This is a genomic window from Pseudomonas sp. SAS7, assembly GCF_052112345.1.
In the GTDB taxonomy this organism is placed as follows: domain Bacteria; phylum Pseudomonadota; class Gammaproteobacteria; order Pseudomonadales; family Pseudomonadaceae; genus Aquipseudomonas; species Aquipseudomonas putida_Q.
Genome location: NZ_JBEGGO010000002.1, coordinates 1 through 111,601 on the forward strand (window position 1 = coordinate 1; position 111,601 = coordinate 111,601).

General features: G+C 62.7%; 109 protein-coding genes and 1 pseudogene (1 of these 110 cut by a window edge). 57 read left to right on the forward strand and 53 right to left on the reverse strand.

Annotation, left to right across the window (positions count from 1 at the left end):
* Positions 1-178: 178 nt before the first annotated feature.
* Together ABI582_RS03515 and ABI582_RS03520 are read right to left on the reverse strand one after the other, a co-directional pair.
* Positions 179-1,399: a CaiB/BaiF CoA transferase family protein gene (locus ABI582_RS03515; RefSeq protein ID WP_442118434.1), complete on the reverse strand. Its 1,221-nt coding sequence runs from the start codon at positions 1,397-1,399 to the stop codon at positions 179-181.
* Positions 1,400-1,413: 14 nt separating this feature from the next.
* On the reverse strand, positions 1,414-2,595 hold the full coding sequence (locus ABI582_RS03520; protein ID WP_442118435.1) for an acyl-CoA dehydrogenase: 1,182 nt from the start codon (positions 2,593-2,595) through the stop codon (positions 1,414-1,416).
* A 161-nt stretch (positions 2,596-2,756) separates the two neighbouring features.
* On the opposite strand from ABI582_RS03520, the gene ABI582_RS03525 reads away from it, so the two are divergent.
* The 10 genes from ABI582_RS03525 to ABI582_RS03570 all read left to right on the forward strand — a co-directional run bounded on the left by ABI582_RS03525 (position 2,757) and on the right by ABI582_RS03570 (position 12,591).
* On the forward strand, positions 2,757-3,656 hold the full coding sequence (locus ABI582_RS03525) for a LysR family transcriptional regulator (protein WP_026034664.1): 900 nt from the start codon (positions 2,757-2,759) through the stop codon (positions 3,654-3,656).
* Between the two features lie 436 nt (positions 3,657-4,092).
* A complete protein-coding gene (locus tag ABI582_RS03530) occupies positions 4,093-5,214 on the forward strand; it encodes a Re/Si-specific NAD(P)(+) transhydrogenase subunit alpha (RefSeq protein ID WP_442118436.1) in 1,122 nt (373 codons plus the stop codon).
* Between the two features lie 11 nt (positions 5,215-5,225).
* Positions 5,226-5,540, forward strand: a complete 315-nt coding sequence (locus ABI582_RS03535; protein ID WP_016484308.1) for an NAD(P) transhydrogenase subunit alpha — start codon at positions 5,226-5,228, stop codon at positions 5,538-5,540.
* Between the two features lie 2 nt (positions 5,541-5,542).
* Positions 5,543-6,979: an NAD(P)(+) transhydrogenase (Re/Si-specific) subunit beta gene (locus tag ABI582_RS03540; protein ID WP_016497448.1), complete on the forward strand. Its 1,437-nt coding sequence runs from the start codon at positions 5,543-5,545 to the stop codon at positions 6,977-6,979.
* A gap of 186 nt (positions 6,980-7,165) precedes the next feature.
* Positions 7,166-8,659, forward strand: coding sequence for an acetyl-CoA hydrolase/transferase family protein (locus ABI582_RS03545; protein WP_063424583.1), 1,494 nt, complete (start codon positions 7,166-7,168; stop codon positions 8,657-8,659).
* 402 nt (positions 8,660-9,061) lie between these two features.
* Positions 9,062-9,277 (forward strand): DUF1127 domain-containing protein, encoded by a 216-nt coding sequence (locus ABI582_RS03550; protein WP_338745726.1) that lies wholly within the window; start codon positions 9,062-9,064, stop codon positions 9,275-9,277.
* Positions 9,278-9,581: 304 nt separating this feature from the next.
* Positions 9,582-9,899, forward strand: a complete 318-nt coding sequence (locus tag ABI582_RS03555; RefSeq protein WP_043198703.1) for a DUF2388 domain-containing protein — start codon at positions 9,582-9,584, stop codon at positions 9,897-9,899.
* Positions 9,900-9,987: 88 nt separating this feature from the next.
* Positions 9,988-10,281, forward strand: a complete 294-nt coding sequence (locus ABI582_RS03560) for a DUF2388 domain-containing protein (protein ID WP_016497444.1) — start codon at positions 9,988-9,990, stop codon at positions 10,279-10,281.
* 37 nt (positions 10,282-10,318) lie between these two features.
* A complete protein-coding gene (locus tag ABI582_RS03565) occupies positions 10,319-10,639 on the forward strand; it encodes a DUF2388 domain-containing protein (RefSeq protein WP_019473446.1) in 321 nt (106 codons plus the stop codon).
* Positions 10,636-12,591 carry a DUF7844 domain-containing protein gene (locus tag ABI582_RS03570; RefSeq protein WP_442118437.1) on the forward strand — a complete coding sequence of 652 codons (1,956 nt, stop codon included), beginning with the start codon at positions 10,636-10,638 and terminating at the stop codon, positions 12,589-12,591. The genes ABI582_RS03565 and ABI582_RS03570 overlap by 4 nt, the downstream gene beginning before the upstream one ends.
* 107 nt (positions 12,592-12,698) lie before the next feature.
* On the opposite strand, the gene ABI582_RS03575 is transcribed toward ABI582_RS03570, so the two are convergent.
* On the reverse strand, positions 12,699-13,100 hold the full coding sequence (locus tag ABI582_RS03575) for a GFA family protein (RefSeq protein WP_338745724.1): 402 nt from the start codon (positions 13,098-13,100) through the stop codon (positions 12,699-12,701).
* A gap of 267 nt (positions 13,101-13,367) precedes the next feature.
* Between ABI582_RS03575 and ABI582_RS03580 the strand changes: the two genes are divergently transcribed.
* The 9 genes from ABI582_RS03580 (at position 13,368) to ABI582_RS03620 (ending at position 23,668) form a co-directional block, all read left to right on the forward strand.
* Positions 13,368-14,675, forward strand: a complete 1,308-nt coding sequence (locus tag ABI582_RS03580) for a CitMHS family transporter (protein ID WP_016497440.1) — start codon at positions 13,368-13,370, stop codon at positions 14,673-14,675.
* A 69-nt stretch (positions 14,676-14,744) separates the two neighbouring features.
* Complete coding sequence (locus ABI582_RS03585; RefSeq protein WP_016497439.1) at positions 14,745-15,515, forward strand: TerC family protein; 771 nt, start codon at positions 14,745-14,747, stop codon at positions 15,513-15,515.
* Positions 15,516-15,714: 199 nt separating this feature from the next.
* On the forward strand, positions 15,715-17,373 hold the full coding sequence (locus ABI582_RS03590) for a Na/Pi cotransporter family protein (RefSeq protein WP_442118438.1): 1,659 nt from the start codon (positions 15,715-15,717) through the stop codon (positions 17,371-17,373).
* Between the two features lie 30 nt (positions 17,374-17,403).
* Complete coding sequence (locus ABI582_RS03595) at positions 17,404-18,810, forward strand: M16 family metallopeptidase (protein WP_442118439.1); 1,407 nt, start codon at positions 17,404-17,406, stop codon at positions 18,808-18,810.
* A gap of 121 nt (positions 18,811-18,931) precedes the next feature.
* Complete coding sequence (locus ABI582_RS03600) at positions 18,932-19,957, forward strand: DUF5924 family protein (protein ID WP_174371195.1); 1,026 nt, start codon at positions 18,932-18,934, stop codon at positions 19,955-19,957.
* 215 nt (positions 19,958-20,172) lie between these two features.
* A complete protein-coding gene (locus ABI582_RS03605) occupies positions 20,173-21,306 on the forward strand; it encodes an ABC transporter permease (RefSeq protein ID WP_442118440.1) in 1,134 nt (377 codons plus the stop codon).
* Complete coding sequence (locus ABI582_RS03610) at positions 21,303-22,094, forward strand: ABC transporter ATP-binding protein (RefSeq protein ID WP_019473455.1); 792 nt, start codon at positions 21,303-21,305, stop codon at positions 22,092-22,094. The genes ABI582_RS03605 and ABI582_RS03610 overlap by 4 nt, the downstream gene beginning before the upstream one ends.
* A gap of 3 nt (positions 22,095-22,097) precedes the next feature.
* On the forward strand, positions 22,098-23,036 hold the full coding sequence (locus ABI582_RS03615; RefSeq protein ID WP_016497434.1) for an MlaD family protein: 939 nt from the start codon (positions 22,098-22,100) through the stop codon (positions 23,034-23,036).
* Positions 23,033-23,668, forward strand: a complete 636-nt coding sequence (locus ABI582_RS03620; RefSeq protein ID WP_338745719.1) for an ABC-type transport auxiliary lipoprotein family protein — start codon at positions 23,033-23,035, stop codon at positions 23,666-23,668. The genes ABI582_RS03615 and ABI582_RS03620 overlap by 4 nt, the downstream gene beginning before the upstream one ends.
* On the opposite strand, the gene ABI582_RS03625 is transcribed toward ABI582_RS03620, so the two are convergent.
* From ABI582_RS03625 to ABI582_RS03650, 6 genes are all read right to left on the reverse strand, one after another.
* Positions 23,650-24,879 (reverse strand): nucleoside recognition domain-containing protein, encoded by a 1,230-nt coding sequence (locus ABI582_RS03625; protein WP_338745718.1) that lies wholly within the window; start codon positions 24,877-24,879, stop codon positions 23,650-23,652. The two genes, ABI582_RS03620 and ABI582_RS03625, sit on opposite strands and share 19 nt — an antisense overlap.
* Positions 24,880-25,116: 237 nt before the next feature.
* Entirely contained in the window at positions 25,117-26,445 is a 1,329-nt protein-coding gene (gltP, locus tag ABI582_RS03630; RefSeq protein ID WP_016497431.1) for a glutamate/aspartate:proton symporter GltP, read from the reverse strand.
* 745 nt (positions 26,446-27,190) lie between these two features.
* The gene (locus ABI582_RS03635) at positions 27,191-27,661 is read right to left on the reverse strand and encodes an inhibitor of vertebrate lysozyme family protein (protein WP_338745717.1); all 471 of its coding nucleotides are present in this window, start codon (positions 27,659-27,661) and stop codon (positions 27,191-27,193) included.
* 2 nt (positions 27,662-27,663) lie between these two features.
* Positions 27,664-27,825 carry a DUF1328 domain-containing protein gene (locus tag ABI582_RS03640; protein WP_003252966.1) on the reverse strand — a complete coding sequence of 54 codons (162 nt, stop codon included), beginning with the start codon at positions 27,823-27,825 and terminating at the stop codon, positions 27,664-27,666.
* 43 nt (positions 27,826-27,868) lie between these two features.
* Complete coding sequence (locus tag ABI582_RS03645; RefSeq protein WP_019472447.1) at positions 27,869-28,159, reverse strand: hypothetical protein; 291 nt, start codon at positions 28,157-28,159, stop codon at positions 27,869-27,871.
* 174 nt (positions 28,160-28,333) lie between these two features.
* On the reverse strand, positions 28,334-29,155 hold the full coding sequence (locus tag ABI582_RS03650) for a BON domain-containing protein (RefSeq protein ID WP_338745716.1): 822 nt from the start codon (positions 29,153-29,155) through the stop codon (positions 28,334-28,336).
* 210 nt (positions 29,156-29,365) lie between these two features.
* Between ABI582_RS03650 and algB the strand changes: the two genes are divergently transcribed.
* Together algB and ABI582_RS03660 are read left to right on the forward strand one after the other, a co-directional pair.
* On the forward strand, positions 29,366-30,712 hold the full coding sequence (gene algB, locus ABI582_RS03655; RefSeq protein WP_019472445.1) for a sigma-54-dependent response regulator transcription factor AlgB: 1,347 nt from the start codon (positions 29,366-29,368) through the stop codon (positions 30,710-30,712).
* Positions 30,709-32,490, forward strand: a complete 1,782-nt coding sequence (locus tag ABI582_RS03660; protein ID WP_442118441.1) for a KinB sensor domain-containing domain — start codon at positions 30,709-30,711, stop codon at positions 32,488-32,490. The genes algB and ABI582_RS03660 overlap by 4 nt, the downstream gene beginning before the upstream one ends.
* A 39-nt stretch (positions 32,491-32,529) precedes the next feature.
* Here ABI582_RS03660 and ABI582_RS03665 read toward each other — a convergent pair whose 3' ends face one another.
* From ABI582_RS03665 to ABI582_RS03695, 7 genes and pseudogenes are all read right to left on the reverse strand, one after another.
* Complete coding sequence (locus ABI582_RS03665; protein WP_442118442.1) at positions 32,530-34,134, reverse strand: EAL domain-containing protein; 1,605 nt, start codon at positions 34,132-34,134, stop codon at positions 32,530-32,532.
* 134 nt (positions 34,135-34,268) lie between these two features.
* A complete protein-coding gene (locus ABI582_RS03670; protein ID WP_442118443.1) occupies positions 34,269-35,057 on the reverse strand; it encodes an N-acetylmuramoyl-L-alanine amidase in 789 nt (262 codons plus the stop codon).
* Between the two features lie 78 nt (positions 35,058-35,135).
* Positions 35,136-37,055, reverse strand: a complete 1,920-nt coding sequence (locus ABI582_RS03675) for a diguanylate cyclase (RefSeq protein ID WP_442118444.1) — start codon at positions 37,053-37,055, stop codon at positions 35,136-35,138.
* Positions 37,056-37,082: 27 nt separating this feature from the next.
* Positions 37,083-37,915, reverse strand: a pseudogene (locus ABI582_RS03680) (endonuclease/exonuclease/phosphatase family protein).
* A gap of 34 nt (positions 37,916-37,949) precedes the next feature.
* A complete protein-coding gene (dsbA, locus tag ABI582_RS03685; protein ID WP_019472439.1) occupies positions 37,950-38,582 on the reverse strand; it encodes a thiol:disulfide interchange protein DsbA in 633 nt (210 codons plus the stop codon).
* Positions 38,583-38,802: 220 nt separating this feature from the next.
* A complete protein-coding gene (locus tag ABI582_RS03690; protein WP_258654475.1) occupies positions 38,803-39,420 on the reverse strand; it encodes a c-type cytochrome in 618 nt (205 codons plus the stop codon).
* Positions 39,421-39,451: 31 nt separating this feature from the next.
* On the reverse strand, positions 39,452-39,754 hold the full coding sequence (locus ABI582_RS03695; protein WP_016484276.1) for a c-type cytochrome: 303 nt from the start codon (positions 39,752-39,754) through the stop codon (positions 39,452-39,454).
* A 201-nt stretch (positions 39,755-39,955) separates the two neighbouring features.
* Here ABI582_RS03695 and yihA point away from each other — a divergent pair, with 201 nt between their 5' ends.
* Positions 39,956-40,588, forward strand: coding sequence for a ribosome biogenesis GTP-binding protein YihA/YsxC (gene yihA / locus ABI582_RS03700; protein WP_016497419.1), 633 nt, complete (start codon positions 39,956-39,958; stop codon positions 40,586-40,588).
* Positions 40,589-41,015: 427 nt separating this feature from the next.
* Here yihA and polA read toward each other — a convergent pair whose 3' ends face one another.
* On the reverse strand, positions 41,016-43,763 hold the full coding sequence (gene polA / locus ABI582_RS03705) for a DNA polymerase I (RefSeq protein ID WP_442118445.1): 2,748 nt from the start codon (positions 43,761-43,763) through the stop codon (positions 41,016-41,018).
* 75 nt (positions 43,764-43,838) lie between these two features.
* On the opposite strand from polA, the gene ABI582_RS03710 reads away from it, so the two are divergent.
* Both ABI582_RS03710 and ABI582_RS03715 read left to right on the forward strand, forming a co-directional pair.
* Entirely contained in the window at positions 43,839-44,126 is a 288-nt protein-coding gene (locus ABI582_RS03710; protein ID WP_003252997.1) for a DUF2782 domain-containing protein, read from the forward strand.
* Between the two features lie 69 nt (positions 44,127-44,195).
* Positions 44,196-45,146: a homoserine kinase gene (locus ABI582_RS03715; RefSeq protein ID WP_174371204.1), complete on the forward strand. Its 951-nt coding sequence runs from the start codon at positions 44,196-44,198 to the stop codon at positions 45,144-45,146.
* A 406-nt stretch (positions 45,147-45,552) separates the two neighbouring features.
* Here ABI582_RS03715 and ABI582_RS03720 read toward each other — a convergent pair whose 3' ends face one another.
* A complete protein-coding gene (locus tag ABI582_RS03720) occupies positions 45,553-46,509 on the reverse strand; it encodes a zinc ABC transporter substrate-binding protein (RefSeq protein WP_442118446.1) in 957 nt (318 codons plus the stop codon).
* Positions 46,510-46,527: 18 nt separating this feature from the next.
* Between ABI582_RS03720 and zur the strand changes: the two genes are divergently transcribed.
* The 4 genes from zur to ABI582_RS03740 all read left to right on the forward strand — a co-directional run bounded on the left by zur (position 46,528) and on the right by ABI582_RS03740 (position 49,393).
* On the forward strand, positions 46,528-47,013 hold the full coding sequence (zur, locus tag ABI582_RS03725) for a zinc uptake transcriptional repressor Zur (RefSeq protein ID WP_019472432.1): 486 nt from the start codon (positions 46,528-46,530) through the stop codon (positions 47,011-47,013).
* The gene (gene znuC / locus ABI582_RS03730; protein WP_012269923.1) at positions 47,010-47,783 is read left to right on the forward strand and encodes a zinc ABC transporter ATP-binding protein ZnuC; all 774 of its coding nucleotides are present in this window, start codon (positions 47,010-47,012) and stop codon (positions 47,781-47,783) included. Before zur ends, znuC begins: the two co-directional genes overlap by 4 nt.
* Entirely contained in the window at positions 47,776-48,558 is a 783-nt protein-coding gene (znuB, locus tag ABI582_RS03735; protein WP_016497414.1) for a zinc ABC transporter permease subunit ZnuB, read from the forward strand. Before znuC ends, znuB begins: the two co-directional genes overlap by 8 nt.
* Positions 48,559-48,685: 127 nt before the next feature.
* Entirely contained in the window at positions 48,686-49,393 is a 708-nt protein-coding gene (locus tag ABI582_RS03740; RefSeq protein ID WP_442118447.1) for a PA5502 family lipoprotein, read from the forward strand.
* 110 nt (positions 49,394-49,503) lie between these two features.
* Here ABI582_RS03740 and katE read toward each other — a convergent pair whose 3' ends face one another.
* A complete protein-coding gene (gene katE, locus ABI582_RS03745) occupies positions 49,504-51,648 on the reverse strand; it encodes a catalase HPII (RefSeq protein WP_258654466.1) in 2,145 nt (714 codons plus the stop codon).
* 227 nt (positions 51,649-51,875) lie between these two features.
* On the opposite strand from katE, the gene ABI582_RS03750 reads away from it, so the two are divergent.
* The 3 genes from ABI582_RS03750 (at position 51,876) to ABI582_RS03760 (ending at position 54,389) form a co-directional block, all read left to right on the forward strand.
* Positions 51,876-52,883, forward strand: coding sequence for a methionine ABC transporter ATP-binding protein (locus ABI582_RS03750; protein ID WP_016497411.1), 1,008 nt, complete (start codon positions 51,876-51,878; stop codon positions 52,881-52,883).
* Positions 52,883-53,554: a methionine ABC transporter permease gene (locus ABI582_RS03755; protein WP_012269918.1), complete on the forward strand. Its 672-nt coding sequence runs from the start codon at positions 52,883-52,885 to the stop codon at positions 53,552-53,554. Before ABI582_RS03750 ends, ABI582_RS03755 begins: the two co-directional genes overlap by 1 nt.
* Positions 53,555-53,618: 64 nt before the next feature.
* Positions 53,619-54,389 (forward strand): MetQ/NlpA family ABC transporter substrate-binding protein, encoded by a 771-nt coding sequence (locus tag ABI582_RS03760; RefSeq protein ID WP_338745707.1) that lies wholly within the window; start codon positions 53,619-53,621, stop codon positions 54,387-54,389.
* Positions 54,390-54,512: 123 nt separating this feature from the next.
* Here the strand turns inward: ABI582_RS03760 and ABI582_RS03765 are convergent, their stop codons facing one another.
* From ABI582_RS03765 to ABI582_RS03785, 5 genes are read right to left on the reverse strand one after another with little or no spacing between them, the layout of a single operon-like run.
* Positions 54,513-55,145: an SCO family protein gene (locus ABI582_RS03765; RefSeq protein ID WP_442118448.1), complete on the reverse strand. Its 633-nt coding sequence runs from the start codon at positions 55,143-55,145 to the stop codon at positions 54,513-54,515.
* Complete coding sequence (gene cyoE, locus ABI582_RS03770; protein ID WP_442118449.1) at positions 55,142-56,035, reverse strand: heme o synthase; 894 nt, start codon at positions 56,033-56,035, stop codon at positions 55,142-55,144. Before cyoE ends, ABI582_RS03765 begins: the two co-directional genes overlap by 4 nt.
* Positions 56,020-57,099, reverse strand: a complete 1,080-nt coding sequence (locus ABI582_RS03775; protein WP_016497407.1) for a COX15/CtaA family protein — start codon at positions 57,097-57,099, stop codon at positions 56,020-56,022. The genes cyoE and ABI582_RS03775 overlap by 16 nt, the downstream gene beginning before the upstream one ends.
* Before the next feature lie 9 nt (positions 57,100-57,108).
* On the reverse strand, positions 57,109-57,690 hold the full coding sequence (locus tag ABI582_RS03780) for a hypothetical protein (RefSeq protein WP_442118450.1): 582 nt from the start codon (positions 57,688-57,690) through the stop codon (positions 57,109-57,111).
* On the reverse strand, positions 57,659-58,396 hold the full coding sequence (locus ABI582_RS03785; RefSeq protein WP_442118451.1) for an SURF1 family protein: 738 nt from the start codon (positions 58,394-58,396) through the stop codon (positions 57,659-57,661). Before ABI582_RS03785 ends, ABI582_RS03780 begins: the two co-directional genes overlap by 32 nt.
* 51 nt (positions 58,397-58,447) lie before the next feature.
* Here ABI582_RS03785 and ABI582_RS03790 point away from each other — a divergent pair, with 51 nt between their 5' ends.
* Positions 58,448-58,651, forward strand: a complete 204-nt coding sequence (locus ABI582_RS03790; RefSeq protein ID WP_019470365.1) for a twin transmembrane helix small protein — start codon at positions 58,448-58,450, stop codon at positions 58,649-58,651.
* Between the two features lie 168 nt (positions 58,652-58,819).
* Here ABI582_RS03790 and ABI582_RS03795 read toward each other — a convergent pair whose 3' ends face one another.
* Genes ABI582_RS03795 through coxB form a run of 4 tightly spaced genes read right to left on the reverse strand, consistent with a single transcriptional unit; the run spans position 58,820 to position 63,061 of the window.
* Entirely contained in the window at positions 58,820-59,707 is an 888-nt protein-coding gene (locus ABI582_RS03795) for a cytochrome c oxidase subunit 3 (protein WP_442118452.1), read from the reverse strand.
* A 16-nt stretch (positions 59,708-59,723) separates the two neighbouring features.
* Complete coding sequence (locus ABI582_RS03800; RefSeq protein WP_016484257.1) at positions 59,724-60,290, reverse strand: cytochrome c oxidase assembly protein; 567 nt, start codon at positions 60,288-60,290, stop codon at positions 59,724-59,726.
* A 10-nt stretch (positions 60,291-60,300) separates the two neighbouring features.
* Entirely contained in the window at positions 60,301-61,890 is a 1,590-nt protein-coding gene (gene ctaD / locus ABI582_RS03805; protein ID WP_442118453.1) for a cytochrome c oxidase subunit I, read from the reverse strand.
* Positions 61,891-61,933: 43 nt separating this feature from the next.
* Positions 61,934-63,061, reverse strand: coding sequence for a cytochrome c oxidase subunit II (coxB, locus tag ABI582_RS03810; RefSeq protein WP_019470362.1), 1,128 nt, complete (start codon positions 63,059-63,061; stop codon positions 61,934-61,936).
* 369 nt (positions 63,062-63,430) lie between these two features.
* Here coxB and ABI582_RS03815 point away from each other — a divergent pair, with 369 nt between their 5' ends.
* Entirely contained in the window at positions 63,431-64,072 is a 642-nt protein-coding gene (locus ABI582_RS03815; protein ID WP_003253042.1) for a hypothetical protein, read from the forward strand.
* A 147-nt stretch (positions 64,073-64,219) separates the two neighbouring features.
* Here the strand turns inward: ABI582_RS03815 and ABI582_RS03820 are convergent, their stop codons facing one another.
* From ABI582_RS03820 to prlC, 5 genes are all read right to left on the reverse strand, one after another.
* On the reverse strand, positions 64,220-65,752 hold the full coding sequence (locus tag ABI582_RS03820) for a SulP family inorganic anion transporter (RefSeq protein ID WP_151326025.1): 1,533 nt from the start codon (positions 65,750-65,752) through the stop codon (positions 64,220-64,222).
* Between the two features lie 191 nt (positions 65,753-65,943).
* Positions 65,944-66,663, reverse strand: coding sequence for a carbonic anhydrase (locus tag ABI582_RS03825; protein ID WP_016497399.1), 720 nt, complete (start codon positions 66,661-66,663; stop codon positions 65,944-65,946).
* Between the two features lie 426 nt (positions 66,664-67,089).
* Positions 67,090-68,148: a PA0069 family radical SAM protein gene (locus tag ABI582_RS03830; RefSeq protein WP_442118454.1), complete on the reverse strand. Its 1,059-nt coding sequence runs from the start codon at positions 68,146-68,148 to the stop codon at positions 67,090-67,092.
* Positions 68,149-68,228: 80 nt separating this feature from the next.
* A complete protein-coding gene (locus ABI582_RS03835) occupies positions 68,229-68,510 on the reverse strand; it encodes a YheV family putative zinc ribbon protein (protein ID WP_016497397.1) in 282 nt (93 codons plus the stop codon).
* Positions 68,507-70,558, reverse strand: a complete 2,052-nt coding sequence (prlC, locus tag ABI582_RS03840; RefSeq protein ID WP_442118455.1) for an oligopeptidase A — start codon at positions 70,556-70,558, stop codon at positions 68,507-68,509. The genes ABI582_RS03835 and prlC overlap by 4 nt, the downstream gene beginning before the upstream one ends.
* 102 nt (positions 70,559-70,660) lie before the next feature.
* Between prlC and ABI582_RS03845 the strand changes: the two genes are divergently transcribed.
* Entirely contained in the window at positions 70,661-71,209 is a 549-nt protein-coding gene (locus ABI582_RS03845) for a gamma carbonic anhydrase family protein (protein WP_016497395.1), read from the forward strand.
* Positions 71,210-71,329: 120 nt separating this feature from the next.
* The gene (locus ABI582_RS03850; RefSeq protein WP_442118456.1) at positions 71,330-71,980 is read left to right on the forward strand and encodes an HAD family hydrolase; all 651 of its coding nucleotides are present in this window, start codon (positions 71,330-71,332) and stop codon (positions 71,978-71,980) included.
* A 117-nt stretch (positions 71,981-72,097) separates the two neighbouring features.
* Here the strand turns inward: ABI582_RS03850 and ABI582_RS03855 are convergent, their stop codons facing one another.
* Complete coding sequence (locus ABI582_RS03855; protein ID WP_442118457.1) at positions 72,098-73,171, reverse strand: aminopeptidase; 1,074 nt, start codon at positions 73,169-73,171, stop codon at positions 72,098-72,100.
* A gap of 84 nt (positions 73,172-73,255) precedes the next feature.
* Here ABI582_RS03855 and ABI582_RS03860 point away from each other — a divergent pair, with 84 nt between their 5' ends.
* Both ABI582_RS03860 and ABI582_RS03865 read left to right on the forward strand, forming a co-directional pair.
* Complete coding sequence (locus ABI582_RS03860; protein ID WP_016484245.1) at positions 73,256-73,669, forward strand: PA0061/PA0062 family lipoprotein; 414 nt, start codon at positions 73,256-73,258, stop codon at positions 73,667-73,669.
* Between the two features lie 55 nt (positions 73,670-73,724).
* Entirely contained in the window at positions 73,725-74,138 is a 414-nt protein-coding gene (locus ABI582_RS03865; RefSeq protein ID WP_442118458.1) for a PA0061/PA0062 family lipoprotein, read from the forward strand.
* A gap of 109 nt (positions 74,139-74,247) precedes the next feature.
* Here ABI582_RS03865 and ABI582_RS03870 read toward each other — a convergent pair whose 3' ends face one another.
* A complete protein-coding gene (locus ABI582_RS03870) occupies positions 74,248-74,481 on the reverse strand; it encodes a DUF1161 domain-containing protein (protein ID WP_016497391.1) in 234 nt (77 codons plus the stop codon).
* A 73-nt stretch (positions 74,482-74,554) separates the two neighbouring features.
* Entirely contained in the window at positions 74,555-74,980 is a 426-nt protein-coding gene (locus tag ABI582_RS03875; RefSeq protein ID WP_019470354.1) for an OsmC family protein, read from the reverse strand.
* A gap of 154 nt (positions 74,981-75,134) precedes the next feature.
* Between ABI582_RS03875 and ABI582_RS03880 the strand changes: the two genes are divergently transcribed.
* Complete coding sequence (locus ABI582_RS03880) at positions 75,135-76,139, forward strand: LLM class flavin-dependent oxidoreductase (RefSeq protein ID WP_442118459.1); 1,005 nt, start codon at positions 75,135-75,137, stop codon at positions 76,137-76,139.
* Between the two features lie 181 nt (positions 76,140-76,320).
* Here ABI582_RS03880 and ABI582_RS03885 read toward each other — a convergent pair whose 3' ends face one another.
* Both ABI582_RS03885 and ABI582_RS03890 read right to left on the reverse strand, forming a co-directional pair.
* Entirely contained in the window at positions 76,321-76,542 is a 222-nt protein-coding gene (locus ABI582_RS03885) for a DUF1161 domain-containing protein (protein ID WP_258654449.1), read from the reverse strand.
* A gap of 101 nt (positions 76,543-76,643) precedes the next feature.
* On the reverse strand, positions 76,644-76,859 hold the full coding sequence (locus tag ABI582_RS03890) for a dodecin (RefSeq protein WP_016497387.1): 216 nt from the start codon (positions 76,857-76,859) through the stop codon (positions 76,644-76,646).
* A gap of 149 nt (positions 76,860-77,008) precedes the next feature.
* Between ABI582_RS03890 and ABI582_RS03895 the strand changes: the two genes are divergently transcribed.
* The gene (locus ABI582_RS03895) at positions 77,009-77,332 is read left to right on the forward strand and encodes a DUF883 family protein (protein WP_043198601.1); all 324 of its coding nucleotides are present in this window, start codon (positions 77,009-77,011) and stop codon (positions 77,330-77,332) included.
* On the opposite strand, the gene ABI582_RS03900 is transcribed toward ABI582_RS03895, so the two are convergent.
* Complete coding sequence (locus ABI582_RS03900) at positions 77,329-78,225, reverse strand: LysR family transcriptional regulator (protein WP_338745693.1); 897 nt, start codon at positions 78,223-78,225, stop codon at positions 77,329-77,331. The two genes, ABI582_RS03895 and ABI582_RS03900, sit on opposite strands and share 4 nt — an antisense overlap.
* 110 nt (positions 78,226-78,335) lie before the next feature.
* Between ABI582_RS03900 and trpB the strand changes: the two genes are divergently transcribed.
* Positions 78,336-79,553, forward strand: coding sequence for a tryptophan synthase subunit beta (gene trpB, locus ABI582_RS03905; RefSeq protein WP_019470349.1), 1,218 nt, complete (start codon positions 78,336-78,338; stop codon positions 79,551-79,553).
* Positions 79,550-80,359 carry a tryptophan synthase subunit alpha gene (gene trpA / locus ABI582_RS03910; RefSeq protein WP_442118460.1) on the forward strand — a complete coding sequence of 270 codons (810 nt, stop codon included), beginning with the start codon at positions 79,550-79,552 and terminating at the stop codon, positions 80,357-80,359. The genes trpB and trpA overlap by 4 nt, the downstream gene beginning before the upstream one ends.
* 111 nt (positions 80,360-80,470) lie before the next feature.
* Here trpA and ABI582_RS03915 read toward each other — a convergent pair whose 3' ends face one another.
* On the reverse strand, positions 80,471-80,803 hold the full coding sequence (locus ABI582_RS03915; RefSeq protein WP_016497382.1) for a DOPA 4,5-dioxygenase family protein: 333 nt from the start codon (positions 80,801-80,803) through the stop codon (positions 80,471-80,473).
* Between the two features lie 52 nt (positions 80,804-80,855).
* Between ABI582_RS03915 and ABI582_RS03920 the strand changes: the two genes are divergently transcribed.
* Positions 80,856-81,410 carry an NAD(P)-dependent oxidoreductase gene (locus ABI582_RS03920; RefSeq protein ID WP_442118461.1) on the forward strand — a complete coding sequence of 185 codons (555 nt, stop codon included), beginning with the start codon at positions 80,856-80,858 and terminating at the stop codon, positions 81,408-81,410.
* A 129-nt stretch (positions 81,411-81,539) separates the two neighbouring features.
* Here ABI582_RS03920 and ABI582_RS03925 read toward each other — a convergent pair whose 3' ends face one another.
* A complete protein-coding gene (locus ABI582_RS03925; protein ID WP_442118462.1) occupies positions 81,540-82,439 on the reverse strand; it encodes a choline sulfate utilization transcriptional regulator in 900 nt (299 codons plus the stop codon).
* A gap of 108 nt (positions 82,440-82,547) precedes the next feature.
* Here ABI582_RS03925 and betC point away from each other — a divergent pair, with 108 nt between their 5' ends.
* The 3 genes from betC to ABI582_RS03940 all read left to right on the forward strand — a co-directional run bounded on the left by betC (position 82,548) and on the right by ABI582_RS03940 (position 86,696).
* Positions 82,548-84,065, forward strand: coding sequence for a choline-sulfatase (gene betC / locus ABI582_RS03930; protein ID WP_442118463.1), 1,518 nt, complete (start codon positions 82,548-82,550; stop codon positions 84,063-84,065).
* 14 nt (positions 84,066-84,079) lie between these two features.
* On the forward strand, positions 84,080-85,003 hold the full coding sequence (gene choX / locus ABI582_RS03935) for a choline ABC transporter substrate-binding protein (protein ID WP_442118464.1): 924 nt from the start codon (positions 84,080-84,082) through the stop codon (positions 85,001-85,003).
* A gap of 127 nt (positions 85,004-85,130) precedes the next feature.
* On the forward strand, positions 85,131-86,696 hold the full coding sequence (locus tag ABI582_RS03940; RefSeq protein WP_442118465.1) for a SulP family inorganic anion transporter: 1,566 nt from the start codon (positions 85,131-85,133) through the stop codon (positions 86,694-86,696).
* 130 nt (positions 86,697-86,826) lie between these two features.
* Here the strand turns inward: ABI582_RS03940 and aroE are convergent, their stop codons facing one another.
* Both aroE and hemF read right to left on the reverse strand, forming a co-directional pair.
* The gene (aroE, locus tag ABI582_RS03945; protein WP_019473736.1) at positions 86,827-87,651 is read right to left on the reverse strand and encodes a shikimate dehydrogenase; all 825 of its coding nucleotides are present in this window, start codon (positions 87,649-87,651) and stop codon (positions 86,827-86,829) included.
* A gap of 25 nt (positions 87,652-87,676) precedes the next feature.
* The gene (gene hemF, locus ABI582_RS03950) at positions 87,677-88,588 is read right to left on the reverse strand and encodes an oxygen-dependent coproporphyrinogen oxidase (protein WP_019473737.1); all 912 of its coding nucleotides are present in this window, start codon (positions 88,586-88,588) and stop codon (positions 87,677-87,679) included.
* A 134-nt stretch (positions 88,589-88,722) separates the two neighbouring features.
* Between hemF and ABI582_RS03955 the strand changes: the two genes are divergently transcribed.
* Positions 88,723-89,700, forward strand: a complete 978-nt coding sequence (locus ABI582_RS03955) for an NADPH:quinone reductase (RefSeq protein WP_338745685.1) — start codon at positions 88,723-88,725, stop codon at positions 89,698-89,700.
* Positions 89,701-90,020: 320 nt separating this feature from the next.
* Here ABI582_RS03955 and ABI582_RS03960 read toward each other — a convergent pair whose 3' ends face one another.
* The 3 genes from ABI582_RS03960 to dprA form a co-directional block, all read right to left on the reverse strand.
* Positions 90,021-90,329: a hypothetical protein gene (locus ABI582_RS03960; RefSeq protein ID WP_023047733.1), complete on the reverse strand. Its 309-nt coding sequence runs from the start codon at positions 90,327-90,329 to the stop codon at positions 90,021-90,023.
* A 446-nt stretch (positions 90,330-90,775) separates the two neighbouring features.
* Complete coding sequence (locus ABI582_RS03965) at positions 90,776-91,333, reverse strand: L-threonylcarbamoyladenylate synthase (protein ID WP_011953122.1); 558 nt, start codon at positions 91,331-91,333, stop codon at positions 90,776-90,778.
* A gap of 42 nt (positions 91,334-91,375) precedes the next feature.
* Entirely contained in the window at positions 91,376-92,473 is a 1,098-nt protein-coding gene (gene dprA / locus ABI582_RS03970) for a DNA-processing protein DprA (RefSeq protein ID WP_442118466.1), read from the reverse strand.
* Between the two features lie 206 nt (positions 92,474-92,679).
* Here dprA and def point away from each other — a divergent pair, with 206 nt between their 5' ends.
* From def to ABI582_RS03995, 5 genes are read left to right on the forward strand one after another with little or no spacing between them, the layout of a single operon-like run.
* Positions 92,680-93,186, forward strand: a complete 507-nt coding sequence (def, locus tag ABI582_RS03975) for a peptide deformylase (protein WP_016497369.1) — start codon at positions 92,680-92,682, stop codon at positions 93,184-93,186.
* A gap of 60 nt (positions 93,187-93,246) precedes the next feature.
* A complete protein-coding gene (gene fmt / locus ABI582_RS03980) occupies positions 93,247-94,179 on the forward strand; it encodes a methionyl-tRNA formyltransferase (RefSeq protein WP_442118467.1) in 933 nt (310 codons plus the stop codon).
* The gene (rsmB, locus tag ABI582_RS03985) at positions 94,176-95,486 is read left to right on the forward strand and encodes a 16S rRNA (cytosine(967)-C(5))-methyltransferase RsmB (protein WP_132846300.1); all 1,311 of its coding nucleotides are present in this window, start codon (positions 94,176-94,178) and stop codon (positions 95,484-95,486) included. The genes fmt and rsmB overlap by 4 nt, the downstream gene beginning before the upstream one ends.
* 23 nt (positions 95,487-95,509) lie before the next feature.
* The gene (gene trkA, locus ABI582_RS03990) at positions 95,510-96,883 is read left to right on the forward strand and encodes a Trk system potassium transporter TrkA (RefSeq protein ID WP_019473744.1); all 1,374 of its coding nucleotides are present in this window, start codon (positions 95,510-95,512) and stop codon (positions 96,881-96,883) included.
* Positions 96,884-96,894: 11 nt separating this feature from the next.
* Positions 96,895-97,209, forward strand: a complete 315-nt coding sequence (locus ABI582_RS03995; RefSeq protein WP_442118468.1) for a hypothetical protein — start codon at positions 96,895-96,897, stop codon at positions 97,207-97,209.
* 139 nt (positions 97,210-97,348) lie between these two features.
* On the opposite strand, the gene ABI582_RS04000 is transcribed toward ABI582_RS03995, so the two are convergent.
* Both ABI582_RS04000 and ABI582_RS04005 read right to left on the reverse strand, forming a co-directional pair.
* Entirely contained in the window at positions 97,349-98,236 is an 888-nt protein-coding gene (locus ABI582_RS04000; RefSeq protein ID WP_016489937.1) for a lysophospholipid acyltransferase, read from the reverse strand.
* 41 nt (positions 98,237-98,277) lie between these two features.
* Positions 98,278-98,829 carry a DNA-3-methyladenine glycosylase I gene (locus ABI582_RS04005; RefSeq protein ID WP_258654427.1) on the reverse strand — a complete coding sequence of 184 codons (552 nt, stop codon included), beginning with the start codon at positions 98,827-98,829 and terminating at the stop codon, positions 98,278-98,280.
* An 83-nt stretch (positions 98,830-98,912) separates the two neighbouring features.
* Here ABI582_RS04005 and glyQ point away from each other — a divergent pair, with 83 nt between their 5' ends.
* From glyQ to ABI582_RS04025, 4 genes are read left to right on the forward strand one after another with little or no spacing between them, the layout of a single operon-like run.
* A complete protein-coding gene (gene glyQ, locus ABI582_RS04010; RefSeq protein ID WP_012269869.1) occupies positions 98,913-99,860 on the forward strand; it encodes a glycine--tRNA ligase subunit alpha in 948 nt (315 codons plus the stop codon).
* On the forward strand, positions 99,857-101,908 hold the full coding sequence (gene glyS / locus ABI582_RS04015; protein WP_442118469.1) for a glycine--tRNA ligase subunit beta: 2,052 nt from the start codon (positions 99,857-99,859) through the stop codon (positions 101,906-101,908). The genes glyQ and glyS overlap by 4 nt, the downstream gene beginning before the upstream one ends.
* Positions 101,909-101,911: 3 nt before the next feature.
* The gene (gene gmhB, locus ABI582_RS04020) at positions 101,912-102,439 is read left to right on the forward strand and encodes a D-glycero-beta-D-manno-heptose 1,7-bisphosphate 7-phosphatase (protein WP_442118470.1); all 528 of its coding nucleotides are present in this window, start codon (positions 101,912-101,914) and stop codon (positions 102,437-102,439) included.
* A gap of 46 nt (positions 102,440-102,485) precedes the next feature.
* Entirely contained in the window at positions 102,486-103,271 is a 786-nt protein-coding gene (locus ABI582_RS04025; RefSeq protein ID WP_019471029.1) for a lysophospholipid acyltransferase family protein, read from the forward strand.
* Positions 103,272-103,448: 177 nt separating this feature from the next.
* Here ABI582_RS04025 and ABI582_RS04030 read toward each other — a convergent pair whose 3' ends face one another.
* Positions 103,449-105,068 carry an MFS transporter gene (locus tag ABI582_RS04030; RefSeq protein ID WP_442118471.1) on the reverse strand — a complete coding sequence of 540 codons (1,620 nt, stop codon included), beginning with the start codon at positions 105,066-105,068 and terminating at the stop codon, positions 103,449-103,451.
* A gap of 97 nt (positions 105,069-105,165) precedes the next feature.
* Entirely contained in the window at positions 105,166-106,812 is a 1,647-nt protein-coding gene (locus tag ABI582_RS04035) for a GMC family oxidoreductase (RefSeq protein ID WP_229609558.1), read from the reverse strand.
* A gap of 237 nt (positions 106,813-107,049) precedes the next feature.
* On the opposite strand from ABI582_RS04035, the gene ABI582_RS04040 reads away from it, so the two are divergent.
* Positions 107,050-107,937 carry a LysR family transcriptional regulator gene (locus ABI582_RS04040; protein ID WP_258654424.1) on the forward strand — a complete coding sequence of 296 codons (888 nt, stop codon included), beginning with the start codon at positions 107,050-107,052 and terminating at the stop codon, positions 107,935-107,937.
* Here ABI582_RS04040 and ABI582_RS04045 read toward each other — a convergent pair.
* Genes ABI582_RS04045 through ABI582_RS04055 form a run of 3 tightly spaced genes read right to left on the reverse strand, consistent with a single transcriptional unit; the run spans position 107,926 to position 110,933 of the window.
* Positions 107,926-108,744, reverse strand: a complete 819-nt coding sequence (locus ABI582_RS04045) for a sulfite exporter TauE/SafE family protein (RefSeq protein ID WP_442118472.1) — start codon at positions 108,742-108,744, stop codon at positions 107,926-107,928. The two genes, ABI582_RS04040 and ABI582_RS04045, sit on opposite strands and share 12 nt — an antisense overlap.
* Positions 108,741-110,009 carry an NAD(P)/FAD-dependent oxidoreductase gene (locus ABI582_RS04050; RefSeq protein WP_174370288.1) on the reverse strand — a complete coding sequence of 423 codons (1,269 nt, stop codon included), beginning with the start codon at positions 110,007-110,009 and terminating at the stop codon, positions 108,741-108,743. The genes ABI582_RS04045 and ABI582_RS04050 overlap by 4 nt, the downstream gene beginning before the upstream one ends.
* A 39-nt stretch (positions 110,010-110,048) precedes the next feature.
* Positions 110,049-110,933 (reverse strand): MBL fold metallo-hydrolase, encoded by an 885-nt coding sequence (locus tag ABI582_RS04055; protein WP_338745675.1) that lies wholly within the window; start codon positions 110,931-110,933, stop codon positions 110,049-110,051.
* A 221-nt stretch (positions 110,934-111,154) separates the two neighbouring features.
* Between ABI582_RS04055 and ABI582_RS04060 the strand changes: the two genes are divergently transcribed.
* A protein-coding gene (locus ABI582_RS04060; protein WP_442118473.1) for a sigma-54 interaction domain-containing protein crosses the window boundary here: on the forward strand, positions 111,155-111,601 show its 5' portion. It continues 852 nt past the right edge of the window; the window shows 447 of its 1,299 coding nt (coding positions 1-447); it begins with the start codon at positions 111,155-111,157; the stop codon falls past the right edge of the window.

Consider the following 111,601-nt stretch of genomic DNA (forward strand, 5'->3'; position numbering starts at 1 on the left):
TACTACTTAACTCATTGAATCTCAAGGAGTTTGTCGTTCCGATGTCGCTGGAAGTGGGGCGCATTATAAGGGGATTCGAAACCTCGTCAACCTTTAATTTCAAGAAACTTTAATATCGCTGAAAAGCAAAGCAGGGAGGCCTGGCGGCCTCCCTGCTTTTATATAGCACCAGCTGTTTCTAAAGCACGCCGGCCTCGCGCAAGCGCTGCACCTCACCCACCTCCAGCCCCAGCACTTCCCCCAGTACCGCCTCGGTATGCTCACCCAGCAGCGGCGGCGCCCGTCGATACTCCACCGGCGTCTCCGACAACCGTATAGGGCTGGCTACCTGCGGCACGCTACCCGCCAATGGATGCGGAATGTTCACCGCCAACCCACGCGCCATCACCTGTGGGTCCTGGAACATCTGCGCCAGGTCATTGATAGGCCCGCACGGCACCCCAGCAGCCTCCAGCTGGGCAACCCATTCGGCGGTTGTCTTGAAAACCGTGGCCTGGCGAATCAGTGGAATCAGCTCGGCCCTGTTGGCCACCCGCTGCTTGTTAGTAAGGAAGCGTGGATCGTCCGCCCATTGTGGCTGCCCGGCCACTTCTGCAAACTTGCGGAACTGGCTGTCGTTGCCCACGGTAAGAATGAAGTCGCCATCCGCCGTCGGGAAGTCCTGGTAGGGCACTATATTAGGGTGCGCATTGCCCAGGCGCCGAGGCGGGTTGCCCGTAGTCAGGTAATTCATGGCCTGGTTCGCCAGGCAGGCTACCTGTACATCGAGCAACGCCATGTCGACATGCTGGCCTGCCCCGGTCTGCTCCCGATGGGCAAGGGCGGCAAGCATGGCCACCGTGGAGTACAGCCCGGTAAGGATGTCGGTAAGCGCCACACCCACCTTGACCGGCCCGGCGCCTTCCTCACCCTCCGGGCGGCCGGTCAGGCTCATCAGCCCACCCAGCCCCTGGATCATGAAGTCATAACCCGCACGCTTGGCATACGGCCCGGTCTGACCAAAACCGGTAATGGAGCAATAGATAAGCTGCGGGTTGATCGCCTTCAGGCTCTGGTAGTCCAGCCCATAGGCCGCCAAACCACCCACCTTGAAGTTCTCGATGACAATATCGGACTTCGCCGCCAACTCACGCACCAGGCGCTGCCCTTCAGGCCGGGTGAAGTCGATAGTCACCGACCGCTTGTTACGGTTGGCCGACAGGTAGTAAGCCGCCTCGCTGGTGTTTTCACCCTCGGCATCCTTGAGGAAGGGAGGCCCCCACGCGCGGGTATCGTCACCACTGCCCGGGCGCTCCACCTTTATGACGTCAGCGCCCAGGTCAGCGAGAATCTGGCCAGACCATGGGCCGGCCAACACGCGCGAAAGGTCCAGCACCCGCAGATGTGATAGCGCGCCCATGGGCTGGCTCCTTATCAATAGAAGGCCTGGATACCGGTCTGCGCACGCCCCAGGATCAATGCATGCACGTCGTGAGTACCTTCATAGGTGTTGACCACTTCCAGGTTCACCAGGTGACGGGCCACGCCAAACTCATCGGAGATGCCGTTGCCACCCAGCATGTCGCGCGCCATGCGGGCGATATCCAGCGCCTTGCCGCAGGAGTTGCGCTTCATGATCGAGGTAATTTCCACAGCAGCTGTACCTTCATCCTTCATACGCCCCAGGCGCAGGCAGCCTTGCAGTGCCAGGGTGATTTCGGTCTGCATGTCGGCCAGCTTCTTCTGGATCAGCTGGTTGGCAGCCAGAGGGCGGCCGAACTGCTGACGGTCCAGGGTGTACTGACGCGCGGTGTGCCAGCAGGCTTCGGCCGCACCCAGCGCCCCCCACGAGATGCCATAGCGGGCGGAGTTGAGGCAGGTGAACGGACCTTTGAGGCCGCGCACATCCGGGAAGATGTTCTCTTCTGGCACGAACACATTGTCCATGACCACTTCACCGGTGATCGAGGCGCGCAGGCCGACCTTGCCATGGATTGCCGGGGCGCTGAGGCCCTGCCAGCCTTTTTCCAGGACAAAGCCGCGGATATCCCCCGCATCGTCCTTGGCCCAGACCACGAATACGTCAGCGATGGGGCTGTTGGTGATCCACATCTTGCTCCCGGTCAGGCGGTAACCGCCGTCGACCTTCCTGGCGCGGGTGATCATCGAGCCAGGGTCGGAGCCATGGTTAGGCTCGGTCAGGCCGAAACAACCGATCCACTCGCCACTGGCCAGCTTGGGCAGGTACTTCTGCTTTTGTGCCTCGGTACCAAACTCGTTGATCGGCACCATCACCAGTGACGACTGCACGCTCATCATCGAGCGATAACCCGAATCGATACGCTCAACCTCACGGGCGATCAGGCCATAGCACACATAGTTCAGCCCGCTGCCGCCGTATTGCTCGGGGATGGTGGCACCCAGCAGGCCAATTTCCCCCATCTCGCGGAAGATCGCCGGGTCGGTCTGCTCGTGGCGGAAGGCCTCGAGCACACGCGGGGCCAGCTTGTCCTGGGCGAACTGATGAGCGCTGTCACGCACCATGCGCTCTTCTTCAGTGAGCTGCTGATCCAGCAGCAGCGGGTCGATCCAGTGGAAGCTTGCTTTACCGGCCATGAGCGAAATCCTCGAAATAGGGGGCAGTTTCTTGTGCCTTTGAGCCTAGGCCTGATCGGCCGCCGGGACAAACGAGGATTGCGCACCAATTAGTGATAATTTGTCACTTCGCAAATCGGTAAAACACCTTATAAACAGCCTTACGAGTGAGGTTGACGTACATGCGCCGCAAGATTCCCAGCACCGCTGCCCTGGTTTGCTTTGAGGCGGCGGCGCGCCACGAGAGCTTTACCAAGGCTGCGCAGGAACTCGCCCTGACCCAGGGTGCCGTTTGTCGGCAGATTGGCGGCCTTGAAGCCTTCCTCAATGTGGAACTGTTCCGCCGTTCGCGCCGCGGCGTGAAGCTGACCGAGGCCGGGCTTTCCTATAGCCGCCAGGTTGCCGCCCAACTGGACGCCGTAGAGCGCGATACCCTGTCGGTGATGGGCCAGCAGGGCGCCAGCGTGATCGAACTGGCCGTGGTGCCTACCTTTGGTACCCAATGGCTGCTTCCGCGCCTCAAGGACTTCCAGCAACGCCATCCGGAGGTCACGGTCAACCTCACCAACCGCACCCGGCCATTCCTGTTCGCCGACACCCCCTTCGATGCCGCTATCTATTTCGGTGATGCCGACTGGTCCGGCACCCAGTCGCACCGGCTGATGGGGGAGAACCCGGTCCCCGTCTGCAGCCCGGCATTGCTGGCCGGGCAGGGCATGCTCGAAGCACAGCGCATCGCCCAACTGCCACTGCTGCAGCAAAGCACGCGCCCCTACGCCTGGCGGCAGTGGTTCGGCAGCCTGGGGATGAATGTGGAACGCGACATGACAGGCCCGCGTTATGAACTATTCTCGATGCTCGCCCAGGCGGCCATACATGAAATGGGGATCGCACTGATTCCGCCGTTCCTGATCCAGCGTGAGCTGGGGGAGGGTAGGCTGGTGGTCGCTAACAGGCATGCCCTGATCAGCGACAAGGCCTACTATCTGATGATCCCGGAGCGCAAGGTAGAGTCGGCCTCGCTGCGCGCCTTCCGCGACTGGCTGGTTAGCCAGGCCCAGGCCTACACCTCAGCAACCTGACCAAGTGCGACAAATTGACTCTGTAGTTAATTATTTTAAACACCTACAGATATATGTATTTGTCGCATATGCATAAACTGTTATGCCAGAGTAAAAACTCCCTTTAACCCTGCTAATCACGCGGCTTTGCGCGGTATTTTGCGACACTCACCGTGCAATAAGCGAATTAACCGAAATATTTTTGATTTTCTCTCCTAATCTCCCAATAGCTCATGTTTGAAGGGCTGGAGTCTTACCGCTGCGACAAGCGGTCACAGGGTGACTTGTAGTTTTAACTTCGTTTCGCTCCATAACCGGTTGAAGGCCTCAGGGTTCGTCTGCAAAATGCTTCGCCCGCCCGGGATTCGGCGGGTCGGCGCTCCACAGCCGCCCCAGCGCACCATCCGAAGTGCGCTGGCTCTTACAAAGACAAAAGGTCACCGCAGGAGAAATAGTCGTGCACATTGGTGTTCCTCTCGAGACGCAGACCGGTGAGACAAGGGTCGCCGCGACCCCGGAAACCATCAAGAAACTGATTGGCCAGGGCCATCAGGTCACCGTCCAACGGGGGGCAGGGCTCAACGCCAGCATTCCGGACAGTGCCTATGAGGCCGTGGGCGCTTCCCTTGGGAGCGCAGCCGATGCCTACGGCGCCCAATTGGTACTCAAGGTGGTCGCCCCCAACGACCAGGAGCTGGCCCTGATCAACAGTGGCAGCCTGCTGGCGGGCATGCTCAACCCCTTCAACAGTGAACTGATCGGCAAGATGGCCGAACGCGGCATCACCGCTTTCGCCCTGGAAGCTGCACCCCGCACCTCGCGGGCGCAGAGCCTGGACGTGCTGTCGTCTCAGGCCAACATCGCCGGTTACAAGGCCGTGTTGCTGGCTGCCCATCACTACCCACGCTTCATGCCCATGCTGATGACCGCCGCCGGTACCGTGAAGGCCGCGCGAGTGCTAATCCTGGGGGCGGGTGTTGCCGGCCTGCAGGCCATCGCCACCGCCAAGCGCCTGGGTGCGGTGATCGAAGCATCCGACGTGCGCCCGGCAGTGAAAGAGCAAATCGAGTCGCTGGGTGCCAAGTTCATCGACGTGCCTTACGAGACCGATGAGGAACGCGAGTGCGCTGAAGGCGTTGGCGGTTACGCCCGGCCGATGCCAGCCAGCTGGATGCAACGTCAGGCCCAGGCCGTGCACGATCGCGCCAGGCAGGCGGATATCGTCATCACCACCGCACTGATTCCGGGCCGCAAGGCACCGACCCTGCTCAGCGCCGAAACCGTCGCGCAGATGAAGCCCGGCTCGGTGGTCATCGACCTCGCTGCAGCCCAGGGTGGCAACTGCCCGCTCACCGTTGCTGACCAGGTGGTAAAGGAAAACGGCGTGACCATCGTCGGCCCGACCAACCTGCCAGCTCAGCTGGGTGCCGACGCCTCGGCGCTGTATGCGCGCAACCTGCTGGACTTCATGAAGCTGCTGTTCGACAAAGACGGCGCGCTGGTCATCAACCTCGAAGACGACATCGTCGCGGCCTGCCTCATGTGCCGTGATGGTCAAGTCGTCCGCAAGAACGGCTAAGGAGCACGACAATGGAAGACATGCTGATTTCCCATGGCATCTACAACCTCATCATCTTCGTGCTGGCCATCTATGTGGGCTACCACGTGGTGTGGAACGTCACCCCGGCACTGCACACGCCGCTGATGGCCGTGACCAACGCCATCTCTGCCATCGTGATCGTCGGTGCCATGCTGGCCGCCGCCCTCACCGTGACCCCTGCCGGCAAGCTGATGGGCACCCTCGCCGTGGCCCTGGCCGCGGTCAATGTGTTCGGTGGCTTCCTGGTCACCCGCCGCATGCTTGAGATGTTCAAGAAGAAAGCCAAGAACGAGGGGCAGAAGTAAGCATGAGCATGAATCTGGTAACACTTCTGTACCTGGTCGCTTCGGTGTGCTTCATCCAGGCGCTCAAGGGCCTGTCGCACCCGACCACATCGCGGCGAGGCAACCTGTTCGGCATGATCGGCATGGGCATCGCCATGCTGACCACGGTTGGCCTCATTTATAAGCTGGGCGCCGAGCTGGCTACCGCGGGTATTGGCTACGTCATCGTCGGCCTGCTGGTCGGTGGTACTGCCGGTTCGATCATGGCCAAGCGCGTCGAGATGACCAAGATGCCGGAACTGGTCGCCTTCATGCACAGCATGATCGGCCTGGCTGCGGTGTTCATCGCCATCGCCGCCGTGCTGGAGCCGCAGTCGATGGGCATCGTTGCCGCAATCAGCGACCCGATCCCCACCGGTAACCGCCTGGAGCTGTTCCTCGGCGCAGCCATCGGTGCAATCACCTTCTCCGGTTCGGTAATCGCCTTCGGCAAGCTTTCGGGCAAGTACAAGTTCCGCCTGTTCCAGGGTGCCCCGGTACAGTTCCCCGGCCAGCACAAGCTGAACCTGATCCTCGGCCTGACCACCATCGCCCTGGGACTGCTGTTCACCTTCACCGGTCATTACAGCGCCTTCACCCTGATGCTGGCCCTGGCCTTCGTCATGGGCGTGCTGATCATCATCCCGATCGGCGGCGCCGACATGCCGGTGGTGGTGTCGATGCTCAACAGCTATTCGGGCTGGGCGGCAGCCGGTATCGGCTTCTCGCTGAACAACTCGATGCTGATCATTGCCGGCTCGCTGGTGGGTTCGTCCGGTGCCATCCTCTCGTACATCATGTGCAAGGCGATGAACCGGTCGTTCTTCAACGTCATCCTCGGTGGCTTTGGCGGCGACACCGACGCCGGCGCAGCGCAAGGCTCGAAAGAGCAACGCCCGGTGAAGTCCGGTTCGGCCGACGATGCCACCTTTCTGCTCAGCAACGCCGACAGCGTGATCATCGTCCCGGGTTACGGGCTGGCGGTGGCCCGTGCCCAGCACGCGCTGAAGGAACTGACCGAGAAGCTGACCCACAACGGCGTGACCGTGAAGTATGCAATCCACCCGGTGGCGGGCCGCATGCCCGGGCACATGAACGTGCTGCTGGCCGAGGCCGAAGTACCGTACGATCAGGTGTTCGAGATGGACGACATCAACGCCGAGTTCGGCCAGGCCGACGTGGTGCTGGTACTGGGCGCCAACGACGTGGTCAACCCGGCAGCGAAGAACGACCCCAAGTCGCCAATCGCCGGCATGCCGATCCTCGAAGCGTTCAAGGCCAAGACCATCATCGTCAACAAGCGCTCCATGGCCAGCGGCTATGCCGGCCTGGACAACGAACTGTTCTACCTGGACAAGACCATGATGGTGTTCGGTGACGCCAAGAAAGTCATCGAAGACATGGTGAAGGCGGTGGAGTGAAAACCGCCGCTGCAAACCAACTGATATAAAGGAAGCCCCGGTCAGATTCTGCCGGGGCTTTCCTTTTATTGATCCGGATCAACGGCTCTACTTCAAGGCTTCTCATACGACCATGGTCGTGGGACGGCAATGGGCTAAATCTCTAGACTGCGCTGCAGTAGTTTCAGTAGCCCGAGATAACAATCCATGTACCGTGATCGTATCCGCTTGTCCTCCCTGCACAGCAAGGTAATGAGTGCGGCTGATGCCGCTGGTCTGATCGAGGACGGCATGACTGTCGGCATGAGCGGTTTCACCCGCGCCGGCGAAGCCAAGGCCGTACCGCATGCACTGGCCGAACGTGCCAAGCAGTCGCCACTGAAAATCAGCCTGATGACCGGCGCCAGCCTGGGCAATGACCTGGACAAGCAACTGACCGAGGCCGGCGTGCTGGCTCGCCGCATGCCATTCCAGGTCGACAGCACCCTGCGCAAGGCCATCAACGACGGCCAGGTGATGTTCATCGACCAGCACCTGTCGGAAACCGTCGAACAATTGCGTAACCAGCAGCTGAAGCTGCCGGACATCGCTGTGATCGAAGCCGTGGCCATCACCGAACAAGGCCACATCGTGCCAACCACGTCGGTAGGCAACTCGGCCAGCTTCGCGATCTTTGCCAAGCAGGTGATTGTCGAGATCAACCTCTCGCACAACCCCAACCTCGAAGGCCTGCACGACATCTATATCCCGACCTACCGCCCGACCCGCACGCCAATCCCGCTGGTCAAGGTCGACGACCGCATCGGCAGCACTGCCATCCCGATCGACCCGGCCAAGATTGTCGGCATCGTCATCAGCAACCAGCCGGATTCGCCGTCCACCGTATTGCCGCCGGACGACGAAACCCAGGGCATTGCCGATCACCTGATCAACTTCCTCAAGCAAGAAGTTGAAGCTGGCCGCATGACCAACAAGCTCGGCCCGCTGCAAGCCGGTATCGGCAGCATCGCCAACGCGGTGATGTGCGGCCTGATCGAGTCGCCGTTCGAAGACCTGACCATGTACTCCGAAGTACTGCAGGACTCCACCTTCGACCTGATCGACGCCGGCAAGCTGAGCTTCGCGTCGGGCAGCTCGATCACCTTGTCCGGCCGCCGCAATGCCGACGTATTCGGCAACCTGGAGCGGTACAAGGACAAGCTGGTGCTGCGCCCGCAAGAAATCTCCAACCACCCGGAAGTGGTACGTCGCCTGGGCATCATTGGTATCAACACCGCACTGGAGTTCGATATCTACGGCAACGTCAACTCCACCCACGTGTGCGGCACCCGGATGATGAACGGCATCGGCGGCTCGGGTGACTTCGCCCGCAACGCCCACCTGGCCGTATTCGTCACCAAGTCGATTGCCAAGGGCGGCGCGATTTCCAGCGTGGTGCCGATGGTCAGCCATGTCGACCACACCGAGCACGACGTGGACATCCTGGTCACCGAGCAGGGCCTGGCCGACCTGCGTGGCCTGGCGCCGCGCGAGCGGGCACGGGCGATCATCGACAACTGTGTGCACCCAGACTACCGCGCTGCGCTGAACGATTACTTTGATCGCGCCTGCCAGCGTGGCGGCCACACGCCGCACATCCTGCGTGAAGCGCTGAGCTGGCACGAGAACCTGGAAGAAACCGGGCGCATGCTGGCTAGCTGATGCAGACGCGGCCTTGTGCCGCGATGGGCTGCACAGTAGCCCTCTCCAACTCAGCTGTGACATCGCACTACTGGGGCCGCTCTGCGGCCCTATCGCGACACAAGGCCGCTCCTACAAGACTGTGCTGCACAGTTCGGCCATCTAAAGCGTCACAAACTGTTCTACTGTACCGGTTTTCTGCCGATCCCCGCCCCTCGAACCCCTCTTACGCCCCTAAAATGCACCATAGTCGTGCAGACCAGTACAGTTGCGCCATTTTCGAGTGCAACAGTAGGGTTACACAGTTAACTGAGCCATCGTCTTTCAATAGAACTGTATCTACTGTTATGGACAACAGAGGAGGATCATTGGCATCAGTTAAATCACTACCTAATCCCGCCATAAGCGGAAGGATGAAGCATCATGGAACGTACCCTCAGTTCCGGTCTGGTTTTTGAAAGCAACGCCCAGCAACCCAACGCCTCGCTGCCGCTGCGCGCACTGTCCACCCTGCTGCTGTGGCAGCGCCGTATGGCCAGCCGCCGTCAACTGGCTCGCCTGGACGGCCGTCTGCTGGCTGACGCCGGTATCAGCGAGTCGCAGCGTTACGAAGAGCTGAGCAAGCCTTTCTGGCGCTAAGCTCCGGCTTGCCGGCTTCGGCCGGCACCGCGAATTCCCAAACCCGTTGCAGGTGACTGCGACGGGTTTTTTTATTTCCAGGCCGCGCGCTAGAGCCGTTTTCAGGCTGACAGGTACAGTTTATAAATATTGAAAACAAGCCAGTACAGTTATCTGGCGTGCCGTTCATTAACTTCCACAAACAACGGCGCGTGATACGCTTGGCTTAACAGTCTGTTGAAAGCCGCTGTTAAACGTACCGCGACGAGCTGTATGAGCGTCCGATAAGCAGAACCACCCGATCCTAGTCCAGGAGTTCACCATCATGTCCCGTAAATACCTGATTGGCGCCGCCCTGATGCTGAGCCTGGCCGGCACCGCACACGCCACCAGCTTCGTTGTCACCACCGACGCCGTCGTTGGCGCAGTGGCCGCATCCACCGATGCCACTTCCGATATCTCCTCGTCCTTCAAAGACGACAAGATCGTGCAGGCCGCCCGTGACGACGCCGCCAGCTTCGTGGGCAGCCAAGGCGACATCCGCGGTGCCAAGCTGGAAAGCGCTTTCCTGCACATCCGCTCGCAGATGCCGGCCCTGCAGGCCAGCGACGCGCAACTGGCCCAGGCCATCCTGGCGCTCTGAGCCCGGCTGAGCCGTTCAGCTGTGCTGGTCACCCCCAGCACAGCCGCACCTGACTTTGCCGCCCACGTTCCCAGCCGTTGTAGAGCCCATGCGTTATCTGTTGCCGCTGCTGTTCTCCGTTGCCGGCATGGCCAGTGCCCATGCCATGGATACCACCACGCAAAGCCTGGTCATCACCGGCTATGTCACCAGCCAGGTCACCACCGCACCGTTTGATCGCAAGCTGGTTCGCCAGGCGCGCGACGATGCGGCTGCCTTCGTTGCCAGCGACGGCCAGATCCGCGGCGTGCGGCTGGAGGCCGCGCTGGAATCATTACGCCACAATTGTTCACAGCACGCCGTCGGCGACCTGGAACTGGCGCAGGCGATTCTCGTCCAATAACTACATCTGACTCCCTGTATTTTTTCGGAGATGCTCCATGCGTAAACCGCTGATTGCCGCTACCCTCGGCATGCTGCTGCTGGCCGACCTGGCCCATGCACAGACCTTGGTGGCCACCAGCAACATCATCGTGCGTGCCTTTGGCCGCTCGATCGACTTCACCTCAGACACCACCACGTCCATTCGCGACTCCAAAGTGGTACGCGAAGCCCACGATGACGCCGCCAGCTTCGTCGCCAGCAATGGCGACATTCGCGGTGTCCAGCTTGAAGCCGCCTTCAGCACCCTGCGCGAGCGTGTGCCAGAAGCCCGCGGCGCCAGCGATCAGGTACTGGCCGAAGCCATCCTCGCGCTGTGAACCGCATACGTGCCTGGCTGCTCGGCTGCGTCCTGACGCTGCTCGGCACACCCGCATTGGCCGACCTGCAGCTTGAGCTGCAGGCATCCGGCCTTGACCCACAACAAACCCAAGCCACCCAGGCCCTGCTCGACGAGGCCATGGGCAAGCTGCCTCCGCGGTTCAAGCAACAGCTGGACCGCCGCGTACGGGTCAGCTGGAGCGACAACATGCCTGCCGACGCCTACGGCCAGGCATCGCTGGTGTCCACCCTCGAACTCAACCGTCGCCTGCTGCCCGGCCTCACCGATGGCAGCGCCGCCACCGAGCGCACCAACCGCCCGCATGGCACGGTACGTGAAGAACTGCTGGCCACCGTGTTGCACGAGCTCACCCATGTCTACGACCGTGCCCGCCTGTGGCCCGGTGCCGACAATTCGCTGATTGCCCGCTGCAAGCGCCAGCAAGGCACGCTGGGCAAGATTGGCCTGCCCGAAGAATGCCGCGGCCAGGCCGAGCGCCGCTTCACCCTCAGCGACGACCCGCGCCTGCTCGACCTGGCCGGCTGGCAGCAGTACGTGGGCCGACGCGGCGAGCGCGAACAGCACAATGGCCAGTTCGTGCGCAGCCCCGACAGCTATGAGCTGAGCAGCCCCAAGGAGTACATCGCGGTCAACATGGAGTACTTCCTCCTCGACCCGAGCTACGGCTGCCGCCGCCCGGCGCTGAACCAATACCTGCGCGAGCACTTCGGCTGGGCACCGCAACAGGACACTTGCGCCAAGGGCCTGCCGTTCATCAACGCGGGCAGTGACTTCGCCCGCCAGCCGCTGGGTGAAATCGACCCCGAGCGGGTGTATGAAGTGGATTACCTGCTGGCCGAAGCCAACCAGAACCTGGTCAGCCGCTGGGGCCACAGCATGCTGCGTCTGGTGATCTGCAAGCCCGGCCGCCCACGCGGGCCGGACTGCCGCCTGGACCTCGACCAGAGCCTGGTGCTGTCGTACCGCGCCTTCGTCAACGACGTGCAGCTGTCCAGCTGGGACGGCCTGATCGGTGTCTACCCCTCGCGCTTGTTCGTACTGCCGCTGGGCCAGGTGATCGATGAATACACCAAGACCGAACTGCGTAGCCTGGCCTCGGTACCCCTGAAGCTCAGCCGCGATGAAGTCGAGAACCTGGTGCGTCAGGCCGCCGAGATGCACTGGAGCTATGACGGCAACTATTGGTTCCTGTCCAACAACTGTGCGGTGGAGTCACTGAAACTGCTGCGCAGCGGCACCGCCAACCCACGCCTGAACGACCTCGACAGCATCATGCCCAACGGTTTGCTGGCCGTGCTCAAGGGCAGGGGGCTGGCCGACACCAGCGTACTCGACGACCCACGCGAGGCGTTGCGCCTGGGCTACCGCTTCGACTCTTACCGCGACCGCTACCAGGCCATGTTCGAGGTACTGAGGAAACAGCTGCCGATCAAGCAGGCCCTGGTTGAAGACTGGCTGGCCCAGGATGCCGAGCAGCGCCGCCCCTGGTTCGCCAAGGCCGACCTGCGCACCAGCGCTGCGTTGCTGCTGCTTGAACAGGCCAGCTTGCGCCGGCAACTGCTACTGGCACAGGACGAGGTCAAGCAACGTTACCTGAATGCCGCGGCGCTGAAAGATGGCAGCATCAACAAGGCTGACGCCACCCTCAAGCAGATGCTCGCCAACAGCGGTTTCCTCAGCCGCCCGGCAGAGTTGCTCGATGCCAAGGGCTACGGGCTGCCGCAACCCGAAGAGCGCAAGCACCTCGAGCAGGTCAGCAGCGAACGCCAGGCGCAGCTGCTGCGCTTGAGCACCAGCCTGGACAAAGAGGTGAGGGCACTGCTGGAGCCATCGCGCGCCAAGGAAATTGCCGCGGTCGAGGCCAATGTGAAGCAGATCGGTGAGCATTTGCGGGCGCTGCACAAAGCTGCCGGTGGCCTGCAATTGTGATGTTGCCGGTGCCGACCTCTTCGCGGGTGAACCCGCGCCTACAGGGGAATGCGTAGCCTGTGGGAGCGGGTTTATCCGCGAAGAGGCCAGCACAAGCAGTACAAAGCCTACAGGCTCTCCTGCGCCTCCGAAGGCAAATCCTCATCCAGATGCAGCCAGGACAACCGGCTGCCCACCCAGATATGCCGGTTGGCCCGCACCCGCTCCGGGTGATCCAGGGTCGCTACCGTCACATCAACCGTCTCAGGGCTGTGCGTGGTCACCAGCGCCACGTGCGCCCCACACTGCCCGCAGAAGTACCGGCTGCAACTGGCCGGTGCCACATAGCAGTTCGGTTCACCCGCCAGCCACACAAACCCCGAACGGGGCAGGGTGACCCAGGTCACCACCAGCCCGCCGCTTACCCGCCGGCAAATCGTGCAGTGGCAGTGGGCAATATCTGTCAGGTCACCCTCCAACCGGTAACGCAAGGCGCCGCAATGGCAGCCTCCTTCGGTCACATTCGGCATCACCTACCTCTCGTCGCCTTTGCCTCAGCGAAAGCTGGCTGAAAGCTTGCCCTCATAGGATAGCCCCCACTACCGGCACAAGACCGGTCAGCCAGGGCACCCGGTAAACACCGCGCCCGGCCCAATCAACAACAACAATGGTGATTCTGATGTATTCCTGTGCCCGCCTTCCTGCAGTACCCCTCCGCATGCTCCCTGCACGGCGCCTGACGCGCTGATCCGCCCGAATCGACTTTCCTTTCGCCGCGCCACGCCTGGAGTATTGCCATGCTGACCTTCCTCGGCTTTGCCATGGTCATCACCTTCATGTACCTGATCATGACCAAGCGCCTGTCGGCCTTGATCGCGCTGATCCTGGTACCGATCCTGTTCGCCTTGTTCGGCGGTTTCTCCGCCAAGATCGGCCCCATGATGCTCGAAGGCATCAGCAAGCTCGCGCCTACCGGCGTGATGCTGATGTTCGCCATCCTCTACTTTGCCCTGATGATCGACTCCGGCCTGTTCGACCCGGCCGTGCGCAAGATCCTCAAACTGGTGAAGGGCGACCCGTTGAAAGTCTCGGTCGGTACCGCCGTGCTGGCCCTGGTGGTCTCGCTCGACGGTGACGGCGCCACCACCTACATGATCTGCTGCGCCGCCATGCTGCCGATGTACAGCCGCCTGGGCATGAGCCCGCGGATCATGGCCGGCCTGATCATCCTCGCCGGCGGGGTGATGAACATGACCCCTTGGGGTGGCCCGACTGCCCGCGCCGCCAGCGCCCTGCATGTGGACCCTTCGGACATCTTCGTGCCGATGATCCCGGCCATGCTGTTCGGCGTGGTGGCGATCCTGGCCATTGCCTACATGTACGGCAAGCGTGAACGTGCCCGCCTGGGCGAACTGCACCTGCCCACCGACGACATCGACCACAGCGAAATCACCGTTTCGCAATTCCCGGAAGCACGCCGGCCCAAGCTGCTGTACTTCAACGGTGCCCTGACCGCCGCCCTGATGGTCGCGCTGATCGCCGGCGTGCTGCCACTGCCCGTGCTGTTCATGATCGCCTTCAGCATCGCCATGATCGTCAACTACCCGTGCCTGCAGCAGCAGAAGGACCGCATCGCCGCCCACGCCGGCAGCGTGCTGGCCGTGACCGGGCTGATCTTCGCCGCTGGCATCTTCACCGGCATCCTGTCGGGTACCGGCATGGTTGACGCCATGTCCAAGAGCCTGCTGGCGGTCATCCCTGAAGCGCTGGGCCCATACCTGGCGGTAATCACCGCGATCGTGAGCATGCCGTTCACCTTCTTCATGTCCAACGATGCCTTCTACTACGGCGTATTGCCGGTGCTGGCCGAAGCCGCCAGCCACTACGGCATCACCCCGGTGGAAATGGCCCGTGCGTCGATCGTCGGGCAACCGGTACACCTGCTCAGCCCGCTGGTACCCTCCACCTACCTGCTGGTGGCCCTGGCCGGCATCGAGTTCGGCGATCATCAGCGCTTCACGCTCAAGTGGGCAGTGCTGGTGTGCCTGTGCATAATGCTCGCCGCACTGCTGATGGGGATTTTCCCGCTGTTCAGTAGTCTTTAATACATACGTATCACCTACGCGACGCGCCCTGACCGGGGCGCGTTGCCATTACCGCTCGAAGGAAATTACATGGAATGGCTGACCAGCCCGGAAATCTGGGTTGCCTTTTTTACCCTCACCGCGCTTGAGATCGTCCTCGGGATCGACAACATCATCATGATCTCGATCCTGGTCAGCCGCATGCCCAAGCACATGCAGCCGCGCACCCGGATCTTCGGCCTGGCCCTGGCCATGGTCACACGTATCCTGCTGCTGCTGTCGATCACCTGGGTCATGCGCCTTACTGCAGACCTGTTCGTGGTGTTCGGCCAAGGCATCTCCGGGCGTGACCTGATCCTGTTCTTCGGTGGCCTGTTCCTGCTGTGGAAAAGCTCGCAAGAGATCTACCACGGCCTGGAAGGCGAAGACGAAAACCCGGATGAGCCGAAAGGCGCGGGTGGCAAGTTCTTCTACACCATCATCCAGATCGCCATCATCGACATCGTCTTCTCGCTGGACTCGGTCATCACTGCAGTGGGCATGGTTTCCCACGTGCCGGTGATGATCGCGGCCATCGTGGTCGCCGTGCTGGTGATGATGCTGTGCGCCGGTGCCATCAGCAATTTCATCGACAAACACCCGTCGCTGAAGATGCTCGCACTTTCGTTCCTGATCGTCGTCGGTACCGTACTGATCGCCGAATCTTTCGACGTGCACGTGCCGAAGGGCTACGTCTACTTCGCCATGGCCTTCTCGCTGGCGGTAGAAGCCATCAACATCCGCATGCGCACCGCCTCGGCCCGCAAAGAGGGCAAAGAGCAAGACCCAGTGAAACTGCGCAAAGACATTCCGGGTCAATAAAACCCGGAAGTGCAAAACACAAAGGGCCCTTCGCAGGGCCCTTTTTTCATGTCTGATCGGTTTCAAACAAATGACAGCCATGCGAAGCTGGCGACAGCTGCGCAAAACAACTAAAGCTTTGAGTGAGCACTGAAAATTCTTCAAAAGCTCACGTATCTTTTCTTGGCCCGGTGGGCCAGTGCAACAGGGGGCCTTCGCCATGCTGACCCTGCTCAACCTGCTCTCAGCCGTGACGCTTCTGGTCTGGGGCACCCATATCGTGCGTACCGGTATCCTGCGGGTATTCGGCTCGAACCTGCGCCGCCTCATCAGCCAGAACATGGACAAGCGCCCGCTGGCATTCATCGCCGGCATTCTGGTCACTGCCATGGTGCAAAGCAGCAACGCCACGGCCATGCTGGTCACGTCCTTTGTCGGCCAGGGCCTGATGGCCATGACCCCGGCCCTGGCGATCATGCTGGGTGCGGATGTGGGTACCGCGCTGATGGCCAGGGTGCTGACCTTCGACCTGTCTTGGCTGTCGCCGCTGCTGATCTTTCTGGGGGTTATTTTCTTCCTCTCGCGCAAGCAGACACGGGCTGGCCAGCTAGGCCGGGTAGGGATCGGGCTGGGCCTGATCATTCTGGCACTGGAGCTGATTGTGCAGGCAGCTGCGCCGATCACCCATGCCCAGGGTGTGAAAGTGCTGTTTGCCTCACTGACCGGCGACATCATGCTGGACGCCTTGGTCGGCGCTTTGTTCGCCATGGTTTCCTATTCCAGCCTGGCCGCCGTGCTGCTCACCGCGACATTGGCCGGCGCCGAGGTCATCAGCCTGCCGGTGGCCATCGGCCTGGTGGTCGGCGCCAACATCGGCAGTGGCTTGCTGGCCTTCATCAGCACCAGCATGCAGAACACCGCCGGCCGCCGGGTGGCCTTGGGCAGCCTGCTGTACAAGCTGCTCGGCCTGGTGCTGATCATCCCGGTGCTGCACCCGTTGGTGGAGTGGATGGATTCGCTGAGCTTCAGCCCACAAGAGCTGGTCATCGGCTTCCACCTGCTCTACAACACACTGCGCTGCCTGCTCATGCTGCCCACAGTCAAACTCATGGGCCGGCTGTGCAATACCTTGCTGCCCGAGCGTGAAACCGGCAACGGGCAAGGGCGCCCACGGCACCTCGACCCCTCGGCACTCGAAACGCCCAGCCTGGCCTTGGCCAACGCATGCCGCGAAACCCTGCGCCTGGGCGATATCGTCGACAGCCTGCTCGAAGCCATGCTCGGTGCCCTGCGCGGTTCCCAGACCGCCCTGCCACAACAGGTGCGCGCCCTGAGTGAAGATGCCGAAGCGCTCTACAGCGCGATCAAGCTGTACCTGGCGCAGATGTCGCGCGAAGACCTCAGCGAGCAGGACAACCGCCGCTGGGCCGAGATCATCGAACTGGCGATCAACCTCAAGCTGGCCTGCGACCTCACCGAACGCATGCTGCGCAAGGTACAGCAGCAGAAAACCAGCCAGCGCCGGGAGTTTTCCCAGACAGGCCTGGAGGAGCTGACCGGCCTGCAGGAGCAATTACTGGCCAACCTGCGCCTGGGCCTGTCGGTGTTTCTCAGCGCCGACCCGGAAAGCGCCCGCCTGCTGCTGCGGGAAAAACGCCGTTTCCGCGCCCAGGAACGGCGCCTGGCGCACGCCCATGTCAGCCGCTTGCAGCGTAAGGTGGTGCAAAGTATCGAGACCAGTTCGCTACACTTGGAACTGATTGCCGACATGAAACGGTTGAACTCTTTGTTCTGCAGCAGTGCCTATGTGGTACTGGGCGGCTCGGACACCGGCGGCCTGATGCTCGACAGCGTACCGGACGAAGCCCGTCTGCCCTGATTCTGCCTACAAAAGGACCCTCGCTCGCCCATGCGTTGCCTGATGTTCGTTTGCCTGCTGATCTGCAGCCTGCCCTCAATGGCCCTCGACCGCTCGCGAGTCGAGGGCTACCTGCTGCCCAATGGCCTGCAGGTCATCCTGAAAAACGGCTACGAACGTGACCACGTGGCAATCCGCCTGGTGGTCGGGGTCGGCCTGGACGACTTCGATTGCGAGCAGAAAGAACTGCCGCACCTGCTGGAACACCTGCTGTTCAGCGGCATCGATGAAACAGGCGAGGGCGGCCTGGAAGAACGCTTGCAAGCGCTGGGCGGCGAGTGGAACGCCTATACCAGCAGCGCCGACACTACCTTTGTCATCGAAGCCCCGGCACGCAACCAGCGCAAGGTCCTCGACCTGCTACTGGCGGTCATCCGCGATACGCGCATCGACGCCAAAGCCCTGGCCACCGCCAAGCGCATTATCGAACGCGAAGATGGCGGCCATTATGGCCACCTGCAGCGCTGGCTCGACCGCCAGGACATCGGCCACCCCGCCAGCGACCAGTTGGCCACCGAGCTGGGCCTGAAATGCCCGGAGCGCTCCAATATCGACGACATGACCCTGGAGCAGGTGCAAGCCTTGCGTGACCGCTGGTACGCGGCCAACAACATGACCCTGATCATGGTCGGTGGCCTCGACCGCCTGCTACCGGCCTACCTGGAGAGGACCTTTGGCGAGCTGCCCGCCACTGAACCGGAAGAACGCCGCAACCTGGAAAGCATCACCCACCAGGCGGAGCAGCGTCGCGACCTGACACGCGGCTGGGTGGGCGATGGCGTCAAGCTGCACTGGTTGTTCATCGAGCCCGTGCTGGACAACGACCACCAGGCCACCCTCGACCTGCTGTCGCGCTACCTGGACTGGGCGCTGTACGACCAGCTGCGCCTGCGCAACGGGCTCTCCTACGGCCCCTCGGTGCAGCGTGAGAGCTTTGGCGACACCGGCCTGCTCAGCCTCAACGCCGACATTGAGCGCGATGACGTCGACAACGCAGTCAAGGTGATGCAGGCCCTGTTCGACCACCTGCGCAAGGAAGGCCTCGACCCGGACACCTTTGCCCGTATCAAGGACGCCAGCGTGGCCAAGGAAAGCTGGAGCACCCAGGGCAACAGCGCCCTGGCCGACTACTATTGGGGGGCGCTGAACGACTATACCGACGGGCGCTTTGCCAACCCGGTGCGCAAGCTGCGCCAGGTCAGCCTCGAACAGGCCAACAAGGCGCTGAAGGAACTGCTCAAGGAAGATGGCTATGTGCGCATCGAGAAGCCGTTGCTTGGTTATGACGAGCTTTACGGGCTGGTCGCTTTGCTTGTGGGGCTGATCCTGGCGGCAGGGTTGCTGCGCTGGCGGCGGCATGGGCCTGAACGGCCGAGTGGTGCTACACGGGAGCGGTGAATCGGCGGTATCCTTTTGCCAGTACCGGCCCCTTCGCGGGCGTTATCGCCGAACCCTGTGGGGGCGGGCATGCCCGCGAAGGGGCCGTACTGCCACCTCATCCTTTCTGTTGTAGCCCCCAATGCCCCAAATCCCCCATATCGTCCAGCGCATCATCGAACTGCTCAAACGCTACCCCGGCATCATCGCGCTCGGCGGTTTCCTCTCCGGTATCGGCAGCTTCATCCTGGTCGACCGTCAGGCCGGCCTGGCCAGCTGGGTTGCCGTACTCATGCTGGTCAGCTGGGTCTGGCTGATGCTGGAAAACACCCTCACCGGCCTGTTCGCGCGCACCTTCAACCGCGAAATCCCGCAGCCGTTGCTGCGCTACGCAACGCAGATGATCCACCAGGAAACGCTGTTCTTCGTGCTGCCGTTCTTCTTCATCACCACCACCTGGAACAGCGGCCAGCTGGTGTTCACCGGCTTGCTCGGCGCCGCGGGCCTGATTTCGATCATCGACCCGTTGTACTACAAGTGGCTGGCACCGCGGCGCTGGCTGTTCCTGGCGCTGCATACCCTGACGCTGTTCGCCGCCCTGCTGACCGCACTGCCGATCATCCTGCACCTGACCACCGCACAAAGCTTCAAGCTGGCCCTGATCGCGGCCATGGCCCTGTCGTTCCCCAGCCTGGCCAGCAGCTTCCCGATTAACAACTGGCGCCGCGCCGTGGCGCTGGTGCTGGTCACCCTGTCGGTCGGTGCCGGGGGCTGGCTGCTGCGCTCCTGGGTACCGCCAGCAACCCTGTGGATGACCGAGGTGGCGGTGAGTACCGAAGTGCTGAACCGCCAGCCAGGCGAGTCGCTGGACGAAATTGCCGCCAGCCGCATACGCAGCAGCGGCCTGTACGCTTACACCGCAATCAACGCACCACGCGGCCTGAACGAGCGGATCTACCATGTGTGGCAAAAGGACGGTAAAGAGGTCGACCGCATCGCCCTGGACATCCACGGCGGGCGCAAGGAAGGCTACCGGGCCTGGACCCACAAGCAGAACTTCCCGCCAAACCCGGTGGGCAAATGGCAGGTCAGGGTGCTGACCGAAGATGGCCAGGTGATCGGCGTGCTGCGCTTCAAGGTGGTTGACGATGCACCGGCTGGAAGTTGAAATCCATGCCTTACGCATTACCTGTGTAGGAGCAGCCTTGTGCTGCGAAGGGGCCTGTTCCGCAAACCACTATTGTGGGCGCTCACGGCCTCTTCGCACCACAAGGCTGCTCCTACAGGTCGCGGTGCCGAACCAAGAGACAGCACATAATCACCAAACAGCCCATGTCTGCTGCGCTATGATCAGCCCCTAAGCCTTAGCGCCGAGTCAATTGCATGGAGCCTATGACCACCCCCAGTGCCACCCTGGACGCCAGCAGCCAACCGGCGTGCCTGCGCATAACCGGTGACTGGACCCTGGCGCACTACGCCAGCCTCAAGCGCGAGAGCGAGCAGCTGCGCGCGCAATACACGGCCGACACCGTCGCCGACCTCAGCCAGCTGGGCCGCCTGGACACCGCCGGGGCCTCGCTGCTGACCGAGCTGCTCGGCGCCGAGCGCCTGTCACAGTGCACCCAGGACCTGCCCGAAGCCAGCCGCGCGCTGCTCAAGAACGTCTACTGCTCGGTCCAGGACTACTGCATCCCGGTCAAGGAACCCGAGCGCAACGTACTGCTGATGCTGCTGGAGCGCATCGGCCGCGCCGTCGGCACACTGTGGCAAGACTCCCTGCAGTTGCTCGGCTTCATCGGTGTCATCCTCGAGACCCTGCTGCGCCGCGCCCTCACACCGCACCGCTGGCGCCTCACGCCGGTTGTTGCACATATCGAGCAGACCGGGCTGGACGCAGCCCCTATCGTCGCCTTGCTGACCTTCCTGGTAGGCGCAGTGGTGGCCTTCCTCGGTGCCACGGTGCTGGCCGCGTTCGGCGCGACCATTTTCACCGTCGACCTGGTGGCGTTCTCGTTCCTGCGCGAATTCGCCGTGCTGCTCACCGCCATCCTCATGGCCGGCCGCACCGCCAGCGCCTTCACCGCGCAGATCGGCTCGATGAAGGCCAACGAAGAAATCGACGCCATCCGCACCCTGGGCCTGAACCCCATGGAGCTGCTGGTGGTGCCACGGGTACTGGCGTTGCTGATTACGCTACCTTTGCTCACCTTCATCGCGATGATCTGCGGCATCGTCGGCGGCGCAGTGGTCTGCGCCCTGTCGCTGGACATCTCGCCGGCCATGTTCCTGTCGCTGCTGCAAACCGATATAGGCGTGCAGCACTTCCTGGTGGGGTTGGCCAAGGCCCCGTTCTTCGCCTTCCTGATCGCCGCCATCGGCTGCCTCGAAGGCTTTAAGGTCAGCGGCAGCGCCGAATCGGTGGGCGCACACACCACCTCGGCGGTGGTGCAGTCGATTTTCGTGGTCATCGTTCTGGACGCCGTGGCCGCCCTGTTCTTCATGGAGATGGGTTGGTGAATGACCGGGAAAAAGTGATCGAAGCCCGCGGCATCTGCAACCGCTTCGGCCGCCAGGTTGTGCATGAAAACCTGGACCTTGACCTGTACCGTGGCGAAATCCTCGCCGTGGTCGGTGGTTCCGGCAGCGGCAAATCAGTACTGCTGCGCAGCATCATTGGCCTGCGACGGCCCAATGAGGGGCTGATCAAGGTGTTCGACCAGGACCTTGCCGGCCTGGGCGAAGAACAGCGCTCGCTGGTGGAACGGCGCTTCGGCGTGCTGTTCCAGAAGGGCGCGCTGTTCTCTTCGCTGACCGTCACCGAGAACGTGGCCTTGCCGTTGATCGAACACGCCGGGCTGTCCCGCGCCGACGCCGAGCACCTGGCCGGCGTGAAGCTGGCCTTGGCCGGGCTGCCAATCTCGGCCGCCGACAAGTACCCGTCCTCGCTGTCAGGGGGCATGATCAAGCGTGCAGCGCTGGCCCGCGCCCTGGCCCTGGACCCGGACATCCTGTTCCTCGACGAGCCCACCGCCGGCCTGGACCCGATCGGCGCCGCCGCGTTCGACCAGTTGATCCTGACGCTTCGCGATGCACTGGGCCTGTCGGTGTTCCTCATTACTCACGACCTCGACACCCTGTACACCATTACCGACCGCATCGCGGTGCTGTCGCAGAAAAAGGTCCTGGTGGCCGGCCCGCTGGCCGAGGTCGAACAGACCAACGACGCCTGGATTCAAGAATACTTTCACGGCCCACGCGGGCGCGCCGCCGAGCAGGCCGCCACCCGTGCCGGGCAGGAGCGCTGAGCAATGGAAACCCGAGCCCATCACGTTCTTATCGGCCTGGTCACCGTCCTGGTGGTGGCTGGTGCCATGCTGTTCGGCCTTTGGCTGACCAAGTCCAGTGTCGATGACGCCTTCAAGGATTACGAAGTGGTGTTCAACGAAGCCGTTTCCGGCCTGTCGCGCGGCAGCCCGGTGCAGTACAACGGCATCAAGGTGGGCGATGTATCCACCCTGCGACTAGACCCGAAAGACCCGCGCCGGGTACTGGCCCGGGTGCGCCTGAGCGGCGACACCCCGGTAAAAGAAGACACCCAGGCCAAGTTGACCCTGGCCGGCGTGACAGGCAACTCGTTCATCCAGCTCAGCGGCGGCACCCCGCAAAGCCCGGAACTGAAAGGCAAGGATGGCAAGCTGCCGGTGATCATTGCCTCGCCGTCGCCGATCTCGCGACTGCTCAACGACAGCAGTGATCTGGTCACCAACATCAACCTGCTGCTGCACAACGCCAACCAGATGTTCTCCGAGGACAACATCGGCCACCTCAGCAGCACCCTGGCCAACCTCGACAAGACCACGGGTGCCTTCGCCGGCCAGCACGGCAGCATCGCCCAGGCCATCGAGCAACTGGTGCAGGTGGGCAAACAGGCCAGTGCCACGTTGGCCGAAACCCAGGCACTGATGCGCAATGCCAACGGCCTGCTGGCCAGCGATGGCAAGCAGGCAATCGGCAGTGCCGAACAGGCCATGCAGTCCCTGGCCGAAAGCACTGCCACCATCAACAACTTGCTGAAAAACAACAGCGAGGCCATCGGCGATGGCGCCCAGGGCCTGAACCAGCTCACCCCAGCCATTCGCGAGCTGCGCGAAACCCTCAACGCGCTCAAAGGCATTTCCCGGCAACTGGAGGCCGACCCGAGCGGCTACCTGCTCGGCCGCGACAACAACAAGGAGTTCCAGCCATGAAACCGTCGTTGCGCCTGCTGGCCCTGGCGGCCGCGCTGAGCCTGGCCAGTGCCTGCTCGATCCTGCCCAAGACCGAACCGGTCGACCTCTATCGCCTGCCGGTAAACCAGCCCAGCCGCACGGCGGCGCCGCTGGACTGGTCCTTGCGCCTGAACAAGCCGCTGGCCAGTGAAGTGCTGGCGGGGCCGCGCATTGCCGTCATCCCCCAGGGCGATGTGGTCAGCAGTTACAAGGGCGCGCGCTGGAGCGATGCCGCCCCGGTGCTGCTGCGCAACCGCCTGCTCGATGGTTTCCAGCGTGACGGCCAGGTTCAGCGCCTGAGCGCCGACGACAGCAACCTGCAGGCCGACTACGAGCTGGCTGGCGAGCTGCAGGCGTTTCAGAGTGAATACCGCCCGGGCGGGGCAGTGGAGGTGGTGATCCGCTACGACGCGCGTCTGGTCCAGGGCCGCGACCAGCGCATCCTGGCCAGCAAGCGCTTCGAGATCCGCCAGCCGCTGGCCGACAAGCAAGTGTCAGCGGTGGTCGCCGGCTTCGGTCAGGCCAGCGACCAGCTGGTGGGCCAGGTGGTGGGCTGGACCATTGGCCAGGCCAACCAGGCTCAACTGAAGGTTCAGGCGAAGAACCAGTAGCAGATAAAGATCGCCGCAATCACCCCGGACAACTCGGCCAGCAGTGCGCAACCCACCGCATGGCGCACGCGCTGGATGCCCACGGCGCCAAAGTACACAGCCAGTACGTAGAAGGTTGTTTCGGTGCTGCCTTGAATCGTTGCCGCCACCAGAGCCGGGAAACTGTCTACGCCTTGGGTCTGCATGGTCTCGATCAGCATGGCCCGTGCTGCACTGCCAGAGAACGGCTTGACCAGCGCGGTGGGCAGGCCCTCGACGAAGCGGGTATCCAGGCCCATCCAGTTCACCGCATGGCGGATACCGTCCAGGGCCAGCTCCAGGGCGCCAGAGGCGCGCAGCACACCCACCGCCACCAGCATCGCCACCAGGTACGGCAGCAGGTTCTTGGCCACGTCGAAGCCTTCCTTGGCGCCTTCGACAAAGGCTTCATACACCTTCACCCGCCTCATGGCGCCAATCACCAGGAACAGCATGATCACGCCAAACAGCGTGAGGTTGCCCAGGATCGATGACAGGCTAGCCAGCGCGGCGGCCGACAGGGTGCCAAGAAACGCCATGAAACCGCCCAGCAGCAAAGCGCCGGGGATGAAGTAGGCCAGCACCACCGGGTCCCACAGCCGCAGGCGCTGCATCACAGCCACCGACAGCAGGCCGACCAGGGTCGAGACGCTGGTCGCCAGCAGGATAGGCAGAAACACCATGGTCGGGTCGGGCGCGCCCTGCTGGGCCCGGTACATGAAGATGGTGACCGGCAGCAGCGTCAGCGACGAGGCGTTGAGCACCAGGAACAGGATCTGCGCGTTGCTCGCGGTGGTGCTGCTGGGGTTCAGCTCCTGCAGTGCGCGCATGGCCTTCAGGCCAATCGGCGTGGCGGCATTGTCCAGGCCCAGGCCGTTGGCGGCGAAGTTCATGGTAATCAGGCCCAGGGCAGGGTGGCCTGGCGGTACCTCAGGCATCAGGCGGGCAAACAGCGGGCCCAGCACCTTGGCCAACCATTCGACGATACCGGCCTTCTCGGCGATCTTCAGAAAGCCCAGCCACAGGGTCAGGGTGCCGAACAGCAGCACCATCACCTCGACCGACAGCTTGGCCATGGCGAAGATGCTTTCGACCATTGCCGCGAAGATGCCAGCGTTGCCGCCTATCAGCCATTGGGCCAGGGCGGACACCGCCGCCACCAGGAAAAAGCCAAGCCAAAGGCCGTTGAGCATCCGCGTGTTCCCCCTGAAAAATGCCCGAATGATAGCGTATCGCAGCCCCTCACTGGCGATCGCAGCCCTGACACAGGAGCTTGTGGGAGCGGGCATGCCCGCGAATCAGCTAACGCGGTAGATGGCACCGGCGTTGCCGGTGTTCGCGGGCATGCCCGCTCCCACAAAGGCCCCAACGTTTCACAGACAACAAAAAGCCCCGACAGGTCGGGGCTCTTTATCAAACAGCGGTCAGGCTCAGCGCTTGGCGGTTTCGCCAGCGACGACAGCTTCCTTTTTGTCGGCCATCAGCGAGGCGTAGTACTTCTCGCCCTTGGCTGCGTCGTACATGCCTTCCCAACGGGCGATGACCAGTGCAGCCAAGGCGTTGCCCACCACGTTCAGTGCGGTACGGGCCATGTCCATGATGCGGTCGACACCGGCGATGAAGGCCAGTCCTTCCAGCGGGATGCCCACGCTGCCCAGGGTGGCCAGCAGGACCACGAACGATACGCCCGGTACGCCAGCGATGCCTTTGGAGGTGACCATCAGGGTCAGCACCAGCAGCAGCTGCTGGCTCCACGACAGGTCGATACCGTACAGCTGGGCGATGAAGATGGCCGCGATGCTCTGGTACAGGGTCGAACCGTCAAGGTTGAAGGAGTAGCCGGTCGGTACCACGAACGAGCAGATCGACTTCGGCGCGCCGTACTTTTCCATCTTCTCGATCACGCGCGGCAGCACGGTTTCGGAGCTGGAGGTGGAGTAGGCCAGGATCAGCTCATCTTTCATGATGCGCATGATCTTGATCACCGAGAAACCGAACACGCGGGCCACCAGGCCCAGCACCATGAAGGCGAAGAAGGCGATGGCGAAGTACACCAGCAGCACCAGCTTGGCCAGTGGCAGCAGCGAGCTGAAGCCGAAGTTGGCCACGGTCACGGCGATCAGGGCAAACACGCCGATCGGTGCGTAGTTCATGATCATGTGGGTGACCTTGAACATGGTTTCCGATACAGCCTGGAAGGTACGTACCAGCGGGTCGCGCAGCTCTGCCTGCAGGCTCGAAAGGCCCAGGCCGAACATTACCGAGAAGAAGATGATCGGCAGCATTTCGCCACGCATCAGCGCTGCGAAGATGTTCGACGGGATCAGGTTGAGCAGGGTTTCGATGAACGCGTGCTCATGCTGCACCTCAGCCGCAGTGGCCTGGTACTTGGAGATGTCCACGGTACCCAGGGTGCTCATGTCGATGCCGGCACCCGGGTGGAACAGGTTGGCCAGCACCAGGCCCACAACGATGGCGATGGTGGTCACCACTTCGAAGTAGATGATGGTCTTCAGGCCGATGCTGCCCAGTTTCTTCGCATCGCCTACCCCGGCGATACCCACGATCAGCGACGAAATCACGATCGGGACGACGATCATCTTGATCAGGCGAATGAAGATGTCACCAGCAGGCTGAAGGACGTTGCTGATCCACCATGCCTTTTCTGCACTGAAATGATTCAGTAGCGCGCCGATTGCAACACCCAGCACCAGACCGATAACGATCTGCCAGGCGAGGCTCAGTTTTGCCTTCTTCATGTCTTTACCCTTTGTTCTAGTGGTCATGGCACCTGGCGGATGCACACGTAACAAAGCCATTGGCCACGTCACGTAAAGCAGAAGATTCCGTCCGGCGACTTCATGTAAGGACACCGCAGGCGAGCGACAGGGCGCTCTGGCCAGCGAAAAAGGCGGCAACTATTGCGATGGCAAGGGGCGAAAGCTAATGCCGGAAACGCATACCCCATACCGTTTATGCATACTGATTTGCACGAAAAGAGGGCGTTCGCAAGTGCTTGATTTATAACGTTCGGAATCCCGAACAAGACCAAACCGCCAGATTTCGGCAGATTTGACGGTACACAAAGGGCGAAGAAGATGGCTTGTTCGACAATCCGAATGGCGTAAATGCCACTTGTAGAAGCAGCTAGGCGGTCGAAAAAAATTTGATGTACGGTCGAGACAAAATGTGTCTCAGGGGAAAAAACGCGCAAGGAAAGCGACGTTTCCTACAGGGCTCCTCGGAAGTCAGGTCTGCCAAGGTATCCCTGTGACACCGCAGACCTGATACTTCCGATTCCGCCTTTCCTGACCCGGCCCATTGCTGGAGGTACTCCCTGTACCCCTAGGCCACTCCGATCCTGTAGCAATCAGAACAGCCCGACCCCTTGGTCATGTGCTGCCCCTCCTCGGGGCGGCGCATCATAGAAGGCTGAACTATAGAAATGTTCAGCTTCTATTACGTGACAGTCGGTGACCTTTCATCCGTACCCGCAATAAATGCTCAATACCAGTTCGGGTCACGCTTGAGCTGCTCCTGCAGCATCGCCTTCATGCCGTCGTCGGGTTCGCCCAGCCAACGGTACTGCGCATGGCGAGTAGGCGACTTGTCGCTCGGCAAACCTTCAGGTACCTCCACGAGCATCCCGTAGGCATCATCCTTGTCCCAGCTGAAGGCAACGATCAGGCGCTTGTAGGTGCACTTGTCCTGGGCCTCGCACAGGGGGCCGACCAAGTACTTGTCGCCGTCTTCGGTAACGGCGGACATCTGCTCCTGGGCACTGCCGGTCAGATTGACCACCCAATCGGGCAGGCGTTCCTCGCCCTTGATCGTGTCTTGCCAGGTTTCACGGTACTCCGGGTCCGAGCCGAGTAACTGGTCGACCCGGACCTGGCCGTCATTGGCCGCCATCGCCGCAGCACTGCCACCCAGTAACAGGGCGGCAGCCAGGGCTGTAGAAAGCTTCCTGCCCATCTTCAACCTCGTCCACGTCCAAAGAAGAAGGAGGCTACGAACAGCACCAGGAAGACAATGAACAGGATCTTCGCGATACCCGTCGCAGCGCCGGCGATACCACCGAAGCCCAGAACGGCAGCGACAATGGCGATGATGAGGAAAGTGATAGCCCAGCTCAGCATGGTGGTTCTCCTTTCTTTTTGCGGAATCGATCCGGCCGGTAGGTCAGAAGACCCAACGGTCCTGGGGTACGACATTTTCCAGGGTGGCCGGTGAAACAGTGGCCTGGCCAGCTGGCAGCCGGTCAGCGGCCTGGACCAGGGTATTGGCACGAGTTGCCTGAATCTGCGTCAACAGGGCGGTCTGAGCTGCTACTTGCTCAGCCAGGCGCGCCGTCTGCCAGCTGTAATAAAAGAGACCAGCGGCCAAAGTCAGCAGCAGCGCCATGCCAAGTGTCAGCATCTGGCGCAATGGCAGTGCGGCGATCTGCGAGCGGTTGACGGATTGGCGGTTCATGCCGGCTCCTCCTGCTGTAATTTTTGTTCAAACCTGAACAGGTAATTGCAGCCTGCATGCCAGCCTTGTGATTTAAATAAATTCCTTATAAATCAATTGCTTAACTAGACAGCAAACGGACCCCAAGCACGTATCCTGCACGATGGCGCCTGTGGGGTCGTGCGAATTGCACGATCAGCCTTCCACCTTGGTTGCCACCTTGAGCAAGTCGGCGTCCACCCCGCGTACACCGATGATCTGCCGAGCGATCTCCACGGCGATGGTTTTCTGCTCAGCGCTGACCACCTCGCCCGACAGCCGCACCATGCCCGCTTCGCTGGCCACTTTCAGGTTCAGGCCATCGAGGTTGCGGCTGAAGCGGTAGCTGTTCTGGATCTTGTCGACGATCCAGCTGTCACTCGGCTGCGGCCCGGTTGGCGCCCCCACCGGCGTTTCCCGCGCCTTGGCCATGGCGGCGGTATCCAGGCTGACCAGGTTGTTGACCAGGTGCACGCCGTCGGTCGTACGCGCCACCACGCCCGCCAGCTCCTTGGCTTCGGCACTGTCGACCCTGCCGCGCAACGTCACCACACCGTCACTGCTTTGCACTTCTATGGCTGCTTTTTCGGTTGTACGGCTCCACAGCAGCCGGGCACGGATCACCGCCGCCAGGGTGGCGTCCTCCAGGCGCTGGGCGTAGGCACGCAGCTCCAGCGGGCGCTCAACCAGTTGGGCGTTGACCTGCAGCTGGTTTTCCACCTGTTCGATGCCCCGGGTGGCCCGGGCTATATCTTCGGCCAGCTGCCGCTCGACCTCGTTCTCCACCTCACCAGAAAGCCGCGCCTGCTTGCCGTCCACTTCTACCTTGATACGAAATGGGTCGAGCATGCGGTTCAGTGACAGCGCGGTTTGCAGCGCGCCTTCTAGCCGCGCGTCCTGTACAGGGTCGGCGAAAGCCGGGGTAAAGATTGGCAGCAGGGTGGCTGCCAGAACGGCTGTACGCAGGGAAAAGGGCATGGCAGTGCCTCCTTCGTAGGCAAAATCTGAAAATCATCGCAACCAATGTGCCAGCGCATGTCTCTAAGCAAATCATTGGAAAATCGCGGTCTGTAGGCATCGTTTGGCCATTGGCTAGCATGCAAAGGACAGAATCCTTCAGAATGGACCATGCAACTTGCCCGATTTTTCCCACACTAAATAAAGATCTATCCCTAAGGAGCACAGGAAATGGAGTCAGCCCAGGACAAGCAAGGCCGCATTCTGCTGGTGGATGACGAGTCCGCGATCCTGCGCACCTTCCGCTACTGCCTGGAAGACGAGGGCTACAGCGTGGCCACCGCCAACAGCGCCGCCCAGGCCGAAACCTTGCTGCAGCGCCAGGTGTTCGACCTGTGCTTCCTCGATTTGCGCCTGGGCGAGGACAACGGCCTGGACGTACTGGCGCAGATGCGCATCCAGGCCCCGTGGATGCGCGTGGTGATCGTCACCGCGCACTCGGCAATCGATACCGCGGTAGACGCGATCCAGGCCGGGGCTGCCGACTACCTGGTCAAGCCGTGCAGCCCAGACCAGTTGCGCCTGGCCACCGCCAAGCAACTGGAAGTGCGCCAGCTTTCTGCGCGCCTGGAAGCACTGGAAGGTGAGGTACGCAAACCCAAGGACGGCCTCGACTCCCATAGCCCGGCGATGATGGCGGTATTGGAAACCGCCCGCCAGGTCGCCACCACCGACGCCAACATCCTCATCCTGGGTGAGTCCGGCACCGGTAAAGGCGAGCTGGCCCGGGCCATCCATGGCTGGAGCAAGCGTGCACGCAAAGCCTGCGTGACCATCAACTGCCCGTCGCTGAACGCCGAGTTGATGGAAAGCGAACTGTTCGGCCATACCCGCGGCGCCTTCACCGGCGCCAGCGAAAGCACACTGGGGCGAGTCAGCCAGGCGGACGGTGGCACGCTGTTCCTTGACGAGATCGGCGATTTCCCGCTGACCTTGCAGCCCAAATTGCTGCGCTTCATCCAGGACAAGGAATACGAGCGCGTCGGCGACCCGGTTACCCGGCGTGCCGATGTGCGGATTCTGGCCGCCACCAACCTGAACCTCGAAGAGATGGTGCGCGAAAGCCGCTTCCGTGAAGACCTGCTGTATCGCCTGAACGTCATCACACTGCACCTGCCCCCCCTGCGCGAGCGCAGCGAGGACATCCTTACCCTGGCCGACCGTTTCCTTGCCCGCTTCGTCAAGGAATACTCCCGCCCCGCTCGCGGGTTCAGTGACGAGGCGCGCTCGGCCCTGCTCAACTACCGCTGGCCCGGCAACATTCGCGAACTGCGCAACGTGGTGGAACGGGCCAGCATCATCTGCCCGCAGGAGCGTGTGGAAATCAGCCACCTGGGCATGGGCGAACAACCCGCCGGCAATGCCCCGCGCGTGGGCGCCGCACTGAGCCTGGATGAGCTGGAGCGCGCCCATATCGGCGCCGTGCTGGCCGCCAGCGATACCCTGGACCAAGCCGCCAAGACCTTGGGCATCGATGCCTCCACCCTGTACCGCAAACGCAAGCAGTACAACCTATGAAGTGGCCACCCATGAAGCTGCGCACGCGGCTTTTCCTTAGTATCTCGGCGCTCGTGACCGTGGCCTTGCTTGGGCTGCTGCTGGGCCTGGTCAGCGTGTTGCAGATGGCAACCGTGCAACAGCAGCTGGTGCGCGAGACCACCCATGCCCTGGAAGTGGGGCTGAAGTTGCGCCAGAACCTGGGCGAACAGCTGACCCTGATTCTTGATGAAGATACCGCCCCGGAAAGCCTGCGGCTGCTGCAGGAAAACTTCCAGGCCTTGCTCAATCAAGGGCTGGAGCAAGGCGGTGAGCGCAGCGGTTTCAGCAAGGCCAGTAGCAATTACCAGGCCTTCCTCCAGGCATATCGCGACAGCGCCGCACCCGCTCGCAGCATGGGGGTGGATGAGCCGCTGGGGGCCGCGTTCAACCAGGTGCGCAGCGACCTGATCGATTCCCACAGGCAGGCACTGGACCTGATCACCCGTAGCGAGGAACGCACCCGTGACCGCGCCTTGCTGGTCAGTGGTGTCCTCGGCCTGATGGGCCTGGTGGTGCTGGTACTGGGCTTTATAACCGCGCACAACATCGCCCGGCGTTTCGGCCAGCCGATCGAAGCCCTGGCCAAGGCGGCCGACCAGCTGGGCAAAGGCAACTTCGACGTCACCTTGCCGGTCACTCAGGCTTCCGAGCTCAACCAGCTGACCCGCCGCTTCGGGCTGATGGCCGATGCCTTGCGCAAGCACCAGGCCACTAACGTGGACGAGCTGCTCGCCGGCCAGCAGCGGCTGCAGGCCGTGCTCGACAGCATCGACGACGGCTTGCTGATCATCGACCGCCAGGGCCGTCTCGAGCACCTCAACCCGGTGGCGCAGCGCCAGCTGGGCTGGAACGACGGCCGCGTGGGCAGCAGCCTGGCCGAAGCCCTGCAACGCCCCGAGCTTGAGCAACAGCTGCGCCAGGTGCTGCGCGGCGGCAGCCTGGACCGCCCACCTGACGACCTGAACATGGAGGTTGATGAAGAATCACGCCTGCTCACCTACAGCCTGACCCCCGTCAGCCACCCGCAAGGGCCGATCCTTGGCGCAGTGATGGTGCTGCACGACGTAACCGAGCAAAGGGCCTTCGAGCGGGTGCGCAGCGAATTCGTGCTGCGCGCCTCCCACGAACTGCGCACGCCGGTGACGGGCATGCACATGGCCTTCGGCCTGCTGCGCGAGCGGGTCAAGTTCCCGCCCGAGGCCCGTGAGAACGACCTGCTGGAAACCATCGGCGAAGAAATGCAGCGCCTGACCCAGCTGATCAACGACCTGCTCAACTTCTCGCGCTACCAGAGCGGGCTGCAGAAACTCGACCTGGCCCCCTGCGCCCTGGACGAACTGCTGGAGCGGGCGCAACTGCGCTTTGCCGAGCAGGCAGCACACAAGCAGATCGAGTTGATCAAGGAACTGGAACTGCCGCTGCCACGCCTTCAGGCCGATGCCGCCCAGCTGGACCGGGTGCTGGACAACCTGCTGCACAACGCCATCCGCCATACCGCCAATGGCGGGCGTATCCGTCTGCATGCCCGGCGGCATGCGGAGCGGGTCATCATCAGCGTCGAGGACAACGGTGAGGGCATTGCCTATGGGCAGCAAGGGCGCATCTTCGAGCCCTTCGTGCAAGTAGGCCGCAAGAAAGGCGGCGCTGGGCTGGGGCTGGCGTTGTGCAAGGAGATCGTGCAGTTGCATGGCGGGCGCATGGGTGTGTTTTCCCGCCCGGGGGAGGGCACGCAGTTCTACATGGCGTTGCCCGTTTGAGTTTCGCCTGCACCGACCTCATCGCCGGGCCGGAATCACTCAGTGGTCAACCCGTCGCGGCAAGTGCCCGCGGGTGACCAGCTCGGCAAATTGCCGAGCGTTCAGAGGCCGGGCAAATAGCCAGCCTTGGCCATAGTTGACCCCTTCGCTGTTCAGCAGCACCGCTTGGTCCTCGAACTCGATACCTTCGGCTATCACCCGCAGGTGCAGGTCATGGGCCATGCGGATGATATGCGGGGCAACGCCGCTGCTGGCGGCATCGTGGCCCAAGGCATCAATGAACGCCTTGTCGATTTTCAGGCAGTCCACCGGCAAGGTCTGCAGGTAGGCCAGGCTGCAATAACCGGTACCAAAATCATCAATCAGCACCTGATGCCCCACGGCGCGAAGCGCCTGCAGGTTGTCGCGGGCTACCACCACGTCGATCAGCCCACGCTCGGTCACCTCGAAGGCTATCTGGCTGGGCGCCACGCGATGCAAGGCCAACAGGCGCGCCGCCACCCGGCCAATGCGTGGCACCATCACATCGCATGCCGCCAGGTTTATCGATATGTACAGTTTGGGGTGCGAGCGCAGTAGCTGCCCTAGCTGTTCAAGCACACGTTGCAGGACAAAATCGGTGATCTGGCGAATCTGCCCGGTGTTCTCCGCCAGCGGAATGAACAGGTCCGGGCTGGTCAGGGTGCCGTCCGGGCGACGCCAGCGCACCAGGGCCTCGGCACCCACGCAACGCCGGCTGTCGAGCTCGATGATTGGCTGATAAAGCACCTGTAGCTCGCCACGCCGTAAGGCATGCTGCAACTCCGAGCTCATCGACCGTCGTTGCAGGATCAGCTGGAGCACCAGCCAACCGATGCAGCAGGCTGCCAGCACGCTACCGGGGAACAGCAACCAGAGCATGCCGTTCATCCTCAGCGGCAGGCTCGCCCTGGGCGCTATCAGCACAAGCTGGTAATCCGGCGACTTGGTCGGCATTCGGTAGATCAGCCGGTCACTGAGTTCCAGCAGTGACTTGTGGCTGTTCGACCATGCGGAGGGCGGTGGCCATACCTGAGGCGGGCCGAGCACCGGTATGGCCCGGGCGCCGTTATCCAGCACCACCACCAGGCTGCCGCCCGGGGGCAGGTCGACCACATCGGTCAGGTGCCCGCGCGAGGTGGAGACCACGAACTTGCCCCGGCCCAACATCAGTGCAGCCAGGTTCTCGTTCGGTTCGGTGGTGGTGTTCAACCAGTAGCTGTAGGTCGGCCCCTGGATATCGGGTGCCCGCAAAGGTTCGAACGCCCGCTCATCGCCACGGTTGGAGCAGGCGACATTGCCATCCACATAAGCTGCTTCATAAATGAACCGCGAACTCAGGCCGACCTGCTGCAGCGCCGCCTGCATTGCCGGACTACAACCACGCAAGGGCTGCGCCTGCAACAGGTCCACCCCTTCACGCAACTGGCCAAACACTTGCTCGAGGCGGTCGAGAAAACGCTCGCCCTGGGCGTTCATCTGTTCGCTCTCGCTTTGTTTCATCTGTTGCAGTGCTATGCCTATGCTGGCAGAGAGCAACAGGGCGGCGCTGGCCAGCGCTGCCAAGGTGGCCAGCATCCAGGGACGGTAAAAAATTTGGCGCAGCAGGGTGATGATGGCTGACATCAAAGGCATCCAGTTGATAACTAAGGTATAGCAACTGAATTGAGAATCACCTTCACCGTTTGGCGCTTATCCGAAGTTTACGCAGGCCCTTGTAGGAGCGGCCCTTTCGCGACACAAGGCCGCTCCTGCAGGGCTCAGCGCATGCGGTTGAGCACCTGCAGCATCGCTGCCGTCTGCGCATCCGGCATGCCGTCGAAGCGCTGCGGGCGGAAGCGCATCTGGAACGCGGCAATCACATGCCGGGTGGCCACATCCAGCACCCCAGTCTGCTCGATTTGATAACCAAACCGCGCCAGCTCCTGCTGGTACCAGCCAATGCCCGGCGGGTTGACGCTGAAGTAGGCCTGCTGCCGCGCCACAGCGTTGGCATCCGGCCAGATACCCAGCCCGGCATCGGCCAGGCGCTTCCACGGGAACAGCGGCCCCGGGTCCAGCTTGCGCAACGGAGCGATATCGCTGTGGCCAATGATGTGCCGCGGCTCGATGTTGTTGCGTTTGACGATGTCCTTGAGCAGCGCGATCAGCGATTGCACCTGCGCTTCGCTGTAAGGGTGCCAGACCCGGCCATTCGGTGTGTCGGTGAACCCTGGGTTGACGATCTCGATACCAATGGACGAGGAGTTCAGCCAGGTGCGCCCCTGCCACTGGCTGTCACCGGCATGCCAGGCACGGCGGTTTTCATCCACCAGTTGATACACCGTCGCCGGGCCGTCGCCGATCAGGTAATGGCTGCTGACCTCACCATGGGTGAGCAACGCGAGCGAGCGCTCCAGCGAAGCATTGGTGTAATGCAGGACAACGAACTGGATACGGTTGTCCTGGTTGGCCGAGGGGTGGCTGCGGTCGATGCGCAGGCCCGTCGAGCAACCGGCGACAGACAACAGCAAAAAGGAAATCAGCGTTTTTTTCAGCGTGGAAAGCACGTCAGTGGCCTCAGCGAATGAGCGCTACAGTATAACGTGCTCCCCATGGCCGCGCTTACCGTGGGTCAGTGTTTAAGGCTAGCCCTGCTCGACGCGGTTGCGCCCCTGCTCCTTGGCCCGGTACAGCGCCGCATCGGCGCGCTTGAGCACCTGGTCGCCGCGCTCGCCGGAGCGGAACGCACCCAGGCCGATGGAGGTGGTGATCACCACCCGCTCGCCCTTGAAGTGGAACGGGCAGGCTTCCACCGTGGCGCGCATTGTTTCCGCCACTTTGGCAGCGGCGGCCGGCGATGTCTGTGGCAGCAGCAGGACGAATTCCTCGCCGCCGAAACGGGCGATGAAGTCACGGCCCCGCAGGCGCTTGCGCAACTGGTCGGCGACAATCTTCAACACCTTGTCCCCGGCCAGATGCCCATAACTGTCGTTGATGCGCTTGAAATGATCCAGGTCGAGGATCGCCATGGCCAGATGGCCGCCATTCTCCTGCCATTCGATTATTTCGCGCTCGACCCGCTCGCTCCAGGCCGCGCGGTTGGGCAGACCGGTTAGGGGGTCGAGCAGGGCTTTCTGGCGTTGCTCTTCCAGGTGCTCGCGGTAACCGAGCGCTTCGTGCTCCATGTTCGCCACCCGTTCCGACAGCCCTTGCAGGCGCCCCGCCAGCTCTTGCTCGCGGCGGTCCCGCTCGTGCTTGTGCTCGTCCATGGTGACCAGAAGGCCTTCCAGGCGGTTTTCCAGGATGTGCTTGAGGCTATCGACGTCGGCCGCGCCCTGCACACTGCTTTGCAACCCATCGACATGCTCGCGCAACTGGGTATCCAGCTCGCGAGCGGCGGAGCTGTTGTCCGCATGGCCTGCGCTGGCCTCGTGCAGGTGGCTCTGGAAACCTTCGAGGCGCTCATTGAGCTGCTGGAGGTAGGTTTCGAATTCGTGCTGGCCACTGTCGGTGATCGCCAGCATGAGCACGGCGAGGTCATCCAGCACCGGGATCAGTTCATACCAGTTCAGGCCACGGGCGACTCGCTCGCGCATTTCCAGCGCCTGGGCCTTGTGCCGCTCGGGCAGGCTCAGGTCATCAAGCAGGCCGATCAGGGTCTTTTCGATGTGCGCAGCAACCTGGCTGTAGGGCGGCTCTACCGCGTAGGGCAGCGCATAGGGGCCGTCTTCGCCGAAGGTTTCTTCAAGCGTGGGTGCCGGTTGTGCTTGTGCCAGAGGTTCGCTGACGGCCACATCCGGCTCAGGCGCTTCATCCTGCAGTGGCAGCTTGGCAGTGGGTGTCTCATTAGTTTCGATCAGCGCCGGGCCAGTAACCTCCAGCTCCGGTTGAGGCACTTCGACCGTTTTGGCGGCAGGGGCTGAAAGCGGTTGCAGCGCATCCACATCGTCAGGCTGCGGGGCTTCGATACTGCCCTTGGCAGCTGGAGGCGCCTCAGCAACAGGTACCGGCGCAGGCATGGGCTCGTCCTGTGGGTCATCCTCACGGCTGCCGAACAAGCGTTGCAAAAAGCCAGGCCGGGCTTCGTCCCCCGGTTTGCCCAGGGCCGACAGTGCAAGGCCCTGCAAGCCGCTCAGCTCGCCCAGCAGCGGCGGCAGGTCGCGGGACTGGGCAACGCCACCATCGAGTTTCTTCGCCAGCTTTTTCAACGGCCGCGAGATATCGCTGGGCAGCGGCAAGCCTTGCAGTTGGCCGACCAGCGCGGTCAGCGCATCGCTGACCTGGTTCATGCGGGTTTCCCGGCGCTGCTCGGAGTCCAGCACCGCTTTTTCAAGGCGCGGAATCAACCCGGCGAGGCCGGCGTCCATGTTGTCGCTGCGGATAACCTCGCGCATTTCCTTCATGCACGCGTCCACCACCTTGTCACTGCCTTCGGCAGCCAGGGTGCTGCGCACCAGACCGCGACGCAGCAGGTCGAGACGGGCGTCCCAGCGGCGCTCGAGCTTTTCTTGCTGCTCGATGCTTTTAAGGTATTTTTCTTTCCAGCGCTCAGCGTCTTCAGTCATGCCGGGGTCCGCAAACGGTGATGGCAATTAGCTCAAGACCGGCAGCGTATCCACAGTCAATGCATCAGGCAATCGAATCTCGACAGCAACGGGAAGGTGGTCGGAAATTGGCCGCGCCAGCACCTCGACACGCTCAAGCGTGAGGCTTGGGCTGAGCAAGATGTGGTCCAGACAACGCTGGGGGCGCCAGCTTGGGAAAGTCGCCTCGACTTGCGGGGCGATCAGGCCCAGGTCGCGCAGCGGCGAGTGCTCCAGCAGGTCGGTGGCATGGGTGTTCATGTCGCCCATCAGCACCTGGTGACGGTAACCGCCAATCAGCTCGCGGATGTAGCCCAGTTGCAGGGCGCGGGTCTTGGCGCCAAGCGCCAGGTGCATCATCACCACGATCAGCGCATCTTCGCCTTCGCCAAAACGCACCAGGATCGCCCCACGGCCGGCCGGGCCGGGCAGCGGGTGGTCTTCGAGTGCTTGCGGCTTCAGGCGGCTAAGTACGCCATTGCTGTGCTGGGCAAAACGCCCGAGGTTGCGGTTGAGTTGCTGGTACCAGTAGGGGAAGGCCCCCAGGTGAGCCAGGTGCTCGACCTGGTTTACATAGCCTGAGCGCAGGCTGCCACCGTCGGCTTCCTGCAAGGCCACCAGGTCGAAGTCGGCCAGCAATTCACCGATCTTCTGCAAGTTGCCGGCACGCCCGTTGTGTGGCAGCAAGTGCTGCCAACTGCGGGTCAGGTAATGCCGGTAGCGCTCGGTGCTGATGCCGACCTGAATGTTGAAACTGAGCAGCCGCAGGCGACCATCCTCGGGCAGGCCAGAGGCCTGCAGGTGATGCTCGTTGACCTGCGGCTGGTGCAGGCCAATGCCACGCGTGGTTCTGAAGCGGGGCATGGGTTACGCCGCCTACTTGGCGGCGCGCTCCTTGGCGATCAGTTGGTCGGCGACGTCCAGCACGCCCTCCGGCCCGCCAGCGGTACCCAGGTCGAAGCGGTACTTGCCGTTGACGACCATGCTCGGTACGCCGGTGATTTCGTACTTCTTCGCCAGTTCCTTGGCCTGGTTGACCTGGCCCTTGATGGCGAACGAGTTGAAGGTGGCGAGGAACTTGTCCTTGTCCACGCCCTGGGTGGCGAGGAAGTCAGCCATGTCTTTCGGGTCGGTCAGGCGCTTGTGCTGGTTCTGGATGGCATCGAACACTGCCGCGTGTACCTTGTGCTCGACGCCCATGGCTTCGAGGGTCAGGAACATCTGGCCGTGTGCGTCCCATGGGCCGCCGAACATGGCCGGTACACGCTTGAAGTTGACATCCTGTGGCAGTTTTTCAACCCATGGGTTGATGACCGGCTCGAAGTGGTAGCAATGTGGGCAGCCGTACCAGAACAGCTCGACCACTTCGATCTTGCCAGGTACGGAAACCTGAACAGGGTTGCTCAGCTCGAGGTATTGCTTGCCGGCAACAGGCTCCGCAGCCTGGACGGCAGTCATACCGAATACGCTGGCAGCCACCAGCGCGGCGCTGAGAATCAGTTTACGCATGCTTTACTCCTGAGCAGTCATTGGTCGCCACGACACGACCTGCACTGAGACAGGCCGGGAAGGGTTCGAGTTCTGTAGTGTAACGGCTGCGGACTGAAAAAAGGGCGGCCCGGCCGCCCTTTCATCATTGGCTTGCAACATTAACTGAAGGTTAATGCAGCGCTGCCGGGATACTGGGGCCGCTTTGCGGCCCATCGCGACGCAAGGCCGCTCCTACACGTTAATGCAGGCCCTGGATGTAGCTGGCCAACGCCTCGATGTCGTGGTTGCTCAGCTTGCCGGCGATGGTGCGCATGGTCATGGCATCGCCATCGTTGGTGCGGTTGCCTTCGCGGAAGTCCGTGAGCTGCTTGGTCACGTACTGCGAGTGCTGGCCGCTCAGGTGCGGGAAGCCGGCCAAAGCAATGCCTGCGCCGTTGGGGGAGTGGCAACCGGTGCAGGCAGGCATGCCTTTCTCCAGGTCGCCGCCATTGAACAGCGAACGGCCACGTTCGACCAGCTTGGGGTCGGCGGCGCCCACGCTGCCTTTCTGGCTGGAGAAGTAGGCGGCGATATCGGCCAGGTCCTGGTCGCTGAACGGGGCCAGCATGCCGGTCATCTCCAGCACGGTACGCTTGCCCGACTTGATATCGTGCAGTTGTTTTTCGAGGTAACGCTGGCCCTGGCCGGCCAGTTTCGGGAAGTTTGGTGCCAGGCTATTGCCGTCGGGGTTGTGGCAGGCGCCACACACGGCCGTCTTGGCCTGACCGGCGGCGGCATCGCCTTTGACAGTTTGCGCAGCAGTGGCCGCACCTGCGACACCCAGGGTCAACAGCAGACTCACGACTAGTTTGTTCATCAGCTAATCCAACACGGCTAAGGGTGAAATGTTATGTATCGGGACTGCCGCTCATCCAAAGGATGACCAAACGGTAGTCCTCGGCACTGCAGTCCATGCACAATCCACGCGGCGGCATAGCCTTGAAACCCTGGGTCACGTGCTTCACCAGTACATCCATGCCTTGCGCCAGCCTTGGCTCCCATGCTGCCCGGTCACCTTGTCTGGGTGCCTGTGGCAACTGCCCGGTGTGACAGGCCGCACACGTGCGGTTGTACAACACCTCGGGATCCTGTGTAGCCTGTGCGCTGAAAACCGGCAGGAACATACCGACAGCAAGCAGCCATTTCGCCATGCGGAACGACCTTCAGGGTTGGGGGCCGCGCTGCGTTCTGATGCGCGAGCTATTGTTCGACACCCCATGCCCGTTCCCCTTCGCTGGGAGAATGAGCACACAAAAACTGGGGCATTATATACTTCCGCCATCCAAACGGAAACGACACCGCTTGCCAGGCTCGGGCCTTCAGAGTCAGGCAACACCCACATCGGATATCCCATGCAAGTCAAGAACCCCATCCTCGGCCTCTGCCAGAAAGCCACATTCGCCCTCAGCGCTGCCAAGGTCGAACAATGTCCGGAAGACCAGGGTTACGAGGTGGCTTTTGCCGGCCGCTCCAACGCCGGCAAATCCAGCGCCCTCAACACCCTGACCCATGCCAGCCTGGCGCGTACCTCGAAAACCCCGGGGCGCACCCAGCTGTTGAATTTCTTCAGTCTGGACGATGAACGGCGTTTGGTCGACCTGCCGGGCTACGGTTATGCGAAAGTGCCGATCCCGCTCAAGCAGCACTGGCAGAAACACCTGGAAGCCTACCTGGGCAGCCGTGAGTGCCTGCGCGGCGTGATCCTGATGATGGACGTGCGCCACCCGATGACCGACTTCGACAAGATGATGCTCGACTGGGCCAAAGCCAGCCGCATGCCCATGCACATCCTGCTGACCAAGGCCGACAAGCTGACCCACGGCGCGGGCAAGAACACCTTGCTGAAAGTGCAGTCGGAAATCCGCAAGGGCTGGGGTGATGGCGTGACCATCCAGCTGTTCTCGGCGCCCAAGCGCCTGGGCGTGGAAGACGCCTACCGCGTGCTGGCGGGCTGGATGGAGCTGGAAGACAAGCCAGTGGCCTGAAGGCCTGCGCAGATCCCTGTAGGAGCAGCCTTGTGCTGCGAAGAGGCCAGTACAGGCTGTAGAAATCTGTTGTCCATACCGGCCCTTTCGCAGCACAAGGCTGCTCCTACAATGGGGAGCAGCAGCGGCTGCCTGTCAAATTGCGGGCAAAAAAAACCCCGGACTTCGTATGGGGAGGGGGAAGTTCGGGGTCCAAGTCCGGACCGCTAGGGCGGGGTCCAGATATCTGCCAACACTTAACACAACATAGGAGCATCGAAGGGCTTCACCAGCCATTCAGTTACTCTGAGTTCCGCTTCACCGGTTTAGTTCCGAAGCCCTGAAAACTATTTGCGATAGTTTCATGAAACTTCAGCACCAACGGCACTGAGCAGTGCCAGGATCCGCGTCACTACGCCGCAGATCCTACACAGCTTTCCCCGCTCAATCAGTGAGCTTCGTCCCAATTTGCGCCAATTCCTGCCTCCACCAGCAGCGGCACATCCAGTTGTGCGGCCTGGCTCATGTGCTGGCGAATTTCATCTTTCACCTGCTGAACCAGGTCCTCACGCACCTCCAGCACCAGTTCGTCGTGAACCTGCAGGATCACCCGGGCATCCAGCCCGCTCTCGCTCAGCCAGTTATCCACATTGACCATGGCCCGCTTGATGATGTCGGCTGCAGTGCCCTGCATCGGCGCGTTGATCGCCGTACGCTCGGCGCCTTTGCGCAGGGCCGGGTTCTTGGCGTTGATGTCTGGCAGGTACAGCCGGCGGCCGAACAGGGTTTCGACAAAGCCTTGCTCGGCGGCCTGTGCGCGGGTGCGCTCCATGTAGGCCAGCACGCCCGGGTAGCGGGCGAAGTAGCGGTCGATGTAATCCTGCGACTGCTTGCGGTCGACGCCGATCTGCTTGGCCAGGCCAAACGCGCTCATCCCGTAGATCAGGCCGAAGTTGATGGCCTTGGCCTTGCGGCGCTGGTCGGTGGTGACGTCTTCCAGGGCAACACTGAACACTTCCGCCGCCGTTGCCCGGTGCACGTCCAGGTCGTTGCGGAAGGCGTGCAGCAGGCCTTCGTCCTTGGCCAGGTGGGCCATGATGCGCAGCTCGATCTGCGAGTAGTCCGCCGCCAGCAGTTTGTAGCCCGGGCTGGCAATGAACGCCTGGCGGATACGCCGGCCTTCGGCGGTACGGATCGGGATGTTCTGCAGGTTCGGGTCGCTCGACGACAACCGGCCGGTGGCTGCCACTGCCTGCTGATAGGAGGTGTGGATTCGCCCGGTGCGCGGGTTGATCTGGCCCGGCAGCTTGTCGGTGTAGGTGCTCTTGAGCTTGCTCAGGCTGCGGTACTGCATCAGTACCTCAGGCAGTGGGTAGCCGAGCAAGGCCAGTTCATCGAGTACGGCTTCGGCGGTGGATGGCTGGCCCTTGGCGGTCTTGCTCAGCACCGGCATGCCCAGCTTGTCGTAAAGGATCGAACCCAGCTGCTTGGGCGAGCCGAGGTTGAATTCTTCACCGGCCAGCTCGTAGGCACGCAGCTCCAGCTCGGCCATCTTCACGCCCAGCTCACCGCTCTGTACGTGCAGCAGTGCGGCATCGACCAGCGCACCCTGGCGCTCGATCTTGGCCAGCACCGGCACCAGCGGCATTTCGATGTCCATCAGCACCGGCAGCACACTCGGCGTCTGCGCCAGGCGCGCCTGCAGCGCCTGGTGCAAGCGCAATGTGATGTCGGCGTCTTCGGCAGCGTAAGGGCCGGCCTTGTCCAGGTGGATCTGGTTGAAGGTGAGCTGCTTGGCGCCTTTGCCGGCGATGTCCTCGAAGGCAATGGTGGCGTGGTCGAGGTACTTCTGCGCCAGGCTGTCCATGTCGTGACGGGTGGCGGTGGAATTCAGCACGTACGACTCGAGCATGGTGTCGTAGGCCACGCCGCGCATTTCGATGGCGGGCGAACCGTTGGCGAGGATATTGATGTCGTACTTGGCGTTCTGCCCGACCTTGGCCTTGGCCGGGTCTTCCAGCAGCGGTTTCAGTGCCAGCAATACAGCCTCGCGGTCCAACTGGGCCGGCGCACCTTCATAGTCGTGCGCCAACGGCACATAAGCCGCCTCATGGGGCGCGACAGCGAAAGACAGGCCAACCAGCTGCGCCTTCTGGGCATCCAGGCCGGTTGTTTCGGTATCGAAGGCGAACAGCGGCGCCTGGCGCAGCTTTTCCAGCCAGGCGTCGAAACGGGCCTGGTCAAGAATGGTTTCGTACTTCGGCTCGACCTTGGCCGCCGGCTCTGCGACCGGCGCAATGTCGTCACCGGCTTTGGCCGCATCGCGCTGTACATCGGCGATCCAGCTCTTGAACTCCATCTCGGTGTACAGCGCCAACAGCGCATCGCGGTCGGGTTCGCCACACACCAGTGCCTCGACCTCGACATCCAGCGGCACATCGACCTTGATGGTGGCCAGTTCGTAGGACAGGAACGCCGCGTCGCGGTGCTCCTCCAGCTTGGCCGGCAGGGTCTTGGCGCCGCGAATGGCCAGCGCCGGCACCTTGTCCAGGTTGGCGTAAAGGTCGCTGAGGCCACCGCCGATACCGGTCAGCAGGCCCACCGCGGTTTTTTCGCCAACGCCGGGTACACCTGGGATGTTGTCGACCTTGTCACCCATCAGTGCCAGGAAGTCGATGATATGTTCCGGTCCGACGCCAAATTTCTCGTGCACGCCAGCCACATCCAGCACGCTACCGGTCATGGTGTTGACCAGGGTAATGTGCCCGTCCACCAGCTGGGCCATGTCCTTGTCGCCGGTCGAGATGATCACCGGGCGGCCCTGGGCGGCGCTGCTGCGCGCCAGGGTGCCGATCACGTCGTCGGCTTCGACACCCTCGACGCACAGCAGCGGGTAGCCAAGTGCCCTCACGCTGGCATGCAGCGGCTCGACCTGCACTCGCAGGTCGTCAGGCATGCTTGGGCGGTTGGCCTTGTACTCGGCGAACATGGCATCGCGGAAGGTGCCGCCCTTGGCGTCGAACACCACCGCGAAGAGGCTGTCGGGGTACTGTTTGCGCAGGCTCTTGAGCATGTTCAACACACCCTTCACCGCACCGGTCGGCATGCCCTTGGACGTGGTCAGCGGCGGCAGTGCGTGAAAGGCGCGGTACAGGTAGGAGGAACCGTCCACCAGGACGAGGGGGGCTTGGCTCATGAGCAGAATCAACCTTTTCGACGGGTCCGGCGCTAGAATAGCCAGAATCATTGACGACAAAGGGACTAGGTTATCATGCGCACACTCAATCGCCTGTTACTGCTCGGCCTGTTGGCAACCACGCCTGTCGTCACCCTGGCGGCGGACGACGCCCCCTCGGCCGATCCCGAGGTGACCATTCGCACGGAAGGCGACAAAACCATCCAGGAGTACCGCCAGAACGGGTTCCTGTATGCGATCAAGATTACGCCGAAAAACGGCAAGCCTTATTTTCTGGTACGCGCTGATGGCACTGATGCCAATTTCATTCGATCCGACCAGCCGGACATGCTGATTCCGTCCTGGAAGATCTTCGAGTGGTAATCTGACGCGCACCGTTCACATCAACCCGGCACTTCCCGGCGGAAGTGCCCGTATGGGCAATTTTTCATCATGTCAGTCTTCACCCCCGTGACCCGGCCTGAGCTGGAAACCTTTCTGGCACCGTACGAGCTGGGCCGTCTGCTCGACTTCCAGGGCATTGCCGCCGGCACCGAGAACAGCAATTTCTTCGTCAGCCTCGAACAGGGGGAGTTCGTCCTGACGCTGATCGAGCGCGGGCCCAGCGAGGACATGCCGTTCTTCATCGAACTGCTCGACACCCTGCACGACGCCGACATGCCTGTGCCCTATGCCATTCGTGACCGCGACGGCAATGGCTTGCGCGAGTTGTGCGGCAAGCCGGCGCTGCTGCAGCCACGGCTGTCGGGCAAGCACATCAAGGCGCCCAACAATCAGCACTGCGCCCAAGTCGGCGAGCTGCTGGCGCACATTCACCTGGCCACCCGCGAGCACATCATCGAGCGCCGCACCGACCGTGGCCTGGACTGGATGCTGGCCTCGGGTGCCGAGCTGTTGCCGCGCCTGACTGCCGAACAGGCCGCACTGCTGCAGCCGGCGCTGGATGAAATCACCGCGCACAAGGCGCAGATACTGGCCTTGCCACGGGCCAACCTGCATGCCGACCTGTTCCGCGACAACGTGATGTTCGAAGGCACTCATCTCACCGGCGTGATCGACTTCTACAACGCCTGCTCCGGGCCGATGCTGTATGACATCGCCATCACCGTGAACGACTGGTGCCTGGATGAGAAGGGCGCGGTGGATGTACCGCGTGCCCAGGCACTGCTGGCAGCCTATGCGGCGCTGCGGCCGTTCACGGCGGCCGAAGCCGAGCTGTGGCCGGAAATGTTGCGGGTAGGCTGCGTGCGCTTCTGGCTGTCGCGCCTGATTGCGGCCGAGTCGTTTGCCGGGATGGATGTGATGATCCATGACCCGAGCGAGTTCGAAGTGCGCCTGGCTCAGCGCCAGCAAGTGGCCTTGCACCTGCCGTTCGCCCTCTAGACCGCGTCTGCTTCTTCGCGGGTAAACCCGCTCCCACAGGTACAACGACAACCTTGAGGTTTGTGTAGTCCCTGTGGGAGCGGGCATGCCCGCGAAGGGGCCGGCGCAGGCTTACATCTGTTCCCACTCACCCACAGGCACAACGACAACCTCGAAGTCGGTGTTATCCCTGTGGGAGCGGGTTCACCCGCGAAGGGGCCGGTGCAGGCTTACATCTGTTCCCATTCACCCACAGGCACAACGACAACCTCGAAGTTAGTGTTATCCCCTGTGGGAGCGGGTTCACCCGCGAAGGGGCCGGTGCAGGCTTACCTCTGTTCCCATTCACCCACAGGCACAACGACAACCTCGAAGTCGGTGTTATCCCTGTGGGAGCGGGTTCACCCGCGAAGGGGCCGGTGCAGGCTTACAGATGTTCCAGGCACCCCGCCAGCTCACCACCCAGCTTCTCCAGCAAGCGCTCGTAACCCTTGCCATCCACCGGGTCGGTGCCGCCCAGTGCATCCAGCTCGGCCAGGCGCACCGGCAGCCCGGCAGTCAGGGTCTCGGCCAGGCGCGGTCGCAGTGGCGGCTCGCTGAACACACAGGTCTTACCCACTTCCTGCAGGCGCTTGCGCATGGACGCCACATGCTGCGCCCCAGGCTGCACCTCGGACGCCACGCTGAACACCCCGGTGTGCTTCAAGCCATATTCAGCCTCGAAGTAATCGAACGCTTCGTGGAACACGAAGTACGGCTTGTCGGCAATACCGGCCACCCGCGCCTTGATACGTGCATCCAGCGCATCCAGCCGCTCATCGAAGGCCTTCAGGTTGCTCTGGTAGCGAGCCGCATTGGCCGGATCGACCTGCGCCAGGTCAGCCGCCATTTTAGCCGCAATTACCCGCGCATTAACCGACGATAACCACAAGTGCGCATCCAGGCTGCCTGGACGGTGATCGTGGTCATGGTCATCGTGATCCGCCTCCTCATGGGACTGGCTGTCCTCGCCGAAGTGGCGCAGCTTCATGCCTTCAAGCGACTGCACAGCCACCGTGGCCTTGCTGCGGTTCGCCAGTACCCGCGGCAGGAAGTTTTCCATGTCCGGGCCAATCCAGTACAGCAGGTCGGCATCACCCACCCGCCGCACATCGGACGGGCGCAATGCATAGTGGTGCGGCGAGGCGCCTGGCGGCAGCAACACGTCAGGGCTGCCAACGCCATCCTGCACGGCAGCGGCAATCTGCTGCAGGGGCTTGATACTGGTGAGCACACGCACATCGGCCTGGGCAGAAAATGCGATGAAAGCGACAAACAGAGCTAGGAATCGGGACACGGTGGATACTCGAGTCGTCAGAAACAGGTAACATAATAACGTCTCCATCCAGAACCGTCGCTGCCCATGTCCATCACGCCGCTGGCCAACCGTCCTCACGATCATTCCCATTGCGTACACAGCGCACTGGCTGAAGCCGACGCCTTGTGCACCCGCCAGGGCTTGCGCCTGACCGCGCTGCGCCGCCGTGTGCTGGAGCTGGTGTGGCAAAGCCACAAGCCGCTGGGCGCCTACGACATCCTCGCCGTGCTCAGCGAGCAGGACGGCCGCCGCGCCGCCCCGCCCACGGTGTACCGTGCGCTGGACTTCCTGCTGGAAAACGGCCTGGTGCACCGCATCGCCTCGCTCAACGCCTTCATCGGCTGCAGCCACCCCGAACACGTGCACCAGGGCCAGTTCCTGATTTGCCGGGCCTGCCATGTGGCCATCGAGCTGGAGCAGAGCAGCATCAGCGACGCCATCATCAACAGCGCCAAAGGCGTGGGCTTCACGGTCGAGACTCAAACCGTCGAAGTGGTCGGCCTGTGCGGCAGCTGCCGGAGCGCGGCATGAGCGATGCCCTGATCCGCCTGGAGCAGGTCGGCGTTACCTTTGGCGGCGAGGCGGTGCTCGACAGCATCGACCTGTCGGTCGCCCCCGGCCAGATCGTCACCCTGATCGGCCCCAACGGGGCGGGCAAGACCACCCTGGTGCGCGCTGTGCTCGGGCTGCTCAAGCCGCACCGCGGCAAGGTATGGCGCAAGCCGAAGCTGCGCATTGGCTACATGCCGCAAAAGATTCAGGTCGATGCCACGCTGCCGCTGTCGGTGCTGCGCTTCCTGCGCCTGGTGCCCGGCGTAGACCGCGCAGCAGCCTTGTCGGCGCTACAGGAAGTGGGCGCCGAACAGGTCATCGACAGCCCGATCCAGACCATTTCCGGCGGCGAGATGCAACGCGTGCTGCTGGCCCGCGCCCTGCTGCGCGAACCCCAGTTGCTGGTGCTCGACGAGCCGGTGCAGGGCGTGGACGTGGTCGGCCAGACCGAGCTGTACAACCTCATCACCCGCCTGCGCGACCGCCATGGCTGCGGCGTGCTGATGGTTTCCCACGACCTGCACCTGGTAATGAGCGCCACCGACCAGGTGGTGTGCCTGAACCGTCACGTGTGCTGCTCGGGCCACCCCGAGCAAGTCAGCGGCGACCCGGCGTTCGTCGAACTGTTTGGCCAGACCGCGCCGAGCCTGGCCATCTACCATCACCACCACGACCACAGCCACGACCTGCACGGCTCGGTGGTCGCCCCTGGCACCCATGTTCACGGAGAGCACTGCAAGCATGGCTGATTTTCTTCTCTACGCCTTGCTTGCCGGCTTGTCCCTGGCGCTGGTTGCCGGCCCGCTGGGTTCGTTCGTGGTATGGCGGCGCATGGCGTATTTTGGCGACACCCTATCCCACGCCGCTTTGCTCGGTGTGGCCATGGGCTTTGCCCTGGACGTCAGCCCGGCACTGGCAGTGACCATCGGCTGCCTGCTGCTGGCAATTTTGCTTGTGACCTTGCAGCAACGCCAACCGCTGGCCTCCGATACCCTGCTCGGCATTCTCGCCCCCAGCACCCTGTCGCTGGGCCTGGTGGTACTGAGCTTCATGCACGATGTGCGCATCGACCTGATGGCCTACCTGTTCGGTGACCTGCTGGCCATCAGCACCACCGACCTGGCCTGGATCCTGGGCGGCAGTGCGCTGGTGCTGGTGCTGCTTGCCGCGCTGTGGCGGCCGCTGCTGGCAGTCACCGTGCACGAAGAACTGGCCACGGTCGAGGGCCTGCCCGTTGCCGGCCTGCGCCTGGCACTGATGCTGCTGATTGCGGTGGTGATTGCCGTGGCCATGAAGATCGTCGGTGTGCTGCTGATCACCTCGCTGCTGATCATCCCCGCGGCTGCGGCGCAGCGTCACGCCCGCTCCCCCGAGCAGATGGCCGTGGGCGCCAGCCTGCTGGGCGTCACCGCGGTCTGCTGTGGCCTGGCCATGTCGTGGTTCAAGGATACCCCCGCCGGCCCGTCGATCGTGGTTTGCGCGGCGGTGCTATTCTTGCTGAGCCTGGCCCTGCCAAAACGCTGAACAGCAGGGCGTGTGAAGGCACGCCTTGCAACCTTTTGCCGGGTAAAGGGTCTGTAAGACCTGTTTTCGAGCGTGCGCACCTGGGTGTAGACTTGCTCGCTTTTTGCGCAAATAGAGAGTCGCAGGAATGAAGCCGTTCGCCTCCCGTTATCTGCTTGTTGCCGCGTTTTCCCTGCTCCTGGCTGCCTGTTCCAGCGCGCCGGTCGAACAGGCCACCGCACCTGCCCAAGCCGATGCCTGGCAGCAGTTGCAACAAAACATCGCCAGCAACGAGCTGGCCACCGCCGAAGATCAGCTGGCAGCCTTGCAGGCCCAGTCGCCGGATGACGCACGCCTGGAGCAATACCAGCGTCAGTTGGCCGAAGCCTATCTGCAACGCAGCCAGATCGTCCTGCAAAAGGGTGATGTGAATGCGGCCGCTACCGCCCTGGCCCGTGCCCGGGCACTGATGCCGCAAGCCCCGGCAGTGACCGGTGGCGATCCCCTGTCCCAGGCACGCAAGGCCGAGCTGGAGAAGGCAGAGGCTGCCTTGAAAGCCGCCGAAGCCAAGCCCAAGGCACGCATCATCGACCCGACAGCGCCAAGCACGGTGGTGGCCTTGAAGACCACTGACAGCCGCGCCATGCGCCGCCAGCTCGATGACATTGCCGCCGATGTGGTGAGCTATGACTGCGAAGTAGTGTTCCAGGTGCCACGTACCGACGATGCGCCGTGGCTGAAGACCTTGCTGGAGAAGCGCGTGCGCAAGATCGACAGTGGGTTCCAGCTGAAGCAGAAGCATGAGATTCAACGCTCGCTGCCGGCGCAGGTGGTTCTGGTACCGCATCAGCGCTGAAAACACTGGCGGCGCTGCGCGCCCCTTTCACGACACAAGGCCGCTCCTACCAGGGCATGCAATCTCCGGTAGGAGCGGCCTTGTGCCGCGATGGGGTGCGAAGCAGCTCCTTAGGCCGGTACAGCCTCCGCAGCAGCTTCACGCTCCCACACCCGGTGCCCCTCGACCGCTTTGACGAAAGCGTCCAGCGTCTTCTGGTCATCGCCCAGCAACAACCCCTTGTCCTCCTTCAGGCCCAGCGCGTCCACCAGCACCTTGCCCTCTTTGGCAAAGCCGATCGCCTTCAGGTGCTTGTAGGCTTCGAGCAGGAAGTGCTTGGCCAGACCACTCGCCCCCAGCGCATCCAGTGCGGCCTTGCCGGCCGGTACCAGCACCCCGTCGAACATGATCGAAGGCATGCCCTCCATCGAGGCATCCACTGGCAGTGCTTTGCCGTCGGCAGCCTTGACCGGCGCCGAAGTTGGCCCAAGCAGCAAAATGCGCGCGCTGTGCGCCTCAAGCGCCTTGACCAGCCGGTCGACACTGCCGGCATCCACGCCATCGGCCAGCAGCACGGCTATCTTGCGCCCCTTGATGCCGACAACCCCGGGGTGGTTCATCTGGCTCAATGCCGGGGACTCGGCAAGCTTGCTGCCTTTCACCTGAACGGTGCCCGCCTTGGGTGCCGGCAGCCCCAGGTTGGCGGCTACGGCGGCCGCGAGCTTGAGGTCGATGTTGGCCAGGATTTCGTTCACCTCACGGGCACGAATGGCCTCGCGCTCGACCTTGCCCAGCTCGAAGCTGTAGGCCTTGATGATGTGCTGCTGCTCTGTCGGGCTCATGCTCTGGAAGAACAACCGCGCCTGCGAGAAGTGGTCGCCGAACGACTCGCTGCGCTGGCGAATCTTGTGCGCATCGATGCGTTCCTGGAAGCTCTCGAAGCCGCCGTCCTGGGCAGCGGGTGGCGTTTCCTTCGGCCAGCCGCCGTCGATGGAATTCGGCTCATACGAGGCACGGCCCCTATGCACGGTGTGCTGGTGCAAAGCGTCGCGCTGGTTGTTGTGGTTGGGCGCCACAGGGCGGTTGATCGGGATCTGGTGGAAGTTCGGCCCGCCCAGCCGGCTCAGTTGCGTGTCGGTATAGGAGAACAGCCGGCCCTGCAGCAAGGGGTCATTGGTAAAGTCGATACCCGGCACGATATGGCCAGGGCAGAAGGCAACCTGCTCGACCTCGGCAAAGAAGTTATCCGGGTTGCGGTTCAGCACCATCTTGCCCAGCGGGGTAACGGGTACCAGTTCTTCGGGAATTATCTTGGTCGGGTCCAGCAGGTCGAAGTCGAACTTGTGTTCGTCAGCCTCCGGCACAATCTGCACGCCCAGTTCCCATTCCGGGTAGTCGCCGGTTTCAATGGCTTCCCACAGGTCACGGCGCTGGAAGTCGGTGTCCTTGCCCGCCAGTTTCTGTGCTTCGTCCCACAGCAGCGAATGCACGCCCTGGCTCGGCTTCCAGTGAAACTTGACGAAGCTGGCCACGCCCTCGGCGTTGATCAGGCGGAAGGTGTGCACGCCAAAGCCTTCCATCATTCGCAGGCTGCGCGGGATGGCGCGGTCAGACATGGCCCACATGACCATGTGGGCCGATTCCGGCACCAGCGAGACAAAATCCCAGAAGGTGTCATGCGCCGAGCCGCCGGTAGGTATCTCGTTGTGTGGCTCCGGCTTTACCGCGTGGACAAAATCGGGAAACTTGATGGCATCCTGGATGAAAAACACCGGCATGTTGTTGCCGACCAGGTCGAAATTGCCTTCGTCGGTGTAAAACTTGACGGCAAAGCCCCGCACATCGCGCACCGTGTCGCCAGAACCGCGTGGGCCCTGCACCGTGGAAAAGCGCACGAAAACCGGGGTGATCTTTTCCGGGTCCTGCAGGAAGCCGGCCTTGGTCAGCTCTGCGTGGTTGCCATAGCTCTGGAAGAACCCGTGGGCCCCGGTACCGCGTGCGTGCACGATGCGCTCGGGGATCCGTTCATGGTCGAAGTGGGTGATCTTCTCGCGCATGATGAAGTCTTCAAGCAGCGACGGCCCGCGGTCACCCGCCTTCAGGGTGTTCTGGTTGTCAGCGATGCGCACGCCCTGGTTGGTGCGCAGCGCATGCCCGGTCGCATCGCTGCGGTCGGCCTCCAGGCTTTGCAGCTTGGCATTGGTATTGGCCCGGTCAGGGGTCTGGGTGCCGGCGGCTTCGCTCTGCTTGGGCGCGTCCGTTTTCTTGCTGGGCATGATCGGCTCTCCTCATCAGTCTTAAGGCGTGCCCGTTCAGGGCTTGTCCAAGTAGTGACTGGAGCGCGTTGCCGAGCGTTCAATCTTGATTACCAGTTGTCGCGATATGCCCGAAGGATTGGTGCATTACGAAATAAATGCTAAGAACAGCTATGGGAAAAGGCTAAAATGCGCGACCCCAGCTAACCGCTGACCCAAATTTCAATGCGCCCCACAAGGTTCGCTACGTGATCGAGTTCCAACAGGTACATAAGACCTACCGCGTTGCCGGTAGGGAAATCCCCGCACTGAATCCGACCAGCCTGACCATCGAAGATGGCCAGGTGTTCGGCCTGATCGGCCATTCCGGCGCCGGCAAAAGCACCATGCTGCGCCTGATCAACCGCCTGGAAGAACCCTCCGGCGGCAAGATCATCGTCGACGGCGAAGACGTCACCGCGTTCAACGCCAGCCAACTGCGCGGCTTCCGTCAGCAGGTCGGGATGATTTTCCAGCACTTCAACCTGCTGGCCTCCAAGACCGTCGCCGACAACGTCGCCCTACCACTGACCCTGGCCGGTGAGCTGTCGCGCAGCGAAATCGACAAGCGCGTCACCGAGCTGCTGGCCCGTGTCGGCCTGCAAGACCACGCCAAAAAGTACCCGGCGCAGTTGTCCGGCGGCCAGAAGCAGCGCGTCGGCATCGCCCGCGCCCTGTCCACCAACCCGAAGATCCTGCTGTGCGACGAGGCCACCAGTGCCCTCGACCCGCAAACCACGGCCTCGGTCCTGCAACTGCTTGCCGAAATCAACCGTGAGCTGAAGCTGACCATCGTGCTCATCACCCATGAAATGGACGTGATCCGCCGTGTCTGCGACTGTGTGGCGGTGATGGACGCCGGCCAGATCGTCGAGCAAGGCTCGGTGGCCGATGTGTTCCTGCACCCGCAGCACCCCACCACCAAGCGCTTTGTCCAGGAAGACGAGCAGGTCGACGAAGGCGAGCAGCGCGACGACTTTGCCCACGTACCGGGCCGCATCGTGCGCCTGACCTTCCAGGGCGACGCCACCTACGCGCCGCTGCTGGGCACCGTGGCCCGCGAAACCGGTGTGGACTACAGCATCCTCGCCGGGCGTATCGACCGCATCAAGGATGTCCCCTATGGCCAGCTCACCCTCGCCTTGATCGGCGGTGACATGGAAGCGGCGTTCGCCCGCTTCAAGGCAGCTGACGTACATATGGAGGTACTGCGTTGATGGACGCGCTCAATTTCTTTGCCAACGTCGACTGGGCCGAAATCTGGCTGGCCACCATCGACACCATGATCATGCTGTTCGGCTCGCTGTTCTTCACCGTGCTGCTGGGCCTGCCACTGGGTGTGCTGCTGTTCCTCTGCGGGCCAAAGCAGATGTTCGAGCAGAAGGGTGTGTACGCGTTGCTGTCGCTGGTGGTCAATATCCTGCGCTCGCTGCCGTTCATCATCCTGCTGATCGTGATGATCCCGTTCACCGTACTGATCACCGGCACCTCGCTGGGCGTTGCCGGCGCCATCCCGCCGCTGGTGGTGGGTGCCACGCCGTTCTTCGCGCGCCTGGTGGAAACCGCCCTGCGTGAAGTGGACCGTGGCATCATCGAGGCTACCCAGTCGATGGGCGCCACCACCCGCCAGATCATCACCAGTGCGCTGCTGCCAGAGGCCCGTCCGGGTATCTTCGCGGCCATTACCGTCACCGCCATCACCCTGGTTTCGTACACCGCCATGGCCGGTGTGGTGGGTGCCGGTGGCCTGGGCGACCTGGCTATCCGCTTCGGTTACCAGCGTTTTCAGACCGATGTGATGGTGGTGACCGTGGTACTGCTGCTGGTACTGGTTCAAGTACTGCAGAGCGTGGGCGACAAACTGGTCGTGCATTTTTCCCGTAAGTAACCCCAATGGGGTCGGCCTGGCCGACCCGTTCGGGGGCCGTCGCGGCCCTCACAAGGAGTGATCAATGAAGAAGCTGCTTGCTGTCGCTGCCGCTGTTGCGGCCTTCTCGGCCCACGCCGATACCCTGACTGTTGCCGCCACCCCGGTGCCGCACGCCGAAATCCTCAACTTCGTCAAACCGCAATTGGCCAAAGAAGGCGTGGAGCTGAAGGTCAAGGAATTCACCGACTACATCCAGCCGAACGTACAGGTTGCCGAAAAGCGCCTGGACGCCAACTTCTTCCAGCACCAGCCGTACCTGGATGAGTTCAACAAGGCCAAGAAGACCGACCTGGTAAGCGTGGCCGGCGTACACATCGAGCCGCTGGGCGTGTATTCCACCAAGATCAAGAAGCTCGACGAGTTGTCGTCCGGCGCCACCGTGGTCATCCCCAACGACGCCACCAACGGCGGCCGCGCCCTGCTGCTGCTGGACAAGGCCGGTGTGATCAAGCTCAAGGACAACAAGAACATCCTGTCCACCGTGAAGGATGTTGCCGAGAACCCGAAAAACGTGAAGTTCCGTGAGCTGGAAGCCGCCACCATCCCGCGCGTGCTGACCCAGGTCGATGCTGCCCTGATCAACACCAACTACGCGCTGGAAGCCAAGCTGAACCCGGAAAAAGACGCGCTGGCCATCGAAGGCAGCGACTCGCCTTACGTGAACATCCTGGTTGCCCGCCCGGACAACAAGGATTCGGAAGACATGAAGAAACTCGCGGCTGCGCTGCACTCGCCTGAGGTGAAGCAGTTCATCATCGAGAAGTACAAGGGCGCTGTGGTTCCAGCATTTTAAGCGGAAACCCCTGGGGCCGCTTTGCGGCCCTTTCGCGGCACAAGGCCGCTCCTACATGGGATCGCGTACCCCTGTAGGAGCGGCCTTGTGCCGCGAAAGGCCTGCAAAGCAGGCCCAGCATTCTCAATCCCGCTTCACCAGCCCGGGCAACTGCGCCACCAGCTTCTGGTTGTTGAACGGCGCACGAATGAACCCACGCTGACGCCCATCCGGCCCGACAACCGCCAGGTTGCCACTGTGATCCACGGTATACCCCGGCTTGCTGGTATCCGCCGGAATGAACGGAATGCTCAAGGCATTGGCCAGCTTCTGGGTATCCTCGATCGACCCCGCCACGCCGACAAAGTCCTTGTCGAAATAGCCCAGGTACTGCTTCAGCTGGTTCGGCGTATCCCGGTTCGGGTCCACACTCACCAGCACCACCCGCAGCCGGTCGACGGCTTCCTTGGGCAGCTCGCTCTTCACCTGGCGCAACTGGGCCAGGGTGGTCGGGCAGATGTCCGGGCAGTAGGTGTAGCCAAAGAACAACAGCGACCATTTGCCTTTCAGGTCGTCCAGCTGCACCGGCTGCCCGTCCTGGTTGGTCATGGTCACGTCGGCCACGGTGCGGCTCTGCGGCAGCAGGATGATGCCGGCGTCGATCAGCTCGGCGGGGTTGGGCTGGTCGCGGCCATTGAGCACCTTGTTGACGGTCAGGCCCAGGATCAACGCGACCAGGGCGACGAGGATGAAGACGGTTTTCTGGGTTCGGGTCATAGGTTCAGCAACAGGTAGTGGTCGAGTAGCAACGCGATGAACAGCGCGAACAGGTAGCCGATAGAGTACTTGAAGGTGCCGATCGCCGCGTGCGGCCGGCTGCCACGGTACAACACCCAGGCCCATTGCAGGAAGCGCAGCCCCAAGGCCAGGGCACAAGCCAGGTATAGCGGGCCGCTCATGTGGATGGCATAGGGCAGCAGGCTCACCGCCAGCAGAATCAGGGTGTACAGCAAAATATGCAGCTTGGTGTAGCGCTCGCCATGGGTCACCGGCAGCATCGGGATATCGGCCTTGGCGTACTCTTCCTTGCGGTGGATGGCCAGCGCCCAGAAGTGCGGTGGGGTCCAGGCGAAGATGATCAGCACCAGCAGCAAGGGTTCGGCGCTGACATGGCCGCTTACCGCCACCCAGCCGAGCAACGGCGGGGCGGCGCCGGCCAGGCCGCCGATGACGATGTTCTGTGGCGTGGCACGCTTTAAAAAGCCGGTGTAGAGCACCGCATAACCCAGCAGCGAAGCCAGGGTCAGCCAGGCGGTGAGGGCGTTGGTGAACGCCAGCAGCAGGGCCATGCCCAGCAGCGCCAACGCCAGTGCAAACAGCAAGGCCGGTAGCGGCTCGACCCGGCCTTGGGCCAGCGGCCGCTTGTGGGTGCGGGCCATCAGCGCATCGATGCGCCGGTCCACCACATGGTTCACCACCGCCGCAGCGCCAGCGCACAGGCCGATGCCCAGGTTGCCGAACAGCAGCACGCTCCAGCCGACCCCCGCCCGTGTGGCCAGGAACATGCCGGCCAGCGAAGTGATCAGCATCAGTACCACCACCTTGGGCTTGGTCAGCTCCAGGTAATCGCGCCAGCTGGCCTGTCGTGCGCTCAGAAGCGTCGCCACGAGTCGTTCCTCATGTGATGGGAAATGCCCACGCCGGCCACCGGCCGCAGGCGCCAGCCTTGGCCGACACCCACGCGAACTTTGTCGACCACTCGAATGCGGTAGTTCACCAGCACCATGCTCAACAGCAACAGCGCCCCGCCGGCATTGTGCGCAACCGCTACCGCCAGCGGCAGGTGGAACACCACGTTGCTGATGCCCAGGCCCACTTGCAGGGCCAGCGCCAGCAGCACCAGCCGCGCCAGGCCGGGGAGGCCGCAGCGGTACAGCTTCCAGCTCAGCATCAGCAGCACGCAGGTGACCAGTAGCGCGCCCAGGCGGTGGCTGATGTGGATGGCCGTGCGGGCATCACTGTCCAGTTGCCCGCCCAGGTAATTGGGGCCGACGTGCTGGGTCAGGTGGAAGCCATTGCTGAAGTCCGCCGCTGGCCACCACTGGCCGTGACAGGTCGGCAGGTCGATGCAGGCGACCGCTGCATAGTTGGCACTGACCCAGCCGCCCAGGGCGATCTGGCCGACCACCACCAACAGCGCCAGCGCAGCGATCCGCCGCAGGCTCAGCGGCAGTTTCGGCAAGGGCGCAAAGGCCCGGGATAGACGCAGTGACAACAGGAATAGCAAGCTCAGGGTGGTGAAGCCGCCCAGCAAATGCGCCGTGACCACCTGCGGCCACAGCTTCAGGGTGACCGTCCACATGCCGAAAGCCGCCTGGGCCAGCACCACACCCAGCAACAGCACCGGCAGGCGGTAAGGCTGCCCATCGCGGGCATGCCGACGCAGCGCCTGGAAGGCGAGCAGGGCAATCACCATGGCCAAGGTACCGGCGAAATAGCGATGGACCATTTCCGCCCAGCCCTTGGCCTCTTCCACCGGGTGATCGGGAAAGTGCAGCTCGGCATGGGCAAGCTGAGCCTCGCTCTTGGGCACGCTGATGAAGCCATAGCAACCTGGCCAGTCAGGGCAGCCAAGGCCGGCGTGGGTCAGGCGGGTGTAGGCACCGAGCAGGACGACCAGCAGTGCCAACAGGGTGGCGAACACAGCAATGCGGAATCCAGGTCTGGCCATGGCAGGCTCCTAGCCGATGTTGGACAGCTTGAGCAGGTGGCGCAGGTCATCCAGCACATGCTTGCCGTTGGCCTTGCCGTCGTAACGCAGCACCAGGTTGCCGTGGGGGTCAACGATCCACAGCTGCGGGCCAGGCTCGCCCACCTTCTGCAAATAGCGCGGGGCATCCAGCGGGTAGCGTTGCAGCTGCGGGTACTCGCGGCCCAGCAGCGCCTGGTAGTCGGCGGTCAGCGGCTGGGCTGTGGCCAGTGCATGGCTGGCACGGCTGGCGTCGCGGCCCAGGCCCACCTGGATCTGCCGGGCCAGGTACACCAGGCGCTGGCAGTCCTCGGCACAGGCTTCGGGCGCACTGACCAGCAACTGCCAACGCTGGTCCTGGCCTGCCACGCCGATATCGGTGCGGGTTTCACCGTTGCCGATCATGGCGCCGTGGTAACTGCGGCCTTCCGGCACCCAGAACTTCAGCTTGTACATGCTGGTGGCCAGAATCATCGGCCCGAGCACCACCAGCAGGATCAGCAAAAGCTGCAAACGCCCGCGGGCTCTGGGGTTGCTACGTTCAGGCACGTCCAGTGGAGTGGCGGTGGCCATGGCGTTTCTCCTTGTTGTGGTGCCAGCCGAAATAGAGGTAAAGCAGAACCAGTGCACCCGCCAGGGCAAACCACTGCACGGCGTAGCCCAGGTGTTTTTCCGGGCCCATGGCGACAACCGGCCAGTCCAGGCGATAGGCCGCCGGGCCGGGCTCCAGGCGCAACTCATGGGCAAAGCCTTCGCGGCCCAGCGTCGGCCATAGCTGCGCGGCATCAACGGCAGTGAGCAGGTGCGGCCATTGGCCGCCTTCAGGGTCGGGATGCAGCTGGAACGTGGTGCCCGGCGATACGTACACCGAAGCGTCCAGGGCCAAAGCCTGTGGAGGGGTATCGAAATGCACCGGCACGCGGCGGTCCGGCCATGGCAGCCAGCCGCGGTTGATCAGCAGCCACTGGCCGCTGGCCTGGTCATGGAAGGGTTGCAGCAGTTCGACACCGGCCTGGCCATCGCGCATGCGGTTGTCCAGCAGCACGCTGTGCTCGGCGTCGAAGCGGCCGTACAGGTGCACGCGGCGGAAGGCGTTGTCGTCGCTTGATGCGAGCTGGGCGGTGGTGATCGGCGCCTCGATGCGCCGTTCGGCATAGGTGGCCAGCAGCGCGCGCTTTTCCTCGGCGCGGCCGAGTTGCCAGCAGCCGAGCGCAACCAGCCCCGGCAGCAGTGCAAGCACCACCAGGGTCGGTACCCAGCCTGGGCGAAACGGCCTCACGGGCGCCTCGCTATACTTATCCACATCACCGCATCCCCCCGGAGTAGCGCCATGCTCAAGGCCGCGATTGTCCTGATGCTGTTGGCCACGATTGCCAGCCTGTTCAGTGGCCTGGTGTTTCTGGTCAAGGACGACGAAAACTCGACCCGCCTGCTAAAGGCGCTGACCGTGCGGGTGACCCTGGCGGCCCTGACAATTGGCCTGGTCGCCTGGGGTTTGCTCAGCGGTCAGCTGGTCTCACACGCGCCCTTCTGAACTCAAGTCTTCATCGCCGTGGCCGGCGCCTTTGTAGGAGCGGCCTTGTGTCGCGAAAGGGCTGCGCAGCAGCCCCGGCGATTTATGCATTTGGGCCAACATCCTGGGGCCGCTTCGCAGCCCTTTCGCGACACAAGGCCGCTCCTACAAAGGGACCTCGGCTGCCTGTCAAAGCACGTATACGAAGATGAACAACCCCACCCACACCACGTCGACGAAGTGCCAGTACCAGCTGGCTGCCTCGAAGCCGAAGTGTTTTTCCGGGTTGAAATGCCCGCGCAAGATGCGCACGAACATCACGATCAGGATGATCGTGCCCAAGGTCACGTGGGCACCGTGGAACCCGGTGAGCATGAAGAACGTCGCGCCATAGATCCCCGATCCCAACGTCAGCCCCAGCTTGGTATAGGCCTCGTGATACTCGAACGCCTGCAACGCAATGAAGCTGGCGCCCAGCAGGATGGTCAGCGCCATCCAGAATTTCAGCGGCCCGCGGTGATCACGGCGCAGGGCGTGGTGGGCGATGGTGATGGTCACACTGGAACTGACCAGCAAGATCGTGTTGATCAGTGGCAGGTGCCACGGGTCGATCACTTCCTTCGGCGGCGGGAACAGTTTCGGGTCGGGCGTGTGCAGCAGCGGCCAGGTAAATTCGAACGTGGGCCACAGCATGTGCGCAACACCCTTGGCCCCGTCGCCACCCAGCCACGGCCCCGCCAGTACGCGCACGTAGAACAGCGCACCGAAGAAGGCCATGAAGAACATCACTTCAGAGAAGATGAACCAGCTCATGCCCCAGCGGAACGAGCGGTCCAGCTGCGGGCTGTACAACCCGGCGCGGCTCTCCTTGACCACTGCACCAAACCAGCCGAACAGCATGTAGGCCAGAAACAACGCACCCACAAAGAAGATCAGCGGCCCGTGCGATTCCGGGTGGCCGGCCTTCATGTCGTTGAACCAGGTGCCCAGGCCGAACACCGTGATGAACATGCCGATGGTGGCGATGATCGGCCACTTGCTCTGCGCCGGAACGTAATAGTGCTGATGACTTGCCATTGCTGTTCTCCTTCCCTTAACGGGCGCCCTGGACGTCCTGGGCCGCAACATGCGCGACCGGCGGGTGGCGAGCGGTGATGTCGAACAAGGTGTAGGCCAGTGTCAGGTGCTTCACGCTGGCCGGCAGGTCGCGGTCGACGATGAAGCGCACCGGCATCTCGATGCGTTCGCCGGGCTGCAGCACCTGCTGGGTAAAGCAGAAGCACTCGGTCTTGTGGAAGTACGCCGCGGCCTCGGCCGGGGTGATGCTGGGTATGGCTTGCGCGCTCATTGGCCGGTCGGTCGGGTTATGCGCGACGAAAATCATCTGGTTCACCGCACCCGGGTTGACCTCCAGTTGGTCAGCCGTGGAGTAGAAGTCCCAGACCATGTCGCTGGCATTGGTCGACATGAACTGCACCCGCACCGACCGTGACGGGTCACTGACCTGGCTGCCTTCGTATTGCCCGCCGGTCTTGCCGTTGATGCCGAAGGCCTTGCACATCACGTCATAGATCGGCACCAGGGCAAAGCCGAAGGCGAACATCACCACCGTCAGCATCAGCAGGCGCGTTACCAGGCGTTTCAGCGACAGGCCGTTCATGGCGGGGTTCCTATTTCACTTCCGGTGGTGTCTGGAAGGTGTGGTAGGGCGCAGGTGAGGGGATCGACCACTCCAGGCCCTCGGCGCCATCCCAGGGCTTGGCCGGTGCCGGCGCCCCGCCGCGGATGCACTTGATGACGATGAACAGGAAGAAGATCTGCGTGGCGCCGAACATGAACGCGCCGATGGACGACACCATGTTGAAGTCGGCGAACTGCAGGTTGTAGTCCGGGATGCGCCGCGGCATGCCGGCCAGCCCTACGAAGTGCATGGGGAAGAAGGCCATGTTCATGCCGATGAACGACAGCCAGAAGTGCAGCTTGCCAAGGGTTTCGTCGTACATGTGGCCGGTCCATTTCGGCAGCCAGTAGTACGCCGAGGCAAAGATGCCGAAGATCGCCCCAGGCACCAGCACGTAGTGGAAGTGCGCCACCACGAAGTAGGTGTCGTGGTACTGGAAGTCCGCCGGGGCGATGGCCAGCATCAGCCCGGAGAAGCCGCCGATGGTGAACAGGATGACGAAGGCGATGGCGAACAGCATCGGCGTTTCGAAGGTGAGCGAGCCTTCCCACATGGTGCTGACCCAGTTGAACACCTTCACGCCGGTGGGCACGGCGATCAGCATGGTGGCGTACATGAAGAACAGCTCACCGACTACCGGGATGCCGACCACGAACATGTGGTGGGCCCAGACGATGAACGACAGGAAAGCAATGGCGCCCGTGGCATACACCATGGAGGTGTAGCCGAACAGCGGCTTGCGCGAGAACGCAGGAATGATCGAGCTGACCGCGCCAAAGGCCGGCAGGATCATGATGTACACCTCGGGGTGGCCGAAGAACCAGAACACGTGCTGGAACAGCACCGGGTCACCGCCACCGGCCGCACTGAAGAAACTGGTGCCGAAGTGAATATCCATCAGCATCATGGTCACCACACCGGCCAGTACCGGCATCACCGCAATCAGCAGAAAGGCCGTGATCAGCCAGGTCCAGACAAACAGCGGCATCTTCATCAAGGTCATGCCAGGCGCACGCAGGTTGAGGATGGTGGCAATCACGTTGATCGCGCCCATGATCGAGCTGATGCCCATCAGGTGGATAGCGAAGATGAAGAAGGTAACGCTGGCGGGTGCATAGGTGGTGGACAGCGGGGCGTAGAAGGTCCAGCCGAAGTTCGGCCCGCCGCCCGGGCTGAACAGGGTCGAGACCAACAACAGGAAGGCTGCCGGCAGGAGCCAGAAGCTGAAGTTGTTCATGCGCGGCAGGGCCATGTCGGGCGCGCCGATCATCAACGGGATCATCCAGTTGGCCAGGCCGACGAAGGCCGGCATCACCGCGCCAAACACCATGATCAGGCCGTGCATGGTGGTCATCTGGTTGAAGAAGGCTGGCTCCACGATCTGCAGGCCAGGGTGGAACAGCTCGGCGCGGATCACCATGGCGAACGAGCCGCCAAGCAGGAACATGATGAAGCTGAACCACAGGTACATCGTGCCGATGTCTTTATGGTTGGTGGTCAGTACCCAGCGCATCAGGCCCTTGGCCGGGCCGTGGGCGTGCTCATGGCCGTGGGCGTGGTCGTCGATCACTGTGCTCATGTCCTGTCTCCTGCAACCCATTGATTGCCGCGAGTAACCCGGTTCACTTGGCTTCTGCCTGCTTCAGCGCCAGCACGTCCTTCGGCGTGACCATGTCGCCCTTGTTGTTGCCCCAGGCGTTGCGTTCGTAGGTGACAACGGCGGCAATGTCGACTTCCGAGAGCTGCTTGCCGAACGCCGCCATGGCGGTGCCGGGCTTGCCGTGGAAGACAATGCTCAGGTGGCCTTCCTTCGGCCCGGTGGCGATCTTCGAGCCCTTGAGCGCCGGGAACATCGGCGGCAGGCCCTGGCCTTCGGCCTGGTGACAGGCCACGCAAGTGGTGTGGTAGACCTTGTCGCCGCGCTCCACCAGCTCTTCCAGGGTCCACTCCTTGCTGGTCAGTTCCTTGAGCTTGGCGGCTTCAGCCTTGCGCTCGCCCAGCCAGGTGTCGTAGTCGGCCTTGGACTTGACCTCCACCACCACCGGCATGAAACCGTGGTCCTTGCCGCACAGCTCGGTGCACTGGCCGCGGTAGATGCCAGGCTTTTCGATACGGGTCCAGGCTTCGTTGACAAAGCCGGGGATGGCATCGCGCTTGACCGCGAAGGCCGGCACCCACCAGGAGTGGATCACGTCGGCGGCAGTCACCAGGAAGCGCACCTTGGCGCCCACCGGCAGCACCAGCGGCTGGTCGACTTCGAGCAGGTAATGCTCGTCCTTGGGGGCCTTGTTGTGAATCTGATCGGCGGGGGTGGCCAGGTTGCTGAAGAACTCCACATCCTGGCCCAGGTATTTGTAGTGCCACTTCCACTGGTAGCCGGTGACCTGGATGTCGATGTCCGACTCGCTGGCGTCGTAGATGTCGATCAGGGTCTTGGTGGCGGGGATGGCCATTACCACCAGAATCAGGAAGGGCACCACGGTCCACATGATTTCCACCCAGGTATGCTCGTGGAAATGCGCGGCCTGCTGGCCAGTGGAGCGGCGGTGCACGACCATGGACCAGAACATCGCGCCGAATACGACTACGCCGATGATCACGCAGATCCAGAAGATGGTCATGTGCAGGTCGAAGACGGCGTTGGAAACTTCCGTCGCCCCCGGGTGCATGTTCACGGTCCAGGCGGCGTTGGCCTGACCAAAAACCGACCACAACAGGAGGCCCATCCAGACATGTGGATGTCGCATCATTGCGGGTTCCCCTTCTAATTCTTGTTGTCCCGGAGGCGTGGCCTGCGGCAAGAGGGAACGGCGGTCAAGACTGCCTGGCTTCGACGACCGAGCCCCTGCTAAAAGCAGTCGGGCCTCATCAACGAATCACGTTCAACGGGAGTATAGACAGCGACCAATGGCACGCAATGAAGCCTGTGAAATGAACTTCACGAAATGACTGAATGGTCTGAAAACCGCGAGCTTGATAGGGTGTGGCGCAATACTGGCACTCCCATATACCGGATAGCGCACACGTTTGCGCGGCTTATAACAAATACGTCTTAGGTATTCTGTATACCGAGCTAATTTAGTGTCTTCCGTTTGAAACGTAATGTCCCTGGAGTTGTCATGAACATCGCTGCTGTACGCGAGCAGGTAAGCCAAGCCCATCAACATGAAGGCCAGACCGGCCAATTGAAACAGCGTCTCGAGCTGCAACTGCCCCACCTGCACCCCTCGATCCAACTGCCTGAGCAGGACGCCCAGGGTACCTTGGCGCGCTTCGTCAGCGCCTACATCGACCAGGTTCCGGAACTGCTGGAGGCCGCTCACGAGGTCGCTCGCGAAGCCGGGATCGAATCGCAGATCAAACCTGTACTGAAAATTGCCGAGGCGTACTTCCTGCAGCCGCCCAGCGTGATGCAAGGGCATGTAGGCCTGGACTGCCTGCTGGATGAGGCCTACCTGGCGCACCGCCTGGTGGAAGAGGTGAATGACCTGTACATCCGCCACTTCCAGCAGCCGCTGATCCCGGTCGACACCACGGTCGCCAACCTGATTGCCCACCAGCTGATTGGCGAGAGCTTTGCCAACCAGCTGGATGAAGTGGTGCACCACTCGGTTGACGAAATGCTCAATGACGAAAGCTTTGCGGTGGAATCGGTGGAGGCTTACCGCGAAAAGCTGAGCAGCCCGGCAACCGGCGAGGCGTGGAAGCGCTGGCCTTGCCTGTCGCGACAGCTGGGTGTGGAGCTGGGTCAGCCTGCCTGAATCCAGAGCCCTGTAGGAGCGGCCTTGTGCCGCGAAAGGGCTGCAAAGCAGCCCCAGCAATCTCAACTGTGAAACCTTGGGGCCGCTGCGCGGCCCTTTCGCGGCACAAGGCCGCTCCTACAAAAATCACCCTGTTCAGGACCGATATCAGGCCCCAACCCCCGCCGTAGTCCGCAACCGCCCCTCGATCCGCCGCTTCAGGCGCCGCTGCTCTATCAGCAACCGCGACCCATTGGCCGCATTACTGCGGTTCCAGTCCTCCAGCAGCTCCAGGCACGAGTGGTCGATGTAGCTCAGGTTGCCCAACGGCACATGCAACGTGGTGCCCGCCGGTACGGTATCCAGCACCTGGGTCAGCGCCGGCACCTTCAGGAACGTGGCCGCGCCACTGAGGCGCAGTTCCATGTGCCCATCCTTGGCGAGGCTCACCAGGTTGATCTTCAGCCGCGCCGCCTTGAACGCCAGCTTCAGCAGGGTCAGGGCAAAGCCCAGCAGCACGCCGGTCAGCAGGTCGGTGAAGATGATCGCCAGTGCCGTCGCCGCATAGGTGAACATCGGCATGCGACCATAACGGCCCAGGCCACGAAATGCCTTGAAGTCGACCAGCTTGACCCCGGTAAACACCAGCACACCCGCCAGGCTCGCCACCGGAATCTGCTGCAGCACGCTGCTCAACACCACCACGAAGGCCAACAACCACAGGCCGTGGAAGATTGCCGATGCCCGCGTCTGCGCCCCCGCCTGCACATTGGCCGAGCTGCGCACAATCACGCCGGTCATCGGCAGCGCGCCCAGCACGCCACAGAGCATGTTGCCGATACCTTGGGCCGACAGTTCACGGTCAAAGTCCGAACGCTGGCCGCTGTGCATGCGGTCTACCGCCGCGGCCGAGAGCAAGGTTTCGGCGCTGGCGATGAAGGCCAGGGCAAAGGCGGCGACCAGCAGGGTAGGGTCGGCCAGTTGCATCAGGTCAGCCGGGCGGAGCCAGTCGATGGCCTCGGACAGGTCTGCCGGCACCTGCACGCGGTTTACCGGCAAGGCCAGCCACATACTGATGGCGGTCATGGCGGCAACACCCAGCAGGGCGCCAGGGACGAAGCGCAGCCGCTGCGGCCGCAGGCGTTCCCAGCCCCACATGATGGCGATGGTGCCCAGGCCCAGCGCCCCGGCCATCCAGCCGGAGCCTGCACTTTCCTGCGGCAGGGCTGCGGCTACGGTGGACGGGAATTCCAGCAGGTTCTGCAACCCGGAAGGCTGCGGCGCCGTGTCGAACATCACATGCACCTGCGACAACACGATCAGCACGCCAATCCCCGCCAACATGCCGTACACCACCGCTGGCGCAGTGACACGAAACCAGCAACCCAGGCGCAGGCGCCCGGCCAGCAACTGCAGCAGCCCGGCCAGCAACAGGATCGGCCCAAGCATGGCCATGCCATGCTGGCGCACCAGCTCGAACACCAGTACCGCCAGGCCGGCGGCTGGGCCGCTGACCTGCAACGGCGAACCGGCGAGGAAACCCACCACAATACCGCCGATAATGCCGGTAATCAGGCCCTTTGCCGGCGGCATGCCCGAGGCAATCGCAATACCCATGCACAACGGCAGGGCCACCAGAAAGACCACCACCGACGCCAGCAACTCACGCGGCAGGGCCGCTTTCAACTGTGTAATGTTCACCGTGTTTCTCCTTTCTCTGTCACACGGTCATTCCTCTGACCGTGGGCACGTTTGCCCCTGACGAGCGCGCAAGCGCGGGCCGCCAGCGAGCTTGCCGGCAGGGCAGTCAGGGAATTCAAGGCAGCCGAAGGCCGCGCCACACCCCTATCGGGTGCAGCCGGCTATCAAGGTTCTAGCGGTGGATGGGTCGCTTAGTAGCGGCCTCTCGGAGTAGCGCAGGGGACCGGCTCGCCAGCAGCCAGGGGCAGGAAGCTGTCGCTGATGGCGTCGTAAGCTTCGATCTTGCTGGTTTCGATGTCGTAAACCCAGCCATGAATGAACAGCTCACCGGCTGCCAGGCGCGAGGCAACCGAAGGGTGGGTGCGCAGGTGATGCAACTGGGCGATCACGTTTTCCTTGGTCAGCACCTGCATGGTTTCGTGTTCGGTACCGCACGAGCAGTTGTTCTCGACCACGGTACGCGCCACTTCGGCATGCCGCAGCCAGGCGGAAACAGTCGGCATCTTGGTCAGCGATTGCGGGTTGAGTACCGCACGCATGGCGCCACAGTCGGAATGGCCACAGACGATGATGTGGTGCACTTTCAGCGCAAGCACGGCGTATTCGATGGCGCTGGAAACGCCGCCGTTCATCTGACCGTAGGGCGGTACCACGTTACCCACGTTACGGGTTACGAACAGGTCGCCCGGCGAGCTCTGGGTGATCAGCTCGGGGACGATGCGCGAGTCGGCGCAGGTGATGAACATGGCACGCGGCGTTTGCGCAGTGGCGAGCTTCTTGAACAGCTCTTGCTGTTCGGGGAAGACGTCATGGTGAAAGCGCAGGAAGCCGTCGACGATGTGCTTCAGGGCGGCATCGGCGCCCTCGGCGGGTACCTCCGGAACGACCTTGGATGGGTCCTTGACGGGCATGATTCATCCTCTTGACGGTGTGTTGGTAAATCCATTTTACCGGGGAAAGATTCTGGCTATGCAGGGTTTTAGATGACACGCACGGGCCATAGATCACAGTCGGTGTGGACTGATTTCCTACGCTAGCGGGGAAAACTTAACTGAAACTTAATTCGAAGGCTCTAGAACGGGCGTTCCAGATATAAAAGGCGGGTTCTGGATAATAGCAAAAAAACATCAACTGCCAATATGTATTAGCGCAATTATTAACTCGGATTAGTTGTATTGAGGGCTGGCAATAGGCCCTGTAGGAGCAGCCTTGTGCTGCGAAAGGGCCGTTGCAGTCGAAGAGGATCTTTAGCAGTACCGGCCTCTTCGCAGCACAAGGCTGCTCCTACAGGGCCTGTGCTTGTGTTGGAATCGACGCCGGTGATGCTCCCTTGAGCATTAAAATAGGGCCATCTGCCCATTGGGCGGGCAGAAGGCAGAGCAATCCAGCGTCTGCGCCTCGCGCCCTTCAAAATCCAGCCGCTTCATGGCTTTGGCAAACCGTTGCGCCAACAGCTCGGCAAATACCCCTTCACCGCGCATGCGCGCACCAAACCGGCTGTCATACAGCTCGCCGCCCCGGCTCTGGCGGATCAGGCTCAATACATGGGCCGCCCGTTGCGGGTAATGGTCCTGCAGCCACTGCTCGAACAGCGGCGCCACCTCCAGTGGCAGGCGCAGCATCATGTAGGCCGCGCTCTGTGCGCCAGCTTCCTTGGCGGCCTCCAGCAGGCGCTCCAGCTCACTGTCGTTGATCATCGGAATCATCGGCGAACACAGCACACCCACCGGCACACCCGCCTCGCGCAACACGCGGATGGCCCTCAAGCGGGCATTGGGTGACGCCGCCCGCGGTTCCAGCACCCGCTTGAGGTCGTCGTCCAGCGTGGTCAGGCTGATCATCACCCGCGCCAGACGCTGCCGGGCCATTTCGGCCAGCAGGTCGAGGTCGCGCAACACCAGCGAGCCTTTGGTCACGATGGTCACCGGGTGACGAAAACGCAGCAACACTTCAAGCAGACGCCGGGTGAGCAGCTGTTCCCGCTCGATCGGCTGGTACGGGTCGGTATTGGACCCCAGGTTGATCGGCGCGCACACGTAACCCGGCTTGCTCAGCTGTTGCGCGAGCACTTCGGCGGCATTGGTCTTGGCGATCAGCTTGGTTTCAAAATCCAGGCCGGGGGAGAGGTCCCAATAGGCATGGGAAGGGCGGGCATAGCAGTAGATGCAGCCGTGCTCGCAGCCGCGGTAAGGGTTGATGGAGCGGTCGAAGGGCAGGTCGGGTGAAGTATTGCGGGAGATGACCGATTTCGCCGTCTCGCTGCGCACTTCGGTGCCCTGGGTCTGGGGCACTTCCTGATACCAACCGTCGTCCTCTGCCACCGATGAATTGGGGGCAAAACGGTTGTGCGGATTGTGCGCCGTGCCACGGCCCTTTAGTGGTGCTGGAGGATTCATGGCTAACCCCGATACTGTATTTACATACAGTATCGCAGCTGCCATGAATCCACCAGCGCCTCTGATCCGACAGCCAGTGCTTACTCTGTCGGTTTCTTCAGCTTCGGATTAGGGAAGAACTGCACCGTCTGCACCTTGGCTGGCGCCGCCTTGGGTGCCAGGTGGTTGACCCGGGTGCCGAGCTCCTTGGGCACCGACAAGCCCTGCTCGTTGAGGGTGTCAGTAAACCCGCAGGCGACGCACTCGCGGTGCGGTACGTCGTCTTCGCTCCACATCATCAGCTTGTCGGGCTCGCTGCACGCGGGGCATACCGCCCCGGCAATGAAGCGTTTCTTGGTCTTGTTCACAACTACCTCGCTCACGCCGCAGCGCCTTCGGTAAGACCACTATGGCGCAGCAGCGCATCGATGGAAGGCTCACGGCCACGGAAGTCGACAAACAGCACCATCGGCTCGCGCGAACCGCCACGGGCCAGGATAGCCTCGCGGAAGGCACGGCCGGTCTCGGCATTCAGCACGCCTTCTTCCTCGAAGCGCGAGAACGCGTCAGCCGACAGCACTTCAGCCCACTTGTAGCTGTAGTAGCCCGCCGCGTAACCGCCCGCAAAAATGTGCGCAAAGCTGTTGGGGAAGCGGTTGTACGCCGGTGGGCGCATGACCGACACCTCGTCGCGCACCCCTTCGAGCACCTGCAGTACGCTGCGGCCGTCGCCATGGCTGGCGTGCAGCTCGAAGTCGAACAGCGAGAACTCCAGCTGGCGCACCATCATCATGCCCGACTGGAAGTTTTTCGCCGCCAGCATCTTGTCCAGCAGGTCCTGGGGCAGGGCCGCGCCGGTTTCGTAATGGCCGGAGATCAGCGCCAGGCCTTCTGGCTCCCAGCACCAGTTTTCCATGAACTGGCTTGGCAACTCGACCGCGTCCCAGGCCACGCCGTTGATACCGGAAACACCGGCATGCTCGATACGGGTCAGCAGGTGGTGCAGGCCGTGGCCGAATTCGTGGAACAGGGTGGTGACTTCATCATGGGTCAGCAGCGCAGGCTTCCCGGGTGCGGCCGGGGTGAAGTTGCACACCAGGTTGGCCACCGGGCTCTGCAACTCGCCACCGGCAGTGCGACGACGGTCGCGGGCGCCGTCCATCCAGGCACCGCCGCGCTTGTTGGCGCGGGCGTAAAGGTCGAAGAAGAAGCGGCCGACATGCTGGCCGTTTTCCTTGATCTCGAACAGGCGCACGTCCGGATGCCAGCTGTCGAAGCCCTTGAGCTCGGTAATTTCGATGCCGTACAGGCGCTGCACGATGCTGAACAAGCCGCCCAGCACCTTGTCGATCGGGAAGTAGGCGCGCAGGGCTTCCTGCGACACGCTGTAGCGCTGCTCGCGCAGCTTCTCGCCAAAGTAGCCGGCATCCCAGCTGGCCAATTCAGGGCAGCCCTGCTCGGCGGCATAGGCCTTCAGCTGTTCCAGGTCCTGGGCGGCAAACGGCTTGGAACGCTTGGCCAGGTCACGCAGGAAGCTCAACACCTGTTCGCTGGACTCGGCCATCTTGGTGGCCAGGCTCAGCTCGGCGTAGTTCTTGTAACCCAGCAACGCAGCCAGCTCCTGGCGCAGGTCGAGAATTTCCTGCATCACCGGGCCGTTGTCGAACTGGCCGGCATTCGGGCCCTGGTCCGAGGCGCGGGTGCAGTAGGCGGCGTACACCTCTTCGCGCAGGGCGCGGTCGCTGGCGTAGGTCATCACGGCGTAGTAGCTGGGGAATTCCAGGGTGATCAGCCAGCCTTCAAGGCCCTTGGCCTGGGCCGCGGCGGCCATCTGCGCCTTGGCCGAATCGGTCAGGCCGGCCAGTGCGGCTTCGTCGGTAACGTGCTTGGTCCAGGCCTGAGTGGCGTCGAGCAGCTGGTTGGAGAAGCGGCTGCCCAGTTCGCTGAGCTTGCTTTGCACTTCGGCGTAGCGCTGCTGCTTGTCCGCCGGCAGGTCGATACCCGACAGGCGGAAGTCACGCAGGGCATGCTCGAGAATAGTCTTTTGCGCCACGTCGAAACCGGCGGCTTCAGGGCTGTTGATCAAAGCCTGGTAGGCATCGAACAGCGCACGGTTCTGGCCCAGTTCGGTAGAGTAGGCGCTCAGCGCCGGCAGGCACGACTCGTAAGCCTCGCGCAGTTCTGCGCTGTTGCACACCGCGTTCAGGTGGCTGACCGGGCTCCAGGCCGCGCCCAGGCGGTCGTTCAGTTCGTCCATCGCCAGCACCAGGCCAGCCCAGGTAGGGGCCTTGGCCTGCTTTTCGAGGATCTCGGCAATGGCTTTACGGTTGTCGGCCAGGATCGCTTCGATCGCCGGCAACACGTGTTCGGCACGGATTTGCGAGAAGGGCGGCAGATCGTGGGATTGCAGAAGCGGGTTGTTCGCAGTCACGGTTTGGATACCTTGGCAGAAGAAACACTGCCCCATCTTAATTACAATCGACGCCGACCGCAGCAGGCAGCCTGCCTATCGGCACAGATGAGAGACGCTATCATGGCCATCCGAAGCTTCCAGCAACACACTCCGAAAGTTGGACTACGTGCCTTCGTCGACCGTTCGGCGGTTGTGCTGGGCGACGTGGAGATTGGTGAAGACAGCTCGATCTGGCCCATGACCGTGGTACGCGGCGACATGCACCGCATCCGCATCGGTGCACGCACCAGCGTGCAGGATGCCAGCGTGCTGCACATCACCCACGCCGGCCCGTTCAACCCGGACGGTTTCCCGCTGATCATCGGTGACGAGGTGACCATCGGTCACAAGGTGATGCTGCATGGCTGCACCTTGGGCAACCGCATCCTGGTCGGCATGGGCAGCACCATCATGGATGGCGCCATCGTCGAGGACGAAGTGATCATCGGTGCCGGCAGCCTGGTACCGCCGGGCAAACGCCTGGTCAGTGGTTACCTGTACATGGGCAGCCCGGTGAAACAGGCCCGGCTGCTGAACGACAAAGAGCGCGCGTTCTTCTCCTACAGCGCCGGCAACTACGTGAAGCTCAAGGACCAGCATTTGGCCGAAGGCTACGACCAACCGGAATGACCGCTTCGCGGGTAAACCCGCTCCCACCGGTACGGCGCCGGCCTCAGGCCCTGTGATATCCCTGTGGGAGCGGGTTTACCCGCGAAGAAGACCACGCAGCATTCAAAGTGGAACCCGCAAATGCATCAGCAAAACATCCTCTTCGACCTCGACGGCACCCTGACCGACCCACGCCTGGGCATCACCCGCTCGATCCAGTATGCCCTGGCCAAACTGGGCATCGACGAGCCGGACCTGGCCCGCCTCGAACATTTCATCGGCCCACCCCTGCTGCAGGCCTTCATGCAGTTCTACAGCTTCGACGAAGCCAGGGCCTGGGAGGCGGTGAACTTCTACCGGGAGCGTTTCCGCGTCACCGGCCTGTACGAAAACCTGGTGTTCCAGGGCGTGCCGGAGTTGCTCGAAGCCCTGAACGGTCAGGGCCGTACGCTGTACATCGCCACCTCCAAGCCGTGGGAATTCGCCCGCGAAATCGCCCGGCACTTCGCCTTTGACCACCACTTCAAGGTGATTTACGGCAGCGAGCTGGACGGCACGCGCACCAACAAGGTCGAGCTGATTCGCCACCTGCTGGATGAAGAAGGGCTGGACCCGGCGCAAACCCTGATGATCGGTGACCGCAAGCATGACCTGATCGGCGCGCGCAGCAATGGCTTGCAGGCGGTGGCGGTGGGGTATGGGTTTGGTAGCCAGGAAGAACTGATGGCAGAAGAGCCGGCCTACCACTTTGCGACCTTGGCCGAGATGCATCAGGCATTCATCAAGGCTTGAGGGCCCTAGGGGCTGCTTTGCAGCCCATCGCGACACAAGGCCGCTCCTACAAGAATCGCGTATGTCCTGTAGGAGCGGCCTTGTGTCGCGAAAGGGCCGCAACGCGGCCCCCAAATCTCACCGGTTAACCATTAACCCCTGCAACGCAGCCTTACGCTCTTCAATCGGCAACCGCCCCAACTGCTCGACCCGCTGGTAAAACCGAAGCCAATCCCCACCCACCTCACGAAACACCGCGGCAAATGCCGGCACCCACTGGTCATACAGCCCAAACGGCAACAACTTGGCATTATTCATCGGCCCATACATCCAGGCGTCATAGCGCTTGTCCCCGCCCCACTGGCCATCACGCACCTGCCGGTACTCACGCCTCAAACGCTCAAACTCGGCCTGCTTGGCCAGCCGTTTGTGCGCATCGTCCAGCGGCCCGCCATAAATCGCCTGCAATCGCTCACGGCTGGCTAGCACCAGCCGGATGAACTGGTCACGCTGCTGCCCCTGCTCCTCGCCAACAGCGGCAAGCCCACGCGCTGCACGCCATTGCCGGGTGCCTTCCTGCTCGACAAAGGAGGCAAACGATTCGTTGAACTCGGTATCGTCCTGCACATAAAAGCGCTGGTGAGCCAGCTCATGGAAAATCAGCGTGGCCAGGCGCTCGTCGCCCCAATTGACCATGGACGACAAGATCGGGTCGTCGAACCAGCCCAGCGTCGAGTAGGCCTCCACCCCACCTACGTACACATCCAGGCCTTCCTGTCGCATCAACGCCGCTGCACCTCGTGCCGCGCCTTGCTGGTAATAACCGCGATACGCCACACATCCCGCAATCGGGAAACAGTGCGTCACCGGCTGCAACGACAACTCGGGCGTGGCGAACACATTCCACACCACATAAGGCCGGGCTATGTCGGCATACACCCGGTAACTCCGGTTATCCGGCAGTTTCAACTGCTGGCTCGCGAACACCCGCGCCTGTTCCGCATGCGCCAGGCGCTCACGCAGTTGCGGTGACGTGGCCGGATCGGCCAACACCTGCCCAACTGGCTGTCGCGCACGCAGCAGCTGCAATTGGCCCTCGGCCAGCTGCCCATAGTAGGCCACGCTGCTGCAACCGTTCAGCAGGAGCGCCCCCAGCAGGGGAACAAAACGGGTGAAAACGCGGTCGAGTGCCCCAGGGCCTGAGCGTTGCATAAGAAAAAGTCGAAGCATCCGGGCTGTATGACTCGCTCAAGGCTAATTCGCTCCAAGACTATCTCGCCAAGGGGGAGTTTCGCCATGCGTGCATTGTTGGTCGCCGGTTCACTGTTGCTGATATCCGCCTGTTCCACGTTGCCAGCCCCGGACCCGAACCAGGCCTGGATCGACCTTACCCCCTACGACAACACCTCGCTGGACGCCGTGCAGGTCGATGAGCGTGACTGGGCCGACAGCCGCTATTTCGAAGTACAGCCCGGCAGCCACGAGCTGACCGTGCGCTACCAGTTCCCGGTCACACCCAGCAATATAGGCCCGGTCGACGAGCCGTTGTGGCGCGATTGCCAAGTCAAACTGACCTTCAAGGACTTTGGCGCCGGCCAGCGCTATCAGCTGCACGCTGGCAGTATCGGCTTCCGCCCCTGGATCAAGCTCTACGACGACCAGCAGAAAATGGTCGGCCAAGGCTTGCCTGCAGGCTGCCAACGCACCTGAACCGCACAAACGGCGCTATGCTTGTTACTTGTAAATCGCAAGTGGGAGTTTTGCCATGCGCCAGCCCATGATGCTGATCGCCCTCAGTGCACTGGGGGCTTGCGCCAGCCCCTTGCCCCCCGTCGACCCCAAGCAGGCCTGGGTTGATCTGTACACCATGACCCCCGGCCGGGTGATCATGGCCGACCGCCTCGATGGCAAGCGCCTGGAGGACGGCCGTTACTTTCAGGTAACGCCCGGCAAGCACGAACTGGTGGTGCGCTTCGATTATGAAATCTATTCGGGCGGCGTCATGTCCCAACCCAGGGACCGAACCTGCTACCTGACCGTGCGCTTTGACGACTTCAAGGCCGGCGAGCGTTATCGCCTGGAAGCGCGGGCACCGGTGATGGAACCGCAGGTGCTGCTGTACGACGCCAGCCGCAAGGTGCTGGTGAACGAGCCAAGCAACGTGTTTTGCATTCCGTGAGCTGGGGCTGCTTTGCAGCCCATTCGCAGCACAAGGCTGCTCCTACAAAGATCGCGTACCTTTGTAGGAGCAGCCTTGTGCTGCGATGGGCCGCAAAGCGGCCCCGGATCTACCGATCATTCTTCTGGTAAATGATCTTCTTCGTCCCGCCATCGCAAGTGCCGACGACCATATTCTGGTCCTTGACCTCACTGTTGGGCACGATCTCCAGGGTGTAGGACGGCACACCCTGAGCCTGGATCTTGGCCTCGATCTCGGCTTTGAGCTCCTCGCACGGCTTGACCGCCGCCAACGTGGAGGTGGCGACCAGGGAAGCCAACACGGCGATTGCTACGCGAATCATGGAACGGCTCCTGAAAAGGCAGCGTGCTGCCGATGCTGTTTAGACTACAGCAAACCGCCTCCGTTGCGCCGCTTCAGCCCACCAGCGCCGCATCCAGGCTGATTTTTGCGTTCAGCACCTTGGACACCGGGCACCCTTCCTTGGCCTTGTTGGCAATCTCCAGGAACTGCGCCTCGCTTGCCCCCGGTACCTTGGCCCGGAGCACCAGATGCACGGCCGTAATGGCAAAACCATCCGGCAGCTTGTCGAGCGTCACCTCGGCAGCGGTGTCGATCCGGTCCGCAGTCAGCCCTGCTTCACCGAGCATCATCGACAACGCCATCGAGAAACAGCCGGCATGCGCGGCGCCAATCAGCTCCTCCGGGTTGGTGCCGGGCGTGCCCTCGAAACGGGTGTTGAAGCCATACGGGTTCTGCTTGAGCGCGCCGCTTTCGGTAGAAAGCAGGCCCTTGCCATCCTTCAAGCCACCTTGCCAGATCGCCGATGCTGTCTTTTTCATACTGCCTCCTGGTCATTCGGTTACGTGGTTATGGATTCAGAGGCCCGCCGCTTACGGCAAGTTCAGACCAATCGCACAGCAAACATTGAATCCCCCGAATATGCCCATACAGAGTTACAAAGGCCTCTGGCCAACCACCTTTGCGGAGGCTCCCATGACGCAGCTGCGTGACCTGAAAATATCCACCCTCGACCTGGTGCCCGTGCGCGCCGACGCCGGCCCCGCGCAGTCGCTGCGCAACTCGCTGGACCTGGCGCAACACGTCGAGCGTTTTGGCTACAACCGCTTCTGGGTGGCCGAGCACCACAACATGGACGGCATCGCCAGTTCGGCAACGTCGGTGCTGATCGGCTATCTGGCCGGTGGCACTTCGACCATTCGCGTGGGCTCTGGTGGGGTGATGCTGCCCAACCACGCGCCACTGGTGATCGCCGAGCAATTCGGCACCCTGGCCAGCCTGTACCCGGGGCGTATCGACCTGGGCCTGGGCCGTGCGCCGGGCTCGGACCAGATGACCGCCTACGCCCTGCGCCGCGACCGTGCCGGCGGCCCGGACGACTTCCCGGACGATGTCGAGGAACTGTCGCGCTACCTCGGCCCGCGTACCGACGATCAAAAAGTGATCGCCGTGCCGGGGCACGACACTGACGTGCCCATGTGGCTGCTCGGTTCCAGCCTGTTCAGCGCCCAGCTGGCGGGCATGCGCGGCATGCCCTATGCCTTTGCCTCACACTTCGCGCCGCGCTACATGCACGAGGCGATCCGCGTTTACCGCAATCATTTCAAGCCCTCGACCACGCTAGACAAGCCGTATGTGATGCTGGGCATCCCCATGGTGGTGGCAGAAACCGACGAAAAGGCCGAATACCTGGCAACCTCGGTGTACCAGCGCATCCTGGCGCTGATTCGTGGCCAGAGCCTGATGCAGAAGCCGCCGGTAGAAAGCATGGACGGGCTGTGGTTGCCCCATGAGCGGGATACGGTAGGCAGTTTCCTCGGCCTGGCGATGATCGGCAGCCCGCAAAAGGTCAGGGCCAAGGTGGAGGTGCTGCTGGAGCAGACCGGGGCGGACGAGCTGATCTTTACCTGTGACCTGTATGAGCATGCGGACCGGATCCGGTCCTATGAGCTGTTGGCGCAGGCCCTCAAGACCGCCTGACCTTGCCAGGGCAGGCTGAGGCGTTCAGTTGTAGGAGCGGCCTTGTGTCGCGAAAGGGCTGCGCAGCAGCCCCAAGGTATGAGCGCAGATGCACAAATTGTCGGGGCTGCTTTGCAGCCCTATCGCGACACAAGGCCGCTCCTACAGGTATCGCGCTGCCTTCAGCCTTGCGCTCAGCTCATCAACCGCGGCGGTACACAATTTCCTTGGTACCCGCCTCGCAGGTGCCAATCACCTTGCCGGCCGGCTCGCCCTTGTTGACGACCTCCAGCTTGTAGCCAGTAACCCCTTTGGCATCGAGCTTGGCGGCAATTTCTGCCTTCAGCTCTTCGCACGGCTTGCCCGCCGCCAGCGCACCACCGGCCAGTGTCATCAGGCCCAGCGCCAGAATCAGTTTGTTCATCGATCGCTTTCCTTGTGCAGATGAAATCAGAAAGGGCGCCCGCCAAGGCGCCCCTCTCCTGAATACCCCATTAGGCCGGGATCATCCAGCCCGGCAGTGTTTCAGCTGTTGGCGATACGAAAGCCCACCTTCAACGTGACCTGAAAATGCGCGGCCTTGTTGCCTTCAATATGCCCACGGGTATCGACCACTTCAAACCATTCCAGGTGCTTGATGCTCTTGCCAGCTTCGGCCAGGGCATTGTTGATGGCGTCTTCGATGCTGGTTGGCGAGGATCCCACCAGTTCGATCTTCTTGTACGTGTGATGGTCAGTCATGTTCACGCTCCTTGGATAACGGTGAAATTCAGCCTAGCAGGGTAGGCCCGGTTTACCTGCGAGCCATCCGCCAAGGTGAAAGTTCGATCGCACTTTCGCGCCGGCCAAGGGTCGCAACCTTACAGCCCATACTGCAAAGGAGAGTCAACATGCACCGCAACTCGCTGCGTAAAACATCCCTGGAAAGCATGGAAGCGGAGATCGAAAGCCTTCTGAAAAGCCTGGAAAACCTCAAGCATGACGCCTCGGAAGAGTCCCAGAAGTCGGTGAAGGCAATCCGCAGCAACGCCGAAAGCGCGCTGAAACACTCGCGTAGCCTGCTCAGCGATGCTTACGAGGAAGTGAAGACTCGCACCCGCCAGACCGGTATTGCCACCCGTGATTACGCACAGGAGCACCCGGTTACAACGGCAGGCGTGGCGATTGGCGCCCTCGGCCTGCTGGCGGCCTATCTGCTGACCCGTCGCAACTAACCCGCCTGGCGTTCCAATTCGCGGCGCAGCCACTGCGCCAACTGCTCGGCGCGCCCATCTGCGGCGCGCCGCGGCACCCACAAGGCCAGCGCTGCCCGGGTAGGGGAAAAGCCCCACGGCGCGGTGAGGCGCCCGGCCCTCAAGTCATCAGCCACCAGCGGCTGTGGCGCGATGGCCACCCCAAGGCCTGCAACCGCAGCCTCCAGCAAATAGTACAAATGCTCGAACGCCTGGCCGTACTGCAACCCGGCCGGGTCCAATCCCTGTTGCCCAGCCCATGTCGGCCATGCTTGTGGCCGCGAGGTGGTATGCAACAGGGCCTCCTCCAGCAGGGCTTTGGCGGGCGCATCTCGCAAGCGATCGAAGCCGGCAAAATGCGGGCTAAGCACCGGCCCGATACGCTCCTCAGCCAGCACATGCACCTGCATGTCCGCCGGCCATGGGGGTTCAGCGTATACCAGCAATGCATCGAGCCCTGGACGACGCGGGTCGAGGTCACCTTCACCTGCGGACAAGTGCAGGCGCAACTCAGGCAAATCCGCCTTCAGGCGACCTAGCCTGGGGATAAACCAACGCGCTAGCAGGCTCCCCGAGCAGCCCAGCACAAACGGCGCCTCGCTGACATCGCGGCTGAGTTCTGTACACACGCTGCGCAACCGGTCGAAGGCCTCACCGCTGGCATCGCGCAGACGCACACCGGCATCTGTGAGTTTGATGCCACGCCCGTCCTTGACGAAAAGCGCCACCCCCAGGTGCTCCTCAAGCACCTTGATCTGCCGGCTGACAGCGCCATGGGTAACATGCAGCGCTTCAGCCGCCTGGCTGACGCTGTTGAGCCTGGCGGTAGCCTCGAAGGCGCGCAGGGCATTCAGGGGAGGGAGGTCGTGGGCCATGTTACCTGTGAGTTTTTCTGACAAGTTTGCGCAATCTTATCGGTTTTCAGCCGGGCTTGCCGTGGTTAGAGTAAAGCCCATCACTCATTCATTACGCCCTGGAGCGCCCCATGACCCAGTCCCAATACCGCCCCGGCCCCGACGCCAATGGCCTGTTCGGCTCGTTCGGCGGCCGCTACGTGGCCGAAACCCTCATGCCACTGGTGCTGGACCTGGCCCGCGAATACGAAGCGGCCAAGGCAGACCCCAAGTTCCTCGAAGAACTGGCCTACTTCCAGCGCGACTACATCGGCCGCCCCAACCCGCTGTACTTCGCCGAGCGCCTGACCGAGCACTGTGGCGGCGCCAAGATCTTCTTCAAGCGTGAAGAGCTCAACCACACCGGCGCGCACAAGGTGAACAACTGCATCGGCCAGGTGCTGCTGGCGAAGCGCATGGGCAAAAAGCGCCTGATCGCCGAAACCGGCGCCGGCATGCACGGCGTGGCCACAGCCACCGTCGCTGCCCGCTTCGGCCTGCCGTGTGTGATCTACATGGGCGCCACCGACATCGAGCGCCAGCAGGCCAACGTGTTCCGCATGAAGCTGCTGGGCGCCGAAATCGTCCCGGTTACCGCCGGTACCGGCACCCTGAAAGACGCCATGAACGAAGCCCTGCGCGACTGGGTCACCAACGTCGAAGACACCTTCTACCTGATCGGCACTGTCGCTGGCCCACACCCGTACCCGGCCATGGTCCGCGACTTCCAGTCGATCATCGGCAAGGAAACCCGCGCCCAGTTGCAAGAGAAGGAAGGCCGCCTGCCAGACAGCCTGGTTGCCTGCGTCGGTGGTGGTTCCAACGCCATGGGCCTGTTCCATGAGTTTCTCGAAGAGCAAAGCGTGCAGATCATCGGCGTCGAAGCCGGTGGCCACGGCGTGCACACCGACAAGCACGCTGCCAGCCTGAACGGCGGCGTACCGGGCGTACTGCACGGCAACCGCACCTACCTGCTGCAAGATGCAGACGGCCAGATCACCGACGCCCACTCGATTTCCGCAGGCCTCGACTACCCGGGCATCGGCCCGGAGCACGCCTACCTGCACGAAGTGAAGCGCGTCGAGTACGTCAGCATTACCGATGACGAAGCGCTGGATGCGTTCCACGCCACCTGCCGCCTGGAAGGCATCATCCCGGCGCTGGAAAGCTCCCACGCCCTGGCCGAAGCGATCAAGCGCGCACCGAAGCTGCCCAAGGATCACCTGATGGTCGTGTGCCTGTCGGGCCGCGGCGACAAAGACATGCAAACCGTCATGAACCACATGGCCGCCCAGGAGAAACAGGCATGAGCCGTCTTGAACAACGCTTCGCCGAACTGAAGGCCGAAGGCCGTTCGGCACTGGTCACCTTCGTCACCGCAGGCGACCCGGGCTACGACGCCTCGCTGCAGATCCTCAAGGGCCTGCCGGCAGCCGGCGCCGACGTGATCGAACTGGGCATGCCGTTCACCGACCCGATGGCCGATGGCGTGGCCATTCAGCTGGCCACCCTGCGCGCCCTGGAAGCTGGCCAGACCTTGGCCAAAACCCTGCAGATGGTTCGCGAGTTCCGTGTGGATAACCACACTACGCCAATCGTGCTGATGGGCTACTACAACCCGATCCACCGCTTTGGCGTGGACGCGTTCGTGGCTCAAGCCAAGGAAGCAGGCGTCGATGGCCTGATCATCGTCGACCTGCCGCCAGAGCACGATGCCGAACTGGCCACCCCGGCCCAGGCTGCAGGCATCGACTTCATTCGCCTGACCACCCCGACCACCGACGATGCGCGCCTGCCGCGCGTGCTGGAGCGCAGCTCCGGGTTTGTGTACTACGTGTCGGTGGCCGGAGTGACCGGTGCCGGCTCGGCGACCACCGAGCACGTGACCGAGGCCATTGCCCGCCTGCGCCGGCATACCGACCTGCCGATCAGCGTCGGTTTCGGCATTCGTACCCCGGAGCAGGCTGCGAACATTGCCCGCCTGGCGGATGGTGTGGTGGTGGGCTCGGCGCTGGTCGACAAGATTGCCCAGGCTAAAAGTGCCGACCAGGCAGTGAATGATGTACTCAGCCTGTGCTCGGCACTGGCAGAAGGGGTGCGCTCAGCTCGCAATTGATTGCGAGGGCTCCGCCCTCGTTCGCGGCACAAGGCCGCTCCTACAGGGTATTGCGATCTCCTTGTAGGAGCGGCCTTGTGCCGCGAAGAGGCCGGCACAGGCAATACAAATCTACCCCCCAAAAATCGACAGCTTCAAAGGCCGCACGGCCCCCATCCAGATCGCATGATCCCGGTGGTCCGCCAGTTCATCCCCGGTTTCCGGGTGCATGAACACCACCAGGCCCTTGCGGTACAGCGCCAACCAAGGCAAAACCACCCCTACCACTTCAGGCCCGAACGCCAGCTGGCAACTCCAGTCGGGGTGCGGCCCAACCGGCTTCTGATGCATGCGCCCCATGGTCACGGGAAACAGCCGCGCCGCCTCCTCGCACAGTTCGCGGGCCTGTTCCATGGTCGCTGCGTCGTAATAAACGTGGGCGTGGTAACCCTTGATCCTTTGCACGATAACTCCTGATTGCGGTCCAACCATCACCACCTGCAAAGGGAGTGATGCAGTGAAAAACGCCGAAACCCCAGTGTACAAACTGGTCCTGTTCGGGCCTGAAAGCAGCCTGGGCAATGCCCTGATGGCCGAGCTGCTGTCGCGCCAGCACGAAGTCACCGCCGTGGTCGATGACCTCAACCGCCATACCGCACGCCCGGGCCTGCACTCCAAGATAGGCGGCCTGGACGATGCCGACCAGGCAGAACAAAGCGCGGCAGGCGGCTCGGCGGTGATTGCCCTGTTGTCGGCGCTGGCCCCAGGTGACTTGCCGGGGCAAGCACGGCTGAGCGAGGCGCTGGTGGCGGGGCTTGAGCGTACGACTATACGCCGGCTGTTGCTGGTGGGCGATTTCGCTGTGCTGGATGAGCCGGCCAGGTACAGCGAGGCAGAGCGGGAATGTGTAGATCAGGTGGTTGATGGGTTGCAGCGCAGTGCTTTGCATTGGACCTTGATCAATACGCCGCAGGCTTTGCCTGATGAAGGTTGGGCACGCGTGGCGGCGGGTATGGCGGATATGCTGGAACTGGGCCTGCACCGGGGCGAGCATCTGAACTTCGTGGTCTAGATTTTGGGGCTGCTGCGCAGCCCATCGCGACGCAAGGCCGCTCCTACAACGACCGCGCAACACCGGCTGATGCGGTCCCCTGTAGGAGCGGCCTTGTGCCGCGATGGGCCGCAAAGCGGCCCCAAGATCTCAAAGGCTGCGCTCATCCTCCAGCCACCCCACAAACCGCTCGATCAGTGCTCCACGCCGCTTGCGCGGCGGCAGCACCGCGTAATACCCGCGCTGCGAGCGCAAACTCCCCTCCAGCGGCCGGCACAGCAGCCCTTGCTCCACCAACCCATCCACCAGGTGCCGCCAACCAATCGCCACCCCTTGCCCTGCAATCGCAGCCTGAATCAGCAACGTATAGTTGTCGAACCGCAATTGCCCCGCAGGCGGTGGGCTGGCCACGCCAAACCCGCGAAACACACCCGCCCAATCAAACCAGCGGCTGGCCTGCTCGCCCTTCAAATGCAGCAAGGGCAAACGTTGCAAAGCCACGGCTGACAAAGGTTTGCCATCCGTCAGGCGGGGGCTGCACACAGGGAAAACTTCTTCATCGAACAACCAGCGGCTTTCACCCTGGTGAAAGCGCCCATCGCCAAACAGCACCGCCACATCGATATCCGGGCGCAACATTCCCTGGCTGCGCTCACCGGTCACCAGGCTCACATCCACCTGTGGATAAGCCTCGTGAAAGCGTTGCAGCCTGGGCATCAGCCAGAAGGCCGCAAAGGCAAAGTCGGTGGCCACCTGCAGCACTTCGCGCTGGCCGCGCCCGCTGGCTTGGCCAATGCCGTCATCCATGGCTTGCAAGCCCTGGTGCACCTGTTCGAACAACAGCTGGCCGGCCTCGGTGAGCTCGATGCCCCGATAAATACGGTCGAACAGGCGCGTGCCAAGCTGTGCTTCCAGGCGCTTCACCTGCTGGCTCACTGCCGGCTGCGTGGTGCCCAGCTCCAGCGCCGCAGCGGTAAAGCCACGCAGGCGCGCTGCGGCTTCGAACACGCGCAAGGTATCCAGCGACAGGCCGGCGAGGTGTTCAAACATAAGCTCAGCTAATCCCGATCATTGCCCGCCATGGGCTTTACCCATGTTATCCACAGTCGCATCTTGGTAGGCAAGCACATCGCATAACCCTCAACGATGGAAGCCACCATGACGCGCCCGAATATCCTGTTCATCATGGCCGACCAGATGGCCGCACCCTTGCTGCCCATCTCCGCCCCTTCGCCCATCCAGATGCCGCACCTGAGCCGCCTGGCCGAGCAGGCGGTGGTGTTCGACTCGGCCTACTGCAACAGCCCGCTGTGCGCGCCGTCACGCTTCACCCTGGTCAGCGGCCAGTTGCCCAGCCGCATCGGCGCTTACGACAATGCCGCCGATTTCCCCGCTGATGTGCCGACCTATGCCCACTACCTGCGCCGCCTGGGCTACCGCACTGCGCTGTCAGGCAAGATGCACTTCTGCGGCCCGGACCAGCTGCATGGCTACGAAGAGCGCCTGACCAGCGACATCTACCCGGCCGACTACGGCTGGGCGGTGAACTGGGACGAACCGGATGTGCGCCCAAGCTGGTACCACAACATGTCCTCGGTACTGCAGGCCGGCCCGTGCGTGCGTACCAACCAGCTGGATTTCGACGAGGAGGTGGTGTTCAAGGCGCGCCAGTACCTGTACGACCATGTGCGCGAAAACGATGGCCGGCCATTCTGCCTGACCGTTTCGATGACGCACCCGCACGACCCGTACACCATCCCCAAGCGCTACTGGGACCGCTACGAAGGTGTGGATATCCCCATGCCCCGCGCCGAGTTCAACCAGGCAGAGCTCGACCCCCACTCGCAACGCCTGCTCAAGGTCTACGACCTGTGGAACAAGCCGCTGCCTGCGGACAAGATCCGCGATGCCCGCCGCGCCTATTTCGGCGCCTGCAGCTACATCGACGACAACATCGGCCAGCTGCTGCAAACCCTGGAAGAGTGCAACCTGGCCGACGACACCCTGATCGTGTTCTCCGGTGACCACGGCGACATGCTTGGCGAGCGTGGCCTCTGGTACAAGATGCACTGGTTCGAGATGTCGGCGCGGGTACCGCTGCTGATCCATGCGCCCAAGCACTTTGCGGCGGCTCGGGTCAGTGCCTCGGTATCGACCTGCGACCTGCTGCCAACCTTGGTAGAACTGGCTGGCGGCACTGTGGATAACAACCTGCACCTAGACGGCCGCTCGCTGCTTGGCCACCTGCAAGGGCAGGGCGGCCACGATGAAGTGATCGGCGAGTACATGGCCGAAGGCACCGTCGGCCCGCTGATGATGATCCGCCGCGGGCCTTACAAGTTCGTGTACAGCGAAGACGACCCATGGCTACTCTATGACCTGAGCCGCGACCCGCACGAGCGGGAGAACCTCACCGGCAGCCCGGACCATCAGGCGCTGCTGCAGGCATTTGCCGATGAAGCACGACAGCGTTGGGATATCCCCAGCCTGCGCCAGCAGGTACTCGCCAGCCAGCGGCGCCGCCGCCTGGTGGCCGAGGCGCTGGCCATCGGCACGCTGACAAGCTGGGACCACCAACCGCTGGTGGACGCCAGCCAACAGTACATGCGCAACCACATCGATCTCGACGACCTCGAGCGCAAGGCACGTTATCCACAGCCCGCACCCCTGGATTGAAAAGAGAGGCCGCCATGCACAAGTTCTCCGCCGCCGTGTTCGCCCTGGCCCTGGGCACCGCCACGGCCCACGCCGCCGACAGCGACGCGCAATGCAGTACCGTAAAAATGGCCGACCCCGGCTGGAGCGATATCGCCTCGACCAATGCCGTGGCCCGTCTGTTACTGGAAAGCCTGGGCTACAAGGTGAAGATCGACAGCCTGGCCGTGCCGATCATCTACGGCGGCTTGAAGGACGGCCGCGTCGATGTCTTCCTGGGCAACTGGATGCCGGCGCAGCAAGGCTTCCATGACAAGTTCATCGCCAACGGCGATGTGCAGCAGCTGTCGCGCAACCTGGAGGGAACCGAGTTCACCCTGGCAGTGCCCGACTATGTGTGGAATGCCGGGGTGAAGGACTTTGCCGACCTGCAAAAGCATGCCGACCAGTTCGACAAGAAGCTGTACGGTATCGGCTCCGGTGCGCCGGCCAACCTGTCGCTGAAGGCAATCATCGACAAGAATGAATTCAACCTCGGCCAGTGGAAACTGGTGGAGTCCAGCGAGCAGGCGATGCTGGCCCAGGTCGACCGGGCGGTGAAGAAACAGCAGTTCATCACCTTCCTTGGCTGGACCCCGCACCCGATGAACGTGAAGCTGAAAATGCATTACCTGACCGGTGGGGAAAAGTGGTTCGGCAGCAAGGGTGAGGTGTACACGCTGACCCGCAAGGGTTATCCACAAGCCTGCCCGAACGCGGCAAAGCTGTTGGGTAACCTGAAATTCACCTTGGACATGGAAAACGCCATCATGGCCGAGGTTGTGGATAAGAAGATCAGCTTCGATGACGCGGCCAGGGCTTGGGTGAAAACGTATCCCGAGGTGCTGGACGGGTGGTTGGCTGGCGTGACCACCAAGGCCGATGGCAATGCCCTGGAGGCCGTCAAAGCCAAACTGTAGTTTCAGACACGACGCGCCCCCTGTGGGAGCGGGTTCACCCGCGAATGGTGCATTGCATGTACCGACGCATTCGCGGGTAAACCCGCTCCCACAGGGGACAGTGGACCTTTGGAAATGTGAATATCTCATGCATCGCATCATTCACCTGCTGCCCTTCCTCACCTGGCTCCCGCGCCAATCGGGCCGTAGCCTGCGCCAGGACCTGCTGGTCGGCCTGAGCGGTGCCATCCTCGCCCTGCCACAATCCATCGCCTACGCCCTGATCGCCGGCTTGCCCGCAGAATATGGCCTGTACGCCGCCATCGTACCGGTGCTGATCGCCTGCCTGTGGGGTTCGTCCTGGCACCTGATCTGCGGCCCGACCGCTGCCATCTCCATCGTGCTCTACGCCAGCATCAGCCCGCTGGCCGTGGCCGGCAGTGCCGATTACATCACCCTGGTGCTGCTGCTGACCTTCCTCGGCGGCATCTTCCAGCTGCTGCTTGGTCTTTTGCGCTTTGGCGCGCTGGTCAACTTCGTCTCCCACTCGGTAGTACTCGGTTTCACCCTAGGCGCCGCCATCGTCATTGCCCTGGGCCAATTGCCCAACCTGCTGGGCATGGACCTGCCCAGCCAGGCCACAGCACTGAAGACCGTACAGGACCTGGCCAGCCATGCAGGGGAGGTCGACCTGCCTTCCTTGATGCTGGGCCTGGCCACCGTAGTGATCGGTGTAGCCTTCAAACTCTGGCGCCCGCGCTGGCCGAGCCTGTTGATAAGCCTGATGCTGGTCAGCCTGCTGGCCTGGCTGTTGCCTGGCTACTTTGGCCACGTGCCGCGCGTTGCGGCATTCACCGGGCAGCTCCCGCCCTTCAGCTCGCTGCCCTTGCTGGATGTGGAGCTGATGCTGCGCCTGCTGCCCAGCGCCGTGGCGGTGGGCATGCTGGGGCTGGTCACCAGCCTGTCGATTGCCCGTTCGTTGTCGGCACGTTCGGAACAATTGATAGACCCTGACCAGGAAATACGTGCACAGGGCCTGTCGAACATAGCGGGGGCATTTTTCTCCGGTTACCTGTCTGCCGGTTCCTTCACCCGCTCGGGCTTGAGTTATGAGGCAGGTGCCCGCTCGCCCATGGCCGGGGTGTTCTCGGCGCTGTGGGTGGCGCTGTTTGCCGTTACCGGCGCCGGCCTGATCGCGCACCTGCCGATACCGGCCATGGCCGGCAGCATTCTGCTGATCTGCTGGGGGTTGGTGGACCATCGGGGGATTCGCGCGTTGTTCAGGGTCAGCCGCTCGGAGTTCCTGGTCATGGCACTGACGGCGGGGGCGACCTTGTTGCTGGAGCTGCAGACGGCCATCTATGCCGGGGTGCTGGCGTCGCTGTTCTTCTACTTGAAGCGCACTTCACGGCCACGGGTGCAGCAAAGCCGTGAAGGGGAGGCGGATGTGTTGCGGGTGGGCGGGTCGATATTCTTTGGCGCGGCGCATTACCTGCAGGTGCGCTTGCAGCGCTGCCAGGGGCCGCATGTGGTGATCGATGCGCGGCAGGTGAATTTTATCGATTATTCGGGTGTGGATATGTTGCACCGCGAAGCGCGGCGGTTGCGGCGGTTGGGCGGGAGTTTGACCTTGCACCGGGCCAGGCCGCAGGTGATCGAGGAATTGCAGAAGCTGGAAGGGGTGGAGTTGTGTCCGATCCGGTTTGAGGAGTGAGGCTGAGATTCTGGGGCTGCTGCGCAGCCCATTCGCGGCACAAGGCCGCTCCTACAGGGGATCGGCGTACGCCGTACTTTGTGGGAGCGGCCTTGTGCCACGAATGGGCCGCAAAGCGGCCCCGACAATTTCAGCCCCGAGCCAGTTGCCGGCGCAGTTCAGCCAACACCGGCGCCGTATCCGGCCGCACCCCACGCCAGATAAAGAAGGCTTCAGCCGCCTGCTCAGCCAGCATCCCCAACCCATCGAGCACCTTGGCCGCACCCAGCCGGGTAGCCCACGCGCAAAACGGCGTCGGCTCCTTGCCATACATCATGTCGTAGCAAACCGTGCGCCCCGCCTCGACCAGGCTGTCGGCAATCGGCGGCATTTCCCCGGCCAGGCTCGCCGAGGTGGCATTGATGATCACATCCACCGGCTCCTGCAACCAGGCAAACCCGCTGGCCACCACCGGCCCCAGCTCATCGAACTCTCGCGCCAGCTGCTCGGCTTTTTCCACAGTGCGGTTGGCCACCACAAGCGACTGCGGTTTGTGCGCCAGAATAGGCTCCAGCACGCCACGCACGGCGCCACCGGCACCGAGGATAAGAATGCGCTTGCCGGCCAGTTCGACCCCGGCATTCACCGTCAGGTCGCGCACCAGGCCAGCGCCATCGGTGTTGTCGCCCTGCAGGGTGCCATCAGCCAGCTTGCTCAGCGTGTTCACTGCGCCAGCGCGCTGGGCACGCGGGGTCAGGCTGTCGCACAGGCGGTAGGCCTCTTCCTTGAACGGCACGGTGACGTTGCCGCCGCTGCCTTGCTTGAAGAAGCCGCGTGCGCAATCGCTGAACTCGTCCAGCGGCGCCAGCAGCGTGGCGTATTCCAGGTCCTGGCCGGTCTGCTCGGCGAACAGGCGGTGAATCAGCGGCGACTTGCTGTGGCCGATTGGGTTACCAAAAACGACGTACTGGTCCATGACGGCTCCTTGTTTATCCACAAGCTTACTGGCCGAGCCAGTCGCGGTCCTGCAGGAAGTACTCGGTCAGGCGCGCTTCTTCGCTGCCGGGTGCGGCCTTCCAGTCGTAACCCCAGCGCACCTGAGGTGGCAGCGACATGAGGATGGATTCGGTGCGGCCACCGGATTGCAGGCCGAACAGGGTGCCACGGTCGTAAACCAGGTTGAACTCCACGTAGCGGCCGCGGCGGTATTCCTGAAACTCGCGCTGCTGCGGGGTGTAGGGCGTGTCCTTGCGGCGCTGGACGATTGGCAGGTAGGCGTTGACGAAGGCATCGCCGATGGCGCGGATGAAAGCGAAGCAGGTGTCGAAGTCCCACTCGTTCAGGTCGTCGAAGAACAGGCCGCCGATGCCGCGTGGCTCACCACGGTGCTTGAGGTGGAAGTAGCGGTCGCACCAGGCCTTGTAACGCGGATACACGTCGGCGCCGAATGGTGCGCAGGCCTGTTCGGCCACGCGGTGCCAGTGAATGCAGTCTTCTTCGTTGCCATAGTACGGGGTCAGGTCGAAGCCGCCGCCAAACCACCATACGGCCTCTTCACCTTCCTTTTCGGCGATGAAGAACCGCACATTGGCGTGGGAAGTGGGCACATGCGGGTTGTGCGGGTGGATCACCAGCGACACACCCAGGGCCTCGAAGCCACGGCCTGCCAGTTCAGGGCGGTGTGCGCTGGCCGAAGGTGGCAGGCCGGCACCAAACACATGGGAGAAGTTGACCCCGCCTTTCTCGATCACCTTGCCGTCGCCGATCACCCGCGTGCGGCCCCCGCCACCGGCTTCGCGCACCCAGGCATCCTCGACGAAACGGGCGCCGCCGTCTTCTGTTTCGAGGGCAGAGCAGATGCGGTCTTGCAGGTCGAGCAGGTAGGCTTTCACGGCCTCGGTGCGGCTAGTCATCGGGTCACCAGGAACGGGCAGGGAAGAATTCGCGCGTAGCATACCACCGCCAGCGCGCGCGCCGCAGTTGACGGCGATCAAGCAAAGGCGTCCGATAGAAGGCCTTTTCCCGATCCCGACTACAGGAGTGCGAGATGGCCAAGCGTATCCAGTTCAGCCAGCATGGCGGCCCGGAAGTGCTGCAGTTTGTGGAATTCGAACCCACCCCGCCCGGGCCCCAGCAGGTGCGTGTGCGTAACCACGCCATCGGCCTTAACTTCATCGACACGTATTTTCGCAGCGGGCTCTATCCACCGCCGTCCCTGCCTTCTGGCCTGGGTACCGAGGCGGCCGGCGTGGTCGAGGCCGTGGGCGAGGGTGTCACCCGCCTGAAGGTGGGTGACCGCGTGGCCCATGCCGGTGGCCCGCTGGGCGCGTACAGCGAGGTGCATACCTTGCCGGAGGCCAACCTGGTCAAGCTGCCCGACAACATCAGCTTCGAGCAGGCGGCAGCGGTGATGCTCAAGGGCTTGACCGTTCAGTACCTGTTGAAGCAGACCTATGAAGTGAAGGCGGGCGATGTGATCCTGTTCCACGCCGCAGCAGGTGGCGTCGGTTCGCTGGCCTGCCAGTGGGCCAAGGCCTTGGGCGCCAAGCTGATCGGCACCGTGAGTTCTGCCGAGAAGGCCGAGCGGGCCAAGGCGCTGGGGGCATGGGAAACCATCGACTACAGCCACGAAGATGTGGCCAAGCGGGTACTGGAGCTCACCGACGGCAAGAAATGCCCGGTGGTGTATGACGGCGTGGGCGCCGATACCTGGCTGACCTCGCTGGACTGCCTGCAGCCACGCGGGTTGATGGTGAGCTTTGGCAATGCCTCGGGCGCGGTGAGCGGGGTGAACCTGGGGATCCTGGCGCAGAAGGGCTCGCTTTACGTCACCCGGCCGACCTTGGCGACCTATGCCAATAATGCCGAGAACACCCAGGCCATGGCCGATGACCTGTTTGCGATGATTGCGAGTGGCAAGCTGGTTGTGGATATCCAGCAGCGGTATCCCTTGAGCGAGGCGGCCAAGGCACAGACGGAGCTGTCGGCGCGCAGGACCGTGGGGTCGACTGTTTTGTTGCCTTGATTGGTAGGAGACTGCGTTAGGGCGGACAGGTGTTTGCCTTGGTTTTTGTGGTGTTGCGCAGATCGAGCGCCGCCCGCGCGGCGCTTCGCAGCACAAGGCTGCTCCTACATTTGTTTCGGTCCAGTAACGCCTGTGCCTATGCGCGCGACCGCCTTGTTTGTCCGACATGATTTCGATGTGAACACCAGGGGCCGCGCGCCTTGCCTCAGGAATAATTGGCCCGAAACAGATGTAGGAGCAGCCTTGTGCTGCGAAGCGCCGCGCGGGCGGCGCTCGATTTCACAGGCGCTGAAACCCTCAAGGCAGGCACCTGTCAGCCCTCACACCTTCTTCTGCGGCTGCGGTGTCGACTCGATGCCATCGAGTATCGCCTCAATCACACCCTCTGCCATCTCAATCGCATGCAGGTTCGACCAGAACATGCCGCGGCCTTCTTCGCGCATATAGTCCAAGGCTTTGTAGCCGGTTTCGTAGGCGCTGCGCAGGTACAGGGCTACGTGGACCAGAGCGTCCTCGGCGGAAATGTTCGGGTTGACGGTGAAGAGAGGGTCATGGCCGGCGTCGCAGCGGCCGAAGGGGCGGGTGGAGGTGCATGGAAGGGGTGGATCGGGGACTATTTTCTTGCTCATGGGAATTCACCTGATCAGGGCGGCCGCTCAATCCGTTACCACACGAAATGGGTGGCAGCTGCACGCGGGGTGGTAAACCGGACGAATCCCAAACCCGGCAGGCTCGAAAGCCTCCCGCGCACAGCCGCCATGGCTGCCATTCAGAATTCGCACATCCGGGTTACCACACCCGATCGCCAAGTTATTCGGCGACGGTTTAAGCCTAAGGGCAGAGGTTCCCACTGAGAAGGTGATGGCAGAGGACGCGGCTCGTAGGATATTTCCCAAGCCGCAAGCTGGACAGCCATTTTGGCAAAATCAGAAAAATCTGCGGGGTTCTGGGGCCGCTTTGCGGCCCAATCGCCGGCAAGCCAGCTCCCACACCGACCGCACCGGCTTCAAGCCATGTGCAGTACCTGTGGGAGCTGGCTTGCCGGCGATCGAGGACGAAGCCCTCGCCAGCGGTATCAGCCCGGGCGCACAACCTCGCCGGTTGCCAGGTTGCGAATCACACTCGGGTTCTTCCGCCCCCCCAGCGCCCCGCCAAGCACCAGGTCCAACTGCCCATGGAAGTACTGCTCAACCCGCAACCGGGTCTTCGCTGCCGGGCGACCGCCGGGGTTGCACGAGGTGGAAATCAGCGGCCCCACCAGTGCGCACAGTTCACGCACCACCGGGTGGTCACTGACGCGCAGCGCCACCGTGTCATGCTGCCCGGTGACCCACTCGGGCAGCAGGTCCTGGTGCGGCACCAGCCAGGTATTCGGCCCCGGCCAGGTGCTGCCCATGCGGTCGATCCAGTCTTCGGGGAAGTCCTCGAACAGGAAGTCGAACTGGCGGATGTTGTCAGCGATCAGAATCAGCCCTTTATCCACAGGCCGCGATTTCAGCGCCAGCAGGCGATACACCGCGTCCTCGTTCCATGGGTCGCAGCCCAGGCCCCAGACCGCTTCCGTCGGATAGGCGATTACTGCGCCCGCCCGGATCTCACGTGCGGCTTGCTGCACACGAAAACTGCTCACCATTGCTGTTACTCCGCCTGAATACCTTGCTTGTGCGCAGTGTACTTAGCCCGCGCGGGCAAACCAATGCCCGGCTTCATTGCTGACCCGGCCTTCCAGCTCCAGCTCGGTCAGCTGCGCCAACACCTCGGCCAGCGGCAGCTCGCTGCAGTGCGCAAGGCTTTCGCTGGTTTGAGGCGCTGCATGCAGCAGGGCAAGCAGGGGATGGTCGAACCTGTCCACAACTGCAGGCGGCAGGTTCTGCCAACCCTTCAGGCTTTCCAGGATTTGCTCCACCGTTTCCACCAGCAGTGCCCCATCCCGGATCAGCTGGTGACAGCCCTTGGCCCCCGGGTGGTGAATGGAACCCGGAATGGCATACACCTCGCGGCCTTGCTCGGCCGCCAGGCGCGCAGTGATGAGCGAGCCACTGGCCAAGCTGGCCTCGACCACCAGCACGCCCAGCGACAAGCCGCTGATGATGCGGTTGCGCCGTGGGAAGTTGCCGGGCAGTGGCCCGGCATCCAGCGGATACTCCGAAACCAGCGCACTGCCGTTGTCGATCATCGCCAGCGCAAGCTCTTGATGGCGCTGTGGATAAAGTTTTTGCAGCCCCGTACCGAGCACGGCAATCGTGCACCCACCGGCCTGCAACGCGGCCCGATGAGCGGCACCGTCGACACCCACCGCCAGCCCGCTGGTAATGGTGAAACCGGCTTGCGCAAGGTAGCGGGAAAATGCCCGGGCAGTGTCGAGCGCCGGGGGTGTGGCACGTCTGCTGCCCACGATGGCCAGCTGAGGGCGGTCGAGCAAGGCCGGGTCGCCGGCAACGAAAAGCAGCGGCGGGGCATCGTCGATTTCTGCCAGCAAGGCAGGGTAGCCAGGGCCGTCCCACATCAGCAAATGCTGGCCGGGGCGCTCTAACCAGGCCATTGCGGCCAGCGCGCCCTCGCGTACCTCGGCACTGCGCCGGGCATCGATGGTGGCTTGGGGGATGCCCAACGCTCGCCAGGCCGAACCGGGAGCGCTAAGCGCGCTAGAGGCGCTGCCGAACGCATCCAGCAAGGTGCGAAAACGTCGCAATCCTGTCTCGGGCAAGCGATGCAGGCGTAATCGCGCCTCCAGTTCGGCAGGCGGGCAGAGCGACGAATGGTAACTGGGCATGGGGATCGTCCTTGATCGAAACAGGGCCATCTACGTGGCACAACCTGTGGATAACTCTGTGAGTAACACTTTGAAAACCTGTCCATTGGCTGGGGGCTATCAAGCCCATAGACACCCTAGACGAGCTTGCCAGGTGCCGAAATCCCCGTTTCCCTTTATTATGTGTGCTCAGTTTTCAACCGAACGCACAGTGACTGCCTGACCTTATGGCCATCTTGAACATTCTCGAATTCCCGGACCCGCGCCTGCGCACTATCGCCAAACCGGTGACGGAGTTCGACGACGCCCTGCGTCAGCTGATCGACGACATGTTTGAAACCATGTACGAAGCCCCTGGTATCGGCCTGGCCGCCACCCAGGTCAACGTGCACCTGCAGGTCGTGGTCATGGACCTCAGCGAAGACCGCAGCGAGCCGCGCGTCTTCATCAACCCCACCGTCGAAGAACTGACCCACGACATGGGCCAGTACCAGGAAGGCTGCCTGTCGGTGCCCGGCTTCTACGAGAACGTCGACCGCCCGCTGCGGGTACGGGTCAAGGCCCAGGACCGCGACGGCAAGCCGTACGAGCTGGAATGCGAAGGCTTGCTGGCGGTGTGCGTGCAGCACGAATTCGATCACCTCAACGGCAAGCTGTTCGTTGACTACCTGTCGCAGCTCAAGCGCGACCGGATCAAGAAGAAGCTGGAAAAGCAGCACCGCCAGCAAGCCTGATCCCTACCTTCCAGAAGGCTTGCTCCGGCAAGCCTTTTTCTATTTTGAAGCGAGAACTCCATGCGCATCGTCTTTGCAGGCACTCCAGAGTTTGCCGCCGAACACCTCAAGGCCCTGCTCGACAGCCCTTACGAGATCGTGGCCGTCTACACCCAGCCCGACCGCCCGGCCGGCCGTGGCCAGAAGCTGATGCCAAGTGCGGTCAAGGCACTGGCCGTCGCCCATGACATCCCGGTGTTCCAGCCGCAGACCCTGCGCAACGCCGATGCACAGGCCGAACTGGCCGCGCTCAAACCAGACCTGATGGTGGTGGTCGCCTACGGCCTGATCCTGCCGCAGGCAGTGCTGGATATCCCGCGCCTGGGCTGCATCAACAGCCACGCCTCCCTGCTGCCACGCTGGCGCGGTGCCGCGCCGATCCAGCGCGCCGTGGAAGCCGGCGACGCCGAAAGCGGCGTGACCGTGATGCGCATGGAAGCTGGCCTGGACACCGGTCCGATGCTGCTCAAGGTAGTCACCCCGATCAGCGCCGACGACACCGGCGGCACCTTGCACGACCGCCTGGCCGAAATGGGCCCGCCTGCAGTCGTTCAGGCCATTGCCGGGCTGGCCGACGGTTCGCTGCAAGGTGAGGTGCAGGACGATGCCCTGGCTACCTACGCACACAAGCTGAACAAGGACGAGGCACGCATCGACTGGACCCGCCCTGCCGTTGAGCTGGAGCGCCTGATCCGCGCCTTCAACCCGTGGCCGGTGTGCCACAGCACCCTCGATGGCGAAAGCGTGAAGGTGCTGGCCGCCAACTTGTCCACAGGCAAGGGCGCCCCGGGCGAAATCCTGTCCGCCAGCAAGGACGGCCTGGTCGTTGCGTGCGGCGACCTGGCGCTGAGCCTGACCCGCCTGCAACTGCCCGGCGGCAAGGCGCTTAACTTCAGCGACCTGTTCAACAGCCGCCGCGAGAAGTTCGCCGCCGGCAAGGTGCTGGGCCAATGAACCCACGTCTCGCCGCCGCCCGTGCCCTTGCCGCTGTGCTCAGTGGCAAGGCCTCGCTGAACAGCTCGCTGCCCGCACAACTGGACAAGGTCGATGAACGCGACCGTGGCCTGACCCAGGACCTGGCGTTCGGCACCGCACGCTGGCAGCCTCGCCTCGACCTGCTGGCCGCGCAACTGCTGCAAAAACCTTTCAAGGCCGCCGACGCCGATGTGCAGGCGCTGCTGCTGGTCGGCCTGTACCAGTTGTTCTACACCCGCATTCCGGCCCACGCCGCCATCGGCGAAACCGTGGGCTGTGCCGACAAGCTGAAAAAGCCGTGGGCCAAGGGCCTGCTCAATGCCGTGCTGCGCCGCGCCCAGCGCGAAGGCGAAGAACTGCTCGCCGGCATGGAGCGCGACCCAGTGGTACGCACCGCCCACCCGCGCTGGTTGCAAAAGGCGCTGAAAGCCTTTTGGCCAGAGCAGTGGGAAGCCATTTGCGCCGCCAACAACGCCCACCCGCCGATGATACTGCGGGTCAACCGCCGTCATCACAGCCGCGATGCCTACCTGGCACTGCTGGCCGAAGCGGGCATTGGCGCCAGCGCCTGCCAGTACAGCCGTGACGGCATCGTGCTGGCCGAGGCCTGCGACGTGCGCGGCCTGCCAGGCTTTGCCGAGGGTTGGGTGAGCGTGCAGGACGAAGCCGCGCAGTTGTCTGCCGACCTGCTCGAACTGGCCCCTGGCCAGCGCGTGCTGGACGCCTGTTGCGCCCCGGGTGGCAAAACCTGCCACCTGCTGGAGGCCGAAGCCGGCCTGGCGCAGATGGTGGCCATCGACCTCGAAGCTAAGCGCCTGACCCGCGTGCGCGAGAACCTCGACCGCCTGCAACTGGACGCCGAGCTGATCGCCTGCGATGCCCGCGACACCGCCAGCTGGTGGGACGGCAAGCCGTTCCAGCGCATCCTGCTCGACGCGCCGTGTTCGGCCACCGGCGTAATTCGCCGCCACCCGGACATCAAGCTGACCCGCCAGGCCGACGACATCCCGGCCCTGGCAACGCTGCAAGGCGAGCTGCTCGATGCCCTGTGGCCGACACTGGAAGTAGGCGGCATGCTGCTGTACGCCACCTGCTCCAGCCTGCCGACCGAGAACACCGAAGTGATCGGCGCCTTCCTTGCCCGCACCCCGGGCGCCCGTGAGCTGGACCTGGCCACCGAGGCCGGCCTGCGCCAGCCCCACGGCCGCCAGTTGCTGGCCCAGGAAGGCGGCCACGACGGCTTCTACTATGCCAAGCTGATCAAGATCGCCGCCTCTCGCGGATAAGTACAAACGGTAGGGAGTAGCGGATGAAGATCATCATCCTCGGCGCAGGGCAGGTAGGCGGTACGCTGGCAGAGCACTTGGCCAGCGAAGCCAACGACATCACCGTGGTCGACACCGATGGCGAGCGCTTGCGCGACCTCGGTGACCGCCTGGACATCCGTACCGTGCAGGGCCGTGGCTCGCTGCCGACGGTGCTGCGCCAGGCCGGTGCCGACGACGCCGACATGTTGGTGGCAGTGACCAACAGCGACGAAACCAACATGGTCGCCTGCCAGGTGGCCTATTCGCTGTTCCACACCCCGACCAAGATCGCCCGGGTGCGTGAATCGTCTTACCTCACCCGCGAGGAGCTGTTCCACAACGACCATATCCCGGTTGATGTGCTGATCAGCCCCGAGCAGGTGGTGACCAACTACATCAAGCGCCTGATCGAGCACCCAGGCTCGCTACAGGTGATCGACTTCGCCGAAGGCAAGGCCCAGCTGGTAGCGGTGAAGGCCTACTACGGCGGCCCGCTGGTCGGCCAGCAACTGCGCCAGATCCGTGCGCACATGCCCAACGTCGACACCCGCGTGGCAGCCATCTTCCGCCGCGACCGGCCGATCACCCCACGTGGCGACACCGTGATCGAAGCTGACGACGAAGTGTTCTTCATCGCCGCCAAGAAGGACATCCGCGCGGTGATGGGCGAGCTGCGCCGCATCGACGAGACCAACAAGCGCATCGTCATCGCCGGCGGTGGGCAGATCGGCGAACGCCTGGCCGAAGCCATCGAGAGCCGCTATCAGGTGAAGATCATCGAGATGAACCCGGCGCGCTGCCGGCACCTCTCCGATACCCTGGAAAGCACTGTGGTGCTGCAGGGCAGCGCCTCGGACAAGGACCTGATGCTCGAAGAGAACATCGCCGACGCCGACATCTTCCTGGCCCTGACCAACGATGACGAAGCCAACATCATGTCGTCGCTGCTGGCCAAGCGCCTAGGCGCGGGCAAGGTGATGACCATCATCAACAACCCGGCCTATGTCGACCTGGTGCAGGGCGGTGATATCGACATCGCCATCAGCCCGCAGCTGGCCACCATCGGCACGCTGCTGGCGCACGTGCGCCGGGGCGACATCGTCAGCGTTCACTCGCTGCGCCGTGGTGCGGCCGAGGCCATCGAGGCGGTGGCACACGGGGACGCGAAGTCGAGCAAGGTGGTTGGCAAAGCCATCGAAGACATCGCCCTGCCGCCGGGTACCACCATCGGCGCCATCATCCGGGACGAAGAGGTGATGATCGCCCACGACGCCACCAGGATCGAATCGGGTGACCATGTGATCCTGTTCGTTGTGGATAAAAAACACATTCGGGATGTGGAAAAGCTGTTCCACGTTGGCTTGAGTTTCTTCTAGGAGAAGAGGGCATGCGCGAATCGCTGGAGAAAATGCTGGCCAAGGGTGTGGATAACCCGCTGCTGAGGTTTGGCTTGGGCAAGGCCTGGCTGGATGAAGGCAACGGCGCTGAAGCGGCGGTGCACCTGGCACGCTGTGTGGAGCAGGATTCCAAGTATTCCGCGGCGTGGAAGCTGCTGGGCAAGGCGCATCAGTTGCAGGGTGACCTGGCAGCGGCGCGCAAGGCCTGGGAAGACGGGATCGTGGCGGCGCAGGCCCATGGGGACAAGCAGGCCGAGAAAGAGATGACTGTGTTCCTGAAGAAACTCAATAAAGCAGCAGGTTGACGCGGTCCCTGTGGGAGCGGGTTCACCCGCGAATGCGTCGGTGAAGCCAACATTGCATTCGCGGGTAAACCCGCTCCCACAGAGTCCCTGCTACAGCAGCCAGAATTGCATTCAGCCTGCTGTAAGAGCAGTGGATAACTCAATACCAGCGCGGCTCGCCAGCCGGGCGCTTCTTGAAGCGCTTCATGCTCCACATGTACTGGCTCGGGTACTCGCGCACATAGCGCTCGACCACCTTGCTCATCGCCGCCGCCGACTCGGTCACATCGGTGCTGTACATCGCTTCCGGCGCTGCTTCCAGGATCACCCGAAAGCCCGAACCATCCGGCAGCCGCAGCGCATGCAGGAATACCCCCACAGCCTTGCCACCGGCCAGCATGTTCGGCACGAACTTGCTGGTCAGCGCCTGGGTACCCAGGAACGGCACGAACACCCCTGCCGATTCCGCCGGCTCAGGGTCGGCGGGGATGCCTACCTGGCCACCACGGCGCACTTCCTTGATGACGCTGAGGATGCCTTCCTTGGTCGAAGGCGCCACGCGGTTGCCCATCTGCACGCGCTGCTCACGCAGCAGGTCATCCACCGCTTTGAGCTTCGGCGGGCGGTAGAAGATGATCGGTTTGCACTGGTTGCAGTAGAAGTGGTTCAGCACTTCCCAGTTGCCCAGGTGGCTGGTGATTCCCACCACGCCCTTGCCCGAGGCCAGGGCCTGCTCCAGCACTTCCAGGCCGTGCACTTCCTTGACCAGCTCCAGCGAACGCTGCGGCGGCCAGATCCAGGCACAGGCACTTTCGACGAAGGACTTGCCGATATCCCGCAGCGCCTGGCCAACCAGCTGCTCACGGGCAACCGGGTCCATCTCCGGGAAACACTTGGCCAGGTTGATCCGCACCACGTTGCGCGAACCGTTGGGGACCTTCCACATCAGCCAGCCAATACCCGCGCCCACGCGCTGTACAGCGCCCCAGGGCAGCTTGGCAAACAGGCGCAGCACCCCGACCATCAGGGCGCCCTTGAACTTTTCCACAGGCGAATTCCTTATTTCAGCAAGGCGCGCATTGTAACCCCTCAGCGCAACAAGGCGGCGTAGCGATCGCAATCGGTGGTGTGGTCCATGACCATGCCGGTGGCCTGCATGAAGGCGTAGCAGATGGTCGGGCCGACAAAGGTGAAGCCGGCTTTCTGCAGCGCCTTGCTCATGGCCTTGGCTTCGTCGGTGACAGCCGGCACGTCGCCGCGCACTTCGAAGTGGTTGATCTTCGGCTCGCCGCCAACGAACGACCATAGCCATTCGGCCGGGTTATCCACAGCCAGCCAGGCCTGGGCATTGCGCCGCGCAGCCTTGAGCTTGAGGCGATTGCGGATGATGCCAGCATCCTGCATCAGTTCTTCGATACGTTCGTCATTCATGGCGGCCAGTTGTACCGGGTCGAAGCCGTACATCACCTGGCGATAACGCTCGCGTTTGCGCAAAACGGTTATCCACGAAAGCCCGGCCTGGAACCCTTCGAGCAAAAGCATCTCGAAGAGCAACGCCGGGTCACGCTGTGGCGTTCCCCATTCCTGGTCGTGGTAGGCCTGGTACAACGGATCGTCGGTACACCAAAAGCAGCGTGGCATAAGGCTCCAATGAGTAGAGGGCGAGGCGAATCAGGTTATACTCCCGCTCTTTACATCCGCATCCCCAGATACAGGTGAATTTCGTGAGCCAGCCTACGCCAGCCGTGCGTACCTTCCAAGACCTGATCCTCGCCCTGCAGAACTACTGGGCAGCTCAAGGTTGTGTGGTGCTTCAGCCCTACGATATGGAAGTAGGCGCCGGCACTTTCCATACCGCCACGTTCCTGCGCGCCGTCGGCCCAGAGACCTGGAACGCCGCCTACGTGCAGCCTAGCCGTCGCCCTGCCGACGGGCGGTATGGCGAAAACCCAAACCGCCTGCAGCACTACTACCAGTTCCAGGTCGTGCTCAAGCCCAACCCGGCCAACTTCCAGGAGCTGTACCTCGGCTCGCTGAAAGCCATCGGCCTGGACCCGCTGGTGCACGACATCCGCTTCGTCGAAGACAACTGGGAATCGCCGACCCTCGGCGCCTGGGGCCTGGGCTGGGAAATCTGGCTCAACGGCATGGAAGTCACCCAGTTCACCTACTTCCAGCAAGTGGGCGGTATCGAGTGCTACCCGGTCACCGGTGAAATCACCTACGGCCTGGAGCGCCTGGCCATGTACATCCAGGGCGTCGACTCGGTGTACGACCTGGTATGGGCCGACGGCCCGTTCGGCAAGGTCACCTACGGCGACGTGTTCCACCAGAACGAAGTGGAGCAGTCGACCTACAACTTCGAACACGCCAACGTCGACAAGCTGTTCGAACTGTTCGACTTCTACGAAAGCGAAGCCAACCGCCTGATCAAGCTGGATCTGCCGTTGCCGACCTACGAAATGGTCCTGAAGGCCTCGCACACCTTCAACCTGCTGGACGCCCGCCGCGCCATCTCGGTAACCGAGCGCCAGCGTTACATCCTGCGTGTACGTACCCTGGCCCGGGACGTGGCGCAAAGCTATCTGCAAGCCCGCGCACGCCTGGGCTTCCCGATGGCCACCCCTGAACTGCGTGACGAAGTGTTGGCTAAGCTGGAGGCTGCACAATGAGTGCTCAAGATTTCCTGGTAGAACTGGGCACCGAAGAGCTGCCACCCAAAGCCCTGGCCACCCTCGGCGACGCCTTCCTGGCCGGCATCGAGAAAGGCCTGCAGGCCGCTGGCCTGAACTACACCGGCAAGCAGGTGTACGCGGCGCCGCGCCGCCTGGCCGTGCTGATCCGCCAGCTGGACGTGCAGCAGCCCGACCGCAGCATCAATATCGACGGCCCGCCCCTGCAGGCTGCTTTCAAAGACGGCGAGCCGACCCAGGCTGCTCTTGGCTTTGCCAAGAAATGCGGTGTAGATCTGTCGGAAATCGACCAGAGCGGCGCCAAGCTGCGCTTCTCCCAGCATATCCCGGGCAAGTCCACCGTCGGCTTGCTGCCAACCATCGTCGAAGATTCGCTCAACGACCTGCCAATTCCCAAGCGCATGCGCTGGGCGGCCAGCCGTGAAGAGTTCGTGCGCCCGACCCAATGGCTGGTGATGCTGCTGGGCGACCAGGTGGTCGACTGCACCATCCTGTCGCAGAAAGCCGGCCGTGAATCCCGTGGCCACCGCTTCCACCACCCGGAAAACGTGGTCATCACCACCCCGGCCAACTACGTCGAAGACCTGCGCAAAGCCTACGTGCTGGCCGACTTCGCCGAGCGCCGCGAGCTGATCAGCAAGCGTACCGCCGAGCTGGCCATGCAGCAGGAAGGCACCGCCATCGTGCCGCCTGCGCTGCTGGATGAAGTGACCGCCCTGGTCGAATGGCCAGTGCCGCTGGTGTGCTCGTTCGAGGAACGTTTCCTCGATGTGCCACAAGAAGCCCTGATCACCACCATGCAGGACAACCAGAAGTACTTCTGCCTGCTGGACAGCGAAGGCAAGCTGCTGCCGCGCTTCATTACCGTGGCCAACGTCGAGAGCCGCGATCCGAAGCAGATCGTGCAAGGCAACGAGAAGGTCGTGCGCCCACGCCTGACCGACGCCGAGTTCTTCTTCAAGCAGGACAAGAAGCAGCCGCTGGAAACCTTCAACGAGCGCCTGAAAAACGTGGTGTTCCAGGCTCAGCTGGGCACGGTGTACGACAAGGCCGAGCGGGTTTCCAGACTGGCTGCGTTCATTGCCCCGCTGATCGGCGGCGACGCCCAGCGCGCCGGTCGTGCCGGCCTGCTGTCCAAATGCGACCTGGCCACCGAAATGGTTGGCGAATTCCCAGAAATGCAGGGTGTTGCCGGTTACTACTACGCGCTCAACGATGGTGAGCCGCAGGACGTCGCCCTGGCCCTGAACGAGCAGTACATGCCGCGCGGTGCTGGCGCCGAGCTGCCGCAGACCCTTACGGGTGCTGCCGTGGCCATCGCCGACAAACTCGACACCCTGGTTGGCATCTTCGGCATCGGCATGCTGCCCACCGGTAGCAAGGACCCGTACGCCCTGCGCCGTGCCGCCCTAGGCGTGCTGCGCATCCTGATCGAGAAGCAGCTGGACCTGAACCTGACTGGTGCGGTCGAGTTCGCAGTCAAGCAGTTCGGCGCCAAGGTCAAGGCCGCCGGCCTGGCCGAACAGGTACTGGAATTCATCTTCGACCGCCTGCGTGCGCGTTACGAAGACGAAGGCATCGACGTGGCCACCTACCTGTCGGTGCGTGCACTGCAGCCAGGCTCGGCCCTGGACTTCGACCAGCGCGTACAGGCAGTGCAGGCCTTCCGCAAGCTGCCAGAAGCCGAAGCTTTGGCCGCGGTGAACAAGCGTGTATCGAACCTGCTGAGCAAGGCCGAAGGCGCCATCGCCGAACAGGTCGAGCCAAAGTACTTCGACAACGCCAACGAGTTCTCCCTGTACTCGGCCATCCAGCAGGCCGACCAGGCCGTGCAACCGATGGCTGCTGCACGCCAGTACAGTGAATCGCTGGCCCGCCTGGCGGCCCTGCGTGACCCGGTCGACGCCTTCTTCGAGGCGGTGATGGTCAACGCTGAAGACGCCAAAGTACGCGCCAACCGTTATGCCCTGCTCAGCCGCCTGCGCGGCCTGTTCCTGGGCGTGGCCGACATTTCGCTGCTGGGGTAAGCCTTGAAACTGCTGATTCTCGACCGTGACGGGGTCATCAACCATGACTCCGACGCCTACATCAAGACGCTGGAAGAATGGGTGCCGATCCCTGGCTCGGTCGAGGCCATTGCGCAGTTGAGCAAAGCGGGCTGGACGGTGGCCGTGGCCACTAACCAGTCCGGCATTGCCCGTGGCTATTACACACTGGCAACCCTGGAAGCCATGCACGCACGCCTGCGCGCGCTGGTGGCGGAGCAGGGTGGCGAGGTGGGCCATATCGTGTATTGCCCGCACGGGCCGGACGAAGGCTGCGATTGCCGCAAGCCAAAGCCTGGCATGCTGGTGGCGATTGCCGAGCATTACCGGGTCGCCCTGCAAGGCGTCTGGTTCGTCGGTGACAGCAAAGGTGACCTGGAGGCCGCCCTGGCCGTCGGTGCACAACCCGTGTTGGTAAAAACCGGCAAGGGCGAGCGGACCCTGGAAAAAGGCGTCCCTGAAACTACACTGATTTTCGACGATCTGGCAGCTATCGCCAGAGAACTAATTTAAACAGTGCGCCTTCGGGCGCATTTTTCTCAGGCGGGCATGCCCCGCAATGGTACAAGCCACTATGTCGATCCTGCAGGCGATCAGAATCTTTCTTTTTTACCTGCTGCTGGGCACCAGTTCGCTGCTGTGGTGCTCGCTGAGCTTCTTCATCGCGCCGTTCCTGTCGTTCCCCAAGCGCTACAGGTTCATCAACGTGTACTGGTGTCGCTGCGCGCTGTTCCTGGTGCGCACCATTCTCGGCATTGACTACAAGGTCACCGGCGCCGAGAACGTGCCGAATGAGCCCTGTGTGATTCTGTCCAACCACCAGAGCACCTGGGAAACCTTCTTCCTTTCCCAGTACTTTTCGCCGCTGAGCCAGGTGCTCAAGCGCGAGCTGCTGTACGTGCCGTTCTTCGGCTGGGCCATGGCCATGCTGCGGCCGATCGCGATCAACCGCGACAACCCCAAGGAAGCGTTGCGCCAGGTGGCGAGCAAAGGCGACGAGCTGCTCAAGCAGAAGACTTGGGTGCTGATCTTTCCGGAAGGCACCCGCGTGCCGTACGGCACCGTGGGCAAGTTCTCCCGCGGCGGTACCGCGTTGGCCGTGAATGCCGGGCTGCCGGTGCTGCCGATTGCCCACAATGCCGGCAAGTTCTGGCCGAAGACCGGGTGGGGCAAGCGTGCAGGCACCATCGAAGTGGTGATTGGCGAGCCGATGTACGCCAATGGCACCGGGCCACGTGCCATCGCCGAACTCAACGACCGCGCTGCAGCGTGGAACGAAGCCACCCAACGGGCCCTGGGTTCGCTGCCGCCAGCCGATGAAAAAACCCAACAGCAGACGGCTTGATGATCTGTGGATAACTTGTGAGCAGTTTTTCCATCAAATGCTTGAAGTGAACGCTAAGTAGTTGAATTAGCTGTTTATTTCTACGTGTGACATTTTTCTTAAAATCGTGCATAAGTTTTTTTGGGGCATAAAAAAACCGGCTTTTACAGCCGGTTTTTTTGTGCCCTGTGAACAGCATCAGACCTTGTCGAGATCCACGTCTTTGGTCTCTTTAAGGCAGAAAATCCCCACGACCAAACTGATCCCGGTCACCAGCACCGGGTACCACAGCCCGTAGAAGATATCCCCGGTATACACCACCAGCGCGAACGACACGGTTGGCAGGAAGCCGCCGAACCAGCCATTGCCAATATGGTAGGGCAGGGACATCGAGGTGTAGCGGATGCGGGTCGGGAACAGTTCGACCATCACGGCCGCCAGCGGGCCATAGGTCATGGTCGCGATCAGAATCATCGCCACGATCAGCACCACCACCATTACCTGGTTGACCTGCCCTGGGTCGGCCTTGGCCGGGTAGCCAGCCTGCTCCACTGCGGTGCGCATGGCCGCTTCGTCATAGCCATTGATGGTCTTCTCACCAATGTTGACCACCACATCACTGCCGGCCACGCTCACCGAGCTGTACGGCAGGCCCTGCTTGACCAGGAACGTCTTGACCTTGTCGCACGGGCTGTCGAAACGCGCCTTGCCCACCGGGTCGAACTGGAAGGTGCAGCTTTGCGGGTCGGCGGTGACCACGATCGGCGCCTGCCGGCTGGCGGCGTCGATCTGAGGGTTTGCGTAGTGGCTCAGCGCCTTGAACAGCGGGAAGTACAGCACCGTGGCCAGCAGCAGGCCGAGCATCAGGATCGGCTTGCGGCCAATGCGGTCCGACAACCAGCCGAAGAACACGAAGAACGGCGCCCCAATCACCACACTGATGATCAGCAGGGTGTTGGCCTGGGCCGGGTCCATTTTCAGCATCTGGGTCATGAAGAACAGCACGTAGAACTGCGCCGTGTAGAACGTCACGGCTTGCCCGGCGTTGATGCTGAACAGTGCGGTCAGCACCACTTTCAGGTTCGGCCAGGAGGTGAACGACTCACGGATCGGCGACTTGCTGACCTTTCCCTGGGCCTTCATTTTTACGAAGGCCGGCGACTCGTGCATGCTCATGCGGATCCAGGTGGAGATGGCCAGCAGCACGATCGACAGCAGGAACGGCAAGCGCCAGCCCCAGGTTTCGAACTGGTCGCCACTGATGTAGCGGCTGCCCAGCACCACCAGCAGCGACAGCAACAGGCCAAGGGTGGCGGTGGACTGGATGAAACCGGTGTAGAAGCCCCGTTTGCCCTGGGGCGCATGCTCGGCCACATAGGTGGCAGCACCGCCGTACTCACCGCCCAGCGCCAGCCCCTGCAGCATGCGCAGGATCACCAGGATGATCGGTGCGGCAATGCCGATGCTGGCATAGGTGGGCAACAGCCCCACGGCGAAGGTGGACAGGCCCATCAGCACGATGGTGACCAGGAAGGTGTACTTGCGCCCGATCATGTCGCCCAGGCGGCCGAACACCAATGCACCGAAAGGCCGCACCAGAAAGCCGGCGGCGAAGGCCATGAGGGCGAAGATGAAGGCGGTGGTGTCGTTCACCCCAGCAAAGAACTGCTTGCTGATGACCGCTGCCAGCGCTCCGTAGAGAAAAAAGTCATACCACTCGAAAACCGTCCCGAGGGATGACGCGAAAATGATCTTGCGTTCTTCACGGCGGCTGGGGCTGCTGGCCACCGCATCCTGTTCCTGGATGTAATCCGACATCGTTGCTGTCCTCGGCCCGCAGGCCACAGTGATTATTCTTTTTGTTCCACTGTCGGCGGCTTCTGACCGCGAGCCGCCGGTGTTGCATGCTCCCGGGTCAGGGGGTCGGTATTGCGTCTTCGTTCAAGTAGGTCTGGGTAGCGGCTCCTTTGAGGATCAATTGCGCCGCCTTCTCGGCGATCATCAGGGTCGGTGAACAGGTATTACCGGAGGTGATCTGCGGCATGATCGAGGCATCGGCCACGCGCAAACCGGGGATGCCGTGTACGCGCAGCTGGTTATCCACAACGTCCAGGGCACCGCTGCCCATGCGGCAGGTACCCACCGGGTGGAAGATGGTGGTGCCAATCTTGCCGGCTGCCTCAAACAGCTCTTGCTCGGTTTGCAGGGCTGGGCCTGGCAGGTATTCCTTGGGGTCGAACGCTGCAAGGGCAGGGGCCTGCACGATGCGCCGGGTGAGGCGGATGGCATCGGCGGCCACGCGCAGGTCCTGTGGGTCGCTGAGGTAGTTGGGGTCGATCAGCGGCGTGCTGTTCATGTCGGTGCTGCTGATATCGATACGCCCGCGGCTTACCGGGCGCAGGTTGCACACCGATGCGGTAAAGGCCGGGAACGGGTGCAGCGGCTCACCGAAGCGCTCCAGTGACAGGGGCTGTACGTGATACTGCAGGTTGGCGGTGGCCTGTTCCGGGCCCGAGCGCACGAACGCGCCCAGCTGGCTCGGCGCCATGGCCAGCGGGCCGCTGCGGTCATAGAGGTAGCGCAGGCCCATGCCCATCTTGCCCCAGAGGCTGTTGGCCATCTGGTTCAAGGTGCGGGTGTTGCGGATCTGGTAGATCAGGCGCAGTTGCAGGTGGTCCTGAAGGTTGCCACCCACGCCCGGCATATCGTGGCGTACACCAATGCCCAGGCTTTCCAGCAGCTGGCGCGGGCCGATGCCGGAGCGTTGCAGAATACCGGGTGAACCAACGGCGCCGGCGCAGAGGATGATTTCGCGACGCGACGCAAACTCGTGCCAGGCGCCTTGCCAAAATGCTTTCACGGCCCGCGCCCGGGTGTTGTTGAGCAGTACCTGGTCAACCTGAACTCCGGTCAGCACGGTGAGGTTGGCGCGGTCCTTTATCGGCCTCAGGAAAGCTTTGGATGCGTTCCAGCGTACGCCGCTGCGCTGGTTGACCTGAAAGTATCCACAGCCCTGGTTGTCGCCGGTGTTGAAGTCGTCGACCTTGCCGATGCCGCTTTGTTCGGCGGCATCACGGAAAGCATCGAGGATCGGCCAGCTGTAGCGCTGGCGCTCGACGCGCCATTCGCCGTCGCCGCCGTGGTGCTCACTGGCGCCGGCGAAGTGGTTTTCGCTGGCCTTGAACAGCGGCAGCACGTCCTTCCAGGCCCAGCCGTCATTGCCTTGCTCGGCCCAGCGGTCATAGTCGGCCGCCTGGCCGCGCATGTAGATCATGCCGTTGATCGAGGAACAGCCACCGAGCACCTTGCCACGTGGGTAGCCCAAGGCGCGACCGCCAAGGCCGGGCTGTGCCTCGGTCTTGAAGCACCAGTCGGTACGGGGGTTGCCGATGCAGTAGAGGTAACCGACGGGTATGTGAATCCAGGGGTAGTTGTCGCGGCCACCTGCTTCCAGCAGCAAAACGCGGCAGGAAGGGTCGGCGGACAAACGGTTGGCCAGCAGGCAACCGGCGGGACCGGCCCCTACGACCACGTAGTCGAAGACAGAATCGGCTGATGGCATGTGCAACCTCGCGCCCGTTTTTTATTCTTGTCCCGATCCATCTTAGTGCGTAATTTCGTGGGTGAAACACGAGATTTCGCGCAGCCGTTGTGCGTTTTAGCACAGGGGTAAGTCTTACCGGCCTCTTCGCGGGTAAACCCGCTCCCACAGGTTCGGCGCTACTTCTAAAGGCGGCGCTGTCCCTGTGGGAGCGGGTTTACCCGCGAAAGGGCCGGACGAACAGCCACAAGGATCAGCATGTTCGACTGGAACGATCTGCGGTTTTTCCTCGAGTTGCAGCGCAGCGGCAGGCTGCTTACCGCCGCCAAGCGCCTCAACACTACCCACAGCACCGTGGCCCGGCACATCGAGAGCATCGAGCAAAGCCTGGGCACTGCGCTGTTTGTACAGCATGCCCAGGGTTACGAGCTGACGCCCTCCGGCCAAGCCCTGCTCAAACACGCCGAAGCCATGGAAAACGTCGCGCTGTTGGCACAGGAAGAAATCACCCAGGCCATCACCCCGTTGGGCAAGATTCGCCTAGGGGTGACCGAAGGCATCGGCATCATGTTTTTCACCCCACGCATGAACGCGTTGTTCGAGCGCTACCCGGGCCTGGAGGTAGAACTGGTGGCGGTGCCGCGCTTTGTCAGCATCCTCAACCGCGAAGCGGAAATCAGCATTCACCTGGAACGGCCCAACGCCGACCTGTTGATAACCCGCAAGCTCACCGACTACCGCCTGGCGCTGTACGCCAGCCAGGGCTACCTGGACCGCGCGCCGCCGTTGTGCAACCGCGAAGACCTGGCCAGGCACAATTGGATCGGCTACGTCGACGACCTGCTGTTCAGCCAGGAGCTGCTGTTTCTCAACAGCTTCTGCCGGGCACCCACCGTGGTGTTTCGCAGCACCAGCGTCATTGCCCAGCAAGCTGCCGCCCGCGCCGGGCTAGGCATCGCCGTACTGCCCAACTACATGGCGCGCCACGACCCGACACTGGTGCGCGTGCTGCCGGGTGAGACCATCCAGCGCAGCTACTGGATATGCACCCGCCGTGAGCTGCACAAGTCTGTGCGCCTGCGGGTGGTGTGGGACTACCTGCTGGCATTGTGTGCGGCCCAACAGGACGAGTTGCTAGCCCAATAGCGCCTTGCCAGCCAGTAACGCTGCCGCCCCCCAACCGGCGATGGCAAACAGCTGCTGCAAGCGCGGCCCAGCCAGCCTGGCCGCCAATGGCCGCGCCAGCAACAGGCCGAGCACCGCACCGACGGCAAACGGGGCGCCGACCTGCCAGTGCATGACGCCGGCAAGGCTGGCGCTGACCACACTGCCGGTGGACACCAGTGCGATCACCGCCAGCGAGGTGGACACGATGCTGGCCATGCGCAGATTGGTATAGCGGTTCAGGGCCGGGATGATGACAAAACCACCGCCAACCCCGAGCAGACCCGACAGCAACCCAGACAAAGCACCGGTAAATGCCAGGGCTCGCGCGCAGGGCAGGGTCCAGCGCAAGCGGCCTTGCAACGGGTTCAGCACACAAGGTTCGATGTAGCGATGGGCGTCATTGGCCTCACCGCGCAGTTCCTTGGCAGCCTTGCGCCAGATCCGCAGGCAGGCATAAACCAGTACCCCGGCGAATACCAACTGCAACGGTGTATTCGGCAGACGGTGCGCCAGCATCAGCCCGAACGGCGCCGCCGCTACACCGATCAGCGCAATAAACAGCGCCGCCCGATAACGCACCAACCCCTGACGCAGCCCCAGCACTGCGCCAACCGCCGCCGCCATGCCTACGGCCAACAGGCCGACCGGTGCAGCCTCGACCATCGACAGCCCCAGGCCGAACACCAGCAAGGGCACAGCAAGGATGCCACCGCCGGCGCCGGTCAACGCCAGCACCGCACCGATGATCGCGCCCAGGCCGGCCCCCAACAATTGATGTTCGATCACTGGCCACCCTCGGCTACCAGCTGCGGGCGCGCCAGCCACTCGCGGCCCTTGAGCATGCCTTGCCAGTACAGCGGCGGCAGCGCCTGCGCCTTGAGCAACCAGGCCAGACGCGTCGGCTTGCGGCCATCCAGCAACCAACTGGGAAAGCTCGGTGCCAGTTTGCCGCCATAGGTGAACTCGGCCAGGACGATCTTGCCGCGCTCTACCGTCAGCGGGCACGAACCATAGCCATCGTACTGGGCGAGGGTGGGCAGCCGGCCCAATGCCACCAGCACGTTGTTGGCCACGACCGGCGCCTGCTTGCGGGCCGCTGCGGCGGTCTTGGCATTGCTGGTATTGGCCACGTCACCCAGGGCATGGATGTTGGTGTACTTGCGATGGCGCAGGGTATGCGGATCGACATCGACCCAGCCACCATTATCGGCCAACGGGCTTTCGCGAATAAACGCCGGCGCCACTTGCGGCGGTACCACATGGAGCATGTCAAAAGCCTCGATGCGCGTTTCGCTGCTGCCATCGGGCAGGGTGCGCACGAAGGTGGCGCGCTTGTTCGGGCCATCCACGGCAACCAGCCGGTGGGAGAAATTGAGGTCCACCGCGTATTTTTCGATGTACTTCATCAGCGCGGGCACATAGTCCGCCACACCGAACAAGACTGCACCGGCATTGAAGAAGCTGGCTTTCACCGCACCAAGATGGCCGTTGCGCAACCAGTGGTCGCAAGACAGGTACAGCGCCTTTTGCGGCGCGCCCGCACATTTGATCGGCATGGGCGGCTGGCTGAACACGGCGCGGCCTTGCTTGAGTTTCTGCACCAGCTCCCAGGTGTAGGGCGCGAGGTCGTAGCGGTAGTTGGAGGTGACACCGTTGCGGCCCAGGGTTTCGCTGAGCCCATCGATGGCCGCCCAGTCCAGCGTGAGCCCGGGGCAGACCACCAGCTGTTCGTAGCTGATGGCGCGGCCGTCCTCAAGGATGACCAGTTGGCCCAGAGGGTCGAAACCCTGCACCCGCGCCTTGACCCAGCGCACACCGCGCGGGATGGTCGAGGCCATGGTGCGGGCGGTACTCGGTGCCGTGAATACACCGGCACCGACCATGGTCCAGCCGGGTTGGTAGTAATGCACGTCGGCAGGGTCGATCAAGGCAACGTCCAGCGATGGGTCACGGCTGACCAGGCTGGAAGCGGTGGCGATACCAGCGGCACCGGCACCGACGATGACGACTTTGTGGTGGTCGGTATTGGCAGGGGACAACAAGGCAGGCATGGCGGTAAATCCTGGAAATCTGATTATGGGGCAGGGCGGTTACAGCTTGTTCAGCGGGATTTTCAGATAGCTCACGCCATTCTCTTCTGGCGCGGGGAGCTGGCCGCTGCGCATGTTCACCTGCACCGAAGGCAGGATCAGCACCGGCATGTCGAGGGTCTTGTCACGGGCTTCGCGCATGGCGACGAAACTGTCCTCGTCGACGCCTTGGTGAATATGAATGTTGCTGGCGCGCTGCTCGGCCACGGTGGTGACGTACTGCATGTCGCGGCCACCTGGCAGGTAGTCGTGGCACATGAACAGCCGGGTCTGGTCGGGGAAAGCCAGCAGACGACGGATAGAGCGATACAGGGTACGGGCATCGGCCCCAGGGAAGTCGCAGCGGGCAGTACCGTAGTCGGGCATGAACAGGGTGTCACCCACAAACACCGCGATCTCGCCGGCGTCTTCGATCATGAAACTCATGCACGCGGGCGTGTGCCCGGGGGTGTGCATTGCCCGGGCGTGCAGGTTGCCGATGCGGAACCCTTCCTCATCTTCGAGCAGCACATCGAACTGGCTGCCATCACGGGCGAAGCCAGGCTCTGCATTGAACAACGCGCCGAATACTTTCTGCACCTGGGTGATGTGCGCGCCGATCGCGGTGTGGCCGCCCAACTTTTCCTTCAGGTAGGCGGCCGCTGAAAGATGGTCAGCGTGTACATGGGTTTCCAGCACCCAGCGCACGCTGGCATTCAACTCGGTCACGCGCTCGATCAGGCGATCCGCCGAAGCGGTGCAGGTGCGCCCGGACTTGGGGTCGTAATCCAGCACACTGTCGATCAACGCGCATTGCCGGGTTTCACGGTCCATGACCAGATAGCTGATGGTCGAGGTCGCCTCATCGTAAAAGGCGTCCACGTGCAGGTTGTTGCCGATGATCATCACGTTCTCCAATTAATCCGCCCCACCTTGTAAGGCGTAGGCAGTGACAGGAGGTTTATCAAGATGCATGCCAGGCTTTGCAGCGCGCTTGCGCCAATGAAACCGGTCCGTCACAGGCAGCTGGCAGCACTGGTGGCAGAACATGTGGCAGTCGACTGTCAGCCAATGGCAGTGTTTGGCAGTCCTTGTTACGCTGCCCCGGTCATCCAAACGGTGCCGTCATGCCTGAAGCCCATCCCCTCATCCTAGCTCTGGTTTCCTACCTTGAGCACGATGCCCTGCCGGCAATCGTGCTGGACACCGACTACAACATCCTGGCCGCCAACGCCGCCTATCGCCGTCAGTTCGGCCGTGATGACCAGGCACCGCTGGGTGAGAAGTGTCACAAGGTCTCGCACCACTATGCCGTACCGTGCGACCAGGCCGGTGAGCATTGCCCCCTGCGCAAGGCGTGGGACAGCAAGGTGCCCGAACGCGTGCTGCATGTTCATCACACACCACGCGGCCCCGAGCATGTCGATGTCGAGCTGCGCCCGATTCTGGATGAACAGGGCAGGGTGGTGGCCTTTGTCGAACGCCTGACCACCATCACCCTCGCGTCAGCGCAACCTCAGGAGCAAGGCCTGGTCGGCCGCGCCCCAGCTTTCAAGGCTGCCTTGGCCAGCCTG

Excerpts from the sequence above, each read along its gene's own strand:
- ABI582_RS03515 (WP_442118434.1), bottom strand. The coding sequence starts at position 1,399 with ATGGGCGCGCTATCACATCTGCGGGTGCTGGACCTTTCGCGCGTGTTG.
- ABI582_RS03520 (WP_442118435.1), bottom strand. The coding sequence starts at position 2,595 with ATGGCCGGTAAAGCAAGCTTCCACTGGATCGACCCGCTGCTGCTGGAT.
- ABI582_RS03525 (WP_026034664.1), top strand. The coding sequence starts at position 2,757 with ATGCGCCGCAAGATTCCCAGCACCGCTGCCCTGGTTTGCTTTGAGGCG.
- ABI582_RS03535 (WP_016484308.1), top strand. The coding sequence starts at position 5,226 with ATGGAAGACATGCTGATTTCCCATGGCATCTACAACCTCATCATCTTC.
- ABI582_RS03540 (WP_016497448.1), top strand. The coding sequence starts at position 5,543 with ATGAGCATGAATCTGGTAACACTTCTGTACCTGGTCGCTTCGGTGTGC.
- ABI582_RS03545 (WP_063424583.1), top strand. The coding sequence starts at position 7,166 with ATGTACCGTGATCGTATCCGCTTGTCCTCCCTGCACAGCAAGGTAATG.
- ABI582_RS03550 (WP_338745726.1), top strand. The coding sequence starts at position 9,062 with ATGGAACGTACCCTCAGTTCCGGTCTGGTTTTTGAAAGCAACGCCCAG.
- ABI582_RS03555 (WP_043198703.1), top strand. The coding sequence starts at position 9,582 with ATGTCCCGTAAATACCTGATTGGCGCCGCCCTGATGCTGAGCCTGGCC.
- ABI582_RS03560 (WP_016497444.1), top strand. The coding sequence starts at position 9,988 with ATGCGTTATCTGTTGCCGCTGCTGTTCTCCGTTGCCGGCATGGCCAGT.
- ABI582_RS03565 (WP_019473446.1), top strand. The coding sequence starts at position 10,319 with ATGCGTAAACCGCTGATTGCCGCTACCCTCGGCATGCTGCTGCTGGCC.
- ABI582_RS03575 (WP_338745724.1), bottom strand. The coding sequence starts at position 13,100 with ATGCCGAATGTGACCGAAGGAGGCTGCCATTGCGGCGCCTTGCGTTAC.
- ABI582_RS03580 (WP_016497440.1), top strand. The coding sequence starts at position 13,368 with ATGCTGACCTTCCTCGGCTTTGCCATGGTCATCACCTTCATGTACCTG.
- ABI582_RS03585 (WP_016497439.1), top strand. The coding sequence starts at position 14,745 with ATGGAATGGCTGACCAGCCCGGAAATCTGGGTTGCCTTTTTTACCCTC.
- ABI582_RS03590 (WP_442118438.1), top strand. The coding sequence starts at position 15,715 with ATGCTGACCCTGCTCAACCTGCTCTCAGCCGTGACGCTTCTGGTCTGG.
- ABI582_RS03595 (WP_442118439.1), top strand. The coding sequence starts at position 17,404 with ATGCGTTGCCTGATGTTCGTTTGCCTGCTGATCTGCAGCCTGCCCTCA.
- ABI582_RS03600 (WP_174371195.1), top strand. The coding sequence starts at position 18,932 with ATGCCCCAAATCCCCCATATCGTCCAGCGCATCATCGAACTGCTCAAA.
- ABI582_RS03605 (WP_442118440.1), top strand. The coding sequence starts at position 20,173 with ATGGAGCCTATGACCACCCCCAGTGCCACCCTGGACGCCAGCAGCCAA.
- ABI582_RS03615 (WP_016497434.1), top strand. The coding sequence starts at position 22,098 with ATGGAAACCCGAGCCCATCACGTTCTTATCGGCCTGGTCACCGTCCTG.
- ABI582_RS03620 (WP_338745719.1), top strand. The coding sequence starts at position 23,033 with ATGAAACCGTCGTTGCGCCTGCTGGCCCTGGCGGCCGCGCTGAGCCTG.
- ABI582_RS03625 (WP_338745718.1), bottom strand. The coding sequence starts at position 24,879 with ATGCTCAACGGCCTTTGGCTTGGCTTTTTCCTGGTGGCGGCGGTGTCC.
- gltP (WP_016497431.1), bottom strand. The coding sequence starts at position 26,445 with ATGAAGAAGGCAAAACTGAGCCTCGCCTGGCAGATCGTTATCGGTCTG.
- ABI582_RS03635 (WP_338745717.1), bottom strand. The coding sequence starts at position 27,661 with ATGGGCAGGAAGCTTTCTACAGCCCTGGCTGCCGCCCTGTTACTGGGT.
- ABI582_RS03640 (WP_003252966.1), bottom strand. The coding sequence starts at position 27,825 with ATGCTGAGCTGGGCTATCACTTTCCTCATCATCGCCATTGTCGCTGCC.
- ABI582_RS03645 (WP_019472447.1), bottom strand. The coding sequence starts at position 28,159 with ATGAACCGCCAATCCGTCAACCGCTCGCAGATCGCCGCACTGCCATTG.
- ABI582_RS03650 (WP_338745716.1), bottom strand. The coding sequence starts at position 29,155 with ATGCCCTTTTCCCTGCGTACAGCCGTTCTGGCAGCCACCCTGCTGCCA.
- algB (WP_019472445.1), top strand. The coding sequence starts at position 29,366 with ATGGAGTCAGCCCAGGACAAGCAAGGCCGCATTCTGCTGGTGGATGAC.
- ABI582_RS03660 (WP_442118441.1), top strand. The coding sequence starts at position 30,709 with ATGAAGTGGCCACCCATGAAGCTGCGCACGCGGCTTTTCCTTAGTATC.
- ABI582_RS03665 (WP_442118442.1), bottom strand. The coding sequence starts at position 34,134 with ATGTCAGCCATCATCACCCTGCTGCGCCAAATTTTTTACCGTCCCTGG.
- ABI582_RS03675 (WP_442118444.1), bottom strand. The coding sequence starts at position 37,055 with ATGACTGAAGACGCTGAGCGCTGGAAAGAAAAATACCTTAAAAGCATC.
- dsbA (WP_019472439.1), bottom strand. The coding sequence starts at position 38,582 with ATGCGTAAACTGATTCTCAGCGCCGCGCTGGTGGCTGCCAGCGTATTC.
- ABI582_RS03690 (WP_258654475.1), bottom strand. The coding sequence starts at position 39,420 with ATGAACAAACTAGTCGTGAGTCTGCTGTTGACCCTGGGTGTCGCAGGT.
- ABI582_RS03695 (WP_016484276.1), bottom strand. The coding sequence starts at position 39,754 with ATGGCGAAATGGCTGCTTGCTGTCGGTATGTTCCTGCCGGTTTTCAGC.
- yihA (WP_016497419.1), top strand. The coding sequence starts at position 39,956 with ATGCAAGTCAAGAACCCCATCCTCGGCCTCTGCCAGAAAGCCACATTC.
- polA (WP_442118445.1), bottom strand. The coding sequence starts at position 43,763 with ATGAGCCAAGCCCCCCTCGTCCTGGTGGACGGTTCCTCCTACCTGTAC.
- ABI582_RS03710 (WP_003252997.1), top strand. The coding sequence starts at position 43,839 with ATGCGCACACTCAATCGCCTGTTACTGCTCGGCCTGTTGGCAACCACG.
- ABI582_RS03715 (WP_174371204.1), top strand. The coding sequence starts at position 44,196 with ATGTCAGTCTTCACCCCCGTGACCCGGCCTGAGCTGGAAACCTTTCTG.
- ABI582_RS03720 (WP_442118446.1), bottom strand. The coding sequence starts at position 46,509 with ATGGAGACGTTATTATGTTACCTGTTTCTGACGACTCGAGTATCCACC.
- zur (WP_019472432.1), top strand. The coding sequence starts at position 46,528 with ATGTCCATCACGCCGCTGGCCAACCGTCCTCACGATCATTCCCATTGC.
- znuC (WP_012269923.1), top strand. The coding sequence starts at position 47,010 with ATGAGCGATGCCCTGATCCGCCTGGAGCAGGTCGGCGTTACCTTTGGC.
- znuB (WP_016497414.1), top strand. The coding sequence starts at position 47,776 with ATGGCTGATTTTCTTCTCTACGCCTTGCTTGCCGGCTTGTCCCTGGCG.
- ABI582_RS03740 (WP_442118447.1), top strand. The coding sequence starts at position 48,686 with ATGAAGCCGTTCGCCTCCCGTTATCTGCTTGTTGCCGCGTTTTCCCTG.
- katE (WP_258654466.1), bottom strand. The coding sequence starts at position 51,648 with ATGCCCAGCAAGAAAACGGACGCGCCCAAGCAGAGCGAAGCCGCCGGC.
- ABI582_RS03755 (WP_012269918.1), top strand. The coding sequence starts at position 52,883 with ATGGACGCGCTCAATTTCTTTGCCAACGTCGACTGGGCCGAAATCTGG.
- ABI582_RS03760 (WP_338745707.1), top strand. The coding sequence starts at position 53,619 with ATGAAGAAGCTGCTTGCTGTCGCTGCCGCTGTTGCGGCCTTCTCGGCC.
- ABI582_RS03765 (WP_442118448.1), bottom strand. The coding sequence starts at position 55,145 with ATGACCCGAACCCAGAAAACCGTCTTCATCCTCGTCGCCCTGGTCGCG.
- ABI582_RS03775 (WP_016497407.1), bottom strand. The coding sequence starts at position 57,099 with ATGGCCAGACCTGGATTCCGCATTGCTGTGTTCGCCACCCTGTTGGCA.
- ABI582_RS03780 (WP_442118450.1), bottom strand. The coding sequence starts at position 57,690 with ATGGCCACCGCCACTCCACTGGACGTGCCTGAACGTAGCAACCCCAGA.
- ABI582_RS03790 (WP_019470365.1), top strand. The coding sequence starts at position 58,448 with ATGCTCAAGGCCGCGATTGTCCTGATGCTGTTGGCCACGATTGCCAGC.
- ABI582_RS03795 (WP_442118452.1), bottom strand. The coding sequence starts at position 59,707 with ATGGCAAGTCATCAGCACTATTACGTTCCGGCGCAGAGCAAGTGGCCG.
- ABI582_RS03800 (WP_016484257.1), bottom strand. The coding sequence starts at position 60,290 with ATGAACGGCCTGTCGCTGAAACGCCTGGTAACGCGCCTGCTGATGCTG.
- ctaD (WP_442118453.1), bottom strand. The coding sequence starts at position 61,890 with ATGAGCACAGTGATCGACGACCACGCCCACGGCCATGAGCACGCCCAC.
- coxB (WP_019470362.1), bottom strand. The coding sequence starts at position 63,061 with ATGATGCGACATCCACATGTCTGGATGGGCCTCCTGTTGTGGTCGGTT.
- ABI582_RS03815 (WP_003253042.1), top strand. The coding sequence starts at position 63,431 with ATGAACATCGCTGCTGTACGCGAGCAGGTAAGCCAAGCCCATCAACAT.
- ABI582_RS03825 (WP_016497399.1), bottom strand. The coding sequence starts at position 66,663 with ATGCCCGTCAAGGACCCATCCAAGGTCGTTCCGGAGGTACCCGCCGAG.
- ABI582_RS03830 (WP_442118454.1), bottom strand. The coding sequence starts at position 68,148 with ATGAATCCTCCAGCACCACTAAAGGGCCGTGGCACGGCGCACAATCCG.
- ABI582_RS03845 (WP_016497395.1), top strand. The coding sequence starts at position 70,661 with ATGGCCATCCGAAGCTTCCAGCAACACACTCCGAAAGTTGGACTACGT.
- ABI582_RS03850 (WP_442118456.1), top strand. The coding sequence starts at position 71,330 with ATGCATCAGCAAAACATCCTCTTCGACCTCGACGGCACCCTGACCGAC.
- ABI582_RS03855 (WP_442118457.1), bottom strand. The coding sequence starts at position 73,171 with ATGCAACGCTCAGGCCCTGGGGCACTCGACCGCGTTTTCACCCGTTTT.
- ABI582_RS03860 (WP_016484245.1), top strand. The coding sequence starts at position 73,256 with ATGCGTGCATTGTTGGTCGCCGGTTCACTGTTGCTGATATCCGCCTGT.
- ABI582_RS03865 (WP_442118458.1), top strand. The coding sequence starts at position 73,725 with ATGCGCCAGCCCATGATGCTGATCGCCCTCAGTGCACTGGGGGCTTGC.
- ABI582_RS03870 (WP_016497391.1), bottom strand. The coding sequence starts at position 74,481 with ATGATTCGCGTAGCAATCGCCGTGTTGGCTTCCCTGGTCGCCACCTCC.
- ABI582_RS03875 (WP_019470354.1), bottom strand. The coding sequence starts at position 74,980 with ATGAAAAAGACAGCATCGGCGATCTGGCAAGGTGGCTTGAAGGATGGC.
- ABI582_RS03880 (WP_442118459.1), top strand. The coding sequence starts at position 75,135 with ATGACGCAGCTGCGTGACCTGAAAATATCCACCCTCGACCTGGTGCCC.
- ABI582_RS03885 (WP_258654449.1), bottom strand. The coding sequence starts at position 76,542 with ATGAACAAACTGATTCTGGCGCTGGGCCTGATGACACTGGCCGGTGGT.
- ABI582_RS03890 (WP_016497387.1), bottom strand. The coding sequence starts at position 76,859 with ATGACTGACCATCACACGTACAAGAAGATCGAACTGGTGGGATCCTCG.
- ABI582_RS03895 (WP_043198601.1), top strand. The coding sequence starts at position 77,009 with ATGCACCGCAACTCGCTGCGTAAAACATCCCTGGAAAGCATGGAAGCG.
- ABI582_RS03900 (WP_338745693.1), bottom strand. The coding sequence starts at position 78,225 with ATGGCCCACGACCTCCCTCCCCTGAATGCCCTGCGCGCCTTCGAGGCT.
- trpB (WP_019470349.1), top strand. The coding sequence starts at position 78,336 with ATGACCCAGTCCCAATACCGCCCCGGCCCCGACGCCAATGGCCTGTTC.
- trpA (WP_442118460.1), top strand. The coding sequence starts at position 79,550 with ATGAGCCGTCTTGAACAACGCTTCGCCGAACTGAAGGCCGAAGGCCGT.
- ABI582_RS03925 (WP_442118462.1), bottom strand. The coding sequence starts at position 82,439 with ATGTTTGAACACCTCGCCGGCCTGTCGCTGGATACCTTGCGCGTGTTC.
- betC (WP_442118463.1), top strand. The coding sequence starts at position 82,548 with ATGACGCGCCCGAATATCCTGTTCATCATGGCCGACCAGATGGCCGCA.
- choX (WP_442118464.1), top strand. The coding sequence starts at position 84,080 with ATGCACAAGTTCTCCGCCGCCGTGTTCGCCCTGGCCCTGGGCACCGCC.
- ABI582_RS03940 (WP_442118465.1), top strand. The coding sequence starts at position 85,131 with ATGCATCGCATCATTCACCTGCTGCCCTTCCTCACCTGGCTCCCGCGC.
- aroE (WP_019473736.1), bottom strand. The coding sequence starts at position 87,651 with ATGGACCAGTACGTCGTTTTTGGTAACCCAATCGGCCACAGCAAGTCG.
- hemF (WP_019473737.1), bottom strand. The coding sequence starts at position 88,588 with ATGACTAGCCGCACCGAGGCCGTGAAAGCCTACCTGCTCGACCTGCAA.
- ABI582_RS03955 (WP_338745685.1), top strand. The coding sequence starts at position 88,723 with ATGGCCAAGCGTATCCAGTTCAGCCAGCATGGCGGCCCGGAAGTGCTG.
- ABI582_RS03960 (WP_023047733.1), bottom strand. The coding sequence starts at position 90,329 with ATGAGCAAGAAAATAGTCCCCGATCCACCCCTTCCATGCACCTCCACC.
- ABI582_RS03965 (WP_011953122.1), bottom strand. The coding sequence starts at position 91,333 with ATGGTGAGCAGTTTTCGTGTGCAGCAAGCCGCACGTGAGATCCGGGCG.
- dprA (WP_442118466.1), bottom strand. The coding sequence starts at position 92,473 with ATGCCCAGTTACCATTCGTCGCTCTGCCCGCCTGCCGAACTGGAGGCG.
- def (WP_016497369.1), top strand. The coding sequence starts at position 92,680 with ATGGCCATCTTGAACATTCTCGAATTCCCGGACCCGCGCCTGCGCACT.
- fmt (WP_442118467.1), top strand. The coding sequence starts at position 93,247 with ATGCGCATCGTCTTTGCAGGCACTCCAGAGTTTGCCGCCGAACACCTC.
- rsmB (WP_132846300.1), top strand. The coding sequence starts at position 94,176 with ATGAACCCACGTCTCGCCGCCGCCCGTGCCCTTGCCGCTGTGCTCAGT.
- trkA (WP_019473744.1), top strand. The coding sequence starts at position 95,510 with ATGAAGATCATCATCCTCGGCGCAGGGCAGGTAGGCGGTACGCTGGCA.
- ABI582_RS03995 (WP_442118468.1), top strand. The coding sequence starts at position 96,895 with ATGCGCGAATCGCTGGAGAAAATGCTGGCCAAGGGTGTGGATAACCCG.
- ABI582_RS04005 (WP_258654427.1), bottom strand. The coding sequence starts at position 98,829 with ATGCCACGCTGCTTTTGGTGTACCGACGATCCGTTGTACCAGGCCTAC.
- glyS (WP_442118469.1), top strand. The coding sequence starts at position 99,857 with ATGAGTGCTCAAGATTTCCTGGTAGAACTGGGCACCGAAGAGCTGCCA.
- ABI582_RS04025 (WP_019471029.1), top strand. The coding sequence starts at position 102,486 with ATGGTACAAGCCACTATGTCGATCCTGCAGGCGATCAGAATCTTTCTT.
- ABI582_RS04030 (WP_442118471.1), bottom strand. The coding sequence starts at position 105,068 with ATGTCGGATTACATCCAGGAACAGGATGCGGTGGCCAGCAGCCCCAGC.
- ABI582_RS04035 (WP_229609558.1), bottom strand. The coding sequence starts at position 106,812 with ATGCCATCAGCCGATTCTGTCTTCGACTACGTGGTCGTAGGGGCCGGT.
- ABI582_RS04040 (WP_258654424.1), top strand. The coding sequence starts at position 107,050 with ATGTTCGACTGGAACGATCTGCGGTTTTTCCTCGAGTTGCAGCGCAGC.
- ABI582_RS04050 (WP_174370288.1), bottom strand. The coding sequence starts at position 110,009 with ATGCCTGCCTTGTTGTCCCCTGCCAATACCGACCACCACAAAGTCGTC.
- ABI582_RS04055 (WP_338745675.1), bottom strand. The coding sequence starts at position 110,933 with ATGATCATCGGCAACAACCTGCACGTGGACGCCTTTTACGATGAGGCG.